Source organism: Dyadobacter soli (assembly GCF_900101885.1).
GTDB lineage: Bacteria > Bacteroidota > Bacteroidia > Cytophagales > Spirosomataceae > Dyadobacter > Dyadobacter soli.
Window position 1 is genome coordinate 1 of sequence record NZ_FNAN01000003.1, and the last position, 115,343, is coordinate 115,343.

General features: G+C 50.9%; 95 protein-coding genes and 1 riboswitch (1 of these 96 running past the window's edge). Of the genes, 29 read left to right on the forward strand and 66 right to left on the reverse strand.

The annotated features are described in order from the left end of the window. Window positions 1-294: transposase (locus tag BLQ88_RS04390; protein ID WP_143016793.1), on the forward strand; the 294-nt coding region annotated here is incomplete at its 5' end. A 75-nt stretch (window positions 295-369) separates the two neighbouring features. Here the strand turns inward: BLQ88_RS04390 and BLQ88_RS04395 are convergent. Then, the gene (locus BLQ88_RS04395) at window positions 370-534 is read right to left on the reverse strand and encodes a DUF1328 family protein (protein ID WP_083769210.1); all 165 of its coding nucleotides are present in this window, start codon (window positions 532-534) and stop codon (window positions 370-372) included. Window positions 535-730: 196 nt separating this feature from the next. Between BLQ88_RS04395 and BLQ88_RS04400 the strand changes: the two genes are divergently transcribed. Beyond that, window positions 731-2,587, forward strand: a complete 1,857-nt coding sequence (locus tag BLQ88_RS04400) for a M1 family metallopeptidase (protein WP_090147146.1) — start codon at window positions 731-733, stop codon at window positions 2,585-2,587. On the opposite strand, the gene BLQ88_RS04405 is transcribed toward BLQ88_RS04400, so the two are convergent. The 3 genes from BLQ88_RS04405 to BLQ88_RS04415 all read right to left on the reverse strand — a co-directional run bounded on the left by BLQ88_RS04405 (window position 2,588) and on the right by BLQ88_RS04415 (window position 6,889). Next, the gene (locus BLQ88_RS04405; RefSeq protein ID WP_229212572.1) at window positions 2,588-5,392 is read right to left on the reverse strand and encodes a DUF5686 and carboxypeptidase regulatory-like domain-containing protein; all 2,805 of its coding nucleotides are present in this window, start codon (window positions 5,390-5,392) and stop codon (window positions 2,588-2,590) included. Further along, window positions 5,355-6,062: a DsbA family oxidoreductase gene (locus BLQ88_RS04410; RefSeq protein ID WP_090147148.1), complete on the reverse strand. Its 708-nt coding sequence runs from the start codon at window positions 6,060-6,062 to the stop codon at window positions 5,355-5,357. The genes BLQ88_RS04405 and BLQ88_RS04410 overlap by 38 nt, the downstream gene beginning before the upstream one ends. Window positions 6,063-6,253: 191 nt before the next feature. Continuing rightward, window positions 6,254-6,889: an NAD(P)H-dependent oxidoreductase gene (locus BLQ88_RS04415; RefSeq protein WP_090147151.1), complete on the reverse strand. Its 636-nt coding sequence runs from the start codon at window positions 6,887-6,889 to the stop codon at window positions 6,254-6,256. 106 nt (window positions 6,890-6,995) lie between these two features. Here BLQ88_RS04415 and BLQ88_RS04420 point away from each other — a divergent pair, with 106 nt between their 5' ends. After that, window positions 6,996-7,361: a winged helix-turn-helix transcriptional regulator gene (locus BLQ88_RS04420; RefSeq protein WP_090147153.1), complete on the forward strand. Its 366-nt coding sequence runs from the start codon at window positions 6,996-6,998 to the stop codon at window positions 7,359-7,361. Here BLQ88_RS04420 and BLQ88_RS04425 read toward each other — a convergent pair. Further along, window positions 7,303-8,439 (reverse strand): acyltransferase family protein, encoded by a 1,137-nt coding sequence (locus BLQ88_RS04425; RefSeq protein WP_090147155.1) that lies wholly within the window; start codon window positions 8,437-8,439, stop codon window positions 7,303-7,305. The genes BLQ88_RS04420 and BLQ88_RS04425 overlap by 59 nt on opposite strands. Window positions 8,440-8,711: 272 nt before the next feature. Here BLQ88_RS04425 and BLQ88_RS04430 point away from each other — a divergent pair, with 272 nt between their 5' ends. Then, window positions 8,712-10,559: a T9SS type B sorting domain-containing protein gene (locus BLQ88_RS04430; protein ID WP_229212573.1), complete on the forward strand. Its 1,848-nt coding sequence runs from the start codon at window positions 8,712-8,714 to the stop codon at window positions 10,557-10,559. 68 nt (window positions 10,560-10,627) lie between these two features. On the opposite strand, the gene fbaA is transcribed toward BLQ88_RS04430, so the two are convergent. Beyond that, window positions 10,628-11,707: a class II fructose-bisphosphate aldolase gene (gene fbaA, locus BLQ88_RS04435; RefSeq protein ID WP_090147158.1), complete on the reverse strand. Its 1,080-nt coding sequence runs from the start codon at window positions 11,705-11,707 to the stop codon at window positions 10,628-10,630. 238 nt (window positions 11,708-11,945) lie between these two features. Here fbaA and BLQ88_RS04440 point away from each other — a divergent pair, with 238 nt between their 5' ends. The 6 genes from BLQ88_RS04440 (at window position 11,946) to BLQ88_RS04465 (ending at window position 19,992) form a co-directional block, all read left to right on the forward strand. Then, window positions 11,946-12,251, forward strand: coding sequence for a hypothetical protein (locus BLQ88_RS04440; RefSeq protein WP_090147160.1), 306 nt, complete (start codon window positions 11,946-11,948; stop codon window positions 12,249-12,251). Beyond that, window positions 12,248-13,456 carry a hemolysin family protein gene (locus tag BLQ88_RS04445; RefSeq protein ID WP_090147162.1) on the forward strand — a complete coding sequence of 403 codons (1,209 nt, stop codon included), beginning with the start codon at window positions 12,248-12,250 and terminating at the stop codon, window positions 13,454-13,456. Before BLQ88_RS04440 ends, BLQ88_RS04445 begins: the two co-directional genes overlap by 4 nt. Before the next feature lie 27 nt (window positions 13,457-13,483). Next, window positions 13,484-14,104, forward strand: a complete 621-nt coding sequence (locus BLQ88_RS04450; RefSeq protein ID WP_090147164.1) for an ABC transporter ATP-binding protein — start codon at window positions 13,484-13,486, stop codon at window positions 14,102-14,104. Window positions 14,105-14,125: 21 nt separating this feature from the next. After that, window positions 14,126-17,578 (forward strand): DUF7948 domain-containing protein, encoded by a 3,453-nt coding sequence (locus BLQ88_RS04455; RefSeq protein WP_090147166.1) that lies wholly within the window; start codon window positions 14,126-14,128, stop codon window positions 17,576-17,578. Between the two features lie 117 nt (window positions 17,579-17,695). Further along, window positions 17,696-18,139: a DUF4920 domain-containing protein gene (locus tag BLQ88_RS04460; RefSeq protein ID WP_090147167.1), complete on the forward strand. Its 444-nt coding sequence runs from the start codon at window positions 17,696-17,698 to the stop codon at window positions 18,137-18,139. 71 nt (window positions 18,140-18,210) lie between these two features. After that, window positions 18,211-19,992: an SGNH/GDSL hydrolase family protein gene (locus tag BLQ88_RS04465; RefSeq protein ID WP_090147169.1), complete on the forward strand. Its 1,782-nt coding sequence runs from the start codon at window positions 18,211-18,213 to the stop codon at window positions 19,990-19,992. Window positions 19,993-20,020: 28 nt separating this feature from the next. Here the strand turns inward: BLQ88_RS04465 and BLQ88_RS04470 are convergent, their stop codons facing one another. The 4 genes from BLQ88_RS04470 to argS all read right to left on the reverse strand — a co-directional run bounded on the left by BLQ88_RS04470 (window position 20,021) and on the right by argS (window position 23,879). Continuing rightward, entirely contained in the window at window positions 20,021-20,914 is an 894-nt protein-coding gene (locus tag BLQ88_RS04470; protein ID WP_090147170.1) for a 1,4-dihydroxy-2-naphthoate polyprenyltransferase, read from the reverse strand. 27 nt (window positions 20,915-20,941) lie between these two features. After that, window positions 20,942-21,325, reverse strand: a complete 384-nt coding sequence (locus BLQ88_RS04475) for a DUF5618 family protein (protein WP_090147172.1) — start codon at window positions 21,323-21,325, stop codon at window positions 20,942-20,944. Window positions 21,326-21,407: 82 nt separating this feature from the next. Continuing rightward, window positions 21,408-21,965 carry a glutathione peroxidase gene (locus tag BLQ88_RS04480; protein WP_229212574.1) on the reverse strand — a complete coding sequence of 186 codons (558 nt, stop codon included), beginning with the start codon at window positions 21,963-21,965 and terminating at the stop codon, window positions 21,408-21,410. 135 nt (window positions 21,966-22,100) lie between these two features. Next, window positions 22,101-23,879, reverse strand: coding sequence for an arginine--tRNA ligase (gene argS / locus BLQ88_RS04485; RefSeq protein ID WP_090147175.1), 1,779 nt, complete (start codon window positions 23,877-23,879; stop codon window positions 22,101-22,103). Between the two features lie 135 nt (window positions 23,880-24,014). Here argS and BLQ88_RS04490 point away from each other — a divergent pair, with 135 nt between their 5' ends. After that, window positions 24,015-25,574: a hypothetical protein gene (locus tag BLQ88_RS04490; RefSeq protein WP_229212575.1), complete on the forward strand. Its 1,560-nt coding sequence runs from the start codon at window positions 24,015-24,017 to the stop codon at window positions 25,572-25,574. A gap of 6 nt (window positions 25,575-25,580) precedes the next feature. Here BLQ88_RS04490 and pyrR read toward each other — a convergent pair whose 3' ends face one another. Continuing rightward, entirely contained in the window at window positions 25,581-26,123 is a 543-nt protein-coding gene (gene pyrR, locus BLQ88_RS04495; RefSeq protein ID WP_176884896.1) for a bifunctional pyr operon transcriptional regulator/uracil phosphoribosyltransferase PyrR, read from the reverse strand. A gap of 63 nt (window positions 26,124-26,186) precedes the next feature. Here pyrR and pth point away from each other — a divergent pair, with 63 nt between their 5' ends. Further along, window positions 26,187-26,747, forward strand: a complete 561-nt coding sequence (gene pth / locus BLQ88_RS04500) for an aminoacyl-tRNA hydrolase (protein WP_090147177.1) — start codon at window positions 26,187-26,189, stop codon at window positions 26,745-26,747. 592 nt (window positions 26,748-27,339) lie between these two features. Here the strand turns inward: pth and BLQ88_RS04505 are convergent. Continuing rightward, on the reverse strand, window positions 27,340-28,737 hold the full coding sequence (locus BLQ88_RS04505; RefSeq protein ID WP_090147178.1) for an OmpA family protein: 1,398 nt from the start codon (window positions 28,735-28,737) through the stop codon (window positions 27,340-27,342). Between the two features lie 73 nt (window positions 28,738-28,810). Here BLQ88_RS04505 and BLQ88_RS04510 point away from each other — a divergent pair, with 73 nt between their 5' ends. After that, window positions 28,811-29,686, forward strand: coding sequence for a DMT family transporter (locus BLQ88_RS04510; RefSeq protein ID WP_090147730.1), 876 nt, complete (start codon window positions 28,811-28,813; stop codon window positions 29,684-29,686). 4 nt (window positions 29,687-29,690) lie between these two features. Here BLQ88_RS04510 and BLQ88_RS04515 read toward each other — a convergent pair whose 3' ends face one another. From BLQ88_RS04515 to BLQ88_RS04525, 3 genes are all read right to left on the reverse strand, one after another. After that, complete coding sequence (locus tag BLQ88_RS04515; RefSeq protein ID WP_090147179.1) at window positions 29,691-30,479, reverse strand: PhzF family protein; 789 nt, start codon at window positions 30,477-30,479, stop codon at window positions 29,691-29,693. Between the two features lie 118 nt (window positions 30,480-30,597). After that, entirely contained in the window at window positions 30,598-32,148 is a 1,551-nt protein-coding gene (gene treA, locus BLQ88_RS04520) for an alpha,alpha-trehalase TreA (RefSeq protein ID WP_090147181.1), read from the reverse strand. A 32-nt stretch (window positions 32,149-32,180) separates the two neighbouring features. Further along, the gene (locus BLQ88_RS04525; protein WP_090147182.1) at window positions 32,181-33,122 is read right to left on the reverse strand and encodes a M20/M25/M40 family metallo-hydrolase; all 942 of its coding nucleotides are present in this window, start codon (window positions 33,120-33,122) and stop codon (window positions 32,181-32,183) included. A gap of 148 nt (window positions 33,123-33,270) precedes the next feature. After that, window positions 33,271-33,379, forward strand: a riboswitch (SAM riboswitch). Window positions 33,380-33,510: 131 nt separating this feature from the next. On the opposite strand from BLQ88_RS04525, the gene BLQ88_RS04530 reads away from it, so the two are divergent. Next, the gene (locus BLQ88_RS04530) at window positions 33,511-34,563 is read left to right on the forward strand and encodes a homoserine O-acetyltransferase family protein (RefSeq protein ID WP_090147184.1); all 1,053 of its coding nucleotides are present in this window, start codon (window positions 33,511-33,513) and stop codon (window positions 34,561-34,563) included. Between the two features lie 77 nt (window positions 34,564-34,640). Here the strand turns inward: BLQ88_RS04530 and BLQ88_RS04535 are convergent, their stop codons facing one another. From BLQ88_RS04535 to mobA, 5 genes are all read right to left on the reverse strand, one after another. Then, on the reverse strand, window positions 34,641-35,411 hold the full coding sequence (locus BLQ88_RS04535) for a glycerophosphodiester phosphodiesterase (protein ID WP_090147186.1): 771 nt from the start codon (window positions 35,409-35,411) through the stop codon (window positions 34,641-34,643). Window positions 35,412-35,533: 122 nt separating this feature from the next. Next, window positions 35,534-37,846 (reverse strand): FdhF/YdeP family oxidoreductase, encoded by a 2,313-nt coding sequence (locus BLQ88_RS04540; protein ID WP_090147187.1) that lies wholly within the window; start codon window positions 37,844-37,846, stop codon window positions 35,534-35,536. Window positions 37,847-37,849: 3 nt separating this feature from the next. Beyond that, window positions 37,850-38,212, reverse strand: coding sequence for a DUF7009 family protein (locus tag BLQ88_RS04545; protein WP_090147188.1), 363 nt, complete (start codon window positions 38,210-38,212; stop codon window positions 37,850-37,852). A 2-nt stretch (window positions 38,213-38,214) separates the two neighbouring features. After that, on the reverse strand, window positions 38,215-39,042 hold the full coding sequence (fdhD, locus tag BLQ88_RS04550; protein WP_090147190.1) for a formate dehydrogenase accessory sulfurtransferase FdhD: 828 nt from the start codon (window positions 39,040-39,042) through the stop codon (window positions 38,215-38,217). Continuing rightward, window positions 39,014-39,637, reverse strand: coding sequence for a molybdenum cofactor guanylyltransferase (mobA, locus tag BLQ88_RS04555; protein ID WP_090147192.1), 624 nt, complete (start codon window positions 39,635-39,637; stop codon window positions 39,014-39,016). Before mobA ends, fdhD begins: the two co-directional genes overlap by 29 nt. Window positions 39,638-39,686: 49 nt before the next feature. On the opposite strand from mobA, the gene BLQ88_RS04560 reads away from it, so the two are divergent. Further along, a complete protein-coding gene (locus tag BLQ88_RS04560; protein WP_090147193.1) occupies window positions 39,687-40,730 on the forward strand; it encodes a hypothetical protein in 1,044 nt (347 codons plus the stop codon). A 167-nt stretch (window positions 40,731-40,897) separates the two neighbouring features. After that, complete coding sequence (gene mnmA, locus BLQ88_RS04565; RefSeq protein ID WP_090147196.1) at window positions 40,898-42,004, forward strand: tRNA 2-thiouridine(34) synthase MnmA; 1,107 nt, start codon at window positions 40,898-40,900, stop codon at window positions 42,002-42,004. 36 nt (window positions 42,005-42,040) lie between these two features. On the opposite strand, the gene rlmB is transcribed toward mnmA, so the two are convergent. The 3 genes from rlmB to BLQ88_RS04580 all read right to left on the reverse strand — a co-directional run bounded on the left by rlmB (window position 42,041) and on the right by BLQ88_RS04580 (window position 45,042). After that, the gene (gene rlmB / locus BLQ88_RS04570; protein WP_090147197.1) at window positions 42,041-42,811 is read right to left on the reverse strand and encodes a 23S rRNA (guanosine(2251)-2'-O)-methyltransferase RlmB; all 771 of its coding nucleotides are present in this window, start codon (window positions 42,809-42,811) and stop codon (window positions 42,041-42,043) included. Continuing rightward, window positions 42,787-44,001, reverse strand: coding sequence for a GWxTD domain-containing protein (locus tag BLQ88_RS04575; protein ID WP_090147732.1), 1,215 nt, complete (start codon window positions 43,999-44,001; stop codon window positions 42,787-42,789). The genes rlmB and BLQ88_RS04575 overlap by 25 nt, the downstream gene beginning before the upstream one ends. 150 nt (window positions 44,002-44,151) lie before the next feature. After that, window positions 44,152-45,042 (reverse strand): SDR family oxidoreductase, encoded by an 891-nt coding sequence (locus tag BLQ88_RS04580; protein ID WP_090147199.1) that lies wholly within the window; start codon window positions 45,040-45,042, stop codon window positions 44,152-44,154. 84 nt (window positions 45,043-45,126) lie between these two features. Here BLQ88_RS04580 and BLQ88_RS04585 point away from each other — a divergent pair, with 84 nt between their 5' ends. Continuing rightward, window positions 45,127-45,837 carry a DNA alkylation repair protein gene (locus tag BLQ88_RS04585; RefSeq protein ID WP_090147201.1) on the forward strand — a complete coding sequence of 237 codons (711 nt, stop codon included), beginning with the start codon at window positions 45,127-45,129 and terminating at the stop codon, window positions 45,835-45,837. Here the strand turns inward: BLQ88_RS04585 and BLQ88_RS04590 are convergent, their stop codons facing one another. Both BLQ88_RS04590 and BLQ88_RS04595 read right to left on the reverse strand, forming a co-directional pair. After that, entirely contained in the window at window positions 45,838-46,758 is a 921-nt protein-coding gene (locus BLQ88_RS04590) for an aspartate carbamoyltransferase catalytic subunit (protein ID WP_090147203.1), read from the reverse strand. A 138-nt stretch (window positions 46,759-46,896) separates the two neighbouring features. Next, a complete protein-coding gene (locus tag BLQ88_RS04595; protein WP_090147205.1) occupies window positions 46,897-50,511 on the reverse strand; it encodes a CotH kinase family protein in 3,615 nt (1,204 codons plus the stop codon). A 350-nt stretch (window positions 50,512-50,861) separates the two neighbouring features. Here BLQ88_RS04595 and BLQ88_RS04600 point away from each other — a divergent pair, with 350 nt between their 5' ends. Next, window positions 50,862-51,323, forward strand: a complete 462-nt coding sequence (locus tag BLQ88_RS04600) for a transcription elongation factor (protein WP_090147206.1) — start codon at window positions 50,862-50,864, stop codon at window positions 51,321-51,323. Here the strand turns inward: BLQ88_RS04600 and BLQ88_RS04605 are convergent. Beyond that, on the reverse strand, window positions 51,320-52,033 hold the full coding sequence (locus BLQ88_RS04605) for a YebC/PmpR family DNA-binding transcriptional regulator (protein ID WP_090147208.1): 714 nt from the start codon (window positions 52,031-52,033) through the stop codon (window positions 51,320-51,322). The two genes, BLQ88_RS04600 and BLQ88_RS04605, sit on opposite strands and share 4 nt — an antisense overlap. A gap of 113 nt (window positions 52,034-52,146) precedes the next feature. On the opposite strand from BLQ88_RS04605, the gene BLQ88_RS04610 reads away from it, so the two are divergent. Together BLQ88_RS04610 and metF are read left to right on the forward strand one after the other, a co-directional pair. Further along, window positions 52,147-52,605, forward strand: coding sequence for a GNAT family N-acetyltransferase (locus BLQ88_RS04610; protein ID WP_090147209.1), 459 nt, complete (start codon window positions 52,147-52,149; stop codon window positions 52,603-52,605). A gap of 384 nt (window positions 52,606-52,989) precedes the next feature. Then, on the forward strand, window positions 52,990-53,946 hold the full coding sequence (metF, locus tag BLQ88_RS04615; RefSeq protein WP_090147211.1) for a methylenetetrahydrofolate reductase [NAD(P)H]: 957 nt from the start codon (window positions 52,990-52,992) through the stop codon (window positions 53,944-53,946). Between the two features lie 47 nt (window positions 53,947-53,993). Here metF and BLQ88_RS04620 read toward each other — a convergent pair whose 3' ends face one another. Continuing rightward, complete coding sequence (locus tag BLQ88_RS04620) at window positions 53,994-54,314, reverse strand: heavy metal-binding domain-containing protein (protein WP_019940616.1); 321 nt, start codon at window positions 54,312-54,314, stop codon at window positions 53,994-53,996. A 173-nt stretch (window positions 54,315-54,487) separates the two neighbouring features. Here BLQ88_RS04620 and BLQ88_RS04625 point away from each other — a divergent pair, with 173 nt between their 5' ends. After that, window positions 54,488-55,066: a nitroreductase family protein gene (locus BLQ88_RS04625; protein WP_090147212.1), complete on the forward strand. Its 579-nt coding sequence runs from the start codon at window positions 54,488-54,490 to the stop codon at window positions 55,064-55,066. A 2-nt stretch (window positions 55,067-55,068) separates the two neighbouring features. Further along, window positions 55,069-56,046 carry an ABC transporter ATP-binding protein gene (locus BLQ88_RS04630; protein WP_090147213.1) on the forward strand — a complete coding sequence of 326 codons (978 nt, stop codon included), beginning with the start codon at window positions 55,069-55,071 and terminating at the stop codon, window positions 56,044-56,046. Between the two features lie 6 nt (window positions 56,047-56,052). Here BLQ88_RS04630 and BLQ88_RS04635 read toward each other — a convergent pair whose 3' ends face one another. The 7 genes from BLQ88_RS04635 to BLQ88_RS04665 all read right to left on the reverse strand — a co-directional run bounded on the left by BLQ88_RS04635 (window position 56,053) and on the right by BLQ88_RS04665 (window position 65,190). After that, window positions 56,053-58,569: a DUF5686 and carboxypeptidase-like regulatory domain-containing protein gene (locus BLQ88_RS04635; protein WP_090147215.1), complete on the reverse strand. Its 2,517-nt coding sequence runs from the start codon at window positions 58,567-58,569 to the stop codon at window positions 56,053-56,055. Then, entirely contained in the window at window positions 58,566-59,171 is a 606-nt protein-coding gene (locus BLQ88_RS04640; RefSeq protein ID WP_090147217.1) for a SanA/YdcF family protein, read from the reverse strand. The genes BLQ88_RS04635 and BLQ88_RS04640 overlap by 4 nt, the downstream gene beginning before the upstream one ends. Before the next feature lie 173 nt (window positions 59,172-59,344). Next, the gene (locus BLQ88_RS04645) at window positions 59,345-62,152 is read right to left on the reverse strand and encodes a DNA gyrase/topoisomerase IV subunit A (RefSeq protein WP_090147219.1); all 2,808 of its coding nucleotides are present in this window, start codon (window positions 62,150-62,152) and stop codon (window positions 59,345-59,347) included. Between the two features lie 164 nt (window positions 62,153-62,316). After that, window positions 62,317-62,958, reverse strand: coding sequence for an NUDIX hydrolase (locus BLQ88_RS04650; protein ID WP_090147220.1), 642 nt, complete (start codon window positions 62,956-62,958; stop codon window positions 62,317-62,319). Between the two features lie 61 nt (window positions 62,959-63,019). Next, entirely contained in the window at window positions 63,020-63,259 is a 240-nt protein-coding gene (locus BLQ88_RS04655) for a DUF2442 domain-containing protein (protein WP_090147222.1), read from the reverse strand. Window positions 63,260-63,287: 28 nt separating this feature from the next. After that, window positions 63,288-63,476 (reverse strand): DUF4160 domain-containing protein, encoded by a 189-nt coding sequence (locus BLQ88_RS37515; protein WP_218132891.1) that lies wholly within the window; start codon window positions 63,474-63,476, stop codon window positions 63,288-63,290. A gap of 130 nt (window positions 63,477-63,606) precedes the next feature. Next, window positions 63,607-65,190 (reverse strand): NAD(P)/FAD-dependent oxidoreductase, encoded by a 1,584-nt coding sequence (locus BLQ88_RS04665; RefSeq protein WP_090147224.1) that lies wholly within the window; start codon window positions 65,188-65,190, stop codon window positions 63,607-63,609. 269 nt (window positions 65,191-65,459) lie between these two features. Here BLQ88_RS04665 and BLQ88_RS04670 point away from each other — a divergent pair, with 269 nt between their 5' ends. Together BLQ88_RS04670 and BLQ88_RS04675 are read left to right on the forward strand one after the other, a co-directional pair. After that, the gene (locus BLQ88_RS04670) at window positions 65,460-66,383 is read left to right on the forward strand and encodes a sugar phosphate isomerase/epimerase family protein (RefSeq protein WP_090147225.1); all 924 of its coding nucleotides are present in this window, start codon (window positions 65,460-65,462) and stop codon (window positions 66,381-66,383) included. 23 nt (window positions 66,384-66,406) lie between these two features. Further along, window positions 66,407-67,570: an acyl-CoA dehydrogenase family protein gene (locus tag BLQ88_RS04675; protein WP_090147227.1), complete on the forward strand. Its 1,164-nt coding sequence runs from the start codon at window positions 66,407-66,409 to the stop codon at window positions 67,568-67,570. An 81-nt stretch (window positions 67,571-67,651) separates the two neighbouring features. Here the strand turns inward: BLQ88_RS04675 and BLQ88_RS04680 are convergent, their stop codons facing one another. Next, complete coding sequence (locus BLQ88_RS04680; RefSeq protein WP_090147228.1) at window positions 67,652-68,602, reverse strand: sterol desaturase family protein; 951 nt, start codon at window positions 68,600-68,602, stop codon at window positions 67,652-67,654. 191 nt (window positions 68,603-68,793) lie between these two features. Continuing rightward, on the reverse strand, window positions 68,794-70,284 hold the full coding sequence (locus tag BLQ88_RS04685) for a helix-turn-helix domain-containing protein (RefSeq protein WP_090147230.1): 1,491 nt from the start codon (window positions 70,282-70,284) through the stop codon (window positions 68,794-68,796). A gap of 395 nt (window positions 70,285-70,679) precedes the next feature. On the opposite strand from BLQ88_RS04685, the gene leuS reads away from it, so the two are divergent. Next, a complete protein-coding gene (gene leuS, locus BLQ88_RS04690) occupies window positions 70,680-73,559 on the forward strand; it encodes a leucine--tRNA ligase (RefSeq protein WP_090147231.1) in 2,880 nt (959 codons plus the stop codon). A gap of 77 nt (window positions 73,560-73,636) precedes the next feature. Here leuS and BLQ88_RS04695 read toward each other — a convergent pair whose 3' ends face one another. Beyond that, window positions 73,637-74,005 (reverse strand): T9SS type A sorting domain-containing protein, encoded by a 369-nt coding sequence (locus BLQ88_RS04695; RefSeq protein WP_229212579.1) that lies wholly within the window; start codon window positions 74,003-74,005, stop codon window positions 73,637-73,639. A gap of 169 nt (window positions 74,006-74,174) precedes the next feature. Here BLQ88_RS04695 and BLQ88_RS04700 point away from each other — a divergent pair, with 169 nt between their 5' ends. The 3 genes from BLQ88_RS04700 (at window position 74,175) to BLQ88_RS04710 (ending at window position 76,304) form a co-directional block, all read left to right on the forward strand. Beyond that, window positions 74,175-74,978: a glycoside hydrolase family 25 protein gene (locus BLQ88_RS04700; protein ID WP_090147233.1), complete on the forward strand. Its 804-nt coding sequence runs from the start codon at window positions 74,175-74,177 to the stop codon at window positions 74,976-74,978. 59 nt (window positions 74,979-75,037) lie between these two features. Continuing rightward, window positions 75,038-75,457, forward strand: a complete 420-nt coding sequence (locus BLQ88_RS04705) for a hypothetical protein (RefSeq protein ID WP_090147234.1) — start codon at window positions 75,038-75,040, stop codon at window positions 75,455-75,457. Between the two features lie 127 nt (window positions 75,458-75,584). Then, complete coding sequence (locus tag BLQ88_RS04710; RefSeq protein WP_090147236.1) at window positions 75,585-76,304, forward strand: hypothetical protein; 720 nt, start codon at window positions 75,585-75,587, stop codon at window positions 76,302-76,304. A gap of 57 nt (window positions 76,305-76,361) precedes the next feature. Here the strand turns inward: BLQ88_RS04710 and BLQ88_RS04715 are convergent, their stop codons facing one another. From BLQ88_RS04715 to BLQ88_RS04760, 10 genes are all read right to left on the reverse strand, one after another. Then, on the reverse strand, window positions 76,362-77,420 hold the full coding sequence (locus BLQ88_RS04715) for an agmatine deiminase family protein (protein WP_090147238.1): 1,059 nt from the start codon (window positions 77,418-77,420) through the stop codon (window positions 76,362-76,364). Between the two features lie 123 nt (window positions 77,421-77,543). Further along, a complete protein-coding gene (locus tag BLQ88_RS04720) occupies window positions 77,544-78,131 on the reverse strand; it encodes a hypothetical protein (protein WP_090147239.1) in 588 nt (195 codons plus the stop codon). A gap of 10 nt (window positions 78,132-78,141) precedes the next feature. Next, a complete protein-coding gene (locus BLQ88_RS04725) occupies window positions 78,142-79,242 on the reverse strand; it encodes an AEC family transporter (RefSeq protein WP_090147241.1) in 1,101 nt (366 codons plus the stop codon). Window positions 79,243-79,547: 305 nt separating this feature from the next. After that, window positions 79,548-80,735 carry a pyridoxal phosphate-dependent aminotransferase gene (locus BLQ88_RS04730; protein ID WP_090147242.1) on the reverse strand — a complete coding sequence of 396 codons (1,188 nt, stop codon included), beginning with the start codon at window positions 80,733-80,735 and terminating at the stop codon, window positions 79,548-79,550. 106 nt (window positions 80,736-80,841) lie between these two features. Next, entirely contained in the window at window positions 80,842-81,318 is a 477-nt protein-coding gene (locus BLQ88_RS04735; protein WP_090147244.1) for a hypothetical protein, read from the reverse strand. Between the two features lie 33 nt (window positions 81,319-81,351). Further along, window positions 81,352-82,830 carry a SusD/RagB family nutrient-binding outer membrane lipoprotein gene (locus BLQ88_RS04740; RefSeq protein WP_090147245.1) on the reverse strand — a complete coding sequence of 493 codons (1,479 nt, stop codon included), beginning with the start codon at window positions 82,828-82,830 and terminating at the stop codon, window positions 81,352-81,354. 40 nt (window positions 82,831-82,870) lie between these two features. Next, the gene (locus BLQ88_RS04745) at window positions 82,871-86,026 is read right to left on the reverse strand and encodes a SusC/RagA family TonB-linked outer membrane protein (RefSeq protein ID WP_090147247.1); all 3,156 of its coding nucleotides are present in this window, start codon (window positions 86,024-86,026) and stop codon (window positions 82,871-82,873) included. A 637-nt stretch (window positions 86,027-86,663) separates the two neighbouring features. Further along, entirely contained in the window at window positions 86,664-87,563 is a 900-nt protein-coding gene (locus BLQ88_RS04750; protein ID WP_090147248.1) for a carbon-nitrogen hydrolase, read from the reverse strand. A 42-nt stretch (window positions 87,564-87,605) separates the two neighbouring features. After that, window positions 87,606-88,595: a glycosyltransferase family 9 protein gene (locus BLQ88_RS04755; protein WP_090147250.1), complete on the reverse strand. Its 990-nt coding sequence runs from the start codon at window positions 88,593-88,595 to the stop codon at window positions 87,606-87,608. After that, on the reverse strand, window positions 88,588-89,502 hold the full coding sequence (locus BLQ88_RS04760; RefSeq protein WP_090147252.1) for a lysophospholipid acyltransferase family protein: 915 nt from the start codon (window positions 89,500-89,502) through the stop codon (window positions 88,588-88,590). Before BLQ88_RS04760 ends, BLQ88_RS04755 begins: the two co-directional genes overlap by 8 nt. Before the next feature lie 209 nt (window positions 89,503-89,711). Between BLQ88_RS04760 and BLQ88_RS04765 the strand changes: the two genes are divergently transcribed. Beyond that, the gene (locus tag BLQ88_RS04765; RefSeq protein ID WP_090147253.1) at window positions 89,712-90,053 is read left to right on the forward strand and encodes a hypothetical protein; all 342 of its coding nucleotides are present in this window, start codon (window positions 89,712-89,714) and stop codon (window positions 90,051-90,053) included. A 43-nt stretch (window positions 90,054-90,096) separates the two neighbouring features. On the opposite strand, the gene cobA is transcribed toward BLQ88_RS04765, so the two are convergent. The 19 genes from cobA to BLQ88_RS04855 all read right to left on the reverse strand — a co-directional run. After that, complete coding sequence (gene cobA, locus BLQ88_RS04770) at window positions 90,097-90,864, reverse strand: uroporphyrinogen-III C-methyltransferase (RefSeq protein WP_090147255.1); 768 nt, start codon at window positions 90,862-90,864, stop codon at window positions 90,097-90,099. Between the two features lie 76 nt (window positions 90,865-90,940). After that, window positions 90,941-93,169, reverse strand: coding sequence for a nitrite/sulfite reductase (locus BLQ88_RS04775; RefSeq protein WP_090147256.1), 2,229 nt, complete (start codon window positions 93,167-93,169; stop codon window positions 90,941-90,943). Between the two features lie 77 nt (window positions 93,170-93,246). Then, the gene (locus BLQ88_RS04780) at window positions 93,247-94,491 is read right to left on the reverse strand and encodes a sulfate adenylyltransferase subunit 1 (protein WP_090147258.1); all 1,245 of its coding nucleotides are present in this window, start codon (window positions 94,489-94,491) and stop codon (window positions 93,247-93,249) included. A gap of 94 nt (window positions 94,492-94,585) precedes the next feature. Further along, complete coding sequence (gene cysD / locus BLQ88_RS04785) at window positions 94,586-95,539, reverse strand: sulfate adenylyltransferase subunit CysD (protein WP_229212580.1); 954 nt, start codon at window positions 95,537-95,539, stop codon at window positions 94,586-94,588. Between the two features lie 122 nt (window positions 95,540-95,661). Then, window positions 95,662-96,363, reverse strand: a complete 702-nt coding sequence (locus BLQ88_RS04790) for a phosphoadenylyl-sulfate reductase (RefSeq protein WP_090147259.1) — start codon at window positions 96,361-96,363, stop codon at window positions 95,662-95,664. Next, entirely contained in the window at window positions 96,360-96,824 is a 465-nt protein-coding gene (locus BLQ88_RS04795; RefSeq protein ID WP_090147261.1) for a PIN domain-containing protein, read from the reverse strand. Before BLQ88_RS04795 ends, BLQ88_RS04790 begins: the two co-directional genes overlap by 4 nt. Continuing rightward, window positions 96,817-97,044 carry a UPF0175 family protein gene (locus BLQ88_RS04800; RefSeq protein WP_090147262.1) on the reverse strand — a complete coding sequence of 76 codons (228 nt, stop codon included), beginning with the start codon at window positions 97,042-97,044 and terminating at the stop codon, window positions 96,817-96,819. The genes BLQ88_RS04795 and BLQ88_RS04800 overlap by 8 nt, the downstream gene beginning before the upstream one ends. Before the next feature lie 26 nt (window positions 97,045-97,070). Beyond that, complete coding sequence (locus BLQ88_RS04805) at window positions 97,071-98,258, reverse strand: trans-sulfuration enzyme family protein (protein WP_090147264.1); 1,188 nt, start codon at window positions 98,256-98,258, stop codon at window positions 97,071-97,073. Window positions 98,259-98,423: 165 nt separating this feature from the next. Beyond that, window positions 98,424-99,602, reverse strand: a complete 1,179-nt coding sequence (locus BLQ88_RS04810; protein ID WP_229212581.1) for a TSUP family transporter — start codon at window positions 99,600-99,602, stop codon at window positions 98,424-98,426. A gap of 126 nt (window positions 99,603-99,728) precedes the next feature. Next, entirely contained in the window at window positions 99,729-102,002 is a 2,274-nt protein-coding gene (locus tag BLQ88_RS04815) for an FAD-dependent oxidoreductase (protein WP_090147266.1), read from the reverse strand. Window positions 102,003-102,085: 83 nt separating this feature from the next. Next, the gene (locus tag BLQ88_RS04820; RefSeq protein ID WP_090147267.1) at window positions 102,086-104,176 is read right to left on the reverse strand and encodes a glycoside hydrolase family 2 protein; all 2,091 of its coding nucleotides are present in this window, start codon (window positions 104,174-104,176) and stop codon (window positions 102,086-102,088) included. Continuing rightward, on the reverse strand, window positions 104,176-104,322 hold the full coding sequence (locus tag BLQ88_RS36655) for a hypothetical protein (RefSeq protein WP_176884898.1): 147 nt from the start codon (window positions 104,320-104,322) through the stop codon (window positions 104,176-104,178). The genes BLQ88_RS04820 and BLQ88_RS36655 overlap by 1 nt, the downstream gene beginning before the upstream one ends. 587 nt (window positions 104,323-104,909) lie before the next feature. Beyond that, a complete protein-coding gene (locus tag BLQ88_RS04825; RefSeq protein WP_090147269.1) occupies window positions 104,910-106,625 on the reverse strand; it encodes a sodium:solute symporter family protein in 1,716 nt (571 codons plus the stop codon). Window positions 106,626-106,698: 73 nt separating this feature from the next. Beyond that, complete coding sequence (locus BLQ88_RS04830) at window positions 106,699-109,278, reverse strand: glycerophosphoryl diester phosphodiesterase (RefSeq protein WP_090147270.1); 2,580 nt, start codon at window positions 109,276-109,278, stop codon at window positions 106,699-106,701. After that, complete coding sequence (locus tag BLQ88_RS04835) at window positions 109,275-110,285, reverse strand: FAD:protein FMN transferase (protein ID WP_229212582.1); 1,011 nt, start codon at window positions 110,283-110,285, stop codon at window positions 109,275-109,277. Before BLQ88_RS04835 ends, BLQ88_RS04830 begins: the two co-directional genes overlap by 4 nt. Window positions 110,286-110,324: 39 nt before the next feature. Further along, window positions 110,325-112,088, reverse strand: coding sequence for an FAD-dependent oxidoreductase (locus BLQ88_RS04840; RefSeq protein WP_090147741.1), 1,764 nt, complete (start codon window positions 112,086-112,088; stop codon window positions 110,325-110,327). A gap of 164 nt (window positions 112,089-112,252) precedes the next feature. Further along, window positions 112,253-113,173: a hypothetical protein gene (locus tag BLQ88_RS04845; RefSeq protein ID WP_229212583.1), complete on the reverse strand. Its 921-nt coding sequence runs from the start codon at window positions 113,171-113,173 to the stop codon at window positions 112,253-112,255. Between the two features lie 64 nt (window positions 113,174-113,237). Then, window positions 113,238-114,731: a RagB/SusD family nutrient uptake outer membrane protein gene (locus BLQ88_RS04850; RefSeq protein ID WP_090147275.1), complete on the reverse strand. Its 1,494-nt coding sequence runs from the start codon at window positions 114,729-114,731 to the stop codon at window positions 113,238-113,240. A gap of 41 nt (window positions 114,732-114,772) precedes the next feature. After that, on the reverse strand, window positions 114,773-115,343 hold the final stretch of the coding sequence (locus BLQ88_RS04855) for a SusC/RagA family TonB-linked outer membrane protein (RefSeq protein ID WP_090147277.1). 2,456 nt of this gene lie beyond the right edge of the window; the window shows 571 of its 3,027 coding nt (coding positions 2,457-3,027); the start codon falls outside the window, past its right edge; it ends in the stop codon at window positions 114,773-114,775.

Below are 115,343 nucleotides of genomic sequence, written 5' to 3' on the forward strand. Positions count from 1 at the left end.
CCCGCAAAAGCAATCGCCCAGGCATACAGACGGCGCTGGGATATAGAAATCTTCTTTCGTTTCCTCAAACAGGAATTGAATGTCAGTCATCTGGTCTCTTTAAACAAAAACGGCATACAGGTCATGCTATATATGACCCTGATTACCGCCATGATGGTGTTGATCTATAAAAAAGCCAACAACATTGGATACAAAACCGCCAAAAGAAGGTTTTCGATGGAGGTCCGGGACTTAGCCATTGCCCTGATCGTAGTCCACTGCGGAGGAAATCCTGATCTGTTTTTCAAAACATAAAAAATGGCCGGAATTTCTTCCGACCATGACTGACACTGAGTCCGCTTTTTTCATTTGCAGTATTGCCGAAAGTCGTCAGGATCGCCCGACACCGCGGCTTAATAAGCTTAGCACGAAGAGAACGAGGAATACGAAGAAAAGAATTTTAGCAATTCCGGCTGCGCCTGCTGCTATTCCACCGAATCCGAGGATACCGGCAATGATAGCGATAACGAGAAATATTACGGTCCATCTAAGCATGATTGACAAATATTTAGGTTTTTGATTATTGATATCTGAAACCCATAATTACCAACTCCATGCCAGAAGCGCATATGCGCCCTGAACGCGTTAAACCGCTGTTTCAGCTTGAAAATGAGGTTTTTTGTGGAGAATGATGCACAGTTTCAAGGGGATTCCTTTAATTTTACCGTTTAATCAAATTACTCATGTTCGAATGAAGTTTAAATTATCTGTGCTAATGCTGGTCGCGCTGGCGTTCCGGGTTTCGGCACAAAGTGACCGTTGGCAGCAGCGCGCGAAGTACCAGATGGAAATCGATTTTGATGCTGTCAAACATCAGTACAAAGGCACCCAAAAACTCGTTTACACTAATAATTCCCCCGATACACTTCAAAAGGTATTCTATCATTTATACCTGAATGCATTTCAGCCCGGCAGCCAGATGGACGTCCGCTCACGCACGATCAGCGACCCCGATGCGCGTGTGAAGGACCGCATTTCCAAACTGTCACCTTCCGAAATCGGTTACGAAAAAGTGCTTTCCCTCAAACAGAACGGCAAGGCATTGAAATACGAGGTGGTGGGTACCATCCTCGAAGTGACATTGAATGAGAAGATCCTGCCGAAGTCGAACCACACTTTTGATATGGAATTCGAAGCGCAGGTGCCGCAGCAAATCCGTCGCACAGGCCGGGCTAATGCGGAAGGCATCGACTACTCGATGGCGCAATGGTATCCCAAAATGTCGGAATACGATTACGAAGGATGGCATGCGAATCCGTATATCGGTCGCGAATTCTATGGAATCTGGGGTGATTTTGATGTGAAAATCACGATGGATGCAGCCTATACCATTGCCGGAACCGGCTATTTACAGAATCCTGACAAGATCGGTCACGGATATTCGAACAAAAACGTCACCCACAAGCCGGGCGAGCGCCTTACCTGGCATTTCGTAGCGCCGGAAGTACACGATTTCATGTGGGCTGCCGATCGCGATTACCAGCACGACGTCGTGAAAGTGGATGATAACCTGGACCTGCATTTCTTTTACCAAACCGATACGCTGGCTAATGTGTGGAAACAGATGGAGCCGCTTGCGGTGCGGTCGTTCAAGTTTATGAACGAGCAGTTCGGGCGCTATCCTTACAAGCAATATTCGATTATCCAGGGCGGCGACGGCGGCATGGAATACCCTATGGCGACGCTCATTACCGGCCGGTTGAACCTCCACGCATTGACGAGCGTAACCGTCCACGAATCCATTCACAGCTGGTTCCAGGGCCTTTTGGGTACCAATGAATCCAAATACCCGTGGATGGACGAGGGCTTTACAACTTACGCGCAAAATCTGGTGATGAATGAGCTGTTCCCCGCCAAGGGAGATCCGCAGCGCAATGCGACCACGAGCTACCGCGGTTTAGTGAAATCGGGAGCGGAAGAGCCGCTTACCACCCACGCCGACCATTATAATACCAATAAGGCATACAGCATCGCGAGCTACAATAAAGGTGCAGTTTTCCTGAACCAGCTCAACTATATCATGGGTAAGGAGGCATTTCAGCGCGGGATGAAGCGGTATTTCAATGAATGGAAGTTTAAACACCCGAATCCGACCGATCTGAAACGCATTATGGAAAAGGAATCGGGGCTGGAACTGGACTGGTTCTGGGAGAATTTTGTGGGTACTACCAAAACCATAGATTACAGCATCCGCGAAGTAGTAGCTAATGCGGGTAAAACCGATGTGGCGCTTGAAAGAATAGGGCAGATGCCGATGCCGCTGGATGTGGTGGTGAGCTACAAGGACGGCACGGTGGAGAATTTTTACATTCCGCTGGAAATCATGCGGGGTGAGAAAAATGAGAACTTATACGCCAAAACCACCCTATTGAACGACTGGGGCTGGACCTATCCCGAATATTCCTTCACCATCGATCGCAACGTCGCAGACATTCAGGCCATTGCCATCGATCCAAGCCAGCGAATGGCCGATCTCGATCCCGACAACAACGTATGGCCGACGGTTTCCAAAACTACGCCGCGTTTCAAGGCTGTGAAAGTGAAATAATTACCGTCCGAAACGAAAGGAGGCACCGATGCGCCATCCCATGCCTTTGAAATCAGAGCCATGGAATTGCGCAACGGCCTCCAACCGGATGATCCGCACGATATTATCAATTCCATAAACCGCTTCCGAATAATTTCGCATTGTGGGAACGCGCAGGTAATGTAGCTGCAATGTCTCCGAAATACCCGTCACGCGTAACGCCTGTATGCGTGTGAGCAGGAAATGCTGCATTGTCCAGATTAAATGCGCCTGCATAAACCATTTCGAGGTGCTGTACCGGTAGTAAGGCAGCATCCGGAACTGATCGGGCGGGTACACATATTGGAAGAAAAATTCATTACCCATAAAGTGCTGATAATCGGGAAAGTACATTTGTTTGGTACTTAAAAACCCGCCTCCATTTACCAGGTATTCCAGGTTACTGCGGGGGCCGAGGCTCAGGTCCTGGCGTATCGTACCTTGCAGCAGCGAATAATCCGAATCGCCGAGAAAGCCCAGCCCGCTTTTGTAATTCACGATAAATGCCGGCCCACGGCTTCTTAAATAGCGCTTTTCCCCATTCCGGATCAGGTACCTTCTCCATGGGCGCAATGTGGCGGTTACGTCGAAAATCCATGCATTATGGTCTTCGAAACCGGTATTGCTCAGCTCCCGGTTCGCAGGGCGGTTGGGCGTAAATCCGAATTGGCTCCAAAAAATGATCGGCCGGGCGCTTTCCTGGTTGAACAACTCCTTGCGGTGCTCGAAATCCAGACTTGCATTGAGGCTCAGAATATCGCCGATGTTGCGGAGCGTGTACTGAATGCGGCCGTATTGTTTTTGGTAAACCTTCATCAAACTCCGGTCGAAGAAGCGCGCGGCGATGCTGTTAGGTAATGGCGGAATGGGCTCGCGGTTATTAATCTGCGACGCCATTTCGCCGCCTTCGAGCAACAGGTTCCAGTTTCTGCCGCCGATATTGGTTTGCAGGTTTCCATACAGCCGCTTGCGCCCGAACGAGTAACGCACCAGCGGCCGCACGCTCATGTACGATGCCTTTCCCCAGCGCTTTTGCCATTCGGTAATGATGTTGATCGCATTGCCTTCCACCGAATTATAGCTGACCGACAGGAAAGGGCTTTTGAAATAAAAACTATTACGGTTACCCAGCTGATACGTATTGCCCAACAGCAGGTGAATGGGCTTGAAATGCGTGGAATCCGGCTTGGTCTTAATGCGCAGCGAGTCCTTCACGACCTTAATGCTATCTTGCGTGACGTAACTGGAAACTTCTGATTTGGTCAGTGGAATGGGGCGTAATACCTGCCAGTAAGCAGTGTCGCGTTTGTTGGCCATCGAATCGATTACGATGGAATCCTGCCGCACGAGCCGGTCGTTGCCGAGCTGTTCTTTCTGCTCTTTTTTCTGCTGCTTTTCGTATTGTTTGGTGAGTTTCCTGAAATTTTTAGTGGAAAACTCCTTCTGCGCCTGGATGAGGTTTTCGAGGTCTTTTCCGCCTTTTACCTTCGGCGCATTGTCTTTTTTGTGGTCGGCAATGACGATATCTTCCTTCAAACCGGGATCGATATCGAGCTTTTCATAGGTAAGCGAAACCAGGTAGCGGAACTCGCCCGCGAAGCCGAGGTAGCCGCCGTTCAGTTTAAACTGCTGGTTGACGGGAATCCACACGCCTTGCACGGGGCTGAAAATTTGCTTCGCTGAAATGTTCAAACCGCTGGTAGTGGTTTGCAAATCGTAGCTATGGATCGCCCAACGGTCTTCCAGAATAAACAAGCTGCCGCGGAAAACCCCTTCTCCGTAAGCTTTTGGAATAACCCTTATTTTATTGACGATTTCTCCCCGTTCCTCGAAATAGCCTTCATATTCAAATTTATAATAGGCAAAAGACTTGGGCGACAATGGTGAAATCGTACCCGCGATTTCGGGGCTGTATAAACTCGCGAGAATGTATTCGTTGGGAGAAGGAATGCTGTTGTCGAGGCTGTTGCGCGTGGAGATAATGCGCTGACTGTAATTGTTCGGGCGGCGGTATTTAATTTCTGCAACACTCTCGTTCAGAATGGCTTTGCCTTGCTGCACGCCCTCTTTTTTCAGTCGTTTTTGAAGTAAAAAAGGGATTTTCGTCGCTACACCGGTACTTCTGGAATAAACTTTGGCCGTATAACCCCGTACCTGCAACTGGTGAAAACGTGCCTTCGCGATCGCGCGTCGCATGATCGTGTACGCGGGATCCTCCTTACCCTTGCCAATTGTCGCTTCCTGCAAGCTCAGGGCCTGCTCCTCCATCGCCACATTCAGCTCCGTAAAATCGTTGCCGATCGTCACGGTTTTGGAAATGCTTTTGAAGCCCAAATACTGGAAGATGATTTCGTAACTGCCGGGCGGGAGGCTGAACTCATATTCGCCCTCCTCATTGGCCATAGTACCATTGCTGGTACCCTTCACGGCGATGCCTGCGTAGGGGAGTGCTTCACCGTTTTTTGTGGTAATGCGTCCCCTGATCCCACCGGCCCGGGAAAGCTGTTGCATGGTCAGAAAGAGCAGCAATAGTGCCAGAAAACGCATATAGTCGGGTGTAAAGTGCTGATAGCGGCGGTTGGTATCCTCGTATTTGTGCAACGAGTTGTCGCAATTAGCACAAAATACATGACATTCCAGACCCGCGCAATCGACTTTACTTATAGAACCGTACCAGCGATGCGGGCTAACATAAAAAAGCGGCACACCGGAGCTCCGGTATGCCGTTTTCGACGCAATGTTTTGGGACTTAGTCGCATTCCCCGTCGATCGTGCAGTTCGCACCATCGGCCAGGTTTACGAGAGGTTTCGGATTCGCCTTTTCCCACTCGCCGAACGACTGCTGCAATGCATTCAGAAAAGTTTCGGTGTGTTGCGCCCCTGAAACCGCATATTTGCGATCGAGCACAAAGAATGGAACGCCCCGCGCGCCAACCTGCTGCGCTTCGTAAATATCGCGGCGCACATCTTCGCTGAAACGGGTACCTTCCAGGACCCCCTTCAATTCGGCCGCATCCAGCCCGATGGCAGTTCCGAGTTCGATTAATGTGGCATGATCAGCCGTGTTGCGGCCATCCGTAAAATAGGCTTTGAACAACTGCTCTTCCGCCGCATCGCCCAGGCCTTTTGTTTTCGCAAACTGCAAAAACCGGTGTGCATCGAACGAATTGGCCAGTACCGCCTTGTCCATATTATATTCCAAACCGACTTCGGCAGCCATATTGGTGACATGGTCATTTACCTGCTGCGCATAGTCCGGCGTCCAGCCTTTGGTTTCGGCCAGGTAATCATTAATGCTGCGGCCAGGCTCGGTTTTCATTTGTGGATTCAGCTGAAAACTCTTCCATTCCACCTGAATCTGATCGCGCTCCGGAAACTCCGCCAGCGCACTCTCAAAGCGCCGCTTGCCGATATAGCAAAACGGGCACATCACATCACTCCATATTTCGACTTTCATGATATCGCTTGTTCGTAATTGTAACTTCCGGGAGGGGAGTCATTTTTGGTCAGGTCTTGTCAGTTGTTGTCAGGTATTGTCATTTGTTGTTTCAACAATCCATAACAACCCCTGACCATTCTTGACTACAAATGACCACTCTTGACTACAAATGCCGATCCCTGACTTTCTACCTCCCGTTATTAAAAAGCTCAGATCGATATAAAAAGTTCTTCATGCGCCCGGCGCACCTTCTTCGCATTCGCCAATGGATCTTTCTCATGATCTCGGTAACCCAATGTCAGGATGACGACACTCCGCAAGCCTTTTTCTTGCAATCCTAGAATTTCATCCAGTTTCGCCGCGTCGAAGCCTTCCATCGGCGTAGCATCCACTTCTTCCGTCGCTGCCGCAACCAGTCCGTGGCCCAATGCGATGTACGCCTGCCGCGCAGCCCAGTCGAAATTCACTTCCTCGCTGCGGCTGAGAATGCCGCCGTTAATGCTGCTATGGTAGCCAGCCAGTGATTCGAGGCTCACATTCCGGGTCGAAGCGATCAGTTGGATAAAATCATCCACATGCTGTGACGTCAGCTTTTCCCAGGCCGCGAACACCAGCAAATGCGAGGCATCCGGGATTTGCAGCTGGCGGGGAGCCGCTTCGCTGAAAATTTTGTCTTTCAGCTCCTTGTCCTCTACCACAATCACATTATAAGGCTGCAAACCCACCGAAGACGGTGCCAGCTTGATCGCTTCGAGGATATTGTCCAGTTTCTCCTGGGGAATGGCCTGGCCATTCATACGTTTGGTGGCGTAGCGCCAATTCAATTTTTTTATTAACTCGCTCATTTTTATCTAAGTTTGGTGTACCGTTCAATCAATCGGCATGCAAACTTAATTAAATTTACTATACATTTGTAAGTAGTATACAAAAGGATAGTGATAAAAATCAGCTATGGAAAAGACAAAGGAAGCAAAGCCGCACACCTGGGGCGAATGCACGAAAAGCATCCTCCCCGTGCGCGACGCATTGGAAGTACTGAGCGGCAAATGGAAACTGCCCATCATCATATCTCTCATGTTCGGCAACAAACGCTTCTCGCAAATCGCGAAAGAAGTGCCGGGCATTACCGACAAAATGCTCTCGAAAGAGCTCCGCGAGCTGGAAAGCAACGACCTTGTAAAACGCACCGTCTACGACTCCATTCCAGTCGTCGTGGAATACTCGCTGACCGAGTACGGGCATTCGTTGGAAATAGTGATCAAGACGCTTCGGGACTGGGGCGTAGCGCACCGGAAGCGGATGATGGTGGCGGAGTAGGGCCTCTCAAAAAAATCTTCGCCGGTAATTCAAATGTCCTGTACGTGAGGTATGCGAGTGCGTACGTGAAGAGAATAAATGCAATGAGCGTTGCGGGGGCGTCGGGATTGAAGAATCCATGCAAAATAAATAGGGTGTGAAATACGATTTGCAGCGGAAAATGCAGCAAATAGGATGCGTATGTCATATCTCCCAATACCGCCCAGGATTTCCCCCGGCCAGGAAAACGGACTTGAAGCCATACCAGAAAGTATACCGTGGCAGGCAAGATGCTCACGCAGGCAATGTGTATTTTCAAATGACCTGATCGCGCGAAAGTCGACAGATAAAAGACCAGGCTAGTTATTAAAACCGCAAATGCGGGAAGCCATCCGTTGCTGAAACCGGATCCGGAACTGCTGCATTGGTGCACGAACAGCCTATGCAACAAACCTCCCACATAAAAGCAAAGAATCCCCGCGCCAACGTGTATCCCGCCAATAGCGAGCCCGCCTAGACTCATCAATATCAGGAACTTGGGTTTTCCGAGTAAAAAGCGGCAAAAGACGAAGAACGTAGCATATAAAAACACTTCCACTGATACAGACCAAATGGGCCCGTTGAAGGAATGCCCGTCCTGAAAACCCCAGTAAGACATCAATCCCAATTGAAGTAGAAAATGTTTTAGGTCGTTGTATGGATAAACAAAGTAGGCGCCGAAGAGCTGATAATGGCCTGATTGTAAGCCGCAGGTGAGCAGTAGTGTTACGAGGTGCAGTGGGTAAAGTCGAGAAAATCGGTTCCGTATGAAGGCTTTCACCGACACGGAACGTCGCGCGATGCCCTCCGCATACAAGCAGAAAAAGACGAAGCCCGACAGGATGAAAAACAGATAAACTGCCAATTCTCCGTAATCATACAGTGGTTGCAGAATGAGGTAACCTGGTTGCGAAGCCTTGTCGAAGTCAGGTCGACGCTCCGCATTGTCGAAGTAGAAATGCTGGTAATGCCAAATAAGAATGGCAAGGGAAGCAAAGCCTCTCAGGATATCGAGGAAGTAGAAGCGCTGAACGGGACTTTCGGGGCTCGGAGTATTCATACGTACCAAAATACCCGGCGGTCCGCAAGTGAATGTATTCGCGTGATTCGCAGGCTGGTTGCGAATGATTGAATGGTAAATAATTGAAACTTACTCGTTGCTCATCGGATTTCGACTGGAAGTGACAGATTGGTTATAATGTGCGTAATACCGCTCGCGGTTTTCACAATTGGTTTTGAGACCTCACATTAAACTCTGTCGGAAAGATGATCAGGCTGTTTCAAGTAATTGCGCTATTGTGTTGCTGTACGAAGGCATTCGGCCTTTCTGTTATGGGAAGCCATCTTGAATGGCAAACGGTACCGGGATCAAGTGGCCAATACAAAGTAAGACTAACACTCTATCTCGACGCAACGAGTGGTGAGCGGGAACAGCCGCAGCAAAACATCTATCTTTTTACCAATGATAGGCACTGGGAAACGAGCGGGCGATGGCAATATTTCGGTCTTTTCTATCTGGATAGAATATCTTCCCGAGAACTTGAACAGGATACACTTGCCTGTGCAGGAACTGGTCCCTGGGAAGACTTTGAAGGTCAGCGGCATGTCTTCGTGAACATCTACGAAAAAACAATAATGCTTCCCGATTTGCCTAAAGTGTCGTCCGATGAGGGCTTTGTAATAGCATGGCACGGCATTGGACCGCGTGATGGTAAGGACAGTAATTCACCTGATGCAGCATTTATGTGGGAATGGGTGACAACTTTCATCCCGCCGGTAATAAAGAACGGCGCTGCCCTGCGGAATTCGAGCCCGGTCATTGGAAATATAGAAACCTTCTTCATGTGCAAGGGCGAGCTTGCAACCATCCAGTTGCCAGGAACAGACCATGATGGAGATGAGCTGAAATATAGACTATCGAAGCCCTATGGCGTCTGGCCCGAGAAGACTATTTCAGAGGATGTATTAATTGTTGATGATATGACCTGGGGGCCAGGTTACAGCGACCAAAACCAAATGCACGGTAGCCCACCTCTTGCTATCGACGAAAACACCGGGCTGATAACCGTCAAGCCCAGCGAAGAGGGCCAATACTTTATCGGTATTTCCATCGATGAGTATCGAAATGGACAAAAGATAGGTTCTGTCAGCTTCTATTACACTCTCACAGTCGTAGACTGCAACCAACAGCAAGTTTGGGATAAGAACATTTACAAAGACACCACCGCCGTCCAAACCCTCGCCCTCTGCGAAGGCTCCGAAGCAACATTAACCTCCAAACAATCCTTCCCCGATCCGCAACCCGAATTCCAGTGGACCAAAAACGGTAAAACCATCTGGGGAGCCAATTCCCAAAGCATTACCATTTCGGAAGCAGGCGAATACCAACTTTTAATAACCAAAATAAACGGCTGCCCCGATTCCTTCGACTCCGAAACCGTGCGTGTGAGCGTTGGGTCGTCTGGTGCGGAAATGGATAGCATTCCGCCGATTTGCGATACTGCGCTTCCCATTGCATTGCATGCGACGCCGCCGGGCGGGACATTCGCGGGTGCAGGCGTGACGGGAAACACATTTGATCCGAAAACCGCAGGTGAAGGGGCACATGAAATTCAATATGTGATTGAAGGCGCGGAAGCTTGCCCTACTTTTGTTGCGAAGCGAGAGGTGATCGTGAGCGAAACGCCGGCACTGGATTTGGTGGATGTCCTCTATGCTTCGCGCGACAACCCTATTCCCATCGGCGTCAAAGATTCGCTGAATGTAGCCTACCTCTGGACGCCACCCGATTATCTGAACGACGTAACCTACGCCAATCCCACATCCACGCCTTCCACGGGCATTACGTACACGGTCACGGCCACGAATGCGTACGGCTGCGTGGCCAGCCGCAATGTTCAAATCAGAATCATTGAAAGCATTCTCATCCCCGACGCATTCACGCCCAACAAAGACGGTATCAATGAAACGTGGGAATTGAAAGGCATCGAAGGTTATCCAAAATGCCGCGTGACGATTTACAACCGCTGGGGAGAAGTGATATTCCATTCAACAGGCTACCAAAATGCATTTGACGGAACGGTGGCAGGTGCATTGCAAATGCCAGGCGTGTACGCGTACAAGATCCGGCTGACCGAAAATAGCCCTGAGCTGACAGGGGCGCTGACATTGATCCGGTAATGTTTTCAGGCACAAAAAAAGAGCAACCCTCGCAGGTTGCTCTTTCCGGAAATGCATTCAGCAGGAAATTATCCGAGCTGGTTGATGCAGTTCAAATCTTCAAACGCCACTTTCAGACGATCGATCATGCTCTCTTCGCCTTTGCGTAGCCATACGCGTGGGTCGTAGTATTTTTTGTTCGGCGAGTCTGAACCTTCGGGGTTGCCGAGTTGCGATTGCAGGTAGCCTTCTTTTGCTTTGTAATAGTTGAGAACACCTTCCCAGGTCGACCATTGCATGTCGGTGTCGATGTTCATTTTGATCGCGCCGTACTCGATCGCTTCGCGGATTTCTTCGCGGGATGAGCCTGATCCTCCGTGGAATACGAAGTTAACGGGCAGGTCGCCGGTTCCGAATTTCTGCTTGATGTAGTCTTGTGAGTTGCGAAGGATTTTCGGCTCCAACTTCACATTACCTGGCTTGTATACCCCGTGAACATTACCGAATGCAGCTGCAATGGTGAAGTTAGGAGAGATTTTAGAAAGTTCTTCGTAAGCGAATGCCACTTCCTCAGGCTGGGTGTACAGTTTCGAGCTGTCAACGTCGGAGTTATCCACGCCGTCTTCCTCGCCACCGGTTACGCCCAATTCGATTTCGAGGGTCATGCCGAGTTTCGCCATGCGTTCGAAATATTTAGCGCATATCTCGATGTTTTCCTCGATAGGCTCTTCCGAAAGGTCGAGCATGTGCGAGCTGTACAAAGGCTTGCCGTATTGATCGAAATAACGCTCGCCTGCATCCAGCAAACCGTCGATCCATGGAAGGAGTTTTTTGGCGCAGTGGTCGGTGTGGAGGATCACGGGAACTTCGTACAATGCCGCCATCTGGTGTACGTGCATCGCGCCGGAGATACCGCCCGCGATAGCCGCTTGCTGGTTGGCGTTTGAAAGGCTTTTTCCTGCGTAAAATATAGCTCCGCCATTCGAGAATTGTACGATAACAGGGCTGTTAACCGCTTTGGCTGTTTCCAGGACCGCATTTACCGAGTTGGTACCTACCACGTTAACCGCCGGAAGAGCGTAGTTATTTTCGTTGGCGTGGCGGAAAATTTCACTAACTCCATCGCCGGTTACAACACCGGGTGCAAAGCGTTTTGTCGTTTCGCTCATAGTAATAAAGGATATTTTTTCAAGAATTAATTTTACAATTCAAGTGTCGGCCCTGAATTGTACGGCAATCCCTGCAAGTTAGCTATTTTAGGCAAAATGGCCGAGCTATATATGGTTTATTATACGTTAAAACGAAGATTAATGCATCGATGACCGTTTTGGCGCAATCTGTGGTATCTTTGAAAATCAATGAAAAAATGGGGCTGCTACCCCGCATGTTTTAGAAGATCCTTCATTAATGAATTCCAAACTGATCCGGACGATTTTCATAGCCCTCGCATTCGGTTTCCTCGTGCTTTGGGTGCTCGAATTCCGGCGCGCCGGGCTCCTGGAAAGCTACTGGCTTTTGCTGTTATGCATTGTTTGCTTTTTGCTATTCCAATTCAGCCGTTTGAAAGCTGCTACCCTGGCCAAACAGGCGGGCGAATCAGCCCTAGAGCCCCAAAAATCCAGCAAGACATCGGTGGTCAGCGGTCAGCAAACGTCGGTCGTCGGTCGGCCGTCGGCGGTCCAGCCCACTCCCGGTAAAAAACCAAAGAAATGAACCTGATATTCCTCTTCACCACAATCGTCTTCTTCTCGCTGGCCGGGTATTTCGGCGCGGTGCGGTCGGTGTTGCTGGATGTGTGGATCGACCGGTATTCGCTCCGGCACGAGAAAAACGAGCAGGTGGAGCAAACGCTCTACTGGCGCCGCATTCTTCGTATGATCCGCCTCCTGGCCGTCGCATTGGGCTGTTTCATGGGGGTAAACACAGTATTTCCACTATTTGAGCTCAATACCGGCACGCAAAACTGGCTGCTGATCGTCACGTTGTTCGCCGCGCTGGCAGTTTTGTGGATGGCGAGTTATTCCAGTTGGGTCAAGATCGGGCGGAGCTTTCCGAAAGTGCTGGACCTGAAAGCATTCCCGGTGCGCTTCGGCGAATGGCTCATGACGCCGCTTTACTGGGTAATCGAGCCGTTTGTGAAGGAAAATATATTGTCACCCTCATTGCGTGACGACATTATTTCCGCCGACGATCCCGATTTCGACGATCATAGCATTGAAGAGAAAATGTTTATCAATGCATTGGATTTCAAAGATTTACGTATTCGTGACTGTATGATACCTCGCACTGAAATCTCGGCAGTGAATGTGAATGCGAGTATCGAGGATTTGCGGACGGCATTCCTCACGAGCGGCCATTCCAAAATCATCGTGCACAAAGAATCCGTCGATGAGGTACTGGGCTACTGTCATGCATTGTCTTTGTTTAAAAAACCAAAAGAAATCAGCAGCATCATCACGCCCATCCTGATCGTGCCCGAGGCGATGCCCGCGCGTGACTTAATGCTCCGTTTTCTGGAAGAGCGCCGCAGCATTGCATTGGTCGTGGATGAATTCGGCGGTACTTCCGGACTCGTGAGTGTAGAGGACGTGGTAGAGCAGATTTTTGGCGAAATCCAGGACGAATACGACACCACCGAAGACTGGACCGAACGCCAGCTCGACGAGCATTCCTATATGCTCAGCGCCCGCCACGAGCTCGATTATTTGAATGAAAAATACGGATGGGAATTACCGGAAGGAGATTATGACACAATTGCCGGTATGCTGATCCATTTCTACGGCGACTTACCCGATGAAAACGAAATCGTAGACATTCCGCCGTATTCTTTCCAGATCGTTTCCGTCCAGGATACACGCATCGAGCTGGTGAAACTGACCATTGAAGACCGGAAATCCGAGCGAAACGGACATAATTAACACCACGAAGCATATTAAAAGAAAACAGTGCGGATTACAGTCGATAAAATAGGGAAGAAGTTCATCAAGGAGTGGATTGTCAGAAATGCCAGCTTTGAACTGGCGGCGGGGCAGAAATATGTTTTTGTAGGCCCGAACGGCAGCGGTAAATCGACATTATTGCAATTACTGACCGGTATGATCCCCGTTTCGGAAGGTAACATCACTTATACCAACGGCAGCGGCAAGGAAATCGAAACCGACCATTGGTATAAACATATCGTGATCGCGGCGCCCTACCTCGAACTCATCGAGGAATTTACTTTACGCGAGCAGATCGAATTTCACGCGAAGTTCAAGCCATTCAAAAACGGTATTTCGGCGAAGGAATTTGAGGAATTTATACAACTTCCCCATGCCAGCGGAAAGGTTATCCGGCACTTCTCGTCGGGTATGAAACAGCGTGTGAAGCTGGGGCTCGCGTTTCTCTCGGATGTACCAGTGGTTTTTTTGGATGAACCAACAACAAATCTGGATGTGCAAGGCATCAAATGGTACCTCGATCACGTAATGGACAATACACAGAATCAGCTCGTTTTGCTTGGTTCAAATGTGCAGCAGGAATACGATTTTTGTGAAAATATCATTTCGGTTTCTGCGTTCAAATAGAAAAACCTTGCCGCGCGGACTATGCAGAAAACTCTACGGCTTCTCCTCATATCGTTTCTGATCATCGTCCGCACAGCCGACCTCTCCCGGGCTGCTTCGGCTTATTTTATCGAAAACAAAGGGCAATGGGACAAAGACATCCGTTTCCGAGCCGCCATCCCGGGTGGTTTCCTGTTTTTGAAAGAGCATTCACTTGTTTACGTATTATATGATGGCTCGCAAGTCTCCGCCATGCACGCAAAAGGGCATGCGCCGGGTGCACGCGAGGATATGAATGCGCCGGGCCTGCGTGCGCACGGGGTGGAAGTGTCGTTCCTGAATGCTTCGCTCAATGCGCGACATAATGCGTTGAAGGAAGGAAAGGGACGTTTCAGTTATTTTCTGGGAAACGACCCTAATGCATGGGCAAGTAATGTGAAGGGTTTTGAAGAGGTTATCTATGAAAATATTTACCCCGATATCAACCTGCGCATTTACATCAACCAGGCGAAGTTAAAATATGAATTCATCGTCAAGCCCGGCGCGGATGCTTCCCGGATCAGCTTTCAATACAAGGGGGCGGAAAAGGTGTCGCTAAATGAATCGGGGCAGATTATTGTTAAAACTTCGGTAGGGGACATTAAGGAAGCGCAACCGTACTCGTTTCAGTCGGGAAGCAATGCACGCACTACGGAAGTCCCGTCTGCATTCCGCCTTTCTAATGATAATATTGCCCATTTTGAGCTGCCTGCGGGTTACAACAAAGCGTTGCCGCTGACAATCGATCCTGAATTGATTTTTTCGACCTACTCGGGCTCGGTATCCGACAACTGGGGCCATACCGCGACGTATGACGATGAAGGTAACCTGTATTCGGGCGGTACCGTTTTTGGCTCCGATTTTCCGGCTACTACGGGTGCATTTCAGGTCAAATTCGCGGGATTCGTCGATGTTTCGGTCATTAAATTCAATCCCACCGGTACGGATTTACTCTACGCTACTTTTCTTGGAGGCGATCATACCGATCTGCCTACCAGTCTGATCGTAAATAGCAAAAAGGAACTGCTCATTCTGGGAACCACGTCATCCAAAGACTTCCCGGTAGCAAACGCGTTTCAGCCGACATTTGGCGGAGGAACGGTTGCCCGGCCTATTTCGGGGCTTGAACTACTCAACGGCAGCGATCTTTTTATCTCCAAGCTCAGCCCGGATGGGAAGCAGCTTACCGGTTCGACGTTTTTGGGAGGAAGTGGAAACGACGGCGTCAGCATCACGGATGAAGTTACGATCAGGAATTATGGCGATAGTTTCCGGGGTGAAATAGGAGTCGATGCAAATGACCAGGTTTACATTGTTTCTTCCACCAATTCGGCCAATTTTCCCCTCAAAAATGCTTCGCAAGCCAAGTCGGGCGGTGGGCAGGATGGCGTAGTGGCCAGGCTTTCCGCGGGGTTGGATCAGTTACTGTGGGCGACTTACCTGGGCGGTGGAAAATGGGATGCCGCTTACTCATTGAAAGTGGCCGGTAATGGTGAAATATATGTTGCAGGTATTTCTCAAAGCGGCAATTTATCGACGAAAGCAGGCGCTTACCAGCAGGCGTTGAAAGGTACCGAGGATGGCTTCGTGGCGCGGTTTGTGAACGACCAGCTTTCCGCATTGACTTACCTCGGCACCGACAAGGAGGACGGCGCCTATTTGCTGGATATCGATCAGACGAATCAGGTGTATGTTTACGGCCTGACGAGGGGCAGCTATCCGGTCAGTCAGGGAGTGTACCAGAATGCGAAAAGTGGCCAGTTCGTGCAGGCCCTGAATGCCTCGCTATCCCAGTCGATCTTCTCGACGGTCGTCGGCTCCGGTCGTGGTACCCCTGACATTTCTCCAACCGCGTTCCTGGTCAGCGAATGCGGGAACATTTACCTGGCTGGTTGGGGCGGAGATGTGAATAGCAGTACCGCTAACAATGCGGCGAGCAGCACCTCGAATTTACCCGTCACCGACGACGCCATTCAACCTACCACCAATGGCAACAATTTTTATATCGCCATTCTCGAACAAGGGGCAAAATCGCTGCTGTACGCCACATTTTTCGGGAGCCGCGCCCGCGACCCACGCCTGCAAGGCGACCACGTGGACGGCGGAACGAGCCGGTTCGATAAAAACGGGATGATTTACCATGCTACCTGCGCCTGCGGGGGCAGCAATTTTCCGGTGACACCCCAGGCGTGGTCGGAGACCAACAATAGCGAGAACTGCAACAATGCGGCGTTCAAGATCGATATCGACCGTTTGAAGGCGGATTTCGATGTGTATGCCGGGCAGACCAAGGACGTGCTTCGCGGTTGCGCGCCGCTGGAACTGACGTTCGTCAACACGAGCGAAGGGGGCGTCGATTATATCTGGGAGGTCAATGGGAACACGATTTCAAGGGAGGAAGGACAATCGGAATATGCATTCACGAAGCCGGGTGAGTACACTGTCACACTCACAGCCTACAACCGGTTGAGCTGCAAGCGAATGGATATGGCCGAAAAAAAGATCGTCGTCGAAACGCTCGCCACAAAAGTCACCGGCGACACGACGGTCTGCGAAAACAGCGTGGTGAAACTGGGTGCCAGCGGCGGCACGCAATACAAATGGTCGCCGGCAGCGGGACTGGATAATGCGAACATTGCAACGCCCGTCGCGACGGTAAAGGAAACGACTGAATATTCGGTTGAAATCAGCAATAATGCGGGTTGCAAGGTAACGGAAAAGGTAAAATTGGCAGTCGAGAAAAAGACGGATTTCGCCGGTATGCCCGACACCGAAGTATGCCAGGGCTCGACAGTCACGCTGACCGTATCGGGTAATGCGCCGCAATACAAATGGCACGCGACAACGGGCCTCGAAGAAACGATCGGTAAATCGGTGACGGTGAAACCAACTCAGACGACCACCTACATGATCGAAGGGATGTACGAAGACGGCTGTCGTCCGCTCCGCGAAATTACCGTGAAGGTCGATCAGTCTTATGCACCGGATTTTGAGGTAATCCAATCGGGCGGGGCTTGTAATGAGCCATTTTCCTACACCATGACCAGTAAAACGGGCAAAGCGCAGCGCTATGAATGGCATATGGGAACAGGCAACCCGATGACCGATCCCGAGGTGAAGAATTACATTTATGAAGTTCCGGGAGAATACACGGTTACGCTTACCGCCTACAATGCAGCAGGCTGTTCGCTCACGGCTTCCAAAACAATCACCGCGGAGCCCGCATTTACATTGAGCAATGTGATTACCCCCAACGGCGACGGCAAAAACGACTTTTTCATCGTTCCTGTGGCCTCATCTTCGCTGGAAGTTTTCAACCGCTGGGGTAAATCCATCTTCAAAACCGCTGATTACAAGAACAATTGGGGCAAAGATATTGCCAATGGTACCTACCTCTACGTCGTCGACACCCCGCAGGGTAATCATTGCAAGGGTTGGGTTGAGGTGTTGGAGTAGCTGGGTTTTGATTGAATTGAAAGAGGTGTTAACTTTAAGATCATTCGGTCTCCCGTTCAGAAATACCGCAATCCTTAATTCAAGAGACTTTTTAACACACTTTTAAACATTAACACAATGAAAAAACTCTTTGCAATACTCCTGCTGGCATTGACAGTAACTTTTGCCGAAGCGCAAAGCAACTTCGGCAAGCAGATCGACGATAAGAAAGCGATGGCGGCGACGGAGCTTCCGGCCAAGATGGGCGGTAAGAACGAAATGCAGGCCAAGGTAAGCGGTACTGTGGAATCGGTATGCCAGGTGAAGGGCTGCTGGATGAAGGTTAACCTCGATAATGGCGAAACCATGCGTGTGATGTTCAAGGATTACGCGTTTTTTGTGCCCAAAGACATTACAGGGAAAACGGTTGTTTTTGAAGGAGAAGCGAAGAAAACGACGGTGCCGGTCGAGCATTTGAAGCATTATGCGGAGGATGCGGGTAAGAGCAAGGAAGAAATAGCGAAGATCACCGAGCCGAAGGACGAGCTGACGTTTATTGCTGATGGCGTGATCGTGAAATAATACCTTCCCAAACGGGAGAAATAGCCGAGCGGACACTTTTGTAGCGATACATCGGTGTCCGTTTTGTTTTTATGCTTTCCAGATCCATCTCCATTTTGTGGCTGAGCCTCTTGCTCGGCGTTCAGGTTTTTGCACAAAACAGCCAGTACGTCTGGTGGAACCCGCAGTCGGCCGCATTTCCTGTGGTGGAAGGGCAGGCCTGGCCGAAGGAGGTGAAAGGCCCGTATGACCGCTTGCCGGCACGGGCCGAAAAGCAGGTGCGCGATGTGGTGTGGAACTTGTCGACCCAGTCGGCGGGGCTGATGATCCGCTTTCGCGCCAATTCTTCCGAAATAAAAATCCGTTACGCGGTGGGCGGCAAGCACGCGCTCCCGCACATGCCTGCCACGGGTGTGAGCGGCGTGGACCTGTACGCGATCAGCAGCGATGGAGACTGGCGCTGGTGTGCTGGCAAATACGCATTCGGCGATACGATAACCTACGATTTTAAAAATCTGGCGCCGAACGATAACTACCACAAGCATGGAAGGGAGTACCGGTTGTTCCTGCCGCTTTACAATAGTGTGAAATGGCTCGAAATCGGCACGCCGGAAGGTACGGAGTTCACTCCGCTGGCCGTGCGACCGGATAAGCCGATTGTCGTTTATGGCACGTCTATCGCACAGGGTGCGTGCGCGTCCCGGCCCGGAATGGCGTGGACGTCGATACTAGGAAGGAAAATGGACCGGCCGCTGATTAATCTCGGCTTTTCGGGCAATGGAAGGTTAGAAAAGGAAGTAGTGGATTTGATCGGTGAGATCGACGCAAAAATTTATGTGCTCGACTGCCTGCCGAACCTCACCATTCGCCCCGATTCCAAGCTCGGACTTACAGCAGAGGAGGTGAAGAAGCGTGTGGTTAACACCGTAACAGCATTGCGCCAGAAGCGCACCGACGTACCGATTGCCCTCGCGGAACACGCTGGGTACGCCGAAGAGGACATTAATCCGCAAAGCAAGCATTACTACGAAGAAATAAATGGCGTGCTGAAAGACGCATTCGCTACATTAAAATCGCAGGGTTTTCAAAATCTTTACCTGATCCCGAAAGCGGATTTCGGCCAAACCTACGAATCGACCGTGGACGGTACGCACCAGACGGACCTGGGTATGCTGCAATATGCGGAAGGTTACGAAAAGCATTTGAGAAGAATCCTGCACGAGCCGTCGGGCGAATTTTCAACCACCCGCCCGATCATTCAAATGCGCGAGTTGCACAATTATGATTGGGAGAAAAGGCATTCGGAAATATTGGAGCTTAATAGCAAAAATTCACCAACGACCGTGGTTATAGGCAACTCGATCACGCATTTCTGGGGAGGCTTGCCGAAGGGGCCGCGGGCGGTAGGCGAATCGTCGTGGAGCGGTACTTTCGGGAAAAATTCGGTGAACATGGGTTACGGCTGGGACCGTATCGAAAATGTGCTCTGGCGCATTTATCACGGTGAACTGGATGGTTTCAAGCCGAAGCAAATCTTAATCAATATCGGGACGAATAACCTGGGTTTGAACAGCGACGAGGAGATCGCAGCCGGTTGGATACAGCTTATCGAAGCGATTAAATACCGCCAGCCGCAGGCGCAGATTGTCATGATGGGCATTTATCCTCGCCGCCAACAGGAACAACGTGTGGTGGCATTGAATGAGCAACTGGCGCGAATCACAGGCGAAGCAGATGTACTGTTTATCAATCCGGGAAAAGTATTCCTGAAAGCCGATGGCAAAATCGACGAATCCCTATTTTCAGACGGATTACATCCGAATGAAAAGGGTTACAGCCTGTTGGGGAATGCAATCAAGCCTTTTGTTAAATAGGCTAGCGTAAAATATCAGAAGGGGAATATTAGAGCACAATCCCGATTCCAAACAAAATCACAAAAAGCAGCGTGGAAAGCGCCATTTGTTTCAGGTAGGGATCGAGCTCGCTGGCTTTCGTGAGGCGGGAGATCGCCAGGCCGTTTTTTACAAAAAGCGGGAAGCTCAGGAAGAAAATCAGACTGGTATAGCTGGAAAAATGCTGCGCGGTGTAGACGGTTACGCAAAGCATTCCTATTAATAAAATGCACCAGTGATACACGATCGCTTTTTCACGGCCGAGGCGGACGGGGATCGAGTTTTTGCCCGTAGCGCGGTCCGAATCGATGTCACGGATGTTGTTGATATTCAATACGCCTACGGCAAAAAGGCCGCAGCTTGTAGCGGGTAAGAGCAGGCCCCAGTTCCACGCATGTGTGTGTAGAAAGTTGCTGCCGAGCACGCCCACCCAGCCGAAAAAGATGAGTACCGAAAGGTCGCCCAGGCCTACGTATCCGTACGGACGCTTGCCCGCCGTGTAAGTAATCGCTGCGAAAATGCAGGCAATGCCGATTCCCAGAAACACCCAGAATGTGTTTGCAGGTGCATCCTTCAATGCTATCGTAAGCAATGCAATCCCCGAGATTAATGCGAGTGCCGAGAAAAGAATGATCGCCCGAAGCATTTTCTCCGCCGTAATGTGCCCCGAATGTACGGCCCGGCGCGGTCCTTCGCGGAGTTCGGTGTCCTTTCCATTCACGGCATCACCGTAATCGTTGGCAAAGTTGGAAAGCACTTGCAGGAGAATGGTCGTTAACACGCTCAAACCTGCCACCGGCCAGCTGAATTGCCCAGCCGCCGCGGCCAGAAAACAGCCCATTAAAATACAAGATAATGCAAGAGGTAATGTGCGGGGACGCGCGGCTTCAATCCAGGGATTCATTTTCGGGTATTGTTAATTCGGGTAATGTCAGGCGGCTGTTTTTTGCTCAGCCCAGTCAATAATTTGTTCTGCGGCGGCGAGACCTTCGCGTGAAACACCGGCTAAAAGATTTCCATCGTAACTCATCGCAAGATGAAGTGTATTGTAGGCTTCTATGAATAATGTGAGCATCTTTTTGTCTACCGCGGATAATTCATCCCTATACCAATCGACGCTTTTTCTGCCTTTTTTCTTATTTCCAAAAACAACATCCAATGCTTCCAGAACACCGATATAGGCGGTATGTCCGGCCATTTTTACATACTTTTTGTCTTTGTACAAGTTATCTTCCTTGATAGCCTTTTCGCGAAGAATTTGTTTTGCATTTGTGAGGTAGCGACGTGCTTCTTCAATAGTACTAACGTTTTTCATAGTTGCGTGTATTTATGTGTTAAAAAAACTGTCGGAAGCAGCCTTCGAAAAAAATGAAGGCTGCTTCCGACAGTGAATATACTTAAATTCCTACCGCCTGCGTAAACTCCGCATCGGTAGGCAATACTTTGGAAGCGAAGAAGTGAGTCAGCTCGCCTTTTTCGTTGATCACGTATTTGCAGAAATTCCAGGTTGGGACTTTGTCGTTCCAGCCGTTCTGGTCTTTGGTGCTCAGCCATTTGTAGATCGGTGACTGGTCATCGCCCAATACGGATACTTTCTCGAACATCGGGAAAGTTACGCCGTAGGTTGCCGAGCAGAAGGTCGCGATCTCTTCGCTGGTGCCTGGCTCCTGGCCGCCGAAGTTGTTGGCAGGGAAGCCGAGTACCACCACTTTGTCGCCGTGGTCTTTGTAGAATTTCTCCCAATCGGCGTACTGCTTGGTGTAGCCGCATTTGGAAGCCACATTCAGGATCACTACTTTTTTGCCTTTGTATTTGCTCAAATCCACGGTTTTGCCGCCTACCAGCGATTTTACCTTGAAATCATACAGCGTTTGTTTTGCAACAGGAGCATTCTCGGGACGTGTCGCGATCTCGGATTTGTCGACGAAAAGTCCGGTAATCAATGAAGTAATCATAATGAAAAGTGTCTTTATTAGGCTCATCGTAATTTTGGTTATGGTTAGTACATATAGTAAAAAAGTGAATTCATGCACGGATCGGGCTATCGCCATTCCCAAAACACTATACGGCCCGATTTTACAAATAGTTGCTTACATCCGTTCGGGGACGTCTATGCCCAATAACCCCAAAGACTTACGAATCGTTTCCGCTACGGCGCCCGATAATGCGACGCGCAGTTTCACCGCCTCCGGATCGGGATCCGAGAAGATCGAAACCTCCGCATAGAACTGGTTATACACCTTCGCGAGGTCGAATGCATACTGCGAAATGAGCGACGGCGCGAACTCGTTGGCCGCAGCCAGGACCTTCACCGGATATTGCGACAATGCAAATACCAGCTCACGCTCAGCCTGGTGCATGGCATAACTATCTCCTGGAACTTCCGCAGGTATGCCCGCTTGCTCGGCCTTGCGTATGATCGAGCGAATACGCGCGTAGGTGTATTGAATAAATGGCCCTGTATGTCCCTGGAAATCAATAGACTCTTCGGGATTGAAGAGCATTCTCTTCTTCGGGTCAACTTTCAGCAGGAAGTATTTTAATGCGCCCAATGCGAGCTGATTGTAAAGTTGCTTGGCCTCGTCGCTGGCGAAGTCGTCGATTTTGCCGAGCTCCTGGGTACGGTCGGAGGCGGTTTGCACCATTTGCGCCACGAGGTCGTCGGCATCGACGACGGTACCTTCGCGGGATTTCATTTTACCCGATGGCAAATCCACCATGCCGTAGCTGATGTGATAGCAACCATCCGCATAAGTACGGCCGAGACGTTTCAGGATCGCAAACAATACTTTGAAGTGGTAATCCTGCTCATTACCTACCACCCACAGGTAGCGGTCGTTGCCGAAGTCGCTATTTTTTAGCTCAGTAGTACCTAAATCCTGGGTAATGTAAACGGAGGTGCCGTCGCCGCGGAGTACCAGTTTCTCGTCAAGGCCTTCCTGGGTAAGATCGATCCAAACCGAATTGTCAGGCTTTTTAAAGAATACGCCTTTTTGAAGGCCTTCTTCGATAATATCTTTTCCTAATAGGTAAGTATTTGATTCATAATAGGTTTTATCAAAACTCACACCGATTTTTTTGTACGTTTCGGCAAAACCCTCATAAACCCAGCTGTTCATTTTCTGCCAGAGCGCTACCGTTTCGGGATCGTTATTTTCCCAAAGCAAGAGCAATTGCTGCGCTTCCAGAATCCACGGCGCCTTTTTGGCCGCTTCTTCCTCGCTCAGACCTTCCTCGACGAGCGCTTTGATCTGCTTTTTATATTCAATATCAAACAAAACATAATACTTGCCAGCCAAATGGTCGCCTTTGATACCGCTCGATTCGGGCGTTTCGCCATTGCCGAGCTCACGGTAAGCCAGCATCGACTTACATATATGAATACCGCGATCGTTGACGAGGCACGTTTTCACGACATTGTAACCGCTGGCCTTCAAAATTTTCGAAAGCGAATCGCCCAGGAAGTTGTTGCGCAAATGGCCCAGGTGAAGCGGCTTGTTGGTATTGGGCGAAGAAAATTCGACCATCACCGAGCTCCCGTTCGAAGGCAATGTGCCAAAGTTTTCGTCGGAAGCGATTTTGCCGAACAGTTCGAGCCAGGTACTGTCTTTCAGGCTGATGTTCAGGAAGCCCTGTACGACATTGAAACCCGCCACGAGTGACGACGAAGCTACGAGTTCATCGCCGATGATCTGACCGATTTCAGCCGGCGCCTTGCGGGCCGATTTGGTCAAAGGAAACGTGACAAATGTGTAAAATCCCTCAAATTCTTTCTTGGTAGGTTGGAGTAGGATCTCCTGGTTGTCCAGCTGGAAATGCTTTTGGACCGCATTTTGAATATCCTCCTTGAGTATTGCTTCAATTGTCATGAAAAATCGGGGATTACATTCCCGCAAGTTTTTATTTAAGTGAAATTATTTCTAATATTAATAGCAATGTAAGCCTTGCAGCACGCAAAATTAGGCTAATTATTGATGTGTGTCACACCCCAGAAGGAAGAAGTTATGCATAACCGTTCTATAAATTATTTCGGGTTGAAATTAATGCTGCTAATGGTCGTCGCACCGCTCTGGGGCGCGCTGGCACAGTTGCAGCAATCCGACCGCCTCGAAATCCCGACGAGCTCTTCTTCTTCCGAACAATTCGAGGTTTTCAGTCTGGGGGAAAGAGGTATTTTGTCGGTGATACGCGGTAACGAATTCTCGAACCGCAACGAGCAATGGGAGTTTGTGAAATATGATACGACGCTAAAAGCACTCTGGCGGACTTCCTACAAGCTGGACTATCGGTACATTCCGGTAATGGCCTACAAAGGGGAAGAGAGTGGTTACTGGTTGTTTGCCGAGCCCGATACCGACAAGTTCCTGTTCCTGCAACTGAATTTCCAGGACGGTTCCATCGATACCTATAAAGGCAACCTGCTTTCGGGTGTCGATGTGCAGCATTTCAAAGTAATCGGCAGCAAGGCATTGGTGTCCGGTTACTACCGTTCGCGCCCGATTGTGATCGTGCATTCCTTTTTCGACCATACTACCCGCGTACTACCCGGCCTTTTTGAGAAGAATACCGAGCTGAATAATGTCGATATCAATGAGATCGACGGGTACATTAACGTGATCACTTATGCCTACCGCAGGAAAAATTGTGTTTTTGAAATAAAAACTTATAATTATGATGGAAAGCTATTGAAGCGGACCAGTTTGAGCGATCCGCGTTACAGCTTTATTTCCGGGCAGATCGTCCCATTGAATGCGGATGATTCGTACCTGATCGGTAACTACTCGGTGGGATGTACCCAATATTCGCAGGGGCTTTACGTGACCCACATTTCCGACGATACGCCGGAGGAGCCGCAATTCATCGAGTTTTCCGAATTGCAGAATTTCTTCAACTATATGAAACCCAAGCGGCGTGCGCGGGTGCTCGAAAAAATCGGTAAGCGGAAGAGCCTGGGCAAAGAAAACCGGTTCCGTTACCGGCTGCTGGTGCATCAGCTGATCCAGACCGAGAAGGAGATCGTGCTGGTGGCCGAGGTATATTATCCAAACCAGCGCTCCACAAGCCCGATCATTTCCGGCGGAATGTCGCGTCCGTACGTAGCGCGCGCACTCGAAGGTTACCGCTATACGCACGCGATCGTATGCGGGTTCGACCTCAGCGGCAAGCTCATTTGGGATAACACCATTACCATTAAAGATCTGACTAGCTTTGATTTACAAGAAATGGTGCAGGTAACACCCGTCGACGACTATTTTGTGCTGGCCTATCCACAGGAAGGCGAAATCCATACCGAGGTGATCAGCCGGAACAAAGTGGTGGTAGAAACGGAGAAATTTAAAATTAATCCCAAGTCGGAGAAGGAAAAGGTGCTGAACAATGAAGACGGCTACCTTTCGCCGTGGTATGGTCAATATTTCCTCGCTTACGGCATGCAGCGTATCGGTACCTCGTCGATCGTACAAGGGCGTGAGGTGTTTTATGTGAACAAGCTCACTTACAAAACCGACGAAATCGGGAAGATGGAGGCCAAAGAAGAAGCTTCCCGGCCCGGTCAGCAGCCATAATGTTACCTAATCGACGAGCCAGATGTGGTCGGCGTCGAAGCCCTGTTCCTTCCATTCTACCTGCACGCGCTGTGTTTCCACAGTGCTAACCTTCATTCCCACATAATCGGGGCCAATGGGCAGCTCGCGGTTATAGCGGCGGTCGATGAGTACCAGCAATTCCACCACTTTCGGGCGTCCGAACGCGGTCATGGCGTCGAGTGCGGCGCGCACCATACGCCCGCTGGCGAGCACGTCGTCGATCAGGATCACTTTTTTGCCTTCGATCAGGAACGGGACATTGGTTTTGTTCGGTACGAGGGGAGATTCGCGGCGGCGGAAATCGTCACGATAGAATGTAGCATCCAGGTGTCCCAGCAGGATATCCTGGCCGGTTATTTCGCGGAGCTCCTTCACAATGCGTTCGGCAAAGTGGATTCCCCTGGGCTGCAAGCCCATGACAACCGTGTTTGAAAAATCCTGGTGATTTTCAATCAGTTGCTGGCATAGCCGGCTGATCATTATTTCCAGAAGGGGGCTGCTAAGTACTAATCGTTTTTGGGGTATCATGAAATTTCCCTGAATTTTAGCCTAAATTAAAGTGCTCTTAGACGAAATTAAAACTTTTATTCAATGAAATATCTCATTGCCGGGCTGGGGAATATTGGTCCGGAGTATGCTTTTACCCGGCATAATGCCGGTTTCATGGTGCTGGACCGCCTTGCCGCCCAGCACGATTTCAAATTTTCTTTCGAGAAACTGGCATTCACGGCCGAGTGGAAGTATAAAGGCAGGCACATTTATTTTATCAAACCCACTACGTACATGAACCTGAGCGGAAAATCGATCCGGTACTACATGGACCAGTACAAAGTGACGGCTGAAAACACGTTAACCATTGTGGATGAGCTGCAATTGCCGTTCGGGACGTTGCGGATCAAGCCGAAAGGCAGCCACGGCGGACACAATGGTTTGAAGAATATTGAGGAACTACTGGGCACCACGGAATACCCCAAATTGCGTTTCGGGATCGGAAATAATTTTCCCCGCGGCAGGCAAGTAGATTACGTGTTAAAACCTTTTTCCAATGAGGAAATGGCGGAGCTACCCATCATTTTAGACAAAGCGGGAGATATGGTTACATCGTTTTGTACTTTGGGTATACAGTCGACAATGAATAATTATAACCAATGATTGTACTTTTTAAAGAAAATATAAATATTTCAAGAATTGTATTTATTTGGTTTTGTGTTGATTTTGTAAAATTTAATAAAACTTATTCGCTGATTATTAGTAGAAAATAAGTTTTAAAGTGTCGGGATTGCGATAAAATTCCAAAGAATATTTTGAAGTACTGAATTTGTACAATTTGTAATTTCAAAATTAATTCGGACATTTGTAATGCAATCAGGCAGAAGGAAAATTGAATAAATCCATGACGCCAAACTGAAATAGCCTTATCTTTGCATTATAAAGGGATTTCGGGGTTGCATTCCGGTAAATTCAAGTCTGCCGGGAGTTTGAAAAAAGGACGAAACAGCAAGATTTCGTCAGATCTGGAGAATAATTAACAGCGTATATTGGTTAAGTTCTCTGAATTTTGTAAAAAAGAAAAATTCGAGTATTATTGATAGTATTCTGACTTTACAAAAACAATGAAACGTTCAGCACGTCTGATACGTTAACAAGAAAAGGAAAAACAGCTTTAAAGCTAAAAGATATATAAGATAAGAAAAGGTTAAGGGTTTAGGAATAGTCAGTATAAAGCCATCTCCATGAGATGGCTTTATCTTTTTACCGGCTCCGCCCAAACTTCCACTCTTCTGTTCGACTTCTTAGTCTCTTCCGTCCGGTTGACCTGGTTCGGTTGTGCCGACCCATAGCCCGATCCCTCGATACGATTAGCAATAATGCCTTTGCCGATCAGGTAGGCTTTCACAGTCTCCACGCGCTTGTTGGAGAGTTCCAGGTTCTTTTCAAAACTTCCCGTGTTATCGGTATGGCCTTTCAATACCAGCCGCAAGTCCTGCCGTTTTTGAAAATAATTCACAATCGAGTCGAGGTCGGCGAGGGCGCTGTCTTCCAGCACTTCGGTACCCTGACTGAAATAGAGCGTCGATAGGGGCGTAGAATGCGTTTCGGGCGCCATATTCATCAATGCCTTCACTTCTTCGAAGCGGTTATTGGTGCGGATGGTCACACTTTTGGCCTGAAAACCATCGGCTTGCGCGGTAATGCGATAGGTTTCATGTGGAGGCAATTCCACATTGTAGATGCCGTCGACTGTTTTGGTATGTGCCACCAGCGAATCGTTGGCCGATTTGCGGACGTGTACTTCTGCGTCATTCACGGGTTTCAGGCTGCCGCCATCGTAAACCCGGCCGGTGACCACGGCCAGATTTTTGTTCCGGACCGGCTCCGGTTTTTCCTCTACCGGCTTTGGCTCTTCCTTCGGTTCTTCTTTTTGGGCAACCGGCTCTTTGAAAGTCTTCGCGATCGTCTGGTAGCTCCTGCGCACAAACACCGGCGTCATTACCCGGTCGTACACGCGGATCAATGCCACGGTGCCCGCACTGGCTTCGTTGCCGGCGATGAGGTCGTCCTGGAAAATATTCAGTACCTGGTCGGCATCGAGCACACCTTCCGTGCCGGGATCTTTGAAATCCAGTTTCAGGATACCATTGATGTACATTCTGATGACTTTGGTTTCGTAGTCGCGCGAGTACACATAATGCACCCACTGCTTTGCACGTACGGCGGCTTTTTCGCTCATGGCGAAGTTGAAGAAATTGAGTTTGCCATGATAAACATAGCTCCCGTAGTCGCTCTTGCGGTTTTTGAAATCGAGCACGCGTTTCCAGATGTCGAGCGAGTCGAGTTTGAAATAGATTTCGACCGTAAATGATTTATTTAGAAAGCCTTTGGCCTCGCCGCTGTTGAATTGCAGGCCGCTGTTTTTTTCAAAAAGATAAATGGACCGGGAAAGGTAATCGGAGCCGGGGATTTGTTCTTTGATAATCTGCCCGGGCCGACCAAGTGGTTTTAATGCGGGGCCGCCGCTTTCAATGGGTAGGAAGCCGTTGTTGAAATCATAAGTCCATTGATTTTGGGCATGAACGTGGAGCGCCGCGACGCAAAGCAGGGACATCAGCACCGCCCGCAGCGCATTTTTTTTATTAATCATACCCAAAAATATAAAAAGTGGGGGCGGAAGCCGAGGTACAACTTGTAATTTTGGATGGTTATTATTCTTGCGTGTGAAAAACATCGGTATCGGTCTTCTCTTTTCCATTTTCTGGTCGTCGGCGTCCGTAGCAACGAAATTCGGCGTGCAATCGGCGGCTCCCCTGATACTGGCAAACGTTCGGTTCTTTATAGCTGGTATCCTGCTGCTGTCATTTTCGTACATATTTGCCAAAAATCCGGATTACCGGCTGCCTAGGAAAAAGGAATGGCAGCAACTGGCATTATTCGGTTTCCTGAATACAACGCTCTACCTGGGCCTGTACGTGTACGCGATGAAGTATACCGCCGCCGGGATCGGCAGCCTGGCAGTGTCGACCAACCCGCTGATCATCGTGCTGTTGTCATCGTGGTGGCTGAAAAGAAAGCCCAAAGCCGAGGAATGGACAGGGATTATATTGGGAATGGGCGGCGTGGCGGTAGCGACTTATCCATTGCTGGCCGACAGCTACACGACCGTCGGAGGCATTACATTGCTGCTTATCAGCATGGTAGCGGTTTCGGCGGCAAGCGTTTACTATGCTACCGTGAAATGGCAGCTGCCCAACCTGCTTATCAATGGCTGGCAGGTTTTTCTGGGCGGCGTTTTTCTGCTGCCTGCTACATTATTGATGGCCGATTTCGGTACTACTAAACTGGATACCGTCTTTTGGGGTTCGGTACTCTGGCTTAGCCTTGCCGTTTCGATCGTGGGGTTGATATGCTGGTTTTACCTGCTCCGGATCGATACCGTCAAAGCGTCGCTATGGCTGTTTCTGTGCCCGCTTTTTGGGTTTTTCTTCGCGTGGTGGCTCATGGGTGAGCCCGTGACTATTTACACCGTTTTCGGGACGGTGCTGGTAGTGGCAGGGCTCTACGCCGGGCAACGGACGAAATTTGCAGGAAAATAGTAGTTTAATCTACCAGTATTTCACCTTTGAGGTACAACTTCGCCTGGCCGCCGATGAAAACGCGGTCGCCGTCGAGCTCGCATTTGAGAAAGCCGCCGCGGCGTGAAAGCTGGCGCGCATTCAACTGGTTTTTGGAAAGCTTTTCGGCCCAGTAGGGGATCAAAGTCGTGTGCGCGGAGCCGGTTACGGGGTCTTCGTCGATGCCCGATTGCGGTGCGAAGAAACGCGAAACGAAATCCACTTCATCGCTGGCAGCAGTGACGATCACGCCGCGCGCCGGAATGGTGGAAAGAATAATGATATCAAAATCGAGATTTCTCACCACGTCCTCCGATTCCAGTACTACCAGATAGTCGGTTTTGCCTTTGTAAACTTCCAGGAGTGTCGTGTTTTTCAAACTTTCGACCAGCCCCGGAGGCGGCACGGCAATGTGGTATTGATCGACAGGGAAATTCAATGTAAGCCAATCTTCCTTGCAATCGACGGTGAGCACACCGCTTCTCGACTCGAAGCTGATCGACCGCCCTTCATAATTCTGGATATTGAAAATTACATACGCAGCCGCGAGTGTAGCGTGCCCGCAAAGATCCACTTCCACCATCGGAGTGAACCAGCGGATATGAAAACCATTTTCAGTCGGTACGTAGAATGCAGTCTCGGCGAGGTTGTTTTCGGCGGCGATGGCGAGCATCGTTTCCTCCGGCAGCCATTGTTCCAAAGGAACTACCGCGGCAGGGTTTCCACCAAACAACTTGTCAGTAAAAGCATCGATTTGGTATATAGGCAGTTTCATGAAGTCAAATGGGCTTGGTTACGGCAAGGTATTAAAAATATCCGCTACGGGAAGATTTTCTTACCAATTTTTAATATAATTTATTGGAAATAGATAAAAAATCAAAGAGGCGATGGTGCTAGTTTCTCCTGTTTTTCATGCGGAGATAAACGCCGTTTGTCCAGCCGAAGCCTTCCTGTATTTCATATTCCCCGCCACCGGCGATGAGGTTGGTGTCCGACACATTGTATTTTTCGAGCATCTTGCCCGAATGCCTGAACTCCTTTTCGATCAGTCCCAGCCATTCGTCGCTGAGCTCGTTGGCGGTTCTGTGAAAATTATAATTCCTCAAACCTTTGTAAACGACCCATTGCAGCGGCGCCCAGCCATTCGGCGCGTCCCATTGCTGGCCGGTACGCACCATCGTGGTAAGTAGTCCGCCAGATTTCAGAAAATTAAGCCTTATGTATGCTCGCACATAATGCGAATGCGGCTTGGGTGCGAGTTTGAAGAACAGGGGAAAAGCACCCGCAATGGTAATGGCCTTGGTGAAATCCCTTTTCCGGAAGTCATAATCCATATAATAATGCTTCGATTCGTCCCAGAAATAGGTCTGAATAGCAATATTCCGCTGCCGCGCTTTTTCCTCGTAAAGCAAATGCATTCGACGGTTATCGCACAGCAAATAGGCTTCCGCGATGGTCTTTTCGAGGTGGTACAGGAGACAATTGAGGTCGATAGGCAGAATGTCGGTGGTGTGAATGGATGCGAAATCGGTTTCATCTGCAAACCACCGGCTGCTGAAATCCCAGCCCGATTCCGCAGCGGCCCGGATATGACGGTAAACTTCGTCCGCCGGGGTGCCGTATTTTTCGGACACTTCCTGTGCAAGATGGGTATCCTCGCTGTAAGATTCCGGGCGCGGCGTGGCCTTATCATCCCAATAGCGGTTCAATAGCGCACCGTCGGGCAGGTATACCAGTCGCCGGTGTGCCGTGAAAGGCTCGCAAGGCTCCTGGCAGCCATCCATCCAGTAATCGTATTCCTTTTGCATTTGGGGCAGGTATCGTTTCAAAACCTTTTTGCCCTCCATATCACTGAACAGCCTCACCATCAATGAGAAGAATGGCGGCTGTGAGCGGCTGAGATAGTAAGTTCTGTTAGCTGTCGGTATAAAACCCAATGTATCCACCAGGTAGGCGAAGTTGTTGAGCATGTTCTCGATCAGCTCCGCGCGCCCTGATTCTTTAAGTCCCAGCATTGTAAAATAGCTGTCCCAGTAATAAATCTCGCGAAAACGTCCGCCCGGCACCACGTACGGATGGGGTAATGGAATAAGCGACCCGCCCCGTTCCTGGTTCTCGGGCTGGCGCGTCAGTACCGACCAGAGCTTACCCACATGGTCGGAAACCGGCTCGCTTTTGTCTGAAATAAATTCGGAGGCAATGTGGCCAGGCATCCTGAAATGCCCGCGCACGAATGCCTCCATGTCGAAGTCGGGCTCATCCTTTTCCCGGTGATACCGTTCGATAATCAGTACCGGATCTTCCAGCGGAATGGCGTCGGCGAATGTTTTGGAATCGGAGAAAATATGGCTGCTCTGCACATCACGGAATAGCGTTCCGTACAACTCCTCGGGGGAGATGTGAGCCTGGCCGTAAGTGAATGAAGGAGCAACAAAACCGTACAAAACAAACTGACTTTAAAGGGTTTTCAACTGGATTATTTGACTTCTGTAAATTTGAGTTTTGGTAACAACATCGCATTCTCGATGAGCCTGATCTGAATATTCAGGATACCCGCTTCCGCATTGGCGTCGATTTTCTCCGCATCGTCGGTTGGCTTGTGGTAATCGTCGTGGCCACCGGTATGGAAGAACAGTACGGGTATTTGTTTGGCGTAAAAAGAACCATGGTCCGAGCCGCCGCTCCCTGCATTATCTGTAAAAAACTTGGTATCGCTTTTCACGTCCTTGAAAACCAACGGCCATTCGGCGCTGGTGCCGTATCCGCCGATCCCCACGCCCCGGTTTGGATCGTAGCGACCGATCATATCCATGTTCGACATGAAACTGATATCGGCCAACGGCAGGGTCGGATTATTGACGAAATAACGCGAGCCTACCAAGCCTAGTTCTTCCGCTCCGAATGCGATAAAAAGGAAGTTATAAGGCTCCTTTTTGTCATTTCCGCTAAAATACCGCGCCAGTTCGAGCAGTCCGGCCACACCTGAGGCATTGTCGTCGGCACCGTTATGAATTTGCCCTTCCGGCTTTTCGGCCTTGGAGCTTCCCTGCCGGCCGAGCCCAAGGTGGTCAAAATGAGCACCTATGACAATGGTATATTGCGCCCCGTTGTCGAGAAACCCGATCACATTTCTGGCTTCGCGAATACTATCGGGCACGACAATGCGCCGGATCTTCGCGGTGAAAGGCTGGTAGTAACCGTCGGTGCCTTTGGGTAAAAGATGGTACTTTTTGAATTGTTTCACCACATATTTCGCGGCTTTTTCATTCTCTTTGCTGCCTGTGCCGCGGCCTTTCATTTTGTCCGACGCCAGGTAGGAGATGTGTTTACGGATGTTTTCCGGTGAGGGAGTTACGGACTGTCCGAATGCCTGCATAGCGCCCAAAACGAGCAGCAGACTGTGAAAAAAGATTCTCATTCGATATAAAATAGTTAACGGGCAAAGATAAGCCGCCAAGAGGCGGGCGGGTTGCGGAAGCGGACAGAATTTTTGCATTTATTTGTATTTTCAGGCATCCGGGCTTAATATTGCACCATCAATCAATTGCTTCACTTGAACGGCGGTTGATTTATAAAGAAGAGGCGAGAGAATGGGCTCAATGAACCTCTGGCAACCTGCTACCGCGACGGAGAAAGGTGCTAATTCCCACCTAAGTTTATTAGGAGATATAAAATCAATTCGTGTGATCTTACAGTTAGAAATTTCCGTAAGCCGATTGGCTTTAGTCTCGCAGCTACAACCGAAAAATTGTATTTCGGCTGTCCATTTTACCCTGTGTTGAATTTAACCACGTGCTGTGGCTCTTATGCAAGCGGAACAGAAGACATTTAAGTACCCATATCCTTACGCGCTCGAAATGGGGGGCGAATTGCCAGGGTTTGAACTCGCATACACTACCTACGGAGAAAGGAACGGCAGCGATACCAACATCGTGTGGATTTGCCACGCGCTTACCGGCAGCTCCAATGCGCACGACTGGTGGGATGGTATCGTAGGCGATGATAAATATTTCAATCCTTCGCAGCATTTCATCATTTGCGTGAATGTGCTCGGCTCGGCTTATGGGTCCACAGGGCCGCTTTCCGTAAATCCCCGGACCAACCAGCCTTATTACCACACCTTCCCGACGCTTACCGTGCGGGACGTGGTAGGTACGCTCGACCTTCTGCGGCAGGAGTTGGCGATCAGCAAGATCAAAATCTGCATTGGCGGCTCGCTGGGCGGCCAGCAGGCGCTCGAATGGGCGGTAGAAAAGCCCGATCTGTTCGATGAGCTGATCCTGATCGCATCCAATGCATTGCATTCGCCGTGGGGTATCGCATTCAACGAATCGCAGCGGATGGCCATCGAAGCAGATCCTACTTACAAAGAGGAAAGTGACGAAGCAGGCGCGATGGGTATGCGCGCGGCACGGTCGATCGCGTTGCTTTCCTACCGGAATTACGATACTTACAACTTTACGCAAGCCCGCGACAATCCCGACCAGATCGACGATTTTCGCGCGTCATCGTACCAGCAGTACCAGGGCGACAAGTTTGTGAAACGGTTTAATGCATTCTCCTACTGGGCGCTCTCCAAGATCATGGACTCGCATAATGTAGGCCGCAACCGAGGAGGTATCGTGCATGCGCTCGGGCTCGTGAAGGCGAAAACGCTGGTACTCGGCATCAAGTCCGACCTGCTATTCCCGTTGACGGAGCAGCAATTCCTTGCCCGCCACATTCCCGACGCCGCATTCCAGGAAATCGATTCGCTATACGGCCACGACGGCTTCCTGATCGAATACAAGCAGCTCACGCAGGTGATCAGGGCTTGGCAGGAGACGAACGGGCAGTTGCAGATGGCGCGTATCCGCTAATGCATTGATTTTCATATAAAATAGAAAAGTCCCGATCGCAATCGATCGGGACTTTTGTTTTAATGTATTTCAAAAACTTACTTCGAAAGGGTCAGCAACAGCTCAGGCTCGTTGGTGGTAATGTAATCCACGTCTTTTTCGAGGAAGTATTTCAAATCTGCTTCGTCATTTACCGTCCACACATTGGTAGTCAGTTTTTTCTGGCGCATTGCGGGAATGTAATCCTCTTTTTTCTTCAAAACGCTCAGATGGTAATCGATACCGTCGAGGCCGGCTGCCTGGATCTCGTCAGGCGTTTTGTCGCCGTTCAGGTATTCTACGTGTGCTTTTGGAGCAAGTTCTTTCACTTTCAGACAAACATCCCAGCTGAATGCGATGTAGTCGGTGATTTTCTCCACCTTCATTTTCTTCACCAATTCCACGCATTTGGTAGCCAATGCGAGCGATCGTTCCTTACTGATTTTAGAAGTTTTGATTTCGAGGATCAAACGCGTTTTCTTCTGCTTCGCACCTGCTTTCAAATAAGCCTCCAAAGTAGGCAATGCCTCGCCGTCAGCCAGCTTGATCTTCGAAAGCTCTGCCGAATTGGTCGTTTCGATATTAGTACCCTGAATCGAATGGTCGTGCAGCACATACAAAACCGAATCCGCCGACATATGCACATCGAATTCCGAGCCATAGCAACCCAGTTTGATCGCGTGTTCCAGCGCACCGATCGAGTTTTCGGTCACGCCGGTATTTTTCCAGGCGCCGCGGTGCGCGATTACCTTGTTTTTCTTTTGAGACATACCATCCATCGACACCAGGCTCATCAGCCCGATTGCAAGCATTAAAAATCCTTTTTTCATTGTATTCAAATTAAACTTCCTTTAAAAAGACATTTTCCGGCACGTTTTACCCCATCGGGCCAAAACAGCGGCGAAAATACGGCAACTTGGCCGGGTGTCTGTTAGGGCAATATTAAGTTATCCTAAAAACCGCGGTGTGGCGTCAGCGTCAGGATCACCATTTTGGACGTCGGGGTATTGCTCTTTTCAGCCACGCTCGTAATGGGCACTAGCACGTTGGTTTCCGGGAAATAGGTAGCCGTGCATTGTTCCGGAATCGGATATTCCACCACTACAAATTTGTGGGCAACACGTTCCACGCCATCGTGATTGTTATGCAAATCGACGAGGTCGCCGTTCTTCATGTTGCGATCCGCGATGTCCTTTGCATTCATCAGAATCACGCGCCGCTCGTTATAAATGCCCCGGTAGCGGTCGTTCAAACCGTAAACGGTGGTATTGAACTGGTCGTGGCTGCGGATGGTCATCATCATCAGCTCGCCTTTTTGCAAATGCGGCATTTCAGGTGCGCCGATGTGGAAATGCGCCTTGCGGGTAGGTGTGTCGAAGCTGCCTGCCCGGTTGCAGTTAGGTAAATAGAAGCCGCCCGGTTGCCTTACCCGCTCGTTATAATCCGCAAAACCTGGAATTGTACGCTCAATATCGGTTCGGATAAGGTCGTAGTCTGCGCTGTATTTATCCCAGCTCACTTTGCTGCGCGTTCCCAATGTGGCCTTGGCGAGCCTGCAAACGATCTCCGGCTCGCTTAGCAAATGCTCCGAAACCGGTTCCAGCACACCGCGGGATAATTGCACCACACCCATCGAATTCTCGCATGACACAAACCGGTTTTCGCCACTGCGCATATCTTTATCACTCCGGCCGAGGCAGGGGAGTATCAATGCCTCCTGGCCGTGTACCAGGTGGCTGCGGTTCAGTTTGGTAGAAACATGGACGGTAAGGCGGCATTTCTGCAATGCTTCGGCAGTAAATCGCGTATCGGGCGTGGCAGACAGGAAGTTGCCGCCCATCGCAAAAAAGACTTTTGCTTCGCCCGCGTGCATGGCCTTAATGCATTCCACCACATCATAACCATGCTCCCGGGGCGGCGCGAAGTGGAAGTTCTTCTCGATCGCATCCAGCAGTTTAGCGGTCGGGCGCTCGAAAATGCCCATCGTACGGTCGCCCTGCACATTGCTATGCCCACGCACCGGACAAGTACCCGCGCCCGGCTTGCCGATACTGCCTTTGAGCAACAGCAAATTCACGATTTCCTTAATGGTAGCGACGGCATTCTTGTGCTGCGTAAGCCCCATGGCCCAGCAGGCGATGATCTTGCTTTTCCCCGCAAGCACGCCCGCGACCTCCTGCACCTGCGCGTAAGGTATGCCCGCCTGCGTGGCGAGCTGTTCGGCATTGTATTGTTTCAGGTCTTGGAGGAAATCGGTGTAGCCTTGTGTGTTTTGGTTGATAAAATGCTGGTCAAAAACGCTGCCGGGCCGTTTTTCTTCCTCTTGCAGCAAAAGGAGCTCGATGGCTTTAAGTAAGGCCATGTCGCCGTTGAGCTTCACTTGCAGGAAAATGTCGGTCAGCGAGGGATTAATGCCGAGTACACCCGAAACGGTTTGCGGGTTGTTGAAGCCCATCAGACCGGTTTCCGGCAATGGATTAATGGAAATGATCGTCGCGCCGTTCGCCTTCGCCTTGCGCAATGCGGTGAGCATGCGCGGGTGATTGGTACCGGGATTCTGGCCAAGGATCATAATCACCTCGGCCTGGTAAAAGTCATTTAAAGTAACCGAGCCTTTGCCAATCCCCAGCGACTCGCCTAATGCCGTGCCGCTGCTCTCGTGGCACATATTGCTGCAATCGGGCAGGTTATTGGTGCCGTATTCCCGCACAAAAAGCTGGTAGAGGAATGCGGCTTCGTTGCTGGTACGGCCCGAGGTATAAAATACGGCCTCGTCGGGCGATGTGAGGCGGTTCAATTCCTTTCCTATTTTATCGAATGCGGCGTCCCAGGTAATGGGCTGGTAATGCGTGCCGCCTGCGGGCAGGAACATCGGTTCGGCAATGCGGCCTTTCCCACCGATTTCGTAATCCGAAAGCTTGCCCAACTCCTGCACGGAATGCTGCGAGAAAAACTCGGCCGTCAGTTTTTTGGCGGTCGCTTCTTCGGCTACGGCACGGGCGCCATTCTCGCAATATTCGGCGACGCCCGAGCGCTCGTCGTCCGGGTCGGGCCAGGCACAGCTGGGGCAATCGAAGCCGCCCTTTTTATTAAGGTTAAACAATGCCTTCATCCCGCGCTGCAAACCGGCTTCGCTGACGGTCATTTCCAATGCAGAAACGACCGCCGGAATGCCTGCGGCCACTTTTTTGATCGGTTCTTGTTTCAAACCGGTCAGTTTTTCCGGGTTTTCGGCACCGGGGATCGGAAGCGGGTTTTCGGACATTGTTCAGCAGGTTTTAGGATTGTCGTAATTGTCGGACTGGTCTTCCTCGACATTATCGAGGCATTTAAAATCTTTTTCAATCAATAAATACAACGAACTACCCTCGCCGAGCGGCATATTTCCTTCAAACCCGACGGTATTGTTCGCGGCCCAGCCTGTCAGCAGTTTTTCAGGTACTTCGAGGGTGATTTTGTTTTGCTCAAACCGCGCTTCCAGCTCATTACCAGTCGATTTTCGTATTGCATAACTCAATTGCGAAGGGCCGAAATCGGTCGTTTCTTCCAGGTAACCTTCTTCTTCCAGCCTGCCGACCTCCGTTTTGGATAGTCTGAAACGTACCGAATTCCGGTAAATGCGGATTTTCATAATTATTGGATCCGGTGATGACCGGTGTAAATGTTGAATTTATCGTTTTTAAGAAACCCTACGAGCGTAATGCCACTCTCTTCCGCCAGCTGCACCGCCAGGCTGGAAGGCGCACCTATCGCGGCCACGATCCTAATGCCGGCCATTGCGGCTTTTTGAATAAGTTCGAAGCTTGCCCGGCCGCTGAGCAGGAGGATATTTTTGTCGAGCGGCAGTTGATCGGCCAGCAATGCAGTCCCAATAATTTTGTCCAATGCATTATGCCGTCCCACATCTTCGCGCAACATCAAAAATTGCCCGGAAACATCGAAAAGCGCCGAAGCATGCAGTCCGCCGGTAGTTTCAAAAGTACTCTGATGCTGAACAATCTGCCCCACGAGCCGGTACAAAAGTTCTTTTTTCAAAATCAGACCTTCATTGGCATTCGCATAAGCCGAGCGTGTTTTGATCGCGTCAATGCTTGCCTTACCGCAAACGCCGCAGCTCGATGTCGTGTAGAAGTTGCGTTCCAGGGAACCAATTTGGGGTTCGAAACCGGCGGAAAATGTCACTATCACGCGGTTTTCATCAAATGGCGAATGCGCAATGCCGTCGATCTGGCTTTTGGAATGGATAATGCCCTCAGTGAACAGAAATCCGGCGGCGAGTTCACGGTCGTTACCCGGCGTCCGCATGGTTACCGAAATGCTTTTGCGCTCGCTACGCCCCGCCGACTGAAATGCAATTTGTATTTCGAGCGGTTCCTCCACGGCCAATTGGTCGTCGAGGATTTCGGCGCCTTCCCCACTGATGCGCGTGATTTTATGACTGGTTATCGAACTCGTCTCCATTTTGAATGTCGTAATTTGCTTCGAGGGCTTGTTTTACGGCCCTGTAATCGTCCATCGTATCCACACTTCGCATTGTTTTCTCAGACAATGGTCGGTATTTTCCCGCATTCGCTGCTTGCAGAAAACGCTGCAACGAGCGCGAACCGTTTTCAAAAGCATTCAATAGTGCACTACCCGCCGACCGTGAATACCATCCGAGCAGCGGCTCGTAGAATGCATTTTCATTATAAAAGGCCGCGGCAGGTGAATCCTTATCAGTATGGTGAAGAAAATTAGCCAGCTCGTCCGTGGTCAGGTAGGGATAATCGCAGCCGGCTACCAGGAAGTCGTTTCCCGGGAAGGTCTCAAAGGCGGTGAGTAATCCGCTCAACGGCCCTGATCCGGCGTATTTTGCAAGATCTGCCAATTTCCGATAGCTGGTCCGGAAAGTGTTGTATTGCTCTGCATTGCAGCAAAGGACCACGCGCTCGCACAGGGGTGCGAGGAGGTCGGCAACGTGTTCATGCTGAGGTTTTTGGTAGTACACCAGCAGGCTTTTGTCGGTACCCATTCTTGTGCTTTCGCCGCCGCAGATCACCAGTCCGTATAAGCTCATTGGGTCAGTTCGATGGTTTTAATCGGTCAAATATGCGTAACTTCCTTTTATGGAAATGGGTGATGTAACAATATTAAAGAAAAAGCCGATCTACCCGGTGAGCCCGGAGCTGCGCAAATACCTGCGTTTTTACCAGCGCGATGCCCGCTTGCCCGTAGCCTACCACGATCTGCTGAACTTCTACGAATCGTTTCCGGTAACGGATAAAAATGGGCGGGATACCCTTTGGGAAAGCCCGCTTTACCCGCCGCACGAGCTGGAAAGGCTGCATACCGGCCTGAAAAAAGTTTACGCCATGTTGAAGGCCAATGGTAACCTGCGCATTGTAGAGCACAAATACATCGACCGCATCGACTACTGCAAATTCGGGAATTCGAACCCGTTCCGCATTAAAATCGTGAACCGGCTGAATGATATTTACGACTATTTCTACGTCAAAAAGGCCGATTCTTCCCGCATTTACGGGCTGGAACTTGAAGAAATATTTTCGCCCAACCAGGTCAACTATATCGTGGACGGTGAAACGCTGATCGAAGAGCACATCGCGGGCATTCCGGGCGACGAGTTCGCGCGTACACGTATGAGCGACCCCGATTACAACCCGATCAGGATCGCCAAGGAGTTTGTGAAGTTCAACGAGCGGTGCAAGATCACCTTGCTGGGCGACATGCGGTCCTACAACTTCGTGATGCAGATCACTCCCGATTTCGACGATTTCCAGTTCCGTCTCCGCGCCATCGACTTCGACCAGCAGTTTTACGAGGGTAATCTCAAAGTGTACATGCCCCAGTTCTTCAAAGAAAACCGGGCATATGTGCAGCTGGCGATGGAATATCTGACCGATAAGACCGTCATCCAGTACCAGCAGGAAGAGCAATCGTCGATCATGTACCAGTCCAAAGCAGAGCGCTACCGCCTCCGCGACCTGCGGGATGTGTGTATCAAAGACAAAATATCGACCACAGAAAACATTCATCAACTGCGGGAAAGTCTTGCTATACACTATTCGGACGACCATTACCACAAGTGCGAGACAATGACCGAGATTATCGAGCTGAATATTAAGAATGTGATACGGATGGTGATTGCTTAATGGACGTAACGGCGCATTTATCGTCAACAACGACTGATTTTAAGGTATTCCTTGAATATTATCGTAATTTTGTGGCCGCATTAGGAACCGGCTGTCATTTAACGGCGTTGGATTCTTTCAATTCTAACTAAAATCGGAAGGCATTCAACCTTCGGCAGATTACTATTATGAGTAAACACGGACGCATTCTTGTCGCCATGAGCGGCGGCATCGACAGCTCGCTCGCAGCTGTCCTTCTCCACGAACAAGGTTATGAAGTCATCGGAATGACGATGAAAACCTGGGACTACGCCAGCAGCGGCGGCACCAAAAAAGAAACTGGCTGTTGTTCGCTGGACTCCATCAACGACGCACGCAATATTGCGGTGGAACTCGGTTTCCCGCATTATATTCTCGACATCCGCGCCGAATTCGGCGATTACGTGATCGACCATTTCACAGGCGAATACCTCGAAGGCCGTACGCCTAACCCCTGCGTGCTTTGTAATACGCATATCAAATGGGATGCATTGCTCCGCCGCGCAGATCGCCTCGATTGCGAGTTTATCGCTACTGGGCATTATGCCAATATGCAATTCAACGACGGCCGCCATTACGTTTCCAAAGGCATTGATGCGTGGAAAGACCAAAGCTACGTGCTTTGGGGCGTGTCGCAGGAAAGTCTTGCCCGGACCAAATTGCCATTGGGCTATTTGCATAAATCCGAGATCCGGGAAATGGCCCGGGAAAGAGGTTTTATTGATCTGGTGAATAAATCCGAGAGCTACGAAATCTGCTTCGTACCCGATAACGACTATCGCGGCTTCCTGAAAAGACGCATTCCGGGCCTGGAAGCGGAAGTAGCGGGTGGGAACTTCGTTTATGCAGACGGCACCGTCGTTGGGAAGCATGAAGGCTACCCATTCTACACCGTCGGCCAGCGTAAAGGCCTAGGCATTGCATTAGGCCGTCCCGTTTTCGTGACCGAAATCCGGAAAGATACCAACGAAGTGGTACTTGGCGACATGCCTGACCTTTTCCGAGACGGCATGAATGTGAGTAAACTGAATCTCCAAAAATACGCTTCGATCGAAAAGCCGCTCGAAACCGTTACCAAAGTCCGTTACAAACACGACGGCACCCCGGCGATCATCGAACAAACCGGCCCGGACCAAATCGTTGCCCGCTTCCACGACGGCGTCAACGGCATCGCACCAGGACAAGCCGCTGTGTTTTACGAAGGCGATGATGTGATAGGTGGCGGCTGGATTATGAAGAGCTTCCGCCAGGAGTAGTTAAAAAGGCAAGTCGATCGACTTGCCTTTTGCATATTATTTTATCCGCTGCCTCACAGCCTCGTACAATACAATAGAACTAGCAACCGATACATTCAGCGACTCTACCTGCCCATTTAGAGGGATTCGCGCGCCACTGTCCGCCAGGTCGATGAATTCTTTGGAAATACCATCTTCTTCCGAACCCATGATGATCACGGTTGGGATGGTGAAGTCGATTTCGTACAATGACTTATCCGTTTTCTCTGTACAAGCTACTATTTGCAGTCCGCTGTTTCTGAGATACATGAGTGTTTCCCAGAGGTTTGGCTCGCGGCAGATAGGCAGGAAGTTCAATGCACCGGATGAAGTTTTCATGGCATCCGCATTGATCTGCGCACCGCCTTTGGTAGGAACGATGATGGCCTGCACGCCTGCGCATTCGGCTGTACGCGCGATGGCGCCGAAGTTGCGGACGTCGGTAACGCGGTCGAGCAGGAGCAGGAGCGGGGTTTTGCCGTCCTCGTACACCTGCGTGAGCACATTATGCAACGGCATGTACTGGATCGGCGATACAAATGCGATGACGCCCTGGTGATTTTTGCGGGTTACCCGGTTCAGTTTTTCAACCGGTACGCGCTGATAGGGAACGCCGAGTTCTTTGGCGAGCTTCTCAATTTCAGCGAGCCCAAACTCGCGCTGAATGAATAAACGTTCGATTTCTTTCCCCGAACGAAGGGTTTCAAGTACCGACTGCGTACCAAAAACCATATCGGCCTGGGACTGTCTTGGGGCTGGTTTTCTTACCGTATACTTCCGTTTCTCCATGCTTCTACTACTGGATACCAAATCGGCTGGTATTCGGCATAGCGAACCAGTTCATAATGATCATCCACAAATTGATTGTTTCTTCTGTTAAATGTAAAATTGACGTTTTGCGCGTTGCCTCTGTGATCGTAGGTCCACACTTCGCGGTCTTTGCTGCGCTGTACTTTGTCAGGTGGGCCTAAAACGATGTAAATCATCCCTTTATCGGTTTTCCAGCCCTCTTTGTAGGTGGTGAAAAGCTGGTTGGCTTCTTCGACACGTCCATAGAAAGAGCGGATAGACTGCTGAGCAAGCGGTGCATTGCCGTTCATGAGCGTAAGCCAGTATTTATCCAATGCCTTTTTAAAATCCTCGGCTTTTTTGATCTCGTTGATCTCGTTGTTGGTGCTCATATAGAGCAGCGGACCGAGCAGCAGTTGCGGACGGGTAACCTTCGGAAAGCGCTCGTTTACGACGAGAATGCCGAGTCCTTCGGATTGCGTTGTGTCTGCGAAAACGTTATACAGGCCTTCTTTCGTGAATTGAAGCGGCTGGTTGGCGCTGATCGTAAAGGTACTGTCTACTTCCAGCGATTTGTTACCGCTCTTCGGCGCGATGTTCATCGGCGATCCTGCGGGCTCGAAGTCGTGGTTATAGTAGTAAACGTGCAGCTGGTCCGTGTTTTCGCCTGCTTTTTTAACCGTAAACTGCTCGGTTGAGCTTAAATAATGTCGTTGTAAGGGTTGGGTCGAGTTGCCGGTATAGACGCCGTACATTTGATTCACGGCCAGTTTCTTAAAGCGGATAGTGAGGTCGTTCAGTACCTTTTTCAGTGTTCCGGTCTGGCTGATTTCGCTGAGGAGAACGCCATAATCGCGGTTAGGGCTTTTCAGCTCGTAGGAAATGACAATCTTATCGCCCATTCGGGAAACGTTCGTGGAATCGAGCTTTACATTGCCGTAGCCGAGGCGTTCGCGTGTTCCGTAGTCGGAGTAAATGACGTAGTTGAGGTTGTAGAGCCTTACGAAATCCGCGACGCTGATCGCATTTTTACCTTTGAAGGCATCCACATAAAGAAATACCGACGTTTGCGTCGTGTCTTTCAACAGATATTTGCTTTGGATAGCTACCAGAGAGAGCTCCTCGTTGACCGGCGCCGGTGCCTGCTGTTGCTCCATGGACCGCACCTGGGCTTCCGGGATCTGCTTCACAGACTTATTCGATGATGCGCACCCGGCCATCACCAAAACAGACATTATATAGATACAAAAGCGAAGATTTGTTCTCATACAGGTGTATTCATCGTTTGTCAAATAACGAACGAACGGGCAAAATTACCCAATAAAACGGTAATAAAATTTTTATTCCGGACTCTTGCTGCCGCGGGTTGCCGATTTGATCTGGTTCTCGATGGCATCCCATTGACTGTCAGTGACTTCTTTCAGGAAATTGAATTGCCCGCCACCCAATACTTCGCCGCCGTCGAGTGTGATCACCTCGCCGGTCATGTAGGCCGAAAAGTCGGAGATCAGGTAGGCGGCCAGATTGGCCAGTTCCTGGTGATCGCCCGTGCGTGCGAGGGGAATGCGGTTTTCGAATGCGAATTTGGTGGCGAGTTCCTCGGGAAACAGCCGGTCCCAGGCGCCTTTCGTCGGGAACGGGCCGGGGGCGATTGCATTGAGGCGGATACCATGCCGCGCCCATTCGAATGCGAGCGACTTCGTCATGGTAAGCACGCCCGCCTTGGCCATGGCCGACGGTACTACCCAACCCGAACCTGTGGTAGCATACGTAGTCACAATGTTCAGTACGCTGCCTTTAATGCCGTTTTCAATCCAGTATTTGCCTAATGCCAATGTAAAATAGTAGGTTCCGCGCAGCACAATGTCGACCACCGTATCTACCGCCTTGTACGACAGGCGTTCGGTAGGGCTGATGAAATTACCGGCGGAGTTATTCACGAGCCCGTCGACCCGCCCGAATGCTTCCACCGCTTTGGCGATCACATTTTCGATTTGCTCGGTCTTCCTGACGTCGCATTCCATATAAATGATTTTGCCACCTGTTTCGCTGGCTAGTTCCGAGGCTGTTTTTTCGAGGACATCCGCTTTCCTGCTGCAAATGACCACATTCGCGCCAAGCCGGAGAAAATAGGCGGCCATCGATTTGCCCAGGCCGGTACCTCCTCCGGTGACGATGATCGTCCTGTTTTCGAGCGCGCCGTCGCGGAGCATTCCTTCGTTGTAGGCCATGGTGATTGTATTTTTAGATTGGGATGAAAAGTAAATTTTTCTTTAAAAACATTATATTTTGAATGAAAAACAAATTGCCCGGAAATGGAACAGGTAAAGGATATTATGAACGAGCTGGCCATGCTTGGTACGGAGCAGACGCTTAAAACGATGCGGAACCATGGCGCGGTGGACCCGATCTACGGTGTGCGGATTGGCGATATGAAGCCGATCCTGAAAAGGCATAAAAACGACCATAAACTGGCGCTCGAACTGTTCAAAACCGGGAATTCGGATGCGATGTACCTGGCCGGGCTGATGTCGAAGCCCGCATTGATGACGCCCGAAGTGCTCGATGAGTGGCTGAAAGGCGCTTCCTGGCATATGATCAGCGAATATACCGTAGCCTGGAACGCCGCCGAAAGTCCCCACAAATTTGAAATGGCCCGGAAATGGATCGAATCGGACGAAGAATTGACGGCTGATGCCGGGTGGGCGACCTGGGGAGGTATTCTGGCATTAACGCCGGACGACCAGATCGATAAGCAGGAAATCGATCGGTTACTCGATCGCGTGGAGCGCGAGGTGCATTCGGCACAGAATCAGGTGAGGTATGTGATGAATGGCTTTGTGATCGCGGTGGGCTCGTATTACGCGCCGCTCGCTGAAAAAGCGATGGAAGTCGCCAAAAGGATCGGGAAAGTGAAGGTTAATATGGGTAACACCGAATGCAAGGTGCCTTTCGCCCCCGATTACATTCAAAAAGTGTGGGACAAAGGCCTTTTGGGAAGAAAACGGAAAGAGGTAAGGTGCTGATTATTGCTGAGCCAGCAGGTAAAGCACGGCCATTCGCACGGCCACCCCGTTTTCAACCTGATTCAGAATAATGGAATGATGCGAATCCGCCGCGTCGGAAGAAAGTTCTACGCCACGGTTGATTGGGCCCGGGTGCATGAGCACGATTTCCTTGTTCAGTTCGTCGAGCATCGCTTTGTTGATACCATAGTACAATGAATACTCTCGCAGCGACGGGAAATACTTGATCTGCTGCCGTTCCAGCTGTATACGCAGTACGTTTGCTACGTCGCACCATTGCAATGCTTCCTTTACATTGTGCCCGATTTTTACGCCAAGTTCGCCCAAATGCTTGGGGATCAGTGTGGAAGGGCCGCATACCATTACTTCCGCACCCAGTTTTTGCAGGCAGAATATATTGGACAAAGCCACGCGGGAATGCGTAATGTCGCCAATGATCGCGATTTTCTTCCCGGCCAGGTCGCCCAGCTTTTCGCGCATCGAAAATGCGTCGAGTAGTGCCTGCGTCGGGTGCTCGTGCGTGCCGTCGCCCGCGTTCACGACGTTAGCGGGGATGCGCGTCGAGAGGTAATGCGGCGCGCCGGGGCTGCTGTGGCGCATTACGATCATATCCACTTTCATGGCGAGGATATTGTTGACCGTATCGAGCAATGTTTCTCCCTTTTTGACCGAGCTGCCGGAAGCAGAAAAATTCACCACATCGGCAGAAAGCCGTTTTTCCGCCAGCTCAAAAGACAGCCTGGTACGGGTGGAGTTTTCGAAAAATACGTTGGCAATGGTAATGTCGCGAAGGGAGGGGACTTTCTTGATGGGCCGGTTAATGACTTCTTTGAACTGAGTCGCTGTATCTAAGATAGTTTGAATGTCGTTCTCGTTCAGGTTTTTGATTCCAAGTAAGTGCCGGACCGAAAGTTGTGTCATTGGTTGTATTCAAGAAAGTTTGACAAAGATAATAAGGAAGCGGTCAATGCGAAAATCCGGAGGGAATTTTCGGGCAAAACAGAGAAAATAACAAACCTCCGGCCTTACCGCGTAAGACCGGAGGTTTGAACGGGGCATTTACTTCTTGATGAATTTCAGAGATGTAGATGTCCCGTCATTGTTTTGTATCCGTATCAAATAAAGTCCCGAAGAAAGGCTCCCGACGGGGATCGACGACCGCCCTTGCGGGGCATAACTGCGCAGCCGGATTTTTCCGGAAGCATCTGTTATAAAGTAGCTGAACCGGTCTTTCTGATTGGCCAGTTTGATATAAAGAATATTGTCCGCCGGACTCGGGAATACGCTTACCACGAAACCCGGCCGTTGCACCGATACGATATGCGAATAGGCGTGCGAACCGTCGGCATCCACCTGTTTCAGCCGGTAATAGCCAGTTCCGGCAAGTGGCTGTGCATCTTCCAGGCGGTACGCATTGAGCGCCCTCACAGTACCTTTTCCGTTAATGCGGCCGATACTCGCCCAGGAACTCGCATCGGGGGATCGCTGCACATCGAAATAGTCGCTGTTTTTTTCTTCGGTAGTGGTCCAGGTCAGCAATACTTTTTCTTCCATCGCATTTGCATTGAAACTCACGAGCGTCACGGGCAATGGATTGAAACAGGTTTGTACGGTGATATCGTCGATGCGAAGCTCGTCTCTTGCGCCCGTGGCGGTAGGGTCGGTGCAATAATAGCGCCATAGCAGCTGCACATAGGGTTTTCCCAAAGCTTCTGCCGGAAGCGCCACCCAGTTCATCACCTGTTCATGGCCCGAGACTACCGACCTTACGTATTCCACCGGCTGGTTGCTGGCATTCAGGACATCGGTAAAAGGCCCCGTCTCCGAAAGCCGGTATTGCAGGCGGATCGCGTAGGGACGGGTATTGGATGTCACAGTACCGCCCGTCCATTTCACGCTCACGATCGTTTTGCCCGTCGTATTCAGCGCAAGAATGGCGCCGCCCAGCTTCATGCCGGGATAGCCGGGGTTGCCGGTCGCGTTGCCGGTGTTGATGAATGAGATCCCGGAATCTCCCAGGCCATTGATCCGGGTGCGGCTGGTGAGATTGTAAACGCCGCTTGTGAACCCTACCACATTGGAGGTAAGGCCGGGGTCGTCGTTTTCCATATATACGAAGCGCATATTATCGGGAAATGTGTTTTCTGCCGAGAGGGGCGACCAGGCAGTGAAGTTGTACACACACGCACTCGCATCCAGGGGCGCGGGCGTCTGTACGGGTGCGACATCCGTCGCAAACACGGCGCGGAAGAACGGTGCGGTAGAAGAGGGCGCAAAAGTAATCGTCGCCGCGTTGGAAACGACCTGGCTGGAAGAATTCTCCCATTGCAGGAATTTATAGCCCGGTTTCGGAACGGCGGTCAACGAGATTGGGACGTTTTTGAAATAGGTCCCGCTCCACGGATAAGGATTGGCCGCGACACCCAGCGTGGTAGGCACGATATCGATCGTATTCACGCGTACGTAGCCGTGGGCGGCGTTCGAAACGTTGACGGTAAGTGACCGTGTTCCGTCGCTCAGATTGAACTGACTCTGGATATGACTCCGCGCGACATTAGGCCGGTTCGTCGCAAAGTTCACCATCAGATTGACGTTCGAATTCCACGTTGCCATGCTCGAAGGCCGGTTCCAGCGCTCGATATTCCTCGGCATTTCGTTCGCGATGAGGTTTTTGCAGACGTCTATCTGGGCAAGGAGGCGTGGCGACAGAAAATGGGTGTTGATCAGGTCGGCATAGCGGTTAATGAACTTTTCCCGGAAAGTCTGGTTCGGCAGGAGGTATTGCAGCAGAAAATCGGGAGCGCTCAATGCTTTTGGAAACTGATTGGCCGACACGTCTTCAAAACTCAGGTCCACATCGAACAACGCCCAGCGCCAGCGACCGTCCTTACCCTTGCCGGCGGACGGATTGTAGGGCACCTTATGGCGCCAATAGGTAACGTTGCCATAAGGCCAGTCCCAGTTGGCACAATAGAGTTCGAGAATGCAGTAATCGATAAAGTTGTCCATGTCCATCCGCGCCAGTGCATAATCGTAATTGGCGGGAATGGTCATATTGTTGCCTTTGATAAAATTGGACAAATCGGCATAATGCCCGGAGTTGTTCTCAATGTCGGGGTCCGCGTAAAACTCGATGTTCTCGGGTTCCAGGGCATAATGGCTTGCGAAATAATATTCATCCTGCCGCTCCCGTAAATCGTGGATGCCCCAGTATTCGCCGTTCACGTAGGTGGTAACGGGCAGGTATTCCTGCAATTCCATATTCAGCCCTTTGCCGATCTGGTGGATGTAGGCGTCTTTCATCAGCGTCCTTTCAAAATCATTTCCGGAATTCCTGAGGATGAGCCGCCGGAATGTGTGAAATGGCAATGCGGGAAACAGCGGGTAATCGATGTCGCTCTGCGAGGCATTGGAGCCGGTGGAATAGAGCCGGAAACTTTTCTTATCGTGCGTCCTCGATCCCTGCCCGTGAATGCGCAGGCCTAGGTCCTGGTTGATCACCGGGCTGCCGTTGATCAGCACTTCCACGTTCGACGGGACTTCCGTATGGCGGTAGTAGTTGCCCACGGGCATGCCGAACGACCCGGCGCCGGGATTCGCATTGCGCCAATCGACAAAATCCTTTCCGGCAACACCGATACCATCCTCATAATCGAACATATCGTCCGGGTCGGTTTTGATCGAAAATACGGCCAGCTGCGATTTTGGCTGCCCGTTGGACGTGAACAGGTACGTCCGCGATTCCGTCTCGCTGGGCAGCTTCCCGTCTTCATAAACTTTGGCCCGTATGACCGTTCCCTTGTAGACCGGTTTCATCGGGATAAAATCGTAGAGCGGTGTGTTGTCGTTCGTCGTGGAAATGGCCGCATACACATCCGGCTGCAACGATTTGTCCGTAATTTGTATGTTGGCGGGTGAATTCTGTTTCGAAGTCAGGAAGTAATTGGTGAATGTAGGCCCGGTAGCATTTCCCGGGTCTTTCGGGTATTGATTCTTGAATTGGTAGGCCTTGCCGGGCGCTGTGATGTTGTTCTTGTCCGGTTGCGAGCCATCGGTCGTATAGTACACCTCCGCGCCCGGTACCGCCGTGGAAATAGTCAGCGTAAAACTATTCTGGAAGAAGCCGCTTTCGACGCTCATAATGGGCGGGGAGGCGAAGCCTGTGTAGGAATTGGCCGCCACATTATTGGCATTGGGTGAAGACGGCGAGAAAAATACCAGTTCCGGCGAGCCGTTGGTTTTCCGGCCGTACGACACGTCCGTTCGCTGCTTGGGGAAATCCACCTGATCGATGATTGTTTCGTTGGGTGCGACCAGCAGAAACTGCTCGCCATCGCCACTGAGGCCAAATCCCAGGTGCCTAGGCCCGCGCGAGGGAAGGCCGCTTGCCCAGAGGGTCAGGAATGAGCCCGGTTGGATCACCAGGTTTCCTGTGCCCGTCGGCAACTGAAATTTTTTCAGCTCGCCCGCATCGTCGGTAACGTAGTAGCCACCGAGATCCACGGCGGCAGCACCCGCATTGTACAGTTCGATCCAGTCTTCGTCGGAACCGGTTTCATCCAGGTAGGAAACGGAATTAGAGGCCATCATCTCATTGATTTTAATAGATTGGCCCAGGCAAACGGTGTATGAAACCCACACCGACAGCGATAATGTGTAGTATAAATATTTCATGATGATAGAGGGGGATTTTTCTGTTAGAAATTAAAATTATTGTAGGTTAAATGCTAATAAACCAACAGTTATTTTAATGTATATTATTAGTTACTTTCTTTGTTTTCAAGTGGTTATATCCGTTTTGAATGTAACTCACAATGTCTTTGGAAATAGTTTGAGATTAGTTGCATTATTTCTGTTTTTGGCTTGAAGATTTTGCGAAATAGTTTGCTAATGAGCTACCGCGTTATTAGTAGCAGGCGTAGAATAGCCGATCGCTCGGTGGAAAAGCGATATTGACCGGCGGCTCGTTATATTTGCAGAATTTGGCAATACCGCTTTCGGTCAGCGGCAAACACTTTTAGAAAATGGACAAAGCAACGGTGATCGCACATGTGAAGGCGCTCCTCGACGAACGCATGCAGGTAGCATGGGCAGCCATGGAAGCAGCACAGGAATCGGCGAACGATCAGGGGAAGAGTTCGATGGGGGATAAGTATGAGACGTCGCGCTCGATGGGCCAGCTCGACCGCAACATGCACGCGCGGCAATACGAGCAGGCGCGGCAGGAACGGGTCATTCTCGAAAAGATCGGTGAGGGAGATTTGCCGTCTCGCAGTGCTGCTGCACGCAGCTCGGTAGGTTCGTTATTGGAAACGACGGCCGGCTGGTTCTTTATCGCCGTGAGTATGGGAGCTGTTAAAATAGAAAATGAGACCGTGATAGCAGTCTCATCTTCGTCGCCCGTGGGTGCTTCGCTGTTAGGCAAGGAGCCAGGGACTTTCTTTGAGTTTATGAAAAAACAACACCGGATCGTGGCGCTGCATTAAGCCATATTGTGGAACACACGTACCACGTCGTCGTCTTCTTCGATCCGCTCGATCAGTTTTTCGACTTCCGCAACCTGTTCGTCGCTCAATGACTTGGTGTCGTTCGGAATGCGCTCGAAATCCGCTTCCACGATTTCGTAGCCATTCTCTTCGAAATAATGCTGTAACGCACCGAAAGCCGGGAACTCGCCGTATATGTTGACCAGGTTGGTTTCTTCATCGAGGAATACCTCTTCGGCGCCCACGTCGATCAGTTCGAATTCCAGCTCTTCGATATCCTTGCCGGTGTTCTTGATTTTAAAAATGCATTTGCGGTCGAAAATGAAGTCGAGCATGCCCATTGTTCCGAAGCTGCCTCCCAGCTTGTTGAAGTAGCTTCTTACGTTCGCTACGGTGCGGGTAGGGTTGTCGGTTGTGCTTTCCACCAGAATGGCAATGCCGTGCGGGCCATAGCCTTCGTACACCATTTCCTTGTAATCCTCCTGATCTTTGGACGATGCGCGTTTAATGGCCCTTTCAACCGTCTCTTTGGGCATGTTCACTGCTTTTGCATTTTGCAGGAGTACCCGGAGTTTGGAGTTAGTGGCGGGGTCGGCCGTGCCGTTTTTCACGGCGAGAACGATCTCCTTGCCAATCCTCGTGAAAGTTTTGGCCATCTTGTCCCACCGCTTGAACATCCGTGCCTTTCTGTATTCAAAAGCCCTTCCCATACTTATAATGTATTATAGTTATTTTGTTGTTGGTACCTTGGTATTCTCAATTGTGCCGCAAATTTATAAAAACGGTTAATATCAGGTAAAATAATTCTTTCACCAATACTTTCATGGATTATCAACTCGACTGGCGTTTCCAAACATTCGACGAACTGACTACAACGGAACTGTATGGCATACTACGGCTTCGCAGCGAGGTTTTCGTACTCGAACAGCGGTGCTGTTTTCTGGACATGGACAATAAAGACCAGCTAAGTCATCACCTGTCGGGTTACCGCGGGAACGAGCTTATGGCATTCGCGCGCATCGTTCCGCCCGGCATATCATACGAATATCCGGCGATCGGCCGGATCGTAGTTTCTCCGAAGGGCCGCGGCGAGGGGTACGGCGTGGAGCTGCTGATTGTTTCGATTCAAAAACTGGAAAGATTGTATGGTAAGGTTCCGATCCGGATCGGTGCGCAACTGTATCTTAAAAGGTTCTATGAGTCGTTCGGTTTCAGGCAGTCAGGCGCTGTTTACCTCGAAGACGACATCGAACATATCGAAATGACCAGGCCAAATTCGTAGAATTTACAAAAAGTGCGACCTTTTGGGGAATCGTTTCCCAAAAGTGTTGAATTAAGAAACACCGTATGTAACCGGGAAATGTGTTAATACAGCGTAAAAACAGCATTCAAAGCGAAAATTGTAGTAACTAATCTACATTTCGATAAAAAAAGTTTGATATAAATTGTTCGTAAACGCTTTCTTTCCTAATTTGGCACAGAATTTTAGTTATTAGTATTCAGTCAAGCAAATTGTTGCTTTGGGACTGACGCCCTGTCAGAAACCCAATTAACATTTTTGACGAACACTGATAGAGGAGGGTTTACGTGGAATGGCCTACTGTAATGCGGTAGGCCATTTTTTTTGTGCTTTCTTTGTACCCGATTACAACACCACTGCATTATAATGACCAAAGTAACCGAGTACATTCGCCGCGCCGAAGGAAAAACCTTATTCTCGATCGAGATCATCCCACCACTAAAAGGGCAGAATATCAATGAACTGCTGAACTCCATTGAGCCTTTGATGGAATTCAATCCCCCGTTTGTAGATGTGACATACCACCGCGAAGAGCTGATCGACAGGGTCGGACCGGACGGTACGATTGAGCGCATTCCCATCCGCAAGCGCCCCGGCACAGTCGGAATCTGCGCGCGGCTTATGGAGCGTTTCAAAGTGGATGCGGTACCGCACGTGATTTGTGGTGGTTTTACCAAAGATGAAACCGAAGATGTGCTCATCGACCTGCATTACCTGGGCATCGACAATGTGCTCGTGCTGCGAGGCGACGCCGAACGGTCTGCCGGGGTTTTTAAGCCGAAACCGGGCGGGCATTCGTATGCGTCCGAGCTGGTAACGCAGGTGGATAATATGAATAAGGGAATGCTGCTCAACGCCGAAACGGAAATGTCGCCGACCGACTTCTGCATCGGCGTGGCCGGTTATCCTGAAATGCATTTCGAGGCGACGTCATTCGACTCGGATTATGCGGCTTTGAAAAAGAAAGTAGACCTCGGCGCCAATTACATTGTGACGCAGATGTTTTTTGATAACCAGAAGTATTTCGGCTTCGTGGAGCGCTGCCGCGCCGAAGGCATTACCGTGCCGATTATCCCGGGCCTGAAACCCATTTCAACCAAGAAACAATTGCATGTCCTGGCTGATATTTTTCACCTGGAATTTCCGCTGGACCTGGTTAAAGAAGTGGAGCGATGCGCTAGCGATAAGGAAGTACGTCAGGTAGGCGTCGAATGGGGCATTCAGCAATGCAAGGAGCTACTGGCGTATGGCGTGCCCGTGCTGCATTTTTACACAATGGGTAAATCCGATAACGTTTCGCAGATCGCCCGCGGCGTGTTCTGATCAATCAGCGCGCTGCATAATGCATGCCGCAATGCGCGGCTGCCATTTTACTCGTAGCAAACCGCGGTACCATTGGCGCTCACCATGAGCATGGAGCTGCCGTTTCCGATCGTTTCGAGGTCGATATCCACGCCGATTACCGCATTGGCGCCCAGGCGCTGTGCCTGCTCCATCATCTCGCGGATGGCAATGCTTTTGGCTTCGCGCAGGCCCTGCTCGTACGAGCCAGAGCGCCCGCCTACCACGTCGCGTATGCCTGCGAGGAAGTCTTTGACGAAATTGGCCCCGATAATGGCTTCACCATTCACCAGTCCGATATACTTAATGATTCTTTTACCTTCGATATTCGGGGTAGTAGTAACAAGCATGCGATTTCAGGTTTGATTGGTGTTGATTTTTGACCGGCCAAATTACGGTTTTTGTCAAAGAGGCGGCTGAAAATAATGGTTTAGCGGCAAAGTAGCACGAGTTCGGGGTAAATTTTGGGTATAATCGTTAGTTTTGCCCTTTGACCAAATTTTGAGTAGTAAAACAATTTATAATGGAACAGACAGTAGAAACCATTAATCATATCATCCGCACACGCCGGGCTATTTTTCCACCGAATTACATCCAGAAAGAGATCCCGCAGGAAGTGATCGAAAATATCCTTGAAAACGCCAACTACGCGCCTACCCACAAGCGCACGGAGCCTTGGCGTTTCATCGTGTTCAGAGGTCAGGAGAAATTGCAGCACCTGGCGAGCTTCTTCATGGAGCGCTACCGCAACAATACGCCCGCAGAGTCATTCTCGCAGGCGCGCTACGAGGCTGCCGGTGAGAAAATCCTGAAATCGGCCTGTGTGATTGCCATTAATGTTGAACTACACCCGAACGACCTGCCCGAATGGGAAGAAACGGCGGCGGTAGCTTGTGCGGTACAAAATATGTGGCTTACGGCTACGGCTTACGGTGTAGGCTCGTATTGGAGCAGCCCTGCGGTACTCAAAGAACTCGGCGAATACCTCGAACTGCCCGAAGGCCAGAAATGCCTCGGCCTCTACTACCTCGGCTACCACAATGCGCCTGAGACACCGGTACGCCGCAACAGCACCATCGAGGAAAAAATCACCTGGGCCTGAGCATGAAACAGTCCCGACCGACCCTGCGTGCGAAGCAGATCACCAAAGCATTTGGTAGCGATACGGTACTTTCCGGTGTGGATATTGATCTCGCGCCGGGCGAGTGGCTGGGTATCCTGGGTGAAAGCGGGTCGGGGAAAAGCACCTTGCTACGCATTCTGGGGCGTTTCCTGGATGCGGAGCAAGGTGATGTTTTTTTCAAAGGGCAATTGCTGAAACCCGTCGCGGGTGAGCTGATGCCCGGGCATGAGGCGATAAGGCTCATCCATCAGGAGTTTGAATTGTTTCCTAATCAAACGGTCGCGGAGAATATCGCTTACTCGCTGCGCTTCTACGAGCCCGACTACCGACTTGAAAAAGTGGCGGAGCTTTTGGAAACGACCGCATTGAAAAACGTCAAAGACCGCAAAGCGAAACTGCTATCCGGCGGTGAAAAACAGCGCACGGCCATTGCCAAGGCCATTGCCGAAATGCCCGACGTGCTGCTGCTCGACGAGCCGTTCGCGCATTTGGACAACCATAACCGCCGCGTACTCGCGGACGCGATCGAACGCCTGCGCCGACAGCAGAAAATGAGCTGCATATTCGTCACGCACGAAGCCGCGGACGCATTGGCCTGGTCGGACAGGATTGCCGTGCTGCGCGACGGGCAGATTATCCAGATCGGTACCCCTCAGGAAGTTTATAACAACCCCATTAACAGCTACGTAGCCGAACTGACGGGCGACATTAACTGGCTCGCCGGGGATAAGCACAAAAAGCAGTTTTACATTCGCCCGGAAAAGATCAAGCCGACGCGTAATCCTGAAAAAAGCCGCTGGGCTGGCAAAGTAGAAGCCATGCGTTTCCACGGTAACCACTGGGAAATCCGTTGTGTGAAAGGGAAGGAGCAATTGTCTTTTTACAGAAGCAAACCCGACCTCGAAATCGGGCAGGAAGTGCATTTGACTTACGCTTCCAAAGACCTCAAAAGCATTTAACCCGCATTACAATTTAAACCAGAAGGAAATCTTCACCGCGAACGGCGTTACATTCGGGTTATCCAGGTAGGTAAGGCGGTGAATGAAATCGACGCGGCCGGTGCGGAAAATGTTGTCGATCCCGTAGCCGAGTTCGATGTAGGGTTTCCGGGTCAATGGATTGAATGCTACGTTTTGACCGGTTTCATCGGTTGTAGTCGTCAGCGACTCGTTAGCTTTACTGATACTTCCATAAAACAGCCTGCCGGTGGCCAGCATTCTCAATTTCAGCTTTTTGATAGCGGGAATGCGGTTCAATATAAATCCTTCAAAATTATGCTCCATGCGCAGCGCAAAATACCGGTCGCTGATGAACTCGAAATAGCGCATGAGGTTAAATGCATTTTCGACATAAAAGAACGACTCGTTCCCCAGCGGCGTATAAAGCAGCGGGTAGGGCAGGGTGGAAGGAATATAGCCGAATGTGACATTATAATAGGTACGCCCGATCACCCCCGCGCGGAAGCTCTGCCGGATATTGAAAGAGAACTTATTATAATTAAAATCCCCGCCCAGCAAATGCTTGAAACCGTGCGTGTAGCGTAACGTGAACGCCGGTGAATTGCCATTCCCCATGCTAATGCGCTCATTATCATTCAAAAGGAACGTTTCTTTTTGCGCCAGCCGGGCTTCGAAATTGACTTCGGTAATGTCGAACGCGCTCTTCACCGGTGAATCCGCGCCCGCGGCCGGGTCGGTGCGGTAGGTGAATGCAAAGAGCGGATCGAATGTGCGGTGGCGTAGCTGCACGCTACCGGTAAGGCCCTTGACGACTTCCCTTTTGAAATACGCGGAAATATCCTGCTGCCAATACGGCCGCCGAAACGCCCCGAATCGAGATAATGCCCCGAAAATCGTACTCGGGCCGATCGCATCGGGCGATAACCCAAGCCGTTCGAGGTCTTTGGAATAGGCGATGCCGGCCATGGTCCAGGGTTTCCGGCTGATGATGTAGTCTAGTCCGCCGCCGTACTTGAAATCGTGGTCACGTGTGCCGTATGCGCCATAACCGCTGAAAATCCACTTTTTGCTGAATCCCGGGTCGGTACGGAAGCCGAGGCGGAAGCGATGGCCTTCTACCTTATTATTAGCATACAAAAACAGGTATGGCCCGACGTCGATGTTCCATTTGTCGATCCTTTTGTAGCCATTGACGAAAATATTAAGCAGCTCGGTGTAGGTTTTCACAACAGGCAATGCTTTCAAAGAATCGACCAGTTCGAATGTCAGCTTTTCGGTCGGGCTGAGGTCTTCCGGGCGGCTTTTGGCCCAGAAAGTGGAATCATGATCGCGGTAGTTGTCCGCCAGCTCGATGGCGGTATCATAAAAGCGGCTTTCGCGCGGTGCATTGATTTTGTATTTGGATTGGGCTGAATAGAATTTCAACAGCATGCCCGCGGCTTGGGGCGTAGGCTCGTCGACGTCGATGAGCACGCGCGTTTTGTGCGGCAGCCAGTTCTTTTCATCGTCGGAGAGTTCGTAGGATTGCTGGATCTTAATGCGGTCGATGTAGTTCAGGTTAGCCTGCTTATCGACGGTCACATCTATTTGTGTCAATGCAAACGTCTGCCCGTCCACCCACAGCGAGCCGGTGAAAGCAAGGTCCTGCTTCTGCCGTGGTTCGAATTCGATGTGGTAATCGTAGCCGGCGCCATTGCCGACGCTGTCGGCCAGGTAAAATTCGTAATAAAGCTTCCAGCTATCGGAAATGGGCGAAACGAAGTCTTTTTGCAGGATATTCAGCCAGTTGTTATAAAAATTGTATTGCTGGAAAGATGAGCCGATGAGCTGCGAAACCACGCTGCCGTCCGTCAGCCCTACGCCCGAGATTTTCGTTTTGTTGATAACCTCTTTCTTTTTCTGCGGATCGCGGCGGTAAAAAACATCGGAAACCGACTCGGAAATGAAGATCGGAATGATCGTCTCACCGTTTTCGCCTTTCACCTCGTCGAACTTTTCGAGGACGTGCGTCATTTTTTTGACCGTTTTCCGGCGTCTGAACCCACTCGAAAGATTATCGATATCGATCTGGATTTTGTTGTAAGCCTGGTATTCGTAGGCGGTAAGTTCGTCGGCATTGTTAGCTTTTTTGCGGGCCATGATCTTGCGCATGACGGCGTAGGCCGGGTTTTCGCCTGCCAGGATTTTTACCTCGCGCAGCTGTGTCGTGCCCGGTGAAAGCTGAAAATCGATCACCTGCTCGGCCACATTCGGTGCAATGGCCTTGCTACGGCCGGTGTAGCCGACGTAAGTTACGCTAATCGAGTCCGCAGGAGGGGTAAATTGGAGCTCGTAAATGCCGTCAAAATTGGTGTTGGTCCCGCCGAGCTGCCCGCGAATACCGAGGTTGGCAAATGGAATAGGATCGCCCGTGGAAGCATCGGTGACGCGGCCTTTGATGGTAAATGTGGTTTGTGAAAAGCCCGTTGTGCAAAAGAGGCCAAGGAAAAGGATCAGGGCGGCTATGTTCCGGCTCGGCCTCATTCCTCATGCTCATTTTTACCGATTTGAATATTGGAAGTCACGTCCGCAGCCGGGCGCAGGATGTGCACGTCGAGCACGGCTTTCGGGCGCGCCAGGTACTCGCGCACAAGCGTGCGGAACGAGTAGCCGTCGGGAACGTCCTGTGCTGCGAATGAAATGGCGTTAATCCCTTCATTGTGAGCAATGTATAATGCCCGTGCGTTGTGGAAATTCTGTGAAATGATGGTGAAGTTATCCTGATTGAAAACCTCTTTGCACCGCACGATCGAATCGAATGTGCGGAAGCCGGCATAATCGAGCGTCATCACATTCTCGGGAATGCCCAGGTTCAGGAGGGCGCGCTGCATATCCAGCGGTTCATTATAGTATTGCGAGTCGTTGTTCCCGCTGAGGATAATGTATTTGATTTTCCCCTCCTTGAAAAGCCGCGCGGTAGCCTCCATCCGGTATTTGAAAAAGAGGTTTTCTCCCCCTTTTTCCAACTTTTTGCTGGTGCCGAGCACAAGGGCCACGTCGTTCGGCGGCAGGCTTTCGATCGAGAAATAGGAGTATTGCCGCGTACAATACACTACCCAGAAATTACAAAGCAGGATGAAAACCATGCAGGCAAATATTAAGGCTAATATGATTTTGATCAATTTTTTCACCTGTGCACGCGTTGCCTTTTGAATTCCTGGAAATTCTGCCGGGTTGCGTACATCATCAATATAACTGATATACGCAACCGACGGGTATTCATGTTGCTAATGGATGAGTAACCGGAGTCGCCGGGTTATCATTCGAACAATCCGAGCTGGCTTTTCGAATCCGAATCCTTTTTGGGGCTCTTCTTTGGTTTTGCGGGCTCCGTGTCGGCTGACTCTTCCCCGTTTTCCGAATCCTCTGCGCTGTCCTTATCGTCTTCCGGACTAACAGTATTTTCCGTCAAAGCATTCGCGGCAGCGGAATCGTCCGCCGGGTCGCCAGCCGCCGGACCGCCGGTCGCCGGATCGCCGGCAGCCGGATCGTCCGCCGGTTCGCCGGAATTGTCTGCGTCGGTAGTTTCATCGCTAACCGCTTCTTCCGCGGGTTCATCCGCAGCTACTGCGAGCGGTTCGAGCCAGCGGATTTCCTTGAACTTGTCGTTCGGGATACGGTTACCCTGGGCACGCCAGCCGCGGATATCGACCATTTCTTCCACCAGGTATTCTTCGGTACTCTGCTCTTTCTGGGCTGTTTTCGGGTAAACGATTTCCAGGCGCGGACGAGTATCCGTGCTGGCGAGGATCAGCTTGCTGTTTTTGGCATCACTGATGAAAAGGAATTTCTTTTCGAGCGAAGAAGTCTCGATGTTGAACCTTTTGATAAAATGCTGTTTGCCCCCGCCATCAAAATAAATGGCGGTTATCGGCAACTTGGTATCGAATTTCTTGACCAGCAACACCTCGTGCGGCTCATAATGGTTGGTCAGGTCGAAGTTGGTCAGCTCGTAGCTGCCGTCTTTGTAAATGACCACGATATTGTCGGTCGGGCCGAAGTTGCCGAGGTATTCACCACGTTCGTCGCGGTTCAGGCGACCGATGATCGGGTCGAACCACATATCCACACCGCCCAATGTAGAGCGGCCGGCGGATTTTAGCGTAAGTTTCCTGACAGGATATTTGGTCAGAATGTTACCCATCGCGCTCCGGTTTTTAATCAGCAGCTCCGCAAAGTTGTAGTCGAACTGCTTGACCTTCGCTTTGCTTTGCGCTTGAAGGTTAACCGTAATCACCTCGGCCTCGCCATTGTCATTCGCCGTGAAATAGGTAATCTTCGACTTGGGCGTTCCCTGCGTGAGCTCGTACTCGCGGTCGCGCGTAATGGCCGTCACCTGGAAGCGCTTCGCGTACGAAACACCCGTTTTGCCATCGACATACACCAGGTTATAAACCTTCCTCTCGTCGTTTTTAAGGAAAACAGCACAGTGGATAATGTCTTTACCGACAAAAACCTTGTCCTGCACCTTGGTCACTACGCATCGGCCATCGCCACGGAACACGATAATGTCGTCGATATCCGAGCAATCCATTACGTATTCATCCTTTTTCAAACCATAACCTACAAAACCTTCTGCCCGGTTAACGTACAGTTTCTGGTTGTTGGCCGCCACCACATTTGCGGCGATTTGGTTGAATGCGCGGATTTCCGTCCTTCTGCCTCTTCCTTTGCCATATTTTTTCAACAACTCACGGAAATACTCGATCGCGAAACGGGTAATGTGCGCCAGATTATCCTCGGTTTCGGCGAGGTCTTCCTGCCATTTGCGCATCAGTTCGTCGGCTTTGAAACCGTCGTATTTCGAAATCCTTTTTATGCGGATTTCGGTCAGCTCTACAATGTCGTCGTCGGTGATTTCGCGGTAGAATTGCGGCTTGTATGGTTCCAGCCCTTTATCGATCGTGCGGATTACCGCTTCGAAAGTTTCGCATTCCTCAATATCGCGGTAAATGCGGTTTTCGATGAAAATCTTTTCGAGCGAGCCGTAAAGTATTTTTTCCAGCAATGCCAGCCGCTTGATTTCCAGCTCGCGCTGCAAGAGGTGGACGGTTTGCTGGGTATTGTATTTCAAAATCTCGGTTACGCCGACGAAATGCGGTTTTTCCGAAATAATGATACACGCATTCGGTGAAATGGAAACCTCGCATTCTGTAAATGCGTACAAGGCATCCATTGTAATGTCGGGCGAAACGCCGGGCGCGAGGTGCACCTGGATTTCCACATCCGCGGCGGTGTTATCCACCACTTTTTTAATCTTGATCTTACCCGCATCGTTCGCCTTGATGATCGATTCGATGAGGGAAGTAGTGGTAGTACCAAAGGGAATGTCGCGGATCACGAGCATTTTCTTGTCCTCCTCCTCGATCCTGGCACGTACGCGCACTTTTCCGCCCCGATGACCGTCGTTGTAGTTGGAAATATCGACCTGGCCGCCGGTCAGAAAATCGGGGTAGATCGTGACGTCCTTCCCTTGGAGAATGCTGATAGACGCCTCGATGAGCTCGCAGAAGTTGTGCGGGAGAATTTTGGTCGACAAACCTACCGCGATACCCTCCACGCCGAGCGTGAGCAGCAGCGGGAATTTAACAGGCAATGTGATCGGTTCGCGTTTACGGCCGTCGTAGGAGAGCTGCCATTCGGTGGTATCGTCGTTGAAAACGACGTCTTTACCAAACCGCGAAAGCCGCACCTCGATGTAACGTGCCGCCGCCGCGCCGTCGCCGGTACGGATATCGCCCCAGTTACCCTGCGTATCGAAAAGCAGCTCCTTTTGACCGATATTGACGATCGCATCATAAATAGACGCGTCGCCGTGCGGGTGGTACTGCATCGAAGAACCGACCACGTTGGCCACTTTGTTGAAGCGGCCGTCGTCCATTTCGTTGAGCGCGTGCATAATGCGCCGCTGAACGGGTTTCAGACCGTCTTCGATCGCCGGAACGGCACGTTCCAGAATTACATAAGAGGCATAATCGAGAAACCAGTTTTCGTATAAGCCCGAAATGGGCAGTTTATCATGCAATCCGCTATCTTCTACGTCGGGCGCAGCTCCGTTTTCGTCCATAAATGCAGGAGGAACCAGGTTTTAAGTATTCAGAAAAATTTGATCAGCCATCCGCTTCCCGGTCTTCATGGGGGACTGGCTCATTCAAAAGAAGGAAACAGGGTGAAGTTTACCGGAAGATCAGGTTGAATTAACTGCTAATATAGCAAAATAAGCGATAAAACTCAGTTGTGCGGCGCATTCAGCACGGCTAGCAGCTCGCTGATCATCATCGCCGTAGCGCCCCAGATTTTATAACCCTGCACCATATAATGCGGCGCATGTACCTGTTCCCCACGTACTTGGATGTCGCTCGATCCGATAATATTAATATCAGAAATTTCTTCCAGTTTGATCTCGAAAATATCTTCCACCTCGCGCGGGTCAGGGTAGAAGTCGGGGCGATAGGGCATTGCCGCTATAACCGGTAACACGTGAAAGTTGCTGGCGGGAATGAAGAGCTCCGTTAATGCACCCAATATCTTCACGTCGGTCAATCGCAAACCGATTTCCTCCTGCGCCTCGCGTAACGCTGTGCGAATCAGGTTCTCATCGCTCAATTCGTACCGCCCGCCGGGGAACGCGACCTGGCCGCTGTGCACGCCGTCGTACGCCGGACGGAGGATCAGCGGGAAGTGGATTTCGTTCCGATAAGGATAGAACAGGATCAGTACCGCGCTTTTGCGTGTGCGTGCATTGGGTTTGAAAGTCAGGCGGAGCCGTGACGAAGCCTGCATTACCTGATGGGCGGTCTCACCGGGAAGTGGGAAAGTTAATTTCTGGGTTAGCTGTTCGGTAAAAGCGGAAAACGATTCCAGTTGGGCCATGTTGGCTGAGGTGTTGAAGAGTTAGGTGGCAGAACATTAAGCCTAAGTTAATGTACGAAGCCTAAATCTTTGCGTAGTTGAGCTCTCTTTTGAAGTCAAAAAAGCTTTCCAGGCTCAAATCTTCGTCCAGTTCCTCCCAATGGATGCTATCGCCCATCGGCCCGATTTCGAACCGTAGCCGCTGCTCGGGCGTGGCATTTTCCAGTCGTTTAAACCAGGCTATCGGATTGCCGATCGTTTGGCCTCCGTCGAGTACCAGGTATATATTGGTTTCGTCGAACCAGACCTTGCTGATTTTCATAGTCGTTTCTCTTTGTATACTAAATTTGTTAACCATGAAATTCGTGCCACTTTTGGATGATCAGTTCAGAATGCTGCTCGACCAGCGCTTCCGCCAAGACGAGGTCTTTGGGCTTAATGCCATGGCTTTCAACCAATCTAACCGGAGTTACTTCGAATTTTGCGGTACCATCAGCATTTCTGACATGAATGTGAATAGGTAGATGTTCTAAGCGCACCGGCGCACCGGCTGTAAAAGAAGAACTTCATTCCGAACATGCGGAAAATTTCAGGCATAGTAAGTGTGTGGTATTGGTTTACAATCAATTTAAGCAAATATAACAATAACTTAAAAGGATTGTAAAACGACTACGCCGGCGCCCCTGCATACAACTTCGCCAGCTGTTCCGCGCATCTTTCACCGTCCATGGCAGCCGACATAATGCCTCCTGCATAACCCGCGCCTTCGCCGCAGGGAAACAACCCTTTCAGGTCCGGATGCTCGCAAGTCTCGCGCTCGCGGGGGATGCGTATGGGCGAGGAAGTGCGGCTTTCGACGCCGATCAGCTGGGCGTCGCCGGAGAGATAACCCCGCATTTTGCGTCCGAAATCCGATAATGCGTCGCGCAAAGGGAATGCAATGTGGCCGGGGAGTACGTCGTACAGATCGACGGATTGCAGGCCGGGCTGGTACGAAGTATCGCGCAAATGGGCGGAAGTTTTGCCTTTAACGAAATCCATAGCGAGCTGTGCCGGTGCTGTTTGAGTGGCTCCTGCGAATTTGCAGGCGGCTTGTTCCAGCTCGCGCTGGAGTTGGAGGCCGGCCATCGGGCCGAATTCTTTGTAAGGTGCCAGGTCGGCTTCTTCGATCGTTACCACCATCCCGGAATTGGCATAGGGCGAATCGCGGCGCGAGGGCGACATGCCATTCACCACCACCTCACCGGAAGCCGTCGCGGCCGGTACGATGAAGCCACCGGGGCACATACAGAAGGAGAATACGCCCCGCTGCACGCCCTTGTAGCGGGTTTGGGTAACCAGACTGTACGACGCGGCGGGCAGGTAGGGGCCGCGGTCGACATCGCAATGGTATTGTATTTTGTCAATCGTATTTTGCGGGTGCTCGATCCGCACGCCCATCGCGAAGGATTTGCTTTCGATGAGGATGTTTTTGGTGTGGAGCAGTTCGTAAATATCCCTCGCCGAATGGCCTGTTGCCAATATAACGCCGATGCCGGTATGCTCATCCTTGTCGTTGGTGACCACGCCGGTAATGCGGTTATCCCGGACGATCAGGTCTGTGACTTTGGTATCGAAATGGATTTCTCCACCCGCTTTCAGAATGCTTTCGCGCATTTCCGCAACCACTACGGGCAGTTTGTTGGTACCGATATGCGGGTGGGTATCGATCAGTATTTGCTCGCTGGCGCTGTGCGCGACGAATATTTCGAGTACCCGCCGGATATCGCCCCGCTTGTTGGAACGTGTGTAGAGCTTGCCGTCGGAATACGTGCCCGCGCCGCCTTCGCCGAAGCAATAGTTGGATTCCGGGTTGACGTGGTGTTCTTTATTAATAGCAGCCAGATCGCGCCGTCTCGTACGCACATCTTTTCCTCTTTCAAACAAAACAGGCTTGATACCCAGCTCGATGAGCCGCAATGCGGCGAACATTCCGGCCGGTCCGCAGCCGACGATCAACGCCTGCGGGCGGTTGCTCACATCCGGGTACACAATGCGGGTGCCTGCCAATGCGGGAGGGGTTTCTCCTACGTAAACTTCGGCATGTACATTAATTTTTACCTGCCGGCTACGGGCATCTATCGATTGGCGCGTTTTGCGAATGAATGGGTTATCGCTTTCGCGGAGGCGGAGCTTTTGAATTACAAAGCGGCGAAAATTGTCGTCGTCCAGCGCAATCTCGGGCGCCAGGGTCATTTGAAGCGTATGGTGCATTTTTGAGAAAGGGATTTATCCTTTAATGGCGCAAAGGTACGGATACTTTTGGAGTGATCAAGTGCGACCGCCGACCGCTGACCGCCGACCGCCGATCGTGATACCATAGACTATAAACATTGCCTGATTCATGCTGGGGTATTGTCAATGGTCGACGGTTCATGGTCTAAGTGGTCGGCGGTCGGCGGTCAGCGATCAGCTAAGGAATGAACAAGTCGGGTAGCAATCGGACATTGGTTTCTTTTTAATTAAAATCAAACTTTGAAACGATGTCGACAACCCGCCGTCAATTCCTGAACACGCTTGCCGTTTCGGCTGGGGCAGCTGTGCTTTCGGAGGCCGCCCGTGCCGAGCAGAATGCCGCGCCATATCCATTGTCCTGCAACCAGTATTCGTGGATTACCTTCTACGCCCGCGACGGAAAGGATTGGGGCAAGGACCCGGACACCTCGCTTGCCGAGTTTGCTTCCACGGGTTTGAAAGCCTACGAGCCGGCATTCAACACCGCCGAGGAAGTGCCGAAATTGCTTCCATTGCTCAAAAAATACCGGCTGGCAATGCCTTCGGTTTACGTCAACACCTCATTGCACGAAGCTGCGGAAGGCGCGAAATCCATTGAATCGGTAATGTCGATTGCCGATGCGCTCAAACCTGCCGATACCAAAATCATTGTCACAAACCCTAACCCGATCCAATGGGGCAGCGACAAGAACAAATCCGACGAGCAACTGACCGAGCAGGCCAAAAACCTCGATAAGCTGGGCGCCGAGCTCAAAAAGCGGGGTATGACCCTCGCATACCACACGCACGACGTGGAGCTGCGCGCCGCCGCGCGGGAATTTCACCATATGCTGCTCGCTACCGATCCTAAACACGTCTCGCTTTGCCTGGATGTGCATTGGGTATACCGCGGCTCGGGCAACTCGCAGGTGGCATTGTTTGATATCGTGAAACTCTATGGCAAACGCATTGCCGAGCTGCATTTGCGGCAATCGAAAGGCGGCATCTGGCAGGAGACATTCACGGAAGGAGATATCGACTATCCGCGGCTCGTTGAAATGCTGGACGGGTTGGGCGTGAAGCCGCATCTGGTTTTGGAACAATGCCTCGAAAAAACTTCGCCAAAGACCATGGATGGTGTTCAGGCGCATAAAGAGGATTTGGTTTATGTGAAGAAGGTGTTTAAAATGTAAGTAAATCCATGCGATGAATTGAAATGATCCAAACCGACTTTTTCAACATCTCCGATCTTTTAACCGAAGAGCAACGCCTCATCCAGCAGGCCGTGCGTGATTTTTCGGATAAAGAAATCAAACCTATTATCGAAGATTTTGCCCAACGGGCGGAATTTCCACTGCATTTAATCCCAAAATTTGGTGAACTGGGTGTGTTCGGGCCGACGATTCCGGTGGAGTACGGCGGCGGCGGGCTCGATTATACGAGCTACGGCCTCATGTGCCAGGAGCTCGAGAACGGCGATTCCGGTATGCGGTCGACGGTTTCCGTACAAAGCTCGCTGGTCATGTGGCCGATTTACGCATTTGGTTCGGAGGAGCAGAAACGGAGGTATTTACCCAAACTCGCAACCGGGGAATGGCTGGGTTGTTTCGGACTTACCGAGCCGGATCATGGCTCTAATCCGGGCGGAATGAAGACGCATATTGCCAAAACCGAAAGCGGATATGTGCTTAACGGTTCGAAAATGTGGATTTCAAACGCGCCATTTGCGCAAGTAGCCGTGGTATGGGCACGGAATGAGGAGAGCAGGGTGCAGGGTGTGATCGTGGAGCGTGGTATGGATGGCTTTTCAACGCCCGAAATCCATCACAAGTGGTCGCTGCGGGCTAGCGCGACGGGTGAGCTGGTTTTTGACAATGTATTGATTCCTGAAACGCATATTCTTCCGGGTGCGGTGGGGCTGAAAGCCGCATTGCAATGCCTCGACAAAGCGCGGTACGGCATCGGCTGGGGTGCTATCGGCGCGGCAATCGATTGCTACGAAACGGCCGTGAAATATTCAGCGGAACGCATTCAGTTCGATAAACCGATCGGCGCATTTCAATTAACCCAAAAAAAACTGGCAGAAATGCTCACGGAAATCACAAAAGCGCAGCTGCTCGCATTGCGCCTGGGTCAGCTCATGGACGCTGGTAAGGCTACGACCGTGCAGATTTCCATGGCCAAAAGAAATAATGTCGCGATGGCGCTGAACATCGCCCGCGAAGCCCGCCAGATCCTCGGCGCCATGGGCATTACCGGGGAATACTCCATTATGCGCCACATGATGAACCTCGAATCGGTGATTACGTACGAGGGGACGCATGATATTCATCTGCTGATACTGGGCGCGGAGATTACGGGGATTGGGGCGTTTAAGTAGGTTTTTTGACCGCCGACGGCCGACCGCTGACCGCCGATTGTTTGTGCTTGCGGCTTTTTGTTGATGATAGGCAGTATCCTATTAACTATGTTCAACGGACTCCAGACTGCGGTCGGCCGTCGGCGGCGCAGCCGCCAGCTTCCGCTGCAAATCCTTACTCGTTTCCCGCGAGCCGTCGGGCGACCATCCAGGTGCTTTTAGCAGGTATTTCAGCTTTGTTTTAAAATCTATCGGTTGTGCGAAATCATCGCCTATCGCTTTCCATTCGTGGAAAACGGTCTGGCTCAGGCCTTGCTGTTCCGTGGATTTGGTGAGCCCGTAACGCGGCGGTTCGGTGGGCAGCTCTTCCTGGAAAGTACCGAAAATGCGGTCCCAGATGATCAGGCACATGCCCATGTTTTTATCCAGGTACTGAATGTTGCTCGCGTGATGCACGCGGTGGTGTGAGGGTGTCACGAAAATGTATTCCAGCCAGCCGAGCTTGCCCACGTATTCGGTGTGGACAATGATGCCGTAAATCTGTGTGATCGAATACATTACGATAATGTCGGCTGGGTTGAAGCCGACCAATGCGAGCGGTATGAAATAAATGAACCGGTAGAGCGGCTGGAATACCGACGACCGGAAGCCGGTAGTGAGGTTGAAATGCTCCGACGAATGGTGCGTCACATGCACAGCCCAGAACAGCCGGCAATGGTGATCGACATAATGCAATGTGTAGAATGCGAGGTCTTCGGCAAGGAACAATGCGAGCCAGTAGAGCCAGTGAGTCGAGATCGGTGCTACAAAAGAGAAGTTATAGAACCAGATCAGCACGCTCACGTATGCCGCGCGGAACAGGAGATCGATCCCGCCGTTGAGCAGCATCAGCAATGCATTCATGAAGGTATCTTTAAAAGAATAGGCCGGGCGTTTGGCCAGTTCCTCATGGGGTGTTTGGTATGTTAAAAAGATCTCGAGACCGATCAGACAGATGTAAAAGGGCGTCGACAGTTTTAAAATGAGATCCTCAAAATCATAAGTGCCGGGCATAGCAATTTCTTCAAATAATAAACAAAGATAGTTGAGAAGAGAACTGTAAGTTTTGGCCTGCCGATTTCTAAGATTTTTTTAATAGCAACCGGCAGCCTACTTATCAGACATTCATTGTACAGGAAACCCCCATCGAAGGTTCAAAATTTCCCGGGTTTACGTTTTGAAATACTATAAGTTACTGTTAACGACTAGTTAATCATCCGTTTCAGCGCTTTTCTGAGCTCCTCGTTTTTGTGACGTTTTTGCAAAATCACCGGCGCGGCAATGCGTTCCCGGCAATCGAACAGCGAACAGCGCTCGCAGGTTTGATTTACTTCCCTGGAAGTCAGTGCGGGATCGTCGAGAAATGCCAGTTTTTCGCGCGTCTGCTCGTCGAGGTAAATGCCCATGGACACGCTCACGTTCAGGTTGGGCGTAGGCGACATCGGTTGTGCGAAACTCACTACCAAATATTGGTCCTGCGTATCGATATAGGTCGATTTTTGCGCTTTGCAGAGAATGCGAGGCGGCTGTTTGGTGAGAATAATGTCGCCCAGATCGTTCAGGATCGTGAGTGCTACCCAACGGCGGCAGTAATGCTCGTCGCGGACGGTGTGGGGATAATGCTTTCTCGAAATGTGCATTTCCTTCGTCATGTGGAAAATGTTCTGACCCACGAAGTTATTGAAACGCGAGAAGAAGATCTGGTTAATGCCAAAATACCGCGGCAGGATATTGCTGAGCCGGTAGCAGAACGATTCCGGCGTGGTGTTGAAATCGTGAATGAGCTGGATGAGCTTTTCGGGCTGCCAGGTTTTTTGTGCAAAAAAATCGGCGATGGCTGGTACCAGGAGGCTTCTTTTGATGATGATGGCGCTGCCGAAATAGGATGCCTTGAAGTTGTTCAAAAGCTGCTCGAACGACTCCGCTTCCACCAATGCCGTCGTATGCAGGCGGTTTTTGAGATTTAAATACAAATACCCTATTTCACGCCCATAGATAAATGCCCGCTGGACGGAGGATAAATGTGCATTGATCAGCAGGCGCGTGCCGGTTGCATTGGTGATCGTTAATGATCTAACTGTCGCAAATTCAGGATGGTTGCGCTCGTTGATAGGCTCGATCGTGTATTGGTACTGGTCTTTCAGGATGCTTTCGAGCTGTTGTTCATCGAGGAGCGTGGCTGCCGCTACATTGTGCTCGGTGAGAAAACGCTCGGCTTCCAGTTCGATATCCTCGAAATAATTGTCATGCATCTCCTGATAAGTGCGCAATGCCGAGAAATAAAACTTCTCGATCGACATATTGTAATTCCGGGCGATCTCGATGAGCGTGCCTACAAATGCGCTGATCTTGGTAGGGGCGTCGGAAAGGATTTCGAGCAGGTTGGCGGGGTCGATGCCGAACAATTCGAGCGGCAGCTCCGTCAGGATGTTTGAGCTGAGCAGATCGGAAATCGGTTCGAGCCGTTTGCTCAGTTTTAAAGAAACCAGCGTGTCGTAATCGACCTCCATGGCACCCGCTAATGCAAGGATTTTGTCGGCTTTCGGATACTTTTTACCTTTTTCAATTTCATTGATATAGGAAATCGACAACCCCGATTGCTGGGAAAGTTCGCTGAGCGACATTCCCTTGTCGAGCCGGAGCTGTTTGAGTTTAAGTCCGAAAACGAGCCTTACATTATCCTGATTAATAGCCACAGTGCTGATTTATAGGCCTGATTTTGTGCGATTTCGCTTGCAGGCAATTTAACGAATGAAACACAAAAGTAGAAATAGCCCCGGATTCGGCCTTCATGGACGTTAAAAAAACGGGCCTGACGGCTGACCACCGACCGCTGACCACCGGCCGCCGACGGTGTGATAATATGTTAATGGCGCAACCGCGTGGTCGGCTGTCGGCGGTCATCGGTCGGCCGTCAGCAACATAACCACGTAATAATGAAACGGACACCCCTAATCCGATCAAAAAACGCTATTTTTGCGGTTTATTTGGGATAACAGAAATTAAACATAAGCTTTACCTTCTGATAATCAGGACTCTGGGCGGATATGCACACAGGTTGACCAGAGAAAAGCATAACAACTAACAGGATATGAGCGAGTACAGTCATCGGGAAATAGAAAAAAAATGGCAGGACTACTGGCAGCAAAACGGCACTTTCAGCGTGTCGAATGCGTCGGAATTGCCTAAGTATTATGTGTTGGACATGTTTCCGTACCCCTCGGGCGCGGGCTTGCACGTGGGCCATCCGCTGGGGTACATCGCCTCAGACATCTATTCCCGCTACAAAAGGCTGAAAGGCTTCAACGTGCTGCATCCAATGGGTTTCGACAGCTTCGGCCTGCCCGCAGAGCAATATGCGATCCAGACCGGCCAGCACCCGGCCATTACGACAGAGCAGAACATTACCCGCTATATCGAGCAGCTGAAAAACCTGGGGTTGAGCTACGATTGGAACCGTGAAGTGCGGACGTCCGACCCGAACTACTACAAATGGACGCAATGGATTTTCTCCGAGCTGTTCAATAGCTGGTACAATAACGATACCGACAAGGCAGAACCGATCGAAACACTGACGGCGAGGTTCGCGCAGGAAGGTAATGCCAAAGTAAATGCCCCTGCCGACGAAGATACCCCCCCATTCACCGCCGAAGAGTGGAATGCATGGTCGGAAGAGGCACAATATAAAATGACATTGAAGTACCGCCTGACCTACGTCGCGGATGCGACCGTAAACTGGTGCCCCGGATTAGGCTCGGTATTGTCGAACGACGAGGTAAAAGACGGCGTTTCCGAACGCGGCGGCTTCCCCGTAATCCAGAAACTGATGCGCCAGTGGATGATGCGCATTACCGCATATGCACAACGGTTGATCGACGGGCTGGACACGGTGGATTGGACGGAATCGTTGAAGGAGCAGCAGCGGAATTGGATCGGGAGGTCTGTTGGAGCGCTGGTCAAATTTCAAGTGTGGGAAGAAGGGGAGGAAAGGGAAGAAGGGGAGGAAGGGGAATTTAATCCTGCCCTTCCTCCATCCTCCCTTTCCTCCATTCCTCCCTATATAGAAGTTTTCACAACGCGCGTTGACACGATCTACGGCGTCACGTTTATGGTGATCGCGCCGGAGCATGAGCTGGTGGATGTGATCTCGACGCCGGAGCAGCGTGGGGAAATCGATGCGTACATTGCCATGACGCAGAAGAAGTCGGAGCGTGACCGGATGTCTGATGTGAAAACGGTTTCGGGCGCATTCACGGGTGCGTACGTGCTCAATCCGTTCAGCGGGGAGAAAGTGCCGGTTTACATTGCCGACTATGTGCTGGCGGGCTACGGAACCGGCGCGGTAATGGCCGTTCCATCCGGCGACCAGCGCGACTGGAATTTCGCGAAGCATTTCGACCTGCCCATTATCCCGATCCTCGACGCCCAAAAGGACATTGAAACACAAGCCGACGCGACCAAGGAAGGAAAATATATCAATTCAGGCATTATCGACGGACTGACCTACAAAGAGGCGACTGATAAGTTGATTAATGTACTGGAAGAAAAAGGTTTAGGTAAAGGAAAAATCAACTATCGCTTGCGTGATGCCGTATTCAGCCGCCAGCGCTACTGGGGCGAGCCGGTGCCTGTTTATTACAAAAATGACAGCCAGGGCCAGCCGGTGCCGTACCTGCTCGACTTGAACGAATTGCCTTTGAACCTGCCGGAGGTGGATAAATACCTGCCGACTGAAAACGGCGAGCCGCCGCTGGGCCGCGCGCAAGGCTGGGAACACGGCTCGGGCAATGGGTACGAGCTGAGCACCATGCCGGGCTGGGCGGGCAGCAGCTGGTACTGGTACCGCTACATGGACCCGAAAAACGAAAACGAATTCGCGTCGAAAGAAGCCATTGATTATTGGAAAGACGTGGATTTGTACATCGGCGGAACGGAGCACGCTACCGGTCACTTGCTGTACAGTCGTTTCTGGAACAAATTCATGAAAGACCGTGGCTTTGTGCAGGAAGAAGAGCCGTTCAAGAAACTGATCAACCAGGGTATGATCCAGGGACGCAGCAATTTCGTGTTCCGGGTGAAAGGAGAGGATTACAGCAAGCCGGTGTTCGTAAGCGCCGGTTTGAAATCACAATACGAAGTTTCCGCATTGCACGTGGATGTGAATATCGTCGAAAACGATGTGCTGGATGTGGAGAAATTCAAGGCGACGCGCCATGACATTGCCGGCGAGAATGCGGAGTTCATCCTCGAAGACGGAAAATACGTTTGCGGCGTGGAAGTGGAGAAAATGTCGAAATCGAAGTTCAATGTCGTGAACCCGGATGATATCGTGGAGCGCTATGGGGCTGATACCCTGCGTCTATACGAGATGTTCCTCGGCCCATTGGACCAGGCGAAACCGTGGAATACGAATGGTATCGACGGAACTTACCGCTTCATCCGCAAGCTGTGGAGATTGTTTTATACCGAAACAGGTCAGTGGCAGGTGAAAGACGTTCCGGCGAAGCCAGAGGAGTTGAAGAGTTTACATAAAACGATCAAAAAGATCGGTGAGGACATCGAAAACTTCTCTTTCAATACGGCCGTGAGTGCATTCATGGTGTGTGTGAATGAGCTGGGCAGCCAGAAATGCCAGAGCAAAGAAGTGTTGGAGCAACTGGTTATCCTGCTTTCTCCTTACGCACCGCACATTTCGGAAGAATTGTGGGCAGCATTGGGTAATGAGGCAGGAGGAGTCTCCAAAGCGGCATTCCCGGTTTTCGAAGCGAAATATGTGCAGGAATCGGTATTCGAATATCCGGTGCAGATCAACGGCAAGGTTCGCGCTTCGCTGACATTCCCGTTGGACACGCCGCCGGCGGATATCGAGAAGGAAGTCCTGGCGGATGCTACCGTTCAGAAATGGATGGAAGGTAAGCCGGCCAAAAAAGTGGTGGTCGTACCGAAGCGGATCGTGAACGTGGTGATCTGATACCACGGTTGAAATACTAATACAAAATGGCCAGCCCGGTGTCGGAGCTGGCCATTTTGTTACAGGATAGGGGTTGGTTACTTGATGGAAACCTGGCGTTCGGTGCGGATTTCGGCTACTTCGAATTCCTTCTCGGTTTTCTGACCGTTTGCGGAAACTTCAATGGTGTAAACGCCGGCAGGCAATTCTTTTACATTGAAGGCTTTTCTGAACTTGTCGGTATCACGGTTGATGACCTCGCGGTAGAAAGTCGCTCCGCTGCGGTTCGTGATCAATACCACGGCTTTGTCGCTGGTGTACTTGTCGACGTTGATGTGGATCTTGCCACTGTTGGAAGCGAAAATACCGGTTCCGAATGCGGCTGCTTTTTTGCTTTCTTTATCTTCCGCGAAGCTGTTGAACGCGAAGGTGGCAGCGATTACCATTGTCATTGCGATTGTTTTCATTGAAGGTTTCATGGCTATGTTCTTTTAAATGATGGCTAATAATTCCGTTTTGTTGATTCAAATATATGGGCTATATAAGGTACTATGCATTACATAGTACACGAGTGGTAATAATCTAAAATGAATGGCGATATGCCGGGAATAATGTTCTTTCTTAATTTTGCAGGGTATGGCAAAAAAGAAGACCCGCACCTCAATCAGTAAAGTAAGCTACCTGAAACCGCTCCCGGCGAAGGGTTGGGCCATTATCGGGGCCATTGTAGTGGTGATCGGCGGGCTGATCTGGTGGAACGACCGGACGGACGAAAACCAATGGGAGTTCATCAGCAAATTCGGGATCAAGCTGCCGCTGCGTTATGCGGTGCACGGGATCGACGTTTCGCACCATAATGCGAAGATCAACTGGGATAAGCTCAAAAGCGCCCGCTCGGAGAATGTGAGTATTGATTTTGTGTATATCAAAGCCACCGAAGGCGCCACGCACCTGGACCGCCAGTTTAAACGCAACTGGGCCGAGGCCAGAAGGGTGGGGATGAAACGCGGCGCTTACCATTTCTATAATCCGCGTGTAATGTCCGACCGGCAGGTGGATAACTTCATCGGCCAGGTACGGATGGAGGCCGGCGATCTGCCGCCTGTGCTGGACCTGGAAGTGAATGGCGGCAAGCCCGACGACATCATTATTAAAGGCGTCCGCAACTGGCTTACGCTCATCGAGGCGCATTATGGCGTGAAACCTATCATTTACGTCAACGAGCATTATTATAAGAAATACATTGCCGGAAACTTCGACGAATACCCGCTCTGGCTCGCGGGTTACTCGCGCACGCACCTGAACGACCTCGCGTCCGACGCGCACGTACTTTTCTGGCAGCACAGCGAAAAAGGGTGGGTAGACGGCATCCGCGGCTTTGTGGATTATAACGTATTCCTGCACGAGCGTACCGACTGGGAAAATTTGGCTGATAATTAATAATTTAAACCGAGTTACTTACGTATTAGTATCAGTTACATCCTTCACGAACTGCTGCTATGAAAAACGTTATCCTCATCCTCGCCGTGTTGTTCTTTACCGGGTGCGCCCAGCGTGACCCTGTCCGCGGCGATGCGACCGCAAACTTTACCGGAACGTTCAAATATGCCATTGCTTCACCCACAGGTTTCGTTTCCAAATACACCTGGGTTGTAACCCGGCATGCGCCGAATGTGCTGGATTTCGATATGACGAAAGTGATCGTGAGAGCTGATGGGTCAGAAATAGTAAGTCGTGACAAGGCGACCGAAGTGGAGATTACCGACGAGAAAAGGCTGCAATTTTCTTACAATACCACCAGCGGCCGCCTGATAATGGTTACGGCGCTGGCGGCACCCAAAAAGCTCCACGTAAATGGTGCGGCATTGCAGGGTGAAGATTTTACGAATGTGCCATGGTATGGCTTTGAAAAGCAATGAGGCGCAAATAACGTGGGATTGCGCGCTTTAATGCGTAGCAAAAGCCGGATAATCAGGCAGGTATTACTACGCTGAAAGCCGGGGTGGAGAGGTGTTACTTTTAAATAACACCAAACTCAATACACCTATGAAAACCTTTCGATTGTTTCTGCCAGCACTGTTGACCGTATCCTTGTTCACATCCTGCAAAACAACTGCGATCCTGACTTCGACTTTTGAAAATGAAACAGTTGGACAGCTGCCGGCGAAAAACATCCCGGGTAATCCGGCGGGTGACGAGATCCAATACAGTACCGAACTCCAACCGCGCCTCAAAGTGACGGCGTCCAGTTATCCCGGTGAAAAGGCCCTCACATTTACGGAGATCAACACGCCGGGCCTGACTGCCCATAACCAGTTCGTGATTTTCAAAGGTATTTCGTCGGACTTCACCCAGCCGATATGGTACTTATTCTCCGGCGTGCATTCCGGTTCCGGTGAGCGGGTAATGATCGACTTTACGGATGGGTCGGCAGGAGTGATTACCCGGTTGCATATTAATTCCGCCGGACAGTTGAGCATCCTCACCGCATTTCCCGCGTCGGAGGAAGTCGTAGGCAACATTCCGCCCGACACGCCGCACACATTGGTGATCAGTTTGAATATGAACACGGGTAAATTCAACCTGACTGTGCTAAAATCCGGGGGCAATATTACCGTGACCGACCGGCCTGTGCTGGGAAATCCGCTTTCGTATGCAAACCCGGCGCATCCCAGCATCAATATCAGATGGGAGAGCGGTGCTTCGGATACGCGCAAATACGTTTTCGAATCCGTTGGCATTACGCGTAAAAAGCCCAAAATGTAATAAAGGGCGGATAGTAAAAAAGCCGGGAAGCGATTGGATCGTTTCCCGGCTTTGCTTTTAAATGGCTGGCTCCTGCTGGCTCAGGCAGTGGAAACTGCCCTGTCCCCAGATGATTTCCGTAGCTAAAAGCGGAATGATCTTTCGGCCATTGAATGCTTTTTCCAGGATATCGATCGCGAGCTGGTCGTGCGGGTTGTTGAATACCGGCACGATCACCCCTGCATTGCAGATCAGGAAGTTGGCGTAGGAACCCGGCGTACGGAAACCATCGATAATGACCGCTTTCGGCATGGGCAGCTCGATGATGTCCGGCTGCTTTCCATTCAGCAAGCGCATGGCTTTCAGCATTTGCAGGTTGGTGTTCAAAACTTCGAAATTGGCATCGCTGCGGTCGGTTTCTACACAGGCTACGATGGTGTCCGCATTCACAAAACGCGTCGTATCGTCGATATGGCCGTCGGTATCATCGCCTACAATGCCGTCTTCCACCCACAAAACCTGCTCGATTCCGTAATAATCATATAGTTTTTGCTCGATCTGGCCCTGGTTCAAATGTGGGTTGCGGTTCGGGTTCAGCAGGCATGATTTGCTGGTGAGCAGGCTGCCCGCTCCATTGAATTCCACCGAGCCGCCTTCCATAATGATGCCCGGGTTTACTACCGGCAAATTCAGGTAATCCGCAACTGCTTGCGGCGTCCGGTTATCGTCATCGTAAGGCGGATATTTACCTCCCCAGGCATTATGGCCCCAGTCGACGATCATTTTCTCACCCGTTTTAGGATTTACCACAAAAGCAGGACCATGGTCGCGGCACCAGGCGTCGTTGGTAGGTTTTACTATAAATTCAATTTTAGCCAAATCCACACCCGTTTTGTCGAGCTCGCCGATGATGAATGCTTTCAACGCTTCGTCGTTGGCGATAATGCCGACATTTTCTCCCTGACTGATCGCGTTGATGAATGCCAGGTACTGAGGCCGCATTTGGGCCAGTTTATCGCCTTGCCAGGAGGCGTCGTTATGGGGGAAAGTAAGCCAGGTAGCGCGGTGAGGGGCCCATTCGGCCGGGAAAGTGAAACCCAGTTCGCGGGGCGTCGATGAAGCGGTATTTGCTGTCAAGGTATATTTAATGTATTGTTTTACTCAAAAACCAGGTACAAAGGTCGTAAAAGGTTTTGAAGCTGACCAAAAAAATAAAGCCCCGATGCCGGGGCTTTGTCCTATCGTTGAGCAATAATAATTTTAGTTGTTGGCGACCATCACATTGTCGACCAGGTACGTACCGTCCACGGTTTCGAGGTTGTAGGCCTTGCTTACGCGCCTCGCATTTTCCTGCACCGCACCCACTTTCCACGATGATACGATGCCGGTAGATGGTTCATAATGATAAAGAATGTCCTTTTTCGAGAGCTTTTTCATCCGTTTTTTGCCATGATTCGTCTGCACATGGTGATGCGGCGTCGCTTCAAGCAATAATGCGGGCACGATCGGCGATTCCGCGGTGGCATTGTCTTCGGCGGGGCGCAGATACACCGCCGTCAAAGGCGAAGTAGGCTGGTCGAAAACGTCGATCTGCTTCACTTGGGTAGTCGCCGTTTTGCCGTCCTTGCACGTCTTCACATGCTCGCCCACACGTACGTCCGCGATGGATTTGACACTGCCGTCGGCCATTGTCACCGGCGCATTGGCCGAGAAGTACTTGCACCGTTTGGTACTTTTCGAAATCCGGATTGTCGCCTGCGACTGGATGCTGCTGACGGCCGTTACTTCGGTTTGGGCAAAAATGGTGAGTGACAGGAGTGAAAGAATACTGGTGGTCAGAAATTTCATGCGGTATTAATTAGGAAGAAGCCTTCGATACTTTCACAAACACCTTACTAAGTGCATTAGGCACCGCGCCGAGGCATATCAGCACCAGGCCGGCCGTAATGAGCGTAGAAGTATGTGCGAAAAATGAACCGGAAGACAGAATGGCCAAAATTAAAATCGTTGAGAATGGTAATGAGAATGCAAGTAACAACACAGCGAGTTCCAGATCAAATGTCCTTTTTTCCTTAGCCATACCTTTCGCATCTTCCCGCAGGTTGAACGCGGAAATATGGGCAAGTGGCCAGAAACTGGCGGCGCTCAATGGAATAACGATCGAAAGCAACACCATATTCTGGTCGGTAATGTTCAGGACGTAGATCATCCCCGCGCTGATGAGCATCGTAATGCCCGCACGGAAGAACAGGATACATGCAACAATACGCTTCTTGCCCTCTTTTAGTTGCACCGCCAGACCGATAAACAGCAGCACGAGCGGCGTCATCATCGCGCTGGTTTTATCAAAAATATCTACAATCAGCGGCGGTAACGAGTTGTAGTTGATCCCCAGGCTTAGAAGGATGATCGCGATGAAAATGAGCAGGTTAATGGGCTCCTGGAACATGCTGGCGAAGAGACTTTTCAGTTTGCCGCCCATTTTGGTATCCTTATCGTCGCTGTTTTTGAGAAACATATTCATCGCGAGAATGTAAAGCGAAATAAGCACGAAGAACTTGTTGCCCACATCGGCCAATGCGGCGATAGCAAGGCTTTTTTCACCCAAAAACTCGGCAATGAAAGGAAAACACGACAACCCCGGCGCCAACGAGGGAATGAGCATCATGAGTGTGCGACCGGTAGGACTGTTTTTTTCTATGCCGAACAATGCGAATGCCAGCGGCGCGGAAAAGAACATCAGGAAGTTGAAGATCAGCGTAACAAGCGGGATGACGAACATCGACGAATCGATGTCGATTTTCATCAGTGAAATAAATATCGTTGAAGGCAGCGCCACGGAGAGGATAATCTCCTTGATGCCGTTGGTCTGGTCCTTGTTCTTGAATTTGCTTTTGAGCAACAACCCCAAAGCAATTAACAATAATAGCGTAATGGTTTTTTGCAATGCGTCACTCATGGTCGGGAATAGTTAAAGTAATAGGAGTGTATCGAAGATCAAGAAGGGTATCGCTTTCGCGGGGGTGTTGTAAACAGGAGTGAAAATGGTATTGTCAGTGGTGATCGGATGTTGTCATGTATTGACATCGTCGTTACATGCCTACGGCATTACCGGCTGGTTTTCGGATATGTTTGCTACCAATATTACATCGCTACGCGATTTGTCGCCAAGCGCATAAGTGCCGTCAGGCACGTAACATTGGTAGCAAAACAATGCACAACAACATTTCGGAATCCCGTAGGGATGTAACAACAAATTAATGCTTAGCTCAGCGCGCCCAACGCACCCACAAACGCTTTCATCTCATCCATCGTACCGATACTCACGCGACACCACGGTTTGTTCTGGACGTCGAAGGAGCGGACGGCGATGCCTTTGGCGGTCATTTTCGAGAGCAGTTCCTTGCCCGGGATAGAGATCGGGAAGAGCACGAAGTTGGTGTATGACGGGATGTATTTGTAACCCATTTTGTCGAGGTTTTCGTAGAGATAGGTTTTCGCTTCGTGGTTGAGCTTGCGGGTGTTGCCCTGGAAATCCTTGTCGTCGAGGCTGGCGGATGCCGCGAAGATCGACGTGTACGAAATACCCATTCCCCCGCGGGTGATTTTGTTGATACCGGCAAGGAACTCAGGCTGCGCGGCAATGTAGCCCACGCGGATACCGGCCATACCCATGATTTTCGAGAAAGTGCGGGCGATGATCACGTTTTTCTTCTGTGCCAAAAGCGAAACCATGCTTTGTGTATCTGCGCCTACCGCGAGCTCGATGTAAGCCTCATCCACAAAAACCGGCACTTTTTCGGAAACCCGCGAGCAGAAGTCGAGCAGGTCCTGGCCTTTGGTAATGGCGCCGGTCGGGTTATTGGGGTTACAAACATAAACCAGTTTGGTATCCTTGTCGATGGCCGCTTCCATGGCTTTCAGGTCATGCGACCAGTCGGCTGTACACGGTACAGGCTTCCAGGTAGCACCTACGGACTTCGCCACGCTCACGAGCGACATATAGCAAGGGTCGGCGGAAACGATATTGCCGCCTTTCATGAACGTTACCAATGCTACTTTTTCCAACAAGTCGGACGAGCCGGGGCCCATCATAATGTGCTCTGCGGTAACGCCTTCTTTCTTCGCGATTTTATCGATGAGGTCGTACATTTCCTTCCAGGCGTAGCGGTTGCCGTTTTTCACGGACTCACCCACCGCTTTCTGCGCCGACATCGGCGGGCCGTAAGGATTTTCGTTCGAACTTAATTTGGCAATGATCTTAGGCGCCTTGTAGTCTGCCGGCAGGAAATGCTCGCGTACCATTGGGCTGCGGTAAATGCGGTTTTCGGGGTCCAGTGACAATGGGGTAGTTTCAAAAGCGCCGGCAGTAAGGTGCGGGGCGATGGCGATTCCGCCCAATGCCATTAAACCGGATTTTAACAAGTTCCGACGGTCGATGTTGTGATTCATTGTTCAAATGTTTAAGTACGTGACGATGGATGTTAAGGAGTAAAAATCTTGATTCAAGTTACAAATAAACGGGTCAGGTGCGACGCGTATAGTGGTTGTTTTTCAGTTAGTTAGCTTGTACTTGCGAGAATCGCGTAAATGCGATGCCCTTATGGCTTCCCGACCAGGATATCTTGGTAATACTCCCCGCTTTCGGTGCGGTTATGCCCAGGTCGGCCCAGGTTTTTTCGAGCTTCACCACACCCTGTGCATCGGAAGTGACCTCGCCGAGGACAGCGCCCGTGCGAAGCGTGATTTTAATGGACAGGTTCGGGACCGGGATCGAGTCGATGCCTTTGGTATGGTCCAGGATATTGGTCTTGTCGAGTTCCAGCAACCGGGCGGAGAGCGTCAGCTTTTCGGCGGTGGCGGCGTAGGTAACGGTTGGTTCGCTGGCAATGGGCGCGCCGAACGGGGCTCCGACAATGTCGACAAGCACCGGCGCCACGTCGCGGTTGAGAAAAGGATCTTCTTCTTTGCAGGACACAAACCCGAGTGACAATGCGAGCAGCAGACAGGGGAAAAGCGATTGGATATTTTTCATATTCGTCAAAGTCTTTGAATGGAGAATAAACCGTTATTTCTCAGCCCACCACAGCTTGGTTTTCATGTCGTCGGCGCCGCCATTAAGCTTCACGCCGTCGGCAACGGACGCGGCGTTGAGCGAGTACTCGGAAGCAGGGTAATTGAAGCGGGTAGGGAGAATGCCGCCGTTGTTCAGCACCGCGCGGGGGTCGGCAGCGGGGAATACCGGAAACCCTGTTCTGCGCCATTCGATCCACGCTTCCACGCCTTGCCCGAAAAGCGAAATCCATTTCTGTTCGAGCACCTTTTCCTTGCTAGCGGGTCCGGCTTTGGTGATGTAACCCGCTGGCGGAGTGAGGCCATATTGGGCAAATGAGGCCGTAATGCCTTGTTCGAAATACTTTTTGGCATCACCGGTAGCGTCTCCGTCCAGCACGGCTTCGGCCAGTACGAAGTTGAGGTCGGCGTAGGTCATGATCACTTCCGGTGCGGCGGCATCGGTGAATGCTTTGCCGATGGTGGAGCTGGTAGCGAGGTAGCCGGTCGCGATGGCGTCGGGCAGACCATTGGCGTGGCCCTGGTAGAGGCCGTCCTTGTTAGGATTGGCATACACGGTAATGCGGGTGTCGCCCAATGCATTCATCTTGTCGGCCAGCGTCTTGCTGATGTTCCAGTCGGTACGGCCGCCCTGGATCAGGATCTGGTTCCATTCATTGTTGCTGGGCAATACGGTGGTGCATTTCAGGGATGCATTGTCGGCATTGCTGGTGAAAATCGGGAACTTGGCAGCATCGCCGAGGATTTCCGCAAAAATGGCTTTCGATTCGGCCGGTTTCTTGGCAGCCTGCCGGTTAGCAAGGCGCAGGCGGAGCGAATTGGCAAATTTTTTCCATTTCAAAATATTCCCTTCATACAAAATGTCACCTGCAACGGCCGGACCTCCGACGGTCAGCTTCTCGTTGGCCATTTTCAGGTCGTTCAGCAAACCTGCGTAAATGGTTTCCATCGAGTCGTATTTCGGCGTGTAAACCGCCTCGCTGGCGGTGCCTTTGATCGCGTCGGTGTAGGGAATGGAGCCGTACATGTCCACGAGCAGCGAGAACACCCACGTGCGCATGACCAGCGCGACTCCTTCATAATTAGCGTTAGGTGAAGCGGATTCCGGGTTGGTTTGGTTAATAATGCGTTGGAAGTTTAGCAGCCCTTCGTTGAAAAAGCCTTTCCAGTTGTTGGACAGCAATGCGGGCGAAACCGTGTAATCGTCGCCTTCATTACTATAAATATTACGGGTCAAATGCTGCACGTACAATTCGGCGGCGTCGATGTTGATGCGCTCGAAGCGGTCGCGGTGGCCCCAGTAGCGGTCTACGGACGTTTCGATGCCGGTAGGAAGCAGGTATTGCGGGCCGATGGCGGTAGGGCTGTTCGGGCTCACGTTCATGCTGTCGAAATCCTTGGTGCAGCTGGTGATGCTCAATGCGCCGGCGAGGGCGGTCATCCAGATGTTTTTATGGGTCAAAATGCTTTTCATCTCGTAATGCTTTTAGGTCTTCAAATGATTTGGGAAGGGATCAGAACGACAGCGAGAGGTTTGCACCGATGCTGCGGGAGCTAGGCAGTTCGCCATAACCGAATCCTTGTTCGTTCCCGCCTTTCGCGTCGATTTCAGGGTCGATGTGCGGGGTGTTTTTGAAGATCATCCAGACGTTCCGGCCTACCAGGGAGATCTTGGCCGACTGGATCTTTACCTTTTTCAATAACGCAGGGCTGAAAGAATAGCCGAGCGACAATTCGCGCAGTTTCACATAGCTCGCATCGAAGATCGCCGATTCGTGGTAGTTACGCGGGTTGGCATAGCCGTATAATTGATTAGCTGTCACGATAATGTCGTTCGGGATATACGATTTCGTGCCATCCGCAGCGGTTACCTCACGCACGCCCTGGCCGATCACGCCTTCCTCGCGGCCTAATGCGGTTTCGGCATACTGGCCTGTCCAGCGGGCGGTACCCGTACCTTCGTCATAAATGTCGCCGCCCATGCGAACGTCCACCAGCGCGCTCAGCGACCAGCCTTTGTAGTTCAACGTATTCAGCATACCACCGATCCAGTCGGGCTGGATATTGCCCAGCTTTTGCCCGGCGGCGGTCAATGGCAAGCCATTCGCGCCGTAAACGATCTGCCCGTTATACTTCTGGAAACCTACACCGTAGAATGTGCCGTATGGCTGGCCTACGCGTGCTTCCGACGACATGCCGCGTTGCGTCGCGAGGGTGTAGGTCGTCAGACCTTCCGCGAGTTCCACCACTTTGTTGCGGTTGCGCGCCCAGTTAAGCGACACGTCCCAGCTGAAACCGCCCGGTAGCTTCACAGGCGTTCCCGAAACCGAGATTTCGACGCCCTTGTTGGTGATCTTTCCGGCATTCAGAATGCGGGTGTTGTAGCCGCTCGCCTTGGAAATTTCCACGCCGAGGATCTGGTCTTTGGTCGTCTGGTTATAGTAAGTCACATCCAGCCCGATTTTGCCTTTCAGGAACCGCAGGTCGGCACCAAGTTCGAGACCGGTAGTGATCTCAGGTTTCAGGCCGCTGTTGGCGATCTCGATATTTTCGGAAAATTTGGGCACCGCGCCATTCCATGAACCTTTCGCGAGATAAGTTTGGGCTAACTGGTAAGGCGTGGCGTCGTTACCTACCTGGGCATAGCTGGCGCGGACTTTGCCGAACGTGAATACATTGCTTTTTACATCGAAAAGCTCCGTCAATACCGCACTCAATGAAGCGGAAGGGTAGAAGTACGAGCGTGCATTCGCAGGCAGTGTGCTCGACCAGTCGTTGCGGGCCGTTAGGTCGAGGAACAATGCATCCCTCCATGAAAGGTTGGCCGTTCCGAACAAGCTCTGCGTTTCCGATTTCCGGATAAGGCTTTCGATCGTATTCTGGCTCGGTACCGAGTTTCCGGCATTATAGAGGCCGTCCACCACCATTTCACCTACATAGAAATAGTTTCTTTTGTAATAATTAGTCCTTTTGATACCGCCTACCTGCACATTCAATCCGAAATCTGCATTGATGTTCTTATTGTAAGTCAGCATAAAATCCGAGTTGGTCTCCTGGCTGCGTAGCACTTCTTCCGAGAACCGGCCCGGTGTGCGCACGCCGTTGCGGACGCGCAGGAAGTTGGACACGTTAATGCGCGTATCCGACCAGTAATCGGTGCCGCTGCGGAGCATAATGCTGAGCGAAGGCAAAATCTTGTAGTTCAATGCGATGTTACCCAGCAAGCGGTCCTTCTCATTGCTTTGTGGCAGCTTCTTTTGTGAGAAATACGGGTTCGTGAAGAAAGTATGCTGCCAGTTAGGCGGGTCGGTGTCGTTGCCACGCTGGTTGTGCACGTCGATATAGCTTTCATAATCACGCAATTGTGCCCAGGAAACGTGGCGGTGCGACCAGATGAACTCCTGTCCGCTGCCATAGCTTTTATTGTCCGAGCCCGATTTGATATACTCGCCCGAAAGCGTAATGCTGAGGTTCTTGGTGAGGTTATAGCCCGAGTTAATACGGAAGTTATTGCGGTGAAAATCATTGTAATACATAATACCCGTCTGATCCACGCGGCTCAGGCCGAGGCGGAAATAGCCTTTGTCGTTACCGCCATTGAGCGCAATGCTGTTGGTGGTCGTGCGGCCAGTGTTCCAGTACTCGTCCCAGTTGTTGGGCTGAGGAGTCAGTGGCGCAACATCGTCACCCGTCCACCACTGTCTCACCAGGCGTCCGTCCATCGGAGCTCCCCAGCTTTCGTCGGTCCCCTCTGATCCCACCAGAGGATATCTTGCATCGTAAACTGCGCGGTATTGGGCAATTTCTGCCGGATCGGTGATGTTACCGCTCCATCCATCGTTGTACCAGGTGCGGTAGCCGTTACCACCGCCGTAGGTATTCTGGAAATTTGGTTTGATCCACGGGCGTTCGAAAGTGATGTTGGAGTTAATATCCACCCCGAGGCCTTTGGTACCCTGGCCGTTTTTGGTAGTAATCAAAATAACGCCGTTGGCAGCGCGGGAGCCGTACAATGCTGCTGCATTAGGCCCTTTGAGTACCGACATTTCCTTGATATTGTCGGGGTTGATCTCCGAAATGCCGCCGCCCCAGGTTTTGTTGGCGGTTTGCTCCATCGGCACGCCGTCGATGACGATCAGCGGCTGGTTATTGCCCGAAACGGACGACGAGCCGCGGATCTGGATCGTAGAACCACTGCCCGGGCCGCCGTTGGATTGCACGCGAACGCCGGCAATTTTACCTGAAAGTGCATTCGCCACGTTCGTCGAACGCGATTCCGTCAACGCGCTGCCCTTTACTTCCTGTACGGTATATCCCAACGCCTTTTTCTCGCGCTCGATACCGAATGCGGTTACCACCACCTCGGCGAGCTGGCGCGTGTCGGCGTCCAGTTTGATGTCAAATTTGGTTTGGTTGCCGATCGGCATTTCTTTGATCAGGAAACCTACATATGAAACGACGAGTATACCGTCGCCCGGAACGGAAAAGCTGAAATTGCCGTCAACGTCGGCATTTGTGCCCACATTGGTGCCTTTGTAAATGATTGACGCGCCTGCAAGTCCGAGACCATCTTCGGCCGCTGTTACTTTGCCGGTCAACTGGCGCACTTGTGCGAAAGCGAGCGGCGAACACAGACAAACCCATATAAATAAGAGTAGAACTTTACGCATGGGGAACCAGGGTTAAATTGTTAGGTAGTCGGTAGTAGTAGGAGGAGAAAAAGTTATGGCTGTGTGGCGTCCACACTTCCGTGCGCCGCACACACTTTCGCATGGACAGAACAACACAGCCATAAGCTTGCAACACTGCTTTTCCGGAAAGCAATACCCTCTTTAATCGAGGACAAACAGGGCGTACGCAGGGCACACGCAGTGCGAACAGTTTCGGTTAGGCCATAGGAAAGCCAGACGTCGACAAGCGTTGTTTGTCCACGGTATTAAGAAAACTGTATTAAAAAAATTATATCGTGTTGGAGCGAACTTATCAGATGGCTACGATTTGCCTATCGGATTTGCGGCAAGTTCCTGACAACACTACCAGATATATTCATGTGCGGCTGGAATATATCTTCGGTTCAGAAGTTCTGTCATTCGTTTAATGACTTTTCAAATATACTGACAATGTGAAATAATGCAAGAGATTAGATTAAAAACTTGCAGTTTTTTGCAATAAAAATTGGTCATTTAAAATCGTTACAGACTATAATTGTAATAATTTGATATAAAATTTTACTAATCCAAAACGACAAAGAGCGCCCCGGTTTCAGAGCGCTCTTTTGAAGTGTATTAAAATAATTATATTTCGAAATCAGGGCTGGTCGATGAACCGCTTCAAGATCGGGCGGTACGAATCCACGCGACGGTCGCGGAGGAACGGCCAGGTGGTTCGGTAGAAATCCAGCTTATCGAGGTCCAGTTCTTCCACGTGCGTGACTTCGCCTTCGTGCGGCGCGAGGTATAGCAGCCTCCCCTGCGGATTGGCAATGAACGAGCCGCCCCAGAACTGCTGATCGGCCTCGCGACCGACGCGGTTAACGGACACGACATACACGCCATTCGCGACAGCATGGCCGCGCTGCACGGTTTGCCACGCTCCGTATTGTTCTTCATTGATGATCGGATCGGTCTCATTTGTATCCCAGCCGATGGCGGTAGGGTAGAAGAGGATTTCCGCGCCCATGAGGCTGGTAATGCGGGCTGCTTCGGGGTACCATTGGTCCCAGCAAATGAGCACGCCTATTTTGGCAAATTTGGTATTGAAAATCCGGTAGCCGTCGGTATCCTGCTCGGTAACCGGCGCATCCCCCGGCGTGAAATAGAATTTTTCGTAGTAGCCCGGATCGTCGGGAATATGCATTTTGCGGTACTTGCCCAGGTAAGCGCCGTCGGCGTCGAGTACGGCGGTGGTGTTATGGTACAAACCGTGCGCGCGTTTTTCGAACAGCGAGGCAATGATCACCACGCCCAGCTCCTTCGCCAATGTGCCTAATGAGTCCGTAGACGGACCTGGAATGGCTTCGGCGAGGCTGAAATTGCCGTGGTCTTCGACGTCGCAGAAATAGAGCGATTTGAACAGCTCTTGCAGACAGATAATATTCGCGCCTTTTTGTGCCGCTTCGCGGATTTTTTCGGTAGCCTTCTGAAAGTTAGCATCAACGTCCGAAGTGCAGCTCATTTGCACCAGACCAATGTTTACTTTTTTTGCCATTTTGGATTTTTGTGTGGATGATTATCGGACTGAAATGCAACACTAAATTGACCGCGGGAGTTCTGGGATCGGGAAATCGAATGAAATATCGTTCATGCATTTGAAATGACCTTTCGGACATTTGCTATGACCGATCTTTGAGCACGGCCGGCAATCCAGGCCTTTCACTTCCAGCTTTTCAAATGCCGTGCGGTAGGGATACATCCCGAATTCCGGAATGGTATTCCCCCAAATTGAATACACTTTCTTCCTGAACGCGGCCGCGACGTGCATTAAACCTGTGTCGTGCGAGAACACGACCAATGCTTTTTGTATTAAGGAAGCCGATTGGTTGAAACTGTATTTGCCGCATGCATTGAAAATTTGTATATCGCCCAATGCATTGCGAATGGCTTCCCCCGCTTCCGAGTCCTCGGGACCACCCAGCAAAATGATAGGATGGTTGATTTTCCGGCAAAGATCGATCATGCGCGGTACCGGCATTTTCTTGGTGAAATGCTGCCCGCCGATCGCGTAGGCCACGTAGCTGTTACGGTGTGTTTCCGGCAGCCATTCGAGTTCTACCTGGTCTTTGTAGGGAATAAAATAGTCGAGCCCCTCGCCGTCGTTTTGAATGTTGAATGCTTTTAAGGTATCCAGACAGCGGTCCACAATGTGGGTATCAGGCAGGTAGTTGATCTTGAACTGCGTCATAAGCCACTTTTGCACATTCAATTTCTCGAAACTGAATGCGGGCACGCCGAGCGTCCATTTAATGCGGAGCGTCCGGATGTTGCGGTGGAGATCAATGATGTAGTCGAATTTTTCCTCTTTGAGCAATGCCAGCAGTGCTTTCGCATTGCTTTTTTCCAGCAGCCATACCTTATCGATGTAAGGATTGTCCCGCAGCAGGAATTCGAATTTGCTTTTGGTAAAATAATGGACTTCGGCCTCCGGCATGTGCTTTTTCAGGCAGCGCACCACGGGCGTTGTGAGTACGATATCGCCGATGGAAGAAAAGCGCAGGATGAGGAATTTGACCGGTTTATTCACTTTGGATTTCCTGTAAAAGTTGTGATTGCGGGAGATTTTCCGGCTTTTTGTGTTTCCAACGCTTATGTGACCATAGCCAGTTATCGGGCTGGTCAATGATGTCCTTTTCCATGAAACCGATCTGTGCCTGCAAAATGCTGTTGTTCGGTACTTGTTTCGGCGTTTCAGTGATCAGTTTGAAGTAGCCCCGGTAAAAACCGCGTTTCAGCTCATTTTTCAATACAGCCATATATAAAACCGGGGAATTGAGCCGCCTCGCAATCGTTTCCACACCCCGGAACACGCCGGTGTCCTGGTGAAGGAATTTCGTCCAGAAAGCCTTTTCCGGTACGGGCGACTGGTCGTTGATGAGTATAAATATGAAAGGCCTGTCGCGCGGCTGCATGGCTTTGGAAATGGCTTCTTTCATGGTGACCATTTCGGTGCCGAAGCGTGTCCGCACGTCCTTAAACCAATTTTCGAATGCATCGTTTTGAAGCTCGTGGTACACGACAACCATCTGGTGCCTGAGTCGGGCGGAACCGAAGAGGTTCATCATTTCCCAGTTTCCGAGGTGTCCCGCTACAACCACCAGGTTCTGATTTTTCTCGTAATATCGGTCCAGGATAGAAACATCGAGATCGATCCGGGCAAGTAAATCTTCCCTGGTTATGGATTTGAGTTTGATCGTTTCGAACATGATATCCGTGAAATTGCGGTAGAATTTAGCCGCAATCGCGTGGATTGTCTGCTCGTCGGAGGCAGGGAAACTGTTTCGGAGATTGTTCAGCACGACCTTTTTTCTGTACTGGCCAATGTCGAATATGAGGAAACGAAAGATGTCGGAAAGCTTGTAGAGCGCTCCCCAGGACAGCTTCGAAACCGCATTGAGCAGCATCAGAAACAATTGAGTGGTGAACGCTTTCATGTGAGGGGCATCTTGTACTAAAACGGTAATTAAGCTGCAAAGTTAGCACTTTGATTGTATTTTACCCGAAATAACCGGTTGAACGGCAGTAGTTCGGAGCTTAGACGCATTGTAAATTAGGCGCTTGCGGCGCTACTGCCAAGCCTTCCATGTAGGATCGGATATCGATTTTGTTTATATTCACTGGTTCAAACAGTAGAATTAATGCTATGCTGGAAGGATTATTTGATATCAAAAATGATCGCAGACTAAGCGTCTACCTGTACCGAATCGGATTCGGTTTCTGGCTGATGTACATTGCGCTGGGTGCGCCGGCATTGCATTTTTACAAGCATTACCGCCAGGATTGCGGTATACTTTGTTTAGTACTGATGGTCTCCGCTTTCTCCGCATCAATGGTGTACGACTATTTTCACCACCGCGATCAGTACGAAGTGAAAAAGAAGTGGCTGTTTATCAGCTATGTAATTTTAGCAGGATTGATTTATTTCCTCGAATTCCGCGGCCACGAAAACAGTATCAATATCGACTGGCTACTCGGCCTGCTTTGATTAACCGCAAATTTCCTTTCAGATTTCAGCTATTTTCATTCTGTTAATCCGCAGTGACGGACTGCGAATTTTGCATCATTCCCCGCACTTTGTCGTACGAAAGATCCGGTAATGCCGCTACTTTTCCGATGACGATGATCGCCGGCGAAGCCATTTCGCTTACTTGTGAAAGCGGTACAATGTTCCCGATTTTACCGGTCACGACTTTCTGCTCTTCAAGCGTGCCGTTCTGGATAATGGAAATGGATTCGTCGGTTTTACCTAATTCGGAGTAAATGGCGACGATTTCCTGCAACTTGTGCAAGCCCATTAAAATGACGACGGTAGCGGTGGACTGCGCTGCGAGCCGCACATCTTTGGAAAGTTCGTGCTGCTTCGTAGTGCCGGTAATCACCCAGAAGCTTTCGCTCACGCCGCGTGAAGTAAGCGGAATACCCGCCAATGCCGGTACCGCGTAGCTGCTCGAAATGCCGGGAATGACTTCCGATTCAATGCCGTGCTCCGCCGCGAAAAGGATTTCTTCGTAACCGCGACCGAATATGAACGAGTCGCCGCCTTTCAAGCGCACTACCTCTCCGTATTGACGTGCTTTCTCGACGATCAGATCATTGATTTCGTCCTGGCCGCAGCTCGTTTTGCCGAAGCGTTTGCCGACGAGGATTTTGACGCAATCTTCCGGGCAGTAATCCAGTAATGAGGGGTGGGCAAGTGAATCGTATAACACGACCCGTGCTTTTTGCAGGGCCTTGATTCCTTTGAGGGTGATCAGGTCGGGATCGCCCGGGCCTGCACCGATAAGTGTCAGTTTCATGGTGAAAGTGCGGTCGGCGGTCGGCGATAGGCGGTCAAATCTGACCACCGATCGCTGACCGCCGACCACCGTTTTTTTAACTATCCTTTCCGAATGAAAGCTCTTGCAATGCAGGCTCTCCGGTTTCGACCAATTGCGCCTCGCGGGTGTCGCGGACGAAATTCAGGAAGTTTTCGGCAGTATTAATGAAATAGTTCGCGAATGCTTCGCTTGGTTCGAATTTATTAATGCTGAATACCAATGCTTTGAATGGGGTTTCAGCTTGATTTTCTACTTCAAATCCGGCAGGGACATCATATTTGAAATCCTGTCCGAAATGCGTTTCGAAATCGTTGATAATGCCGTATTGCGTGTTGGTAGTCACGTCTTTCGACATCAGTAAACCTTTCGCGCCGGTGATGAACACGTTATAAGCGTGGTAAATGGCATCTGCCCAAACGTCCGACTGGAAAGATTCCTTTGCCAGATTCAGTTTTTCCTGACCTTCGATAATGGTCGTCGCTACAAGGTCAACCAATACCGAAGCACATTCTCCGACACCGATTTCCGTTTTGAACAGCTCATCGTGATCCCAGTCGCGGTAATCGTCGTCCTGAACGGTCGTCAGGTCTGCGAGTGGTTTCAGGAGTTGGAAGAAGTAATTTTTGGTTTGACGAAGGTAATATTGGTTGAAATACTCACCTTCCAGCGCATTTGTTTCGTAATCATTGAAAAGCAGGCGCAATACTTCCGGTCCGCGTTTGGTAGGGACTTTGATCACCTTATCGCCGATCAGTCCGATGCCGTCGCCGGAGAAACCGCCGCCGAGCAATACTTGCAAAGCCGGCAGTACCAGCTTACCGTTCTTGATCGAGCTGCCGTGGAAGCCGATGTTGGCCGCATTATGCTGGCCGCAACCGTTCATGCAGCCGCTGATTTTAATCTTAATATCCTGATTATAAATCATTTCAGGAAACTCTTCGCGCATTACATCTTCCAGAACGCGGGTAATACCGTAGCTGCTGGAAATCGCGAGGTTACAGGTATCGGTTCCGGGGCAGGTGGTAATGTCCATCGTGCTGTCGAAACCTGGGGCGGCTAAACCGAGTTTTGCGAGTTCGTGGTAAATGGCTACCAGGTCTTCGCCTTTTACAAAACGAAGAATGTAGCCCTGGTTCACGGTTACGCGGATATCGTCGGCAGCATATTGGCGGACTACATCAGCCAGGCTGCGTGCGGTATCCGAGTTCATATCGCCCAGCAACACGCGCAGCTGCACGGCATACCAGCCTTTTTGTTTTTGTTCGAATGTATTGGTACGCAGCCATTTGGTGAAAATATCGAGCTTGTCGGCGTCGATGCTTTCTGTCGCGATTTTCAGGATTTCCGCTTCGGACAATGCCGGACGAGGCGCGTGGTTGATCGACTCGTATTCATTGGTTCCGAAAAGGTCTTCCGGAATCTGGAAAATCTTGTTTTTAACCGCTTTGCGCTCTTCCTCCACTTTCTCCATCATGCCTTCGAGGCCGAGGTCGTTCAAAAGAAACTTCATACGCGCCTTGTGGCGACGTACGCGCTCGCCGTAGCGGTCGAACACGCGAAGCATGGCTTCGATGAACGGGATTACTTTATCTTCTTCGAGGAATTCGAATGCAGTCTGCGCCGAGAATGGCTGTGCACCAAGGCCGCCGCCAATCAGCACTTTAAAACCACGAACCGTCTCGCCCGCTTCGTTCTGGCCCATTTTAGCGATCAGACCCACGTCGTGGATGAATGCCAATGCGCTGTCTTTTTCAGAAGAAGAAACGGCAATTTTAAACTTCCGGCCCATATCCTGGTTGATCGGGTTGCGGAGGAAATAGGTGAAGATCGAATGGGTGATCGGCGTCACATCGAACGGCTCATCCGGATCGATACCCGCGACAGACGACGCCGTAACGTTACGGATCGTATTACCACAAGCTTCTTTCAGCGTGATGCCCGCATCTTCCAGGTCCGCCCAAAGCTGGGGCGAGTCCGAAAGTTTTACAAAGTGCAGCTGGATATCCTGGCGCGTAGTTGCGTGCAGGTTACCGGTTGCAAATTTGTCGGAAGTATCTGCAATACGGACCAGCTGATCGGCTGTAATGCGTCCGTAAGGCAATTTGATACGAATCATCTGCACGCCGGGCTGACGCTGACCATACACACCGCGTGTAAGGCGGAATTTACGGAATGCTTCTTCCGGCGTCTCACCAGAGTAGAAACCGCCGATTTTTTGTTGCAGGTCAACGATATCGCGCTTCGCAACGGCGGATACTTTGTCAGAAATGATTAATTCGCTCATGATGATATTCTAATCGTCTATCGGGATAGTATATTTTTATTCAATAGTTTGATAACGTTGGGGATAGAAGCCCAACGTTACTCGATCATACAAGCCCCAACCGTCACATTGGACGTTTCGTCGATCAGGATCGCTGCGCCGTTTGCGCGGTTCTTCTGATAGGGGTCGTATGCGATGGGCTGGGCTGTCCGCAGAACGATTCTTGCTACGTCGTTCAGTTTCAGGGCCTCTACCTCATCCAGTTTTTCATAAGAGTTGATGTCGATCTGGTATTCGATGCCACGGATCGAGCAGCGTGAACGTGCCGTACCGTGTTGCAAAACGTATTTATTACCGGGTTTCAGCGTCTTCTTGTCGTCCATCCAGCACACCAGCGCTTCGATATCCTGGCTCACGATCGGTGAGTTGTCTACCGTTACAATCGTGTCGCCGCGGCTGATATCGATATCGTCTTCCAGTAATATCGTTACAGATTGAAGAACAGATGCCTGCGCTATTTCGTTTCCGCCAAATTCGATTTTAGCGATTTTAGATTCTCTTTCAGAAGGTAATACTTTAATCGCGTCACCTTTTTTGAAAGTACCGCTTTGTACGCGGCCGGCATAGCCGCGGTAGTCGTGCAGCTCGTCCGTCTGAGGGCGGATCACATATTGTACCGCGAAACGGCCGTCTTCCTGGTTCTGATCTTTCAGGACATTCACATTTTCGAGCACCGAAAGCAATGTCTCGCCGGTGTACCAGCTCATGCTTTCCGAACGCTCCACGATGTTATCACCATTCAATGCGCTTACCGGAATGATTGTCAGGTCTTTGATAGACAGCTTCTCAGCGAGTTCTGTGTAAGATTTGGCTATTTCAAGGAATGCATCTTCCGAGTTGCCTACCAAATCCATCTTGTTCACCGCCACGATCACATGCGGAATGCCTAGCATGGAAGCAATCAGCGAGTGACGGCGGGTTTGTTCTACCACACCATGACGCGCGTCAACGAGGATAATGGCCAGATCCGCATTGGAAGCACCGGTCACCATGTTACGGGTGTACTGGATGTGCCCCGGCGCATCGATGCTGATGAACTTGCGGTTCGGCGTCTGGAAATATTTGTAAGCAACGTCGATGGTAATGCCCTGCTCGCGCTCCGAACGCAGGCCGTCCGTCAGCAATGCAAGGTCGATTTCCCCCGCGTTACGGGTTTTGCTGGCGCGCTCGATGGCTTCCATCTGATCGGCCAGGATATTTTTTGTATCGTAAAGCAAGCGCCCGATCAATGTGCTTTTGCCGTCGTCAACGGAGCCTGCTGTTATAAATCTTAGTAAATCCACTGGTAATAGTTTAAAGTCTATGAGTTTAGAGTTTATGAGTTCAGTTTATGAGTCGTTTAATATCGAACTCATAAACTCATGAACTTTGAACTCCTTAAAAGTATCCGCCCTTCTTCCGATCTTCCATCGCTGCTTCCGTCTGCTGGTCGTCAATCCGGGTTTCGCCGCGTTCGCTGATTCTTGAAACGGTGATTTCAGCGATAACTTCGTCCAGGGTGGCTGCAGCGGATTCTACGGCTGCGGTACAGGTCATATCGCCCACGGTGCGGAAACGTACCTGGCGGGTTACAATCTGATCTTCCGGATCGGGTTCGATTACCGGTGTGTTGTTCAGCAGTTTACCGTCGCGCAGGATCAGTTCGCGTTCGTGCGCGAAGTAGATAGAAGGCAATGCGATACCTTCTCTTTTCAGGTAAGCCCACACATCCAGCTCGGTCCAGTTCGAGATCGGGAACACGCGTACGTTTTCACCTTTCTGAATGCGGCCATTGAACAAATTCCAAAGCTCGGGGCGCTGGCGTTTCGGGTCCCATTGGCCAAACTCGTCGCGGAACGAGAAGATACGCTCTTTCGCGCGTGCCTTTTCCTCGTCGCGGCGTGCGCCACCGATGCATGCGTCAAATTCAAATTCTTCGATGGTATCCAGCAAAGTGAAAGTCTGCAACCAGTTACGGCTTGCATTCTTGCCGGTTTGCTCTTTCAATCCTTTCGCTTTGATGGTATCCTCCACATAACGAACGATCAGTTTCGCATTGATTGCTTCGGCCAGCTGGTCGCGGTACTCGATCGCTTCGATGAAGTTATGACCGGTATCGACGTGCACCAGCGGGAAGGGGATTTTGCCCGGTGCGAATGCTTTCCTAGCCAAATGAACCAATGTGATCGAATCCTTACCTCCTGAAAACAACAGGGCAGGGCGCTCAAACTGGCCGGCTACTTCACGCATAATGTAAATGGCCTCTGCTTCCAGCTGATCCAGGTAATCCGGAGCGCTGCGTTCACTAATCTCCCGTTGGATGTCGGAGGCCTCGTTCACTGAAATTGACATATTTTTGGTTATTGATTTAAATGTTAAAAGGGCTGTTGCTGTAAGCTTTATGCTTTAGGCTGTAAGCCGTAAACCGTAAACTTAAAACCTAGTGCTTATGGCTTAAAGCTTATAGCCTACGGCTATTTCGCGTGCAACCCGCATTCTTTCTTCGATTCATCCTCCCACCACCATCTTCCGGCGCGGAAATCTTCGCCTTCCTGGATTGCGCGGGTACAAGGCGCGCAGCCTATGCTGACGAAGCCTTTGTCGTGCAATGGGTTATAAGGGATGCCGTTCGATTTTACGTATTGTTTCACTTCTTCGAAAGACCAATGCAAAATCGGGTGGAATTTGAAGAGCTGGTGTGCTTCGTCCCATTCGAGCCTCGGCATATCATGACGGTTTCCCGACTGTTCTGCCCGGATACCCGTCACCCAGATTGCCGCGCCCTTAAGGGCACGGTTAAGCGGCTCTACCTTGCGGATGAAGCAGCATTCCTTACGGTTTTCAATGGATTCATAGAAACTGAGAGGCCCTTTGGTGCTCACCATATTCTCTACGGCCTCCGTTTGCGGGTAATACACCTTGATTTTGGTGTCGTAGCGGTTGTTGGTCTTCTGCAAAGTCATGTAAGTCTCCGCGAAAAGCCTTCCGGTATCCAATGTAAAGATGCCGATATTGATGTTATTCTTTAAAATGAGGTCGCTGATCACCTGGTCCTCAAATCCGAGACTGGTTGAAAAAACGACTTCACCGGGAAAAAGATCCGCCAGAATCGCGAGCGATTCGATTTCACTTTTGCCTTCGATGGCAGCGTTTAAAGATGCTAATGTTTCGTTCATGGTTGTTCTCCGGCTAGTTGGATAGCCTCGTTTAATATGCGGTCGCTGATCCGGAAATCAGTTTCCAGTATTTTTTTGAAAACCGCTTTGGCTGAGGGGATTTTGTTTTCCTTTTTGGCTTTCACAATCACCCCGACCGTGCCGGTTACCTTGATATTCATTTTTATTGCCGTTTTCCGGGCTTTGAGATCGTCCAGGATGACCGTACAGTCCTGCGTTTCGAATGCGAGGGTCAGTGCCGACGCTTCTCCCAAATCCAGAATTTCTTCAAACAGCGCTTGCAGTGTTTTATTTTCAACTTCTCTGACTTCGATCCATTCGGGCAGATCATTGCCAAATTCTCCTGCAATTTCTTTTGTGACAAAAATCCGCTTGTAAATGCTTTTCAGGATTTCCAGCTCTTCGATTTTGGATAACAAGATCAGGCAACTGGAATCGGCGATTACAAGGGCATCACGCATTGGCGATATCACCTTTCAAATCCTCCATCGAATCACCAAAAAGGGAAAATCCAAACCGTCCCATGATTTCAATGAAAGATCTTTTGCTGATACCGACGATACCCGCAGCCTGACCAGCGCTAACCTTACCACGTTCGTAAAGTTGACCTGCCAGAAGCATTTTGATTTCAAATTCTTCTGAATCCAGGGACTCCGGTAAGTTGATGGTCAGTGCCTTCATACTGCTATTATATTGTATCGTTTATCCTACTCCAATATACCACTTTTCACCGACACCTCCACAGCATTGGTGAAGTCCTCGATCAGGTCGTCGATGTCTTCCAAACCTACCGAAATGCGGATCAAACCTTCGGTAATGCCCAGCGGAGCCTTTTCTTCGGGCTTTAATCTGGCGTGGGTAGTGGTGTTCGGGTTGGTGACGATCGTGCGGGTGTCGCCGAGGTTGGAGGATAGCGATGCGATCTCCAATGCATCCATAAATGCCGCCACGCGTTCGAAACCGCCTTCGAGTTCAATGGTTACCACTGCACCACCGGCTTTCATCTGCTGTTTGGCCAGGTTATACTGCGCATGCGATTCCAGGAATGGATATTTCACCGACTTCACATCCGGATGCTTTTCCAAAGCAGTAGCGAGGGCCAATGCATTGGAAGAATGCTTCTCCATTCTCAGGTTCAGCGTTTCAAGGCTTTTACTCAGCACCCATGCGTTGAATGGCGACATAGATGGGCCGGTTTGACGGCAGAAAAAGCGTAAGTCTTTGATATATTCTTTTTTACCTACAACCACACCTCCCAGCACGCGGCCTTGTCCGTCCATGAACTTCGTGGCGGAATGCAATACGAGGTCGGCGCCGAAATCGGCCGGGGTTTGCAATGCGGGTGAGGCAAAGCAGTTATCTACATTGAAAATAATGTTGTGCTTCTTCGTAATGCGGCCGATCATCGCCAGGTCTACCAGGTCCAAACCGGGGTTGGATGGCGTTTCGAGGTAGATCATGCGGGTATTAGGCTGTACCGCCGCTTCCCATTCCGCTTCGCTGGCTTCTGCGTCGAGGTAGGTATAGGTAATGCCCCATTTAGGCAAAATCTGCGTGATGATCTGGTGCGCCGAGCCGAATAATGCACGGCAGGCGAGGATATGGTCACCGCTTTTCAGCAATGCAGCCATGCTCGCGAATACCGCCGCCATACCGGTAGCAGTAGCTACGCCGTCTTCCAGGCCTTCCAGCATGCAAACCTTGTCTACAAACTCCTGCACGCTCGGGTTGGAGAACCGGCTGTAAATGTTGCCTTCCTCGGTTTCTTCAAAAAGCGCTTTTCCCTGCTCGGCACTTTCGAAAGTGAAGCTGCTGGTCAGGAAAAGGGGAGTCGAATGCTCGCGATACTTCGTTTTGCTGGTCTGGGTGCGTATCGCTTTGGTTTGTTTTTTCATAGATGGCAGTAGGCTTTAAGCTGTAAGCTATAAGCGTTAGGCTTTAAGCTTTTTTTAAATCTATTGTTAATCAAATAATATCACTCAATAACGCGGTTTTGATTTAGTCCTCAACCTATTTGCTTACAGCCTATGGCTTAAAGCTTATAGCTTAAAGCCCATCGCTTACAGCGAACTCAAAACCATATAAATAATCCGCACGCTGACGATGATGACGATCGTGCCTACCATGATCATCATGGTTTTGATCGGCAGGCGGCGGGATAGTGTGGCGGCGATGGGCGCGGAAACCATACCACCGAGGATAAGGCCGAGCACCACTTGCCAGTGTGAAAATCCGATAATGCTGATGAATGTAACCGAGCTTGCCAGCGACACGAAAAACTCCGCGAGGTTCACAGAGCCGATGGTGTATTTAGGATGCCTTCCGCGTGCGATGAGGGTCGAAGTAACGATCGGGCCCCAGCCGCCGCCGCCAATGGAATCCAGCGTTCCGCCTGCCATCGCCAGCCAGCCGATTTTCTTGATCGGCCTTTTTTCAACTCGTTTCTTTAACGCTTTCTGGATAATAAGGATTCCCAGGATCAACGTATAAATTGCCACCAGCGGCTTGATGATGTAAATGTATTTTTCGAGGGACGACAGCGCATAAGCACCGACGATCGCTCCGAGTACGCCCGGAAAGAGTATCTTCTTGAACAATTTGCTGTTCACATTCCCGAATTTGAGGTGCATATAACCCGAAACACCACTCGTAAAGATCTCCGAAGTATGTACGCTGGCGCTTACGGCCGAAGGCGGAACGCCTAATGTGAGCAGGAACGTCGAAGCGGTAACGCCGTAGGCCATGCCCAGGGCGCCGTCGATCATCTGGGCTACAAATCCACCGAGAACATAATAAAAGAAGCCTTCGCTCACTTCCAGTTCGTTCCAGAGAAGGGTAAGTCTGTCGTAGGAAAAGAAGCTGAAAAGTAAATGGCCGACGATCATCAATGCGATCGCGGAGAAGATGTTAACAGCGATTTCCGTGCGGCTCCGTTTGCGTACGGTGGCTGCCCAGAGCTTTTGCTGGATGGTCTCCCACGTCAGGGGTATTTTTGTACTATTTTTAGAAGCCGGAATGGCCGGAGAAGCATCTGCCGGGGAAACGGCACCCGATTGAAAGATTTCGTCGGATTCCTCAGGCAGGTCGCGCAGAAAAACAGCCTTGCCCTGCTCGCGCGCAAGCGCAGCCAAACGCCGATCTTCCTCAGGATCACCACTTGCGATATAGGCCACTTGTAGCGATTCCCAGTTCTTTTCGTTGCTTTCAGTTGAGGGTGTAAAATCCGCCGCTTCCTTCAAAGTCTATGTAGTATACTATAATTATAGAGTAAACTTTCAAGAAAATAGCAAACTAATGTTTGCTATTTCAGGACGGCAAATTTAAGATCAATTTATTAGTTTTCAAAGAATAAAACGGAAGCCGCCCTAATAAACACGGACTTCCATCAGCGATACCGGCACGTGCGAATGGCTGTTTTGTAGCCTGATTTTCAGCGAACGCGTCGTTAGGGGAGTGTTCAGCGCTATTGTTCTTTTGGTCAGGTGATTGTCATGAATGGTCGCAATGCAGTTGCCGGCATCATCCAGTACTTCAATATGCTGGGTGCAAAAGGGCATTACCGTTTCAGGGTGCACGTAAATAACATTCTCCATCGGATGGTCGAAATCGGTATCGAATACGAAATCGATTTTTGAAATGCTTTGATTATCATCCCATTGTAGTTGGATTTCAGGTGCGCGGTCGTCGATAGCGGCTACCCACGCATTAGGACCGGCAATAGGGCGGTGCCAGCCATTTTTCAGGTTTTCCGTGCCAAAGAGTGAAACAGGCTTCCTTAATGTGAATGCGAGATTCAAACCCGCGGGGCGGCGCTGCGGGCACCAGAATTCGAAAGTATCTACACCCAAATCTTCGGTCGGCTCCTGTTTCCCGTAGTTGGAAACGGCTGGATTGGTGGCATTGAACACTGTTACCAGCCCGGTTACGCGCTGTTCGCTGTACTGGATTTGAATGTGCTCATTTTTCAGGAAGCAAACGAACGCGTAGCATTCCTCCGGGAAATAGCTGTCCCATTCCAGAACCAGTTCGTGCCTGCCGGCTATCAAACGGTAATTCTGACTTTTCAAAGTCACATCAGGCGTGTGGTTGAACGGCTTGCTGCTTTTGCGCAGCTCCACATTCAGTTCAGTATCCTGCGCAGCTTCTACCCAAACTGTTACAGAAGGCATTTGACCATTCACAGGCAGCATTTGTGCGACTGAATGTGTGATGGGTTTCCACTGGCCAGAGCCGTTTAGTTTGGTCAATTCCAAAGTGGAGGAAGCCGTTATTTGCGCTTCGTTAACGAGATTACCTGGGTCGGAAATGGCGGTTTGCGGCAGATACTGGCCCGAGCGCCATAGTTCCAGCTGTAATTCTTCCAAATGCTTTTCACCAACTTCCCGGGGCGAACAGTTGTGCTTTTTGGCAACCGCCGCCGCGATCGCCACGGCTTGTCCGCCCGTAGCGCTCGTGGCCATCACGCGTGTGGATGCGAACGCTACGTGCGTGGCGCTGATAATGCGGCCTGCTATGAACAGGTTTTCAATGTTTTTACTGTAAAAACAGCGGTAAGGGATGCTGTAAACGCCTTTGCTATGCCACTGGTTGCAGCCGTCCTGATCCGAATACACGCCATCGGCAGGGTGGAGGTCGAGGCTCCAACCGCCGAATGCGACGGTGTCGTGAAACACTTGTTGTTCGACTACGTCCTGCTGTTTCAATAGGTAATCGCCTTCAAAACGGCGGCTTTCGCGCTTGCCGGGAATAGCGCCCACCCATTCGAGCGTAAGGTTCTCGGATTCGGGAAATTCGCCGGAGTTTTTAATGTAATTCCAGGCACCGTACACAACTTTCCAAAGCTCCCATTTGATTTGTTCGGTATCGTGCACGGTATCCATTCTGCCGCCATATTCCAGCCACCACAACCGGCAGCCGAAGTCCCTGGGGTTGAAAGTTTTATAACGCGGGATTTCAGTAATGTCCTGCAAAGCGAACGAAGGCGGTACAAACTTTACCGGTCGGCCCATGTCTTTGGAATAGAAATACATAGAATGCCCCAAAAGCTCTCCATAGGCTTTGTCCGGCGCAAACTTCTCGCCAAATTCTTCCATAGACTCCGCGCCCATTCTGAACGCAGCCCCCGCCAGGAACCCCACGATACCGTCGCCAGACGAATCGCAGAAAAGCGGCGCGGTCAGCACATATTTGGTACTATTCTGGCTGCAAAATGCGTGCAATGATTGGATCTTATCGCCATTTTGTGTTTTATCAAGATCGTAAACCGCTGTGTTCAGCAGAAGTGTGATATTCGCTTCCTGCGTGACCTTTTCGAGCAGTACCGTATCGAAGATCAGCGGGTTGCCATCCGGGTTGCGATAGGCGTTTTCAAGCATGATTTCGTCGATCACGCCGCCTTCGCGCGCCCAGCGGTTGTTGTTTCCCATATGCGAGGTCGCGCCCAGGATCCAGAGCCTGACCTCGCTTGAACAGTTGCCTCCCAACACGGGGCGGTCCTGCACCAGTATCACTTTCAACCCGGCCCTCGCGGCGGTAATGGCCCCGCACGTGCCCGTGAGCCCGCCGCCTGTGATCACCAGGTCTGCTGCCAGCGCAATGGTTTTAGGTTCTCTTTTGTGTGTTGATTCTCCGATTATCATCTTTTCAAGTCTTTAATGTCATAGGTTGCATGTACTATCGCAGCCCAGCGTCGTAGCCTGGCCGAAACATTACACGCGGGTAGTTATTTAAGATCGATGTCAGTTTGGGTGGTGAGGAAGCCGGTCGGTTTGTGCACGGTAATGTGGATTTGTTTATCAAATCCCCTGATCGGTATTACCACGTCCTTGCTTTCTCCCGGATTAAGATCCGGTAATGCAATGCTTGCCTCCCCGGCTTTCAGCGTATATCCTTTGATGGCTTTTGCAGGAAAATCACCTCTTGAAGTGACTTTCACAGTTAGCTGGTGAACTCCTTGATCACCGGTTTGGAAACTTACTTTTTCAACAATAACCGGCGAAAACTCTCGCTGATGCACCGGATAGGCCAACCTCGGCGAACGGTCCGGCCCTACAATGCCCCACGGGCGGAAGCCATTCACATTGGTACCGAATAACTTGCTCCGGTAATCATTATAAGTCCACCAAGATGCGCCGGCCACAAACGGTCGTTTGCGGATTTCAACCATTACATCACTCAAATGCTGCGCTTGTCCGGCCTCGCCGTTCTTCCCGTCCGAGCGGGTGCCCCATTCGCTAATAAATACAGGCTTGTTTGGGTACAGCTTGTGAATGTGGTCCAATGACTTCGCATGGCCGCCGTAAGTGTTTGTAGAAATAAAATCGACATACTGGCTGGCCTCGTCCTCCGCTTTTGCAGGTAGCGAGTTCAAAAGCATACTCGCGAACGTGTACAGGCGCGTGGGATCGAGCTCGCGTGCGTAGGCGATCATGTCTTTGGTCCAGCGCTGGCCGGAAGCGGTGGTCGATCCGTACTCGTTACCGACGCTGTACGCGATCACGCTGGGGTGGTTCCAGTCGCGCTCGGCCATTTCCTGGAACTGCGAGCGGAACTTCGTCCGCATCGAGTCATTGTCCATTTGCTTCGGTGTGAGCTGCCAGTTGCCGGCTTCGGTGATGATGAGCATTCCGTAGCGGTCGGCGAGGTTATAGAAGTATTCGGATGGCGTGTAATGGGTGAGGCGTTGGAATTCCATACCCGCCTCCTTCATCAAACGGAAGTCTTTTTCCACGAGCCAGTCCGGTTCCAGCGAGCCGAGGTCGGGGTAATCGATCACCCGGTTTCCACCACCGACTCTCACAGGCTTGCCATTCAAAAGAATCTGCACGCCGCTCACTTCGATTTTCCGGATACCGAAGTCAGATGCCAGCGTATCCGCCCCAACAATGGTTCTCAGTTCATAAAGATTAGGCTGGTCAAGGTCCCAGAGCTTCACCTGTGCCGCCGACAATGCAGCTTCCGCTTCAACCACCGCCGTTTGTCCAGCCGGAATACTGGCCGCATTGGTTTTCCATTTCAAAGTCAAAGGCTTTTTGTCTTGCGAAATCGTCAGATCGATTTTCGGCGTGGCCGCATTCGCAGAAGCATTCCGGACCCTGAGTTTAGCCTTCACCACAGCCGATCCCTTCGCCAGATCGGGCAGGGTCTCGATCTTCACATTTTCGGTATAAACTTCCGGTTCGATCGTCAGGTAAACCGGCCGGACAATGCCGCCATAGTTCACCCAGCCCACAAATCCGTCGTTTATATTGCCCGTGTCTTTAATGCCGGGGATCGTATTTGTTTTCCACGTATCGTTGTTGACAGCCACTACAAGCAGGTTATTACCATCTTTCAGCTGTTCCGTCACATCGAAGCGGAATGGCGTATACCCACCCTCATGCTCACCGACTTTCTGGCCATTCAGCCACACGCTGGTTTTGTAGTAGGCGCCGTCGAAATGCAGGATGACGCGCTTGCCGGTGGTCGGTTTCCAGGCAAAAGTCTTGCGGTACCAGGCCGTACCTGTGTAAAATTCATAGCGCGGATCGGTCGAGAAGCAATGCGGCACCGTCACCTTGTCCTGGCGGTTTTCCTGCGCAATGCTATCGCGGTACCACCGGTTCGCAGTACCCAACCCCGCAGGATCGAGCAGGAACCACCATTCGCCATGCAGCGGGATCGCATTTGGCTGCCGGATATGGTATCGGGCCGCACCCGGCTGGGCCGCATTCGGCTGGGCCGCACCCGGCTGGGCTATATTCTGCTGCGCCGAAACTTTCGTGCAGGTTAATGAGAGTAAAATCGAAAAGGTTAAAAGGGTGAATCGTTTCATTATGTGATGTTGTTCAGTTTGGGGTTTTGTTTTATAGGAGGTTGATTTTTGTTTAACTGAATCGTGGAAGTCAGCGCATATGTGGCATTCATCTCTTTGGCAATCCATTTAGCCGCCATCGCTTTTCGTTCGCCTTGTTGTTTCATGCCTGACGGCATTTCAATCTCAATTCAAATTCCATTGCTACCAATGTTACGTCCCTAGCGGGACTTGCGTTTTCAATGAGTGACCTTCTTTAATTCTGATTTAAAATCCCGTCAGGGATGCAACATTGGTAGCACTAAACGGACTATACACTTCCCGAAAATGCCGTAGGCATGCAACAACATCTCGAAGGTTCGTCTCTTCTGCAATCCATGAAGCCGCCGTCGTTTTTTCGCTTTGCTTTGGTGTTTCATGCCTAACGGCATTTGTTTATCTCCAAAACATTCCATTCTACTACCAATGTCACGTCCCTAGCGGGACTTGCGTTTTTATTGATTGACCCTCTTATTCTTTAATTCTGATTTAAAATCCCGCTAGGGATGTAATATTGGTAGCACTATCTCCAAAACATTCCATTCTACTACCAATGTCACGTCCCTAGCGGGACTTGCGTTTTTATTGATTGACCCTCTTATTCTTTAATTCTGATTTAAAATCCCGTCAGGGATGTAATATTGGTAGCACTAAACGATCTAGGAATGTTCGAAAATGCCGTAGGCATGCAACAACATCTCGAACATTAAGCGCATTACGCCGCCGCTATCCGCGTTTCGTCTTTTTTATCTAACACCACCTTCCTAGCCGCCGAAAACGGTATCGCCGCTGAAAGCAATACCACAGTCGCTACACCGGCGGTTACCAGTGTTCCATCGGTCGTCAAAAAGCTGAGAATAAATAGCATCACCGCAGTGAATAGCAGCGCCCCGGCGATCACCTGCATGCCAAAACGGTTTTGTTTTTTGATTTCAAATGCTTCTTCCGGATCGACCGCCGCGGCTTCCTGCTTGCGCTGGTCTTTGGAAAGCATGTAAATGGTATACTCGCTGGCAACGATGTTTTTGGACCGTGCCCAAAGTTCGTAAGCTAGCAATAGCAATAGCGGCAAGCCCACGCCCACGATGGTTTCCATTCCGCGCGAGAGTTTGAAGTCGAGCAGGAGCGGAGCGAGTGTTTTGAAGAATAAATTGACACATAATCCGATACCCGTAATCCAAAGCGTAGTCCTGCCGTTCAGCCTTTTGGAAAACAATGCCCAGAGCGGCGGTGCAAGCAACGGCCCGCCGGAAATGGCCGAAATGCTCAGTACCACCTCCACAATGCCGCCCGCCGCCGGTACCAGCAATGCAATGCCGATCATGCCAAGCCCGAAAAACCAGGAGGAGCCTCGCGCAACACGGATGAGCTGGCGGTCGGAAGCGGCCGGGTTAACCATCCCTTTGTAAATATCATTGGTAAAAACCGCCGAAACAACGTTCAATGCGGTGTTGGCGCTGGCGGAGGTGGAGAAATACATGCCGGTGAGCATGAGCCCCAGCAGGCCGGGTGGCAGTACCAGTTTGCAGATCATCAGGTAAGCATTTTCGGTATCCAGGCCGGTCAATGCGGGGTTAATGGCCTTGTAAATCATCGGCGGGAACATCCAGATCACCGGGCTGATGAGGTATAAACCGGCGAAAAGAAAAGCGACCTTTTTGGCCGATTTCTCGCTGTCGACGCTCGTGTAGCGTTGTACCATGGTCCAGTTTCCACCAATGTAGCAAATGTGGTAAATCACGAATGCAGCCACGAAACCAAGCGTATATTCACCATTGAGCAGGTTGAAAAAGTCGTCGGGAATGTTGTTCGTAAATCCTTCCCAGCCGCCGACTTTATTGAATGACAACGGAAGCAGAATGAATACCGCCGCCGATAGCACGACGAATTGTAAAATATCGGTCACCATCACCGCCCATAGGCCTCCCACCGCCGTGTAGGCGATCATAAACAGCCCCAAGCCGATGGTACAAGGCACCAGCGGCAGGTCCAGCGAGGCACTCACCAGCCTTGCCACCGGGTAAAGCACCGATCCTTTGATGAACACCGAAACCAGCGTAAAAATGAATATGTAAGTTTTCTGGACCGTCAGCCCGAGTCGTTCACGGATGAATTCCGCGGCTGTCAACGCGCCGGTCCGTTTCCAGCGCGGGGCGAGGTAAACGGCGGTGATGAGCGCGCCGATGCACATTGTCCATTGAATGGTAATGGCCACCCAGCCGTGTTTGTAGGCAATGGAGCCCCACGCTACGAAGGTACCGGCCGAGAAGAAGCTCATAAACAGCGACAACCCGCCGATAAACCACGGCACGGCCTCGCCGCCCGCAAAAAAGGATTTCAGGTTACGACCCGTTCGGGCAAAAAGCATCCCAATGCCCATCACGAACGCGGAGAATACGAGAATGACAATGGTGTCGGTGGTGTTGTTCATAGTAATGCTATATGCTGTAAGCTGTGAGCTTTATGCTTTTGGTTGTTGTTTATGGTTGCTTAAAGCCTATGGCCTAAGGCTTATAGCTTATAGCCAATGTTCTGCTTCCAAATGCGGGCAGTTTGACATTACTAATGGCCGCTTTCTGGTTTGTCTCGGCCCATTTCATTGCGGGGGAGCTGCCTTCGGATACTTTGCTATGGTCGATTTTCAGGTTGAATGCAGTGGGTTGTGGGCTGTTGTTGAGCAGTGTGATGTAGTAGGTTTTTTTGGTGGTGGATTTGGAGACAATCGGGTCGATGGACGGGCTGTCGGCGGTGATGTAGCCTTCCTTGATGGTAAGCATTGCCTTATCCCCGAACACGTCGCCCGGCGCGAAGCCGTACGTCTGATGCGGGCCTACTTTGGGCGTTACGAAACCGCGTGGGAATGTCACTTTGCCGTTCGAGCGCAATGCGGCTTCGGAAAGCAGGTAGTCGGTGATCCAGCCGATCTGCCACCAGGCGTGGTGCGGGTAGGGGCCGGCGCCGCGGTTCATGGCATTCCAGTAATAGGAAGCGACGCTGGTTTTGCTATCTACAAATGCGTCCCGGCCAATGGCGGCTGCGCGTGCCATATCGGCAAAAAGCTGTTCGCCAGTGAGCTGGTAAATGCGGATGAACATGCCGGCATGGCTGGCCAGTTGAATAGGCCCGTGCCGCGTGGCGGAGCCGAAAATGCCGCCGTGCTCGAAGCTGAGGCCGGTTTGGCTGATCTCCCAGTCTTCCCGGGCGGTACCATTCACGGTTTTAGTGTCATGATTGGCAATGGGGTGCGTGTAAATGGAGGAAGTGTAGATTTTCGCGCAGGTGACAGCGGCGTCCTGGTACTTTTTGTTTTGGGTTAAATCAAATAAGTCCAGCAATGCTTGTGCCGACTGTCCGGTCGCGAAATCGGGTGCGTAGCGCGCGTCCCCGCATACGCCCAGGAAAGCGCCCGTTTCCACGGCATTTTTAAGAAACCAATCCGCCCCTTTTTCGGCTGCTTTCAAGTACTTTTCGTCTTTCAGCATGCGGTGGGCGACGATCAAGCCATAAAAAGTAGGCCTCACATCCTGAATATCTTTGAAAGCCTCCTGCTCGGTTTTGCGGTCGTAAGCCACGGCGAAGCTGCCGTCCTCGCGCTGCCAGCTGAGCAGTTTTTCGGCGCCGAGCCTGAGGCGTTCTTTCAATTCTGCATTATCGGGTTCGAAAAGCAGCATATTGCCGACGTCGAGCATGACATAGTAGGTCAATGCAATAGGTTCAACCACCTCGCCCCATTCTTCGACGAACTTCTTCTTTTTGGCTAAATAATACTGGCCTTCGACGGCACCCTTGAAGAAACCATCCTCGGTTTGCTGCTGAACGAGTTTGAAATTTTCTGCTGGTGGAAGCACTTTTTGGGTCAGTTCCGGATCATTGGTGGCATTGGCGAGCATCCACATCGCGCCGTAATCCGAGTTTTTCATGGCATCCTTATCCGAGCCCACCACGCCGCCGAGGTACGACTGCGCGCCGATCTGCTTGCCTTTGAACTCCTCGATATTCCAGAGCGAAGTCTTCGGATCGGTGAGGTAATGGTGCATTTTCTCGATCCGGTCGGTCAGAGCCTGCTTGCTTTGGCGCAATGCGAGGGTTTCGCGGAATTTATAGATATCGACAGCGGCGTGCTTGGTTGCTTCGAACCAGTCGCCGGCGATAATGCTGTACCTGAAAGTCCAGGAAACCGATTGCCCGGCCTCCATTTCGGATTTTTCTTCTCCCAAAACCGGGTAATATAATGTAGGCGAAAGCTGCGCCTTGCGGTTCATATGCGAGAGGCCGAGGTGCCAGTCGATTTGCGTGATCTGATCCTTCGCCCACGGGTCACGCGCGAGGCCCGGCTCGGGGATGACGGATAATGTGACGCCGTCCTTGCTGCTTACGAGCGGACTCAGCGTAGAAGCGCAGCGCTCGCGGTAAACTACCGGCCGGTCGGGGATACCATAGCCGTAGGCGTAACCCAATGCGAAATTTTGCTGCATAAAATTCCCCTGAAAATACCCCGGTACCGACACCCAGCTCATTTGCTCGACCGGTAATGCGGCCAGGGTAGGCGTTGCGAGCGAGAAAAAGCCTTTTCTCTTCGCATCCAAGGTCATAGTCACCTGAATATCGTTCGGGAAGCGGGGATCGATCTTCCAATGCGCGGTAATCCTGGCCACGTCGGTTTCGGATTTGAATTCCAAACCATTGTCCTTCGCGGCGCCTGTTTGTGGAAAGAAATGGAATGCCTGTCCGGCGGTGTTGAGCGCTACGCCGGTAGTGCTTTCCTTCCATTGGGTTTGCTGGTAATGGTAGGCGTCTTCGGGGAATTTTCCGCCGGTAACTTTCTCGAAAGTTTCGGCGGCTTCGGTCGAAGGTTTGGTTTCGGAAAAAAGCAGGGTGTACTCGCCGGAAGGCGCTGCTGCCTTGGTCCACTGGCCTTTTTTGTTCACCGCAACCTCTTCGATTTTCAATGCGCCGTCGGCTTCCCGCCATTGGACGCGGATCGCATTGTTGGTGAGCGCTTTCACGGACGTTCGCTGGGCGGACGCCTGCCAAACGGGGATAACGTTGAGTAAAATGGGTAGTAGCAGGGTTATTCGTTTCATTTTTCCTGGATAAGGTCTTTGATACCGTCGGTCGCGAAGGACGTTAAATGCCCTTCCTCATTGGTGAAAAGCATGTACGCGTCGATATCTTTCCGGTTTTCTAAAAAGGTTTTGGTCGCTTCGAGGCCCATTACGATGAAGGCGGTGTCGTAGCCGTCGGCGGTAATGGCGTCTTTTGCGAACACGGTTACGCTCAGCAGCGGGGTCTGTTCCATCTCTCCGGCCGCCGGGGCGCCGGCCGCCGGGGCGCCGGTAAGCGGATTGATAATGTGGTTATAGGTAATGCCGTTGCGGGTAATGTGGTTGTGGTAGTTGCCCGCGGTGGTCATCGCGCGGTTGGTCAGCCGAACGGTTGCAGCGAGTGCATTGGGTTTTAGCGGGTTTTCAATGCCCGTTACCCAACCGGCACCACCGTTTTTAGTACCCGAACAAACCACCTCCCCGCCAATCTCGACCATAAAACGATCGATACCTTGACTTTTCAGAAACGCTCCAAGGATGTCCACGGAATAGCCCTGCGCAATGCCATTGAAATCCAGCCGTACGCCCTGGCGGGTTCTGACTTCATTTGAGTCGAATTCAATTTGTTTAAAACCAATGAATTGCAGCAGCGAATCCACGTTCGCATTTTCCGGGTCCGTATTCTTTTTATTACCAAAACCATAGGCCTCCGAAAGCGGCACAATGGTAGGGTCAAATGCGCCGTCCGTAGCTGTATAGATTTCTTTTGATTTAACCAAAACCTCATAAAACCAGGGCGAACGGAAAGTGTGCCGTGTGCTCTCATTGAATGCAGAAAGCTCGGAATCAGCGCGGTACAGCGACAGGCATTGGTCGAATTCAGTTAGTATCGAGTCAATGGAATGCTTGAAATTGCGGTTCCGGACATCGAAATAGCGGATGTGGTACGTAGTGCCTTGCGCTTCGCCGTCGATGGAAATCATGGCCGTATCCCCTGCCGTCGCTGCCATTGTTACCAACGGCAGCACGGTGAAGAGGGTGGACATTACTCCGGCAATATGTATCGCAATGCTGTTCAATGTAAATCAGGGTTGAGGAGCCAGCGTTTCGCCTTTGAGGATACCGGTCAGTTCCGGCAAATGATCTTTGTATACGCCGCGCGGGCTGGTTTTGTATTTGTTTGCGATGTAAGCGGCAAATCCCACTACCTCGCCCATCATCCCGCACGTGCGCATGACGCGTGTGCTCCCGAACGCCACGTGCGTGGTACTGATATTGCGGCCGGCCATGAACAGGTTCTGGATGTTTTTGGAATATAAACAGCGGTATGGGATCGTGTAGGGCGCCACTTTGATGTGCTTGGTACCCGCAAAAAACTCCTGACCTTCAAAGTACTTGCTGTTTTTGGCGTCGGGGAAATGCAGGTCGATGGTCCAGGTGGCGGTTACCGAGCCGTCGGGGTAGAACTTGCCTTCCTGGATGTCCATCTGGTTCAAAACGTAATCGCCAATAATGCGGCGCGACTCGCGTTTCCCGCCAATGTAGGCCACCCACGCAAGCTCCTTTTTACCGTATTTGGCGGCTTTGTTTTTCTTCAAATACGACCAGTTGCCGTAAATGGCGCGCAGGTTGTGGTCACGGATCTGCTCGGCCTGGGTAATGGTGTTGAAGTTCCCGAAGCCGGTTTCCCATTGCCAGTCGGATTTGGGTTCGTCGATGTGGTATTCGTCGGAAAACTGCATGGCCCAGGGCGTCTCGGGGAACGACGAAACTGTATCGCGGTCGACGGAAGCCCACAGATTGGAAGTGCCTAATGTAAAATCGTCGCTCTTTTCGGCCGCCAGCGATTCGCCGGTTTCGGCCTTGCTTTCGCGGCCCATCCGGAACTCGGCACCCGACAGGAAACCGACGGTGCCGTCGCCCGTGCAATCCGAGAAGAAGGAGCCGGAGAAGCGCCGCTCCTGGTTGGTAGCAATATCCCGTCCGACCACAGCAGTAATAATGTCGTTTTCTTTTTCCACCTTAAAAACGTGGGTATTCAAAAACAACGAAAGGTTTTTCTCTGCCTTCACGATGGAGATTTTGCGTGCGTCGCCGTATTCTTTGGCATCCGGGTTACCATTGCCGGGGTCGCCATTGTCCATCTCGCGCACGATGCGGCCGAGTTTTGGGTAATGGTTTTTATCCACATCACCCATCAAATGCACGCGTACTTCGGAACTGTTGTTGCCGCCGAGCACCGGGCGGTCCTGGATCAGCGCCACGGTGAGGCCCATCCGCGCTGCCGAGATCGCCGCGCATGTACCGGCAATGCCGCCGCCCACCACCACGAGGTCATACCGGCCGGCGTCCTGGGGCTTGTCGGTCAGGTTCAGGAGCTTTCTGCGGAATGCGGTCAATGCTTCCAGCTCATTCGGCGGGGTGAATTTCAGGTCGTCGGTAAACAGCAATGCGTCGCACCGGCCGTTGAAGCCGGTAAGGTCTTTCAATGCGAGCTTCGTGTCGGCATTTTTAATGTCGATCACCCCGCCATCATACCATTTCCAGGTATCGGAGCCGCTTTCACCGAAAGTCTGGCCGGTGGATTTGCCATCGATCAGCACCTGGAATTTGCCTGGTCCTTTCGGGAATGGTGCCCAGTCTCTGGTGCGCACCCACAAATGGTACTTTCCGGTTTTTGGGAATTTGACCGTAGTAGCGGCATCCTTCACCGGCCGGCCCATGCCATGCGCCATGATATAGGAAGAATGCATGACCACAAAAGACTGCTGATCGATCACCCAGCCGCCTTTGTCCTCGAATGATTCTGTCTCAACAAAAACATGATTCTGGGCTAATACTGGAAACATCAAAAAAATCAAAACCAAAATCCCCAACAATTTCCTGGTATCCCCAGGTTGAAACCCGGGGCAGGGGGATTTAATTGCCTCCGGCAATGGAGCCTTCGGCATTATTGCCAGAGGCAATCTAGAATCTATTGCCCCGGACTTTAGCCCGGGGATAAGGGAGATGTTCATTGTTTTTGAAGGATTTTTTGAATTAGTAAAGTTTGTTCCTCATTGGCTTGGGGCAGGCTGGTTTTCAGGCTGGATGCCAGGGGCTTTGAAATAGGTATTTTATTGGTATGCAGCTTTTTTAAAATAGCTATTTGCATGGCATAGCCCGTTTTCTGATAGGTGTCCCAAAGCCAGTTTTGCCTTTGTTCTGTTTTGAAAAAATCATTTCCTACATGCTGCAAGGCGTATTTGGCGATGAATCCGTTCTTTCCGGCGATGATCGTTTCAATGTCTTTTTCAAAAGGCTTTTTCACGGCGCCGCGTGCATCCAGCACTTTCGCCATTGCCCAGTATTGGTAATGGTGATTTTTGCTTTCCAGAAACCGGTGTAGCAATGCGTCGCTGGAATAGGTCTCGATGATTTTTTGCATTTCGGGCACCGCTTTGCCATAGGCAATGTGCCATAGCGTGTAGCAGGTGTAGACCGCGCCGTCGATCACCTGGTTTTTAATGGTTTTTAAAGTAGCGCCGGCTTTCGCATCCACGGAGTCGGTCAGTTTATCGGTGCCTTTCGTGATCAGGTCTTCCATTTTAAGGTCTGCGAAAATGGAGCCGGGCTGGGCTAGAATGTCCTGCAACTTCTGGTAATCTTCTTCCTTGAACTCGTCGTGGTCGACCTTCGTAAGGACTTTGCCTTCGGGCAGGTCATACCGTTCGTAATTGCCCAGCAGGTCCCAATAGAAATTGATATACACCGGTTTGCATTCATTGGTATAGCAAACCGGTGTGAAGATGTTCCTGAAAAAATACTGCGGCTGGCCCTTCTCGTCGAGCGCGAGTTTTAGGGTATAGCTAAGTGTGTCGTTTTCAACGATTTTGTACTCACGTACGCGAGCCTCCCGCGTGGGCGCGGTGCAGCAGAGTGAGTACAAAAGCATTAGATGAATCATTGTTTTTTCAATATCATTTTGTCGCCCGAGATTGCCTCCTTATGCACTAATGTTACTTCCAATCCGGATTCTGTTCCAGCTTCGCATTGGAGATGATCTCGTCCAGCGGGATGGGGAAATACTTGTTTTTAGCGGTCACGTTGCGGGTTGGGTACACGTCGTTCACTGCTTTCGGGATCACGGTCAGGAACTTGCCCGTGCGGGTGAGGTCGTACCAGCGGTCGCCTTCCGCGAAAAATTCCCAGGCCCGCTCCTGCAAGACCGCTTCGATGAAGGCGTCTTTGGCCAGTCCGGTTTTCAGCTCGGCAAGGCCGGCGCGCTTCCTGACCGGATTAATGAAGTCATAAGCCACGGCAGTAGCGCCATTCAAACGTGCTTCGGCCTCGGCGGCAATGAGGTACATGTCGGGCAGACGGAAGATCGGGATGTTCGGAATCAAGCCGATGGTGGAAACCGGGTCCTGGTATTTCCTGATCAGCACACCTTTCGTGGTAATAGGCGTAATGCTTTTCTGAGGCACCACCTTACCAGCCTTGTCAATGTAATTGGTATCCAGCAATGTGCGGCGCTTGTCTTTCGGGTCAAAGGAGTCGAAGAATGCCTGGTAGGCGAACATCGAACCGTAGGAAGTGCGGGCATATTCGGGGCCTGCGCTTCCCGGAGGGCCGCAAAGGCCTGTCAGCTGGTGCCCCAGACCGGGTGAAACCGGGTCAACCTCGAATGCCCACATATTTTCAACGCGGGAAGCATCTTCCTTGTCATATTTGTACACATCCTGTACTTCGGCTATCAGGGAGTATTTGCCCGAACTGATCACAATTTTGGCCTGTTCCAGCGCTTTGGCCCAGTCTTCGTTGTACAATGCCGCTTTGGCATACAATGCATTTACCACTTCTTTCGCCACGCGGCCTTTCTCTACGGCGGGGTAGGAAAGAAGCCCGGCGTTCAAAGCCTGATCGAGGTCGGCATAGATCTGCTTGTAAACATCCGCTTTGGGGCTTTTGGCAGTCAATGCTTCCACTTCCGAATAGCTCGGCGTAATCTTGACCGGTATATCCCCGAAATTTTTACTCAAAAACCAGTGGTAGAATGCCCGCAGGAAATAGGCCTCGCCGATGATCTGCTTTTTGCGTCCTTCATCCATGCTGGCATCTGGCACCCTGGCGATCACCCAGTTGGCTTTTTCAATGCCCGAATAGCAAGAGGCCCAGATTTGCTGCGGTGACTCATTTACCCGCGAATTACTTTTCTGTGTCGAGTAATTGACGTCGTAAGTGAACTGCGTGAGCGTGTTACGCCCCACAACGCCGCGGGGGTAAGTCTGGTCGTCGCTGAAATCGGCGACGAGCGTCAATGCGGGCCCACCGCCGAGGCTACCCAGCGCGCCGTATACCGACACCAATGCTTTCTCGGCATCGGCTGCGGTTTTGTAAAAGTTGTCGGTGTAAATGGACGAGTACACCGTTTCGTCGAGCTTGCAGGAAGGTGCGATAAGCGCTGTCCCGGCCATGCCCAGATATGTGGTAATTTTTAGTAGCTTCTTCATGTCGTTTTTAGCCTATGTTCGGCAAGAGGATTCGGAAATAATCAGAATGAAACCTGGATACCGCCCAGGAACGATTTGGCTTGCGGGTAAACGAAGTTGTCGACGCCGATCTGCGTGTTGGAGCCTGCGAAGGTGTTCACCTCCGGATCGAAACCGCTGTAATTTGTAATCGTAAACAGGTTGTTCGCGCTCACATACACACGAATGCCCTGTACGCCTTTGAATGCCGGCAACTTGTAGCCAAGTGTGAGGTTCTTGCAGCGGAGGTACGATCCATCCTCCATGACATAATCGGAAATCGGCAGACGTCCGGCCTGGAATGCGCTGGCATACTGGTTGTTAGGATTGGTAGGCGACCAGCGGTTTACAACGCCTTCCAGCAAATTGCGCTGCCCGAGCGGGTTCTCGAACGAAAGCCGGCTTGCATTGTAAATGTCGTTACCCTGCGACCCTGAGAAGAATGCTGCCAGGTCGAAACCTTTGTAGGACAGGTTTGTCGAGAAACCGTAGATGAATTTAGGGTTGGGGTTTCCGGTAATAACCTGGTCATTACCGTCAATTTTCCCGTCACCATTCATGTCCTTTACCTTTTGTCCGCCGAGGCGACCGTCA

Coding starts and splice junctions, on each gene's coding strand:
- BLQ88_RS04395 (WP_083769210.1), bottom strand. CDS start 534: ATGCTTAGATGGACCGTAATATTTCTCGTTATCGCTATCATTGCCGGT.
- BLQ88_RS04400 (WP_090147146.1), top strand. CDS start 731: ATGAAGTTTAAATTATCTGTGCTAATGCTGGTCGCGCTGGCGTTCCGG.
- BLQ88_RS04405 (WP_229212572.1), bottom strand. CDS start 5,392: ATGGTGCGAACTGCACGATCGACGGGGAATGCGACTAAGTCCCAAAAC.
- BLQ88_RS04410 (WP_090147148.1), bottom strand. CDS start 6,062: ATGAAAGTCGAAATATGGAGTGATGTGATGTGCCCGTTTTGCTATATC.
- BLQ88_RS04415 (WP_090147151.1), bottom strand. CDS start 6,889: ATGAGCGAGTTAATAAAAAAATTGAATTGGCGCTACGCCACCAAACGT.
- BLQ88_RS04420 (WP_090147153.1), top strand. CDS start 6,996: ATGGAAAAGACAAAGGAAGCAAAGCCGCACACCTGGGGCGAATGCACG.
- BLQ88_RS04425 (WP_090147155.1), bottom strand. CDS start 8,439: ATGAATACTCCGAGCCCCGAAAGTCCCGTTCAGCGCTTCTACTTCCTC.
- BLQ88_RS04430 (WP_229212573.1), top strand. CDS start 8,712: ATGGGAAGCCATCTTGAATGGCAAACGGTACCGGGATCAAGTGGCCAA.
- fbaA (WP_090147158.1), bottom strand. CDS start 11,707: ATGAGCGAAACGACAAAACGCTTTGCACCCGGTGTTGTAACCGGCGAT.
- BLQ88_RS04440 (WP_090147160.1), top strand. CDS start 11,946: ATGAATTCCAAACTGATCCGGACGATTTTCATAGCCCTCGCATTCGGT.
- BLQ88_RS04445 (WP_090147162.1), top strand. CDS start 12,248: ATGAACCTGATATTCCTCTTCACCACAATCGTCTTCTTCTCGCTGGCC.
- BLQ88_RS04455 (WP_090147166.1), top strand. CDS start 14,126: ATGCAGAAAACTCTACGGCTTCTCCTCATATCGTTTCTGATCATCGTC.
- BLQ88_RS04460 (WP_090147167.1), top strand. CDS start 17,696: ATGAAAAAACTCTTTGCAATACTCCTGCTGGCATTGACAGTAACTTTT.
- BLQ88_RS04465 (WP_090147169.1), top strand. CDS start 18,211: ATGCTTTCCAGATCCATCTCCATTTTGTGGCTGAGCCTCTTGCTCGGC.
- BLQ88_RS04470 (WP_090147170.1), bottom strand. CDS start 20,914: ATGAATCCCTGGATTGAAGCCGCGCGTCCCCGCACATTACCTCTTGCA.
- BLQ88_RS04475 (WP_090147172.1), bottom strand. CDS start 21,325: ATGAAAAACGTTAGTACTATTGAAGAAGCACGTCGCTACCTCACAAAT.
- BLQ88_RS04480 (WP_229212574.1), bottom strand. CDS start 21,965: ATGATTACTTCATTGATTACCGGACTTTTCGTCGACAAATCCGAGATC.
- argS (WP_090147175.1), bottom strand. CDS start 23,879: ATGACAATTGAAGCAATACTCAAGGAGGATATTCAAAATGCGGTCCAA.
- BLQ88_RS04490 (WP_229212575.1), top strand. CDS start 24,015: ATGCATAACCGTTCTATAAATTATTTCGGGTTGAAATTAATGCTGCTA.
- pyrR (WP_176884896.1), bottom strand. CDS start 26,123: ATGATACCCCAAAAACGATTAGTACTTAGCAGCCCCCTTCTGGAAATA.
- pth (WP_090147177.1), top strand. CDS start 26,187: ATGAAATATCTCATTGCCGGGCTGGGGAATATTGGTCCGGAGTATGCT.
- BLQ88_RS04505 (WP_090147178.1), bottom strand. CDS start 28,737: ATGATTAATAAAAAAAATGCGCTGCGGGCGGTGCTGATGTCCCTGCTT.
- BLQ88_RS04515 (WP_090147179.1), bottom strand. CDS start 30,479: ATGAAACTGCCTATATACCAAATCGATGCTTTTACTGACAAGTTGTTT.
- BLQ88_RS04525 (WP_090147182.1), bottom strand. CDS start 33,122: ATGAGAATCTTTTTTCACAGTCTGCTGCTCGTTTTGGGCGCTATGCAG.
- BLQ88_RS04530 (WP_090147184.1), top strand. CDS start 33,511: ATGCAAGCGGAACAGAAGACATTTAAGTACCCATATCCTTACGCGCTC.
- BLQ88_RS04535 (WP_090147186.1), bottom strand. CDS start 35,411: ATGAAAAAAGGATTTTTAATGCTTGCAATCGGGCTGATGAGCCTGGTG.
- BLQ88_RS04540 (WP_090147187.1), bottom strand. CDS start 37,846: ATGTCCGAAAACCCGCTTCCGATCCCCGGTGCCGAAAACCCGGAAAAA.
- BLQ88_RS04545 (WP_090147188.1), bottom strand. CDS start 38,212: ATGAAAATCCGCATTTACCGGAATTCGGTACGTTTCAGACTATCCAAA.
- fdhD (WP_090147190.1), bottom strand. CDS start 39,042: ATGGAGACGAGTTCGATAACCAGTCATAAAATCACGCGCATCAGTGGG.
- mobA (WP_090147192.1), bottom strand. CDS start 39,637: ATGAGCTTATACGGACTGGTGATCTGCGGCGGCGAAAGCACAAGAATG.
- BLQ88_RS04560 (WP_090147193.1), top strand. CDS start 39,687: ATGGAAATGGGTGATGTAACAATATTAAAGAAAAAGCCGATCTACCCG.
- mnmA (WP_090147196.1), top strand. CDS start 40,898: ATGAGTAAACACGGACGCATTCTTGTCGCCATGAGCGGCGGCATCGAC.
- rlmB (WP_090147197.1), bottom strand. CDS start 42,811: ATGGAGAAACGGAAGTATACGGTAAGAAAACCAGCCCCAAGACAGTCC.
- BLQ88_RS04580 (WP_090147199.1), bottom strand. CDS start 45,042: ATGGCCTACAACGAAGGAATGCTCCGCGACGGCGCGCTCGAAAACAGG.
- BLQ88_RS04585 (WP_090147201.1), top strand. CDS start 45,127: ATGGAACAGGTAAAGGATATTATGAACGAGCTGGCCATGCTTGGTACG.
- BLQ88_RS04590 (WP_090147203.1), bottom strand. CDS start 46,758: ATGACACAACTTTCGGTCCGGCACTTACTTGGAATCAAAAACCTGAAC.
- BLQ88_RS04595 (WP_090147205.1), bottom strand. CDS start 50,511: ATGAAATATTTATACTACACATTATCGCTGTCGGTGTGGGTTTCATAC.
- BLQ88_RS04600 (WP_090147206.1), top strand. CDS start 50,862: ATGGACAAAGCAACGGTGATCGCACATGTGAAGGCGCTCCTCGACGAA.
- BLQ88_RS04605 (WP_090147208.1), bottom strand. CDS start 52,033: ATGGGAAGGGCTTTTGAATACAGAAAGGCACGGATGTTCAAGCGGTGG.
- BLQ88_RS04610 (WP_090147209.1), top strand. CDS start 52,147: ATGGATTATCAACTCGACTGGCGTTTCCAAACATTCGACGAACTGACT.
- metF (WP_090147211.1), top strand. CDS start 52,990: ATGACCAAAGTAACCGAGTACATTCGCCGCGCCGAAGGAAAAACCTTA.
- BLQ88_RS04620 (WP_019940616.1), bottom strand. CDS start 54,314: ATGCTTGTTACTACTACCCCGAATATCGAAGGTAAAAGAATCATTAAG.
- BLQ88_RS04625 (WP_090147212.1), top strand. CDS start 54,488: ATGGAACAGACAGTAGAAACCATTAATCATATCATCCGCACACGCCGG.
- BLQ88_RS04630 (WP_090147213.1), top strand. CDS start 55,069: ATGAAACAGTCCCGACCGACCCTGCGTGCGAAGCAGATCACCAAAGCA.
- BLQ88_RS04635 (WP_090147215.1), bottom strand. CDS start 58,569: ATGAGGCCGAGCCGGAACATAGCCGCCCTGATCCTTTTCCTTGGCCTC.
- BLQ88_RS04640 (WP_090147217.1), bottom strand. CDS start 59,171: ATGGTTTTCATCCTGCTTTGTAATTTCTGGGTAGTGTATTGTACGCGG.
- BLQ88_RS04645 (WP_090147219.1), bottom strand. CDS start 62,152: ATGGACGAAAACGGAGCTGCGCCCGACGTAGAAGATAGCGGATTGCAT.
- BLQ88_RS04650 (WP_090147220.1), bottom strand. CDS start 62,958: ATGGCCCAACTGGAATCGTTTTCCGCTTTTACCGAACAGCTAACCCAG.
- BLQ88_RS04655 (WP_090147222.1), bottom strand. CDS start 63,259: ATGAAAATCAGCAAGGTCTGGTTCGACGAAACCAATATATACCTGGTA.
- BLQ88_RS04665 (WP_090147224.1), bottom strand. CDS start 65,190: ATGCACCATACGCTTCAAATGACCCTGGCGCCCGAGATTGCGCTGGAC.
- BLQ88_RS04670 (WP_090147225.1), top strand. CDS start 65,460: ATGTCGACAACCCGCCGTCAATTCCTGAACACGCTTGCCGTTTCGGCT.
- BLQ88_RS04675 (WP_090147227.1), top strand. CDS start 66,407: ATGATCCAAACCGACTTTTTCAACATCTCCGATCTTTTAACCGAAGAG.
- BLQ88_RS04680 (WP_090147228.1), bottom strand. CDS start 68,602: ATGCCCGGCACTTATGATTTTGAGGATCTCATTTTAAAACTGTCGACG.
- leuS (WP_090147231.1), top strand. CDS start 70,680: ATGAGCGAGTACAGTCATCGGGAAATAGAAAAAAAATGGCAGGACTAC.
- BLQ88_RS04695 (WP_229212579.1), bottom strand. CDS start 74,005: ATGAAAACAATCGCAATGACAATGGTAATCGCTGCCACCTTCGCGTTC.
- BLQ88_RS04700 (WP_090147233.1), top strand. CDS start 74,175: ATGGCAAAAAAGAAGACCCGCACCTCAATCAGTAAAGTAAGCTACCTG.
- BLQ88_RS04705 (WP_090147234.1), top strand. CDS start 75,038: ATGAAAAACGTTATCCTCATCCTCGCCGTGTTGTTCTTTACCGGGTGC.
- BLQ88_RS04710 (WP_090147236.1), top strand. CDS start 75,585: ATGAAAACCTTTCGATTGTTTCTGCCAGCACTGTTGACCGTATCCTTG.
- BLQ88_RS04720 (WP_090147239.1), bottom strand. CDS start 78,131: ATGAAATTTCTGACCACCAGTATTCTTTCACTCCTGTCACTCACCATT.
- BLQ88_RS04725 (WP_090147241.1), bottom strand. CDS start 79,242: ATGAGTGACGCATTGCAAAAAACCATTACGCTATTATTGTTAATTGCT.
- BLQ88_RS04730 (WP_090147242.1), bottom strand. CDS start 80,735: ATGAATCACAACATCGACCGTCGGAACTTGTTAAAATCCGGTTTAATG.
- BLQ88_RS04735 (WP_090147244.1), bottom strand. CDS start 81,318: ATGAAAAATATCCAATCGCTTTTCCCCTGTCTGCTGCTCGCATTGTCA.
- BLQ88_RS04740 (WP_090147245.1), bottom strand. CDS start 82,830: ATGAAAAGCATTTTGACCCATAAAAACATCTGGATGACCGCCCTCGCC.
- BLQ88_RS04745 (WP_090147247.1), bottom strand. CDS start 86,026: ATGCGTAAAGTTCTACTCTTATTTATATGGGTTTGTCTGTGTTCGCCG.
- BLQ88_RS04750 (WP_090147248.1), bottom strand. CDS start 87,563: ATGGCAAAAAAAGTAAACATTGGTCTGGTGCAAATGAGCTGCACTTCG.
- BLQ88_RS04760 (WP_090147252.1), bottom strand. CDS start 89,502: ATGAAAGCGTTCACCACTCAATTGTTTCTGATGCTGCTCAATGCGGTT.
- BLQ88_RS04765 (WP_090147253.1), top strand. CDS start 89,712: ATGCTGGAAGGATTATTTGATATCAAAAATGATCGCAGACTAAGCGTC.
- cobA (WP_090147255.1), bottom strand. CDS start 90,864: ATGAAACTGACACTTATCGGTGCAGGCCCGGGCGATCCCGACCTGATC.
- BLQ88_RS04775 (WP_090147256.1), bottom strand. CDS start 93,169: ATGAGCGAATTAATCATTTCTGACAAAGTATCCGCCGTTGCGAAGCGC.
- cysD (WP_229212580.1), bottom strand. CDS start 95,539: ATGTCAATTTCAGTGAACGAGGCCTCCGACATCCAACGGGAGATTAGT.
- BLQ88_RS04790 (WP_090147259.1), bottom strand. CDS start 96,363: ATGAACGAAACATTAGCATCTTTAAACGCTGCCATCGAAGGCAAAAGT.
- BLQ88_RS04795 (WP_090147261.1), bottom strand. CDS start 96,824: ATGCGTGATGCCCTTGTAATCGCCGATTCCAGTTGCCTGATCTTGTTA.
- BLQ88_RS04800 (WP_090147262.1), bottom strand. CDS start 97,044: ATGAAGGCACTGACCATCAACTTACCGGAGTCCCTGGATTCAGAAGAA.
- BLQ88_RS04805 (WP_090147264.1), bottom strand. CDS start 98,258: ATGAAAAAACAAACCAAAGCGATACGCACCCAGACCAGCAAAACGAAG.
- BLQ88_RS04815 (WP_090147266.1), bottom strand. CDS start 102,002: ATGATAATCGGAGAATCAACACACAAAAGAGAACCTAAAACCATTGCG.
- BLQ88_RS04820 (WP_090147267.1), bottom strand. CDS start 104,176: ATGAAACGATTCACCCTTTTAACCTTTTCGATTTTACTCTCATTAACC.
- BLQ88_RS36655 (WP_176884898.1), bottom strand. CDS start 104,322: ATGAAACAACAAGGCGAACGAAAAGCGATGGCGGCTAAATGGATTGCC.
- BLQ88_RS04825 (WP_090147269.1), bottom strand. CDS start 106,625: ATGAACAACACCACCGACACCATTGTCATTCTCGTATTCTCCGCGTTC.
- BLQ88_RS04830 (WP_090147270.1), bottom strand. CDS start 109,278: ATGAAACGAATAACCCTGCTACTACCCATTTTACTCAACGTTATCCCC.
- BLQ88_RS04835 (WP_229212582.1), bottom strand. CDS start 110,285: ATGTCCACCCTCTTCACCGTGCTGCCGTTGGTAACAATGGCAGCGACG.
- BLQ88_RS04840 (WP_090147741.1), bottom strand. CDS start 112,088: ATGTTTCCAGTATTAGCCCAGAATCATGTTTTTGTTGAGACAGAATCA.
- BLQ88_RS04845 (WP_229212583.1), bottom strand. CDS start 113,173: ATGCTTTTGTACTCACTCTGCTGCACCGCGCCCACGCGGGAGGCTCGC.
- BLQ88_RS04850 (WP_090147275.1), bottom strand. CDS start 114,731: ATGAAGAAGCTACTAAAAATTACCACATATCTGGGCATGGCCGGGACA.